At 66.9% G+C, this 115,343-nt stretch carries 78 protein-coding genes, 4 tRNA genes, 1 other RNA gene and 1 pseudogene; 45 read left to right on the forward strand and 39 right to left on the reverse strand.

Translation table 11 applies throughout. From position 1 onward, the window contains the following. The first annotated feature begins 511 nt into the window (after positions 1-511). Entirely contained in the window at positions 512-1,060 is a 549-nt protein-coding gene (locus Pla123a_RS11945) for a sigma-70 family RNA polymerase sigma factor (RefSeq protein ID WP_197527896.1), read from the forward strand. A gap of 115 nt (positions 1,061-1,175) precedes the next feature. Beyond that, positions 1,176-3,812, forward strand: coding sequence for a FecR domain-containing protein (locus Pla123a_RS11950; RefSeq protein WP_197527897.1), 2,637 nt, complete (start codon positions 1,176-1,178; stop codon positions 3,810-3,812). 327 nt (positions 3,813-4,139) lie between these two features. On the opposite strand, the gene Pla123a_RS11955 is transcribed toward Pla123a_RS11950, so the two are convergent. The 4 genes from Pla123a_RS11955 to Pla123a_RS11970 form a co-directional block, all read right to left on the reverse strand. After that, positions 4,140-4,213, reverse strand: a tRNA-Arg gene (locus Pla123a_RS11955). A 194-nt stretch (positions 4,214-4,407) separates the two neighbouring features. Then, on the reverse strand, positions 4,408-4,878 hold the full coding sequence (locus tag Pla123a_RS11960) for a CBS domain-containing protein (RefSeq protein ID WP_146587209.1): 471 nt from the start codon (positions 4,876-4,878) through the stop codon (positions 4,408-4,410). A gap of 278 nt (positions 4,879-5,156) precedes the next feature. Then, positions 5,157-5,666 (reverse strand): hypothetical protein, encoded by a 510-nt coding sequence (locus tag Pla123a_RS11965; protein WP_146587211.1) that lies wholly within the window; start codon positions 5,664-5,666, stop codon positions 5,157-5,159. Next, a complete protein-coding gene (locus tag Pla123a_RS11970) occupies positions 5,663-6,580 on the reverse strand; it encodes a ChbG/HpnK family deacetylase (RefSeq protein WP_197527898.1) in 918 nt (305 codons plus the stop codon). Before Pla123a_RS11970 ends, Pla123a_RS11965 begins: the two co-directional genes overlap by 4 nt. A 348-nt stretch (positions 6,581-6,928) precedes the next feature. Here Pla123a_RS11970 and Pla123a_RS11975 point away from each other — a divergent pair, with 348 nt between their 5' ends. Both Pla123a_RS11975 and Pla123a_RS11980 read left to right on the forward strand, forming a co-directional pair. After that, positions 6,929-8,017 carry a TIGR03032 family protein gene (locus Pla123a_RS11975; RefSeq protein ID WP_146587215.1) on the forward strand — a complete coding sequence of 363 codons (1,089 nt, stop codon included), beginning with the start codon at positions 6,929-6,931 and terminating at the stop codon, positions 8,015-8,017. 79 nt (positions 8,018-8,096) lie between these two features. After that, positions 8,097-13,682, forward strand: coding sequence for an ELWxxDGT repeat protein (locus Pla123a_RS11980; protein WP_146587217.1), 5,586 nt, complete (start codon positions 8,097-8,099; stop codon positions 13,680-13,682). A gap of 93 nt (positions 13,683-13,775) precedes the next feature. Here Pla123a_RS11980 and Pla123a_RS11985 read toward each other — a convergent pair whose 3' ends face one another. The 8 genes from Pla123a_RS11985 to csrA form a co-directional block, all read right to left on the reverse strand. Further along, complete coding sequence (locus Pla123a_RS11985; protein WP_197527899.1) at positions 13,776-15,167, reverse strand: BBP7 family outer membrane beta-barrel protein; 1,392 nt, start codon at positions 15,165-15,167, stop codon at positions 13,776-13,778. A 146-nt stretch (positions 15,168-15,313) separates the two neighbouring features. Then, complete coding sequence (locus Pla123a_RS11990) at positions 15,314-16,444, reverse strand: hypothetical protein (protein ID WP_146587219.1); 1,131 nt, start codon at positions 16,442-16,444, stop codon at positions 15,314-15,316. A gap of 32 nt (positions 16,445-16,476) precedes the next feature. After that, positions 16,477-19,269 carry a protein kinase domain-containing protein gene (locus tag Pla123a_RS11995; protein ID WP_146587221.1) on the reverse strand — a complete coding sequence of 931 codons (2,793 nt, stop codon included), beginning with the start codon at positions 19,267-19,269 and terminating at the stop codon, positions 16,477-16,479. Continuing rightward, on the reverse strand, positions 19,266-19,901 hold the full coding sequence (locus tag Pla123a_RS12000; protein WP_146587223.1) for a sigma-70 family RNA polymerase sigma factor: 636 nt from the start codon (positions 19,899-19,901) through the stop codon (positions 19,266-19,268). Before Pla123a_RS12000 ends, Pla123a_RS11995 begins: the two co-directional genes overlap by 4 nt. A 142-nt stretch (positions 19,902-20,043) precedes the next feature. Then, positions 20,044-21,027 carry an aldo/keto reductase gene (locus Pla123a_RS12005; protein ID WP_146587225.1) on the reverse strand — a complete coding sequence of 328 codons (984 nt, stop codon included), beginning with the start codon at positions 21,025-21,027 and terminating at the stop codon, positions 20,044-20,046. Next, positions 21,024-22,055, reverse strand: coding sequence for a ferrochelatase (locus Pla123a_RS12010; RefSeq protein ID WP_146587227.1), 1,032 nt, complete (start codon positions 22,053-22,055; stop codon positions 21,024-21,026). The genes Pla123a_RS12005 and Pla123a_RS12010 overlap by 4 nt, the downstream gene beginning before the upstream one ends. Positions 22,056-22,192: 137 nt before the next feature. Then, positions 22,193-22,265, reverse strand: a tRNA-Glu gene (locus Pla123a_RS12015). A 207-nt stretch (positions 22,266-22,472) separates the two neighbouring features. Then, positions 22,473-22,718, reverse strand: a complete 246-nt coding sequence (csrA, locus tag Pla123a_RS12020) for a carbon storage regulator CsrA (RefSeq protein ID WP_146587229.1) — start codon at positions 22,716-22,718, stop codon at positions 22,473-22,475. A 459-nt stretch (positions 22,719-23,177) separates the two neighbouring features. Here csrA and Pla123a_RS12025 point away from each other — a divergent pair, with 459 nt between their 5' ends. After that, positions 23,178-23,954 carry a TatD family hydrolase gene (locus tag Pla123a_RS12025; RefSeq protein WP_146587231.1) on the forward strand — a complete coding sequence of 259 codons (777 nt, stop codon included), beginning with the start codon at positions 23,178-23,180 and terminating at the stop codon, positions 23,952-23,954. 12 nt (positions 23,955-23,966) lie between these two features. Here the strand turns inward: Pla123a_RS12025 and Pla123a_RS12030 are convergent, their stop codons facing one another. Beyond that, positions 23,967-24,599: a hypothetical protein gene (locus tag Pla123a_RS12030; protein ID WP_146587233.1), complete on the reverse strand. Its 633-nt coding sequence runs from the start codon at positions 24,597-24,599 to the stop codon at positions 23,967-23,969. Positions 24,600-24,769: 170 nt separating this feature from the next. Here Pla123a_RS12030 and Pla123a_RS12035 point away from each other — a divergent pair, with 170 nt between their 5' ends. The 6 genes and pseudogenes from Pla123a_RS12035 to Pla123a_RS12060 all read left to right on the forward strand — a co-directional run bounded on the left by Pla123a_RS12035 (position 24,770) and on the right by Pla123a_RS12060 (position 29,355). Continuing rightward, positions 24,770-25,198 carry a VOC family protein gene (locus Pla123a_RS12035; RefSeq protein ID WP_146587235.1) on the forward strand — a complete coding sequence of 143 codons (429 nt, stop codon included), beginning with the start codon at positions 24,770-24,772 and terminating at the stop codon, positions 25,196-25,198. 42 nt (positions 25,199-25,240) lie between these two features. Beyond that, a complete protein-coding gene (locus Pla123a_RS12040) occupies positions 25,241-26,305 on the forward strand; it encodes a M42 family metallopeptidase (RefSeq protein WP_146587237.1) in 1,065 nt (354 codons plus the stop codon). Between the two features lie 93 nt (positions 26,306-26,398). Then, a pseudogene (locus tag Pla123a_RS25285) lies at positions 26,399-26,782 on the forward strand (hypothetical protein); the annotation flags it as partial. A gap of 122 nt (positions 26,783-26,904) precedes the next feature. Beyond that, complete coding sequence (locus Pla123a_RS12050) at positions 26,905-27,156, forward strand: hypothetical protein (protein ID WP_146587239.1); 252 nt, start codon at positions 26,905-26,907, stop codon at positions 27,154-27,156. A 52-nt stretch (positions 27,157-27,208) separates the two neighbouring features. Next, positions 27,209-28,783, forward strand: coding sequence for a bifunctional GNAT family N-acetyltransferase/carbon-nitrogen hydrolase family protein (locus tag Pla123a_RS12055; protein ID WP_146587241.1), 1,575 nt, complete (start codon positions 27,209-27,211; stop codon positions 28,781-28,783). A gap of 137 nt (positions 28,784-28,920) precedes the next feature. Then, on the forward strand, positions 28,921-29,355 hold the full coding sequence (locus Pla123a_RS12060) for a hypothetical protein (RefSeq protein WP_197527900.1): 435 nt from the start codon (positions 28,921-28,923) through the stop codon (positions 29,353-29,355). Positions 29,356-29,542: 187 nt separating this feature from the next. On the opposite strand, the gene rsgA is transcribed toward Pla123a_RS12060, so the two are convergent. Together rsgA and Pla123a_RS12070 are read right to left on the reverse strand one after the other, a co-directional pair. Continuing rightward, on the reverse strand, positions 29,543-30,679 hold the full coding sequence (gene rsgA, locus Pla123a_RS12065; protein ID WP_146587245.1) for a ribosome small subunit-dependent GTPase A: 1,137 nt from the start codon (positions 30,677-30,679) through the stop codon (positions 29,543-29,545). 167 nt (positions 30,680-30,846) lie between these two features. Beyond that, a complete protein-coding gene (locus Pla123a_RS12070) occupies positions 30,847-31,308 on the reverse strand; it encodes an FHA domain-containing protein (RefSeq protein ID WP_146587247.1) in 462 nt (153 codons plus the stop codon). Positions 31,309-31,594: 286 nt separating this feature from the next. Here Pla123a_RS12070 and rnpB point away from each other — a divergent pair. The 12 genes from rnpB to Pla123a_RS12130 all read left to right on the forward strand — a co-directional run bounded on the left by rnpB (position 31,595) and on the right by Pla123a_RS12130 (position 47,679). After that, positions 31,595-31,967: RNase P RNA component class A (gene rnpB, locus Pla123a_RS12075), an RNA gene on the forward strand. Positions 31,968-32,266: 299 nt separating this feature from the next. Next, on the forward strand, positions 32,267-34,270 hold the full coding sequence (locus Pla123a_RS12080) for a sulfotransferase family protein (protein ID WP_146587249.1): 2,004 nt from the start codon (positions 32,267-32,269) through the stop codon (positions 34,268-34,270). Positions 34,271-34,437: 167 nt separating this feature from the next. Further along, positions 34,438-35,622, forward strand: a complete 1,185-nt coding sequence (locus Pla123a_RS12085) for a S26 family signal peptidase (protein ID WP_146587251.1) — start codon at positions 34,438-34,440, stop codon at positions 35,620-35,622. 571 nt (positions 35,623-36,193) lie between these two features. Beyond that, positions 36,194-38,116 (forward strand): signal peptidase I, encoded by a 1,923-nt coding sequence (gene lepB, locus Pla123a_RS12090; protein ID WP_197527901.1) that lies wholly within the window; start codon positions 36,194-36,196, stop codon positions 38,114-38,116. 46 nt (positions 38,117-38,162) lie between these two features. Continuing rightward, a complete protein-coding gene (gene lptB, locus Pla123a_RS12095) occupies positions 38,163-38,897 on the forward strand; it encodes an LPS export ABC transporter ATP-binding protein (protein WP_146587255.1) in 735 nt (244 codons plus the stop codon). A gap of 73 nt (positions 38,898-38,970) precedes the next feature. Further along, the gene (locus Pla123a_RS12100; RefSeq protein ID WP_146587257.1) at positions 38,971-39,747 is read left to right on the forward strand and encodes an NIPSNAP family protein; all 777 of its coding nucleotides are present in this window, start codon (positions 38,971-38,973) and stop codon (positions 39,745-39,747) included. A gap of 281 nt (positions 39,748-40,028) precedes the next feature. Next, positions 40,029-41,696, forward strand: coding sequence for a hypothetical protein (locus Pla123a_RS12105; protein WP_146587259.1), 1,668 nt, complete (start codon positions 40,029-40,031; stop codon positions 41,694-41,696). Positions 41,697-41,757: 61 nt separating this feature from the next. Next, positions 41,758-42,141 carry a J domain-containing protein gene (locus Pla123a_RS12110; RefSeq protein ID WP_146587261.1) on the forward strand — a complete coding sequence of 128 codons (384 nt, stop codon included), beginning with the start codon at positions 41,758-41,760 and terminating at the stop codon, positions 42,139-42,141. 189 nt (positions 42,142-42,330) lie between these two features. Beyond that, the gene (gene lpxD, locus Pla123a_RS12115; protein ID WP_146587263.1) at positions 42,331-43,422 is read left to right on the forward strand and encodes a UDP-3-O-(3-hydroxymyristoyl)glucosamine N-acyltransferase; all 1,092 of its coding nucleotides are present in this window, start codon (positions 42,331-42,333) and stop codon (positions 43,420-43,422) included. Beyond that, the gene (locus Pla123a_RS12120; protein ID WP_146587265.1) at positions 43,419-44,312 is read left to right on the forward strand and encodes an LpxI family protein; all 894 of its coding nucleotides are present in this window, start codon (positions 43,419-43,421) and stop codon (positions 44,310-44,312) included. Before lpxD ends, Pla123a_RS12120 begins: the two co-directional genes overlap by 4 nt. A gap of 375 nt (positions 44,313-44,687) precedes the next feature. Further along, positions 44,688-45,707: a sigma-54 interaction domain-containing protein gene (locus Pla123a_RS12125; RefSeq protein ID WP_146587266.1), complete on the forward strand. Its 1,020-nt coding sequence runs from the start codon at positions 44,688-44,690 to the stop codon at positions 45,705-45,707. 1,450 nt (positions 45,708-47,157) lie between these two features. Then, positions 47,158-47,679: a hypothetical protein gene (locus Pla123a_RS12130; RefSeq protein ID WP_146587268.1), complete on the forward strand. Its 522-nt coding sequence runs from the start codon at positions 47,158-47,160 to the stop codon at positions 47,677-47,679. Between the two features lie 486 nt (positions 47,680-48,165). Here Pla123a_RS12130 and Pla123a_RS12135 read toward each other — a convergent pair whose 3' ends face one another. Continuing rightward, positions 48,166-49,407 (reverse strand): DUF1559 family PulG-like putative transporter, encoded by a 1,242-nt coding sequence (locus tag Pla123a_RS12135; RefSeq protein WP_146587270.1) that lies wholly within the window; start codon positions 49,405-49,407, stop codon positions 48,166-48,168. Between the two features lie 520 nt (positions 49,408-49,927). Between Pla123a_RS12135 and Pla123a_RS12140 the strand changes: the two genes are divergently transcribed. From Pla123a_RS12140 to Pla123a_RS24625, 5 genes are read left to right on the forward strand one after another with little or no spacing between them, the layout of a single operon-like run. After that, positions 49,928-53,233 (forward strand): PD-(D/E)XK nuclease family protein, encoded by a 3,306-nt coding sequence (locus Pla123a_RS12140; protein ID WP_146587272.1) that lies wholly within the window; start codon positions 49,928-49,930, stop codon positions 53,231-53,233. Continuing rightward, the gene (locus Pla123a_RS12145; protein ID WP_146587274.1) at positions 53,230-56,646 is read left to right on the forward strand and encodes a UvrD-helicase domain-containing protein; all 3,417 of its coding nucleotides are present in this window, start codon (positions 53,230-53,232) and stop codon (positions 56,644-56,646) included. The genes Pla123a_RS12140 and Pla123a_RS12145 overlap by 4 nt, the downstream gene beginning before the upstream one ends. Next, positions 56,639-57,907, forward strand: coding sequence for a CCA tRNA nucleotidyltransferase (locus Pla123a_RS12150; protein WP_146587276.1), 1,269 nt, complete (start codon positions 56,639-56,641; stop codon positions 57,905-57,907). The genes Pla123a_RS12145 and Pla123a_RS12150 overlap by 8 nt, the downstream gene beginning before the upstream one ends. Positions 57,908-57,916: 9 nt before the next feature. After that, the gene (locus Pla123a_RS12155; RefSeq protein WP_146587278.1) at positions 57,917-58,435 is read left to right on the forward strand and encodes a hypothetical protein; all 519 of its coding nucleotides are present in this window, start codon (positions 57,917-57,919) and stop codon (positions 58,433-58,435) included. A gap of 55 nt (positions 58,436-58,490) precedes the next feature. Further along, positions 58,491-58,661: a hypothetical protein gene (locus Pla123a_RS24625; protein ID WP_197527902.1), complete on the forward strand. Its 171-nt coding sequence runs from the start codon at positions 58,491-58,493 to the stop codon at positions 58,659-58,661. 98 nt (positions 58,662-58,759) lie between these two features. Here Pla123a_RS24625 and Pla123a_RS12160 read toward each other — a convergent pair whose 3' ends face one another. The 6 genes from Pla123a_RS12160 to tyrS form a co-directional block, all read right to left on the reverse strand. Beyond that, entirely contained in the window at positions 58,760-64,531 is a 5,772-nt protein-coding gene (locus tag Pla123a_RS12160; RefSeq protein WP_146587280.1) for an SdrD B-like domain-containing protein, read from the reverse strand. Between the two features lie 61 nt (positions 64,532-64,592). After that, on the reverse strand, positions 64,593-65,624 hold the full coding sequence (locus Pla123a_RS12165) for a WD40 repeat domain-containing protein (protein ID WP_146587282.1): 1,032 nt from the start codon (positions 65,622-65,624) through the stop codon (positions 64,593-64,595). Between the two features lie 142 nt (positions 65,625-65,766). Continuing rightward, positions 65,767-67,593: a hypothetical protein gene (locus tag Pla123a_RS24630; RefSeq protein ID WP_197527903.1), complete on the reverse strand. Its 1,827-nt coding sequence runs from the start codon at positions 67,591-67,593 to the stop codon at positions 65,767-65,769. Then, positions 67,590-69,425, reverse strand: coding sequence for a hypothetical protein (locus Pla123a_RS12175; protein WP_146587285.1), 1,836 nt, complete (start codon positions 69,423-69,425; stop codon positions 67,590-67,592). The genes Pla123a_RS24630 and Pla123a_RS12175 overlap by 4 nt, the downstream gene beginning before the upstream one ends. A 55-nt stretch (positions 69,426-69,480) precedes the next feature. After that, on the reverse strand, positions 69,481-70,380 hold the full coding sequence (locus Pla123a_RS12180; RefSeq protein ID WP_146587287.1) for an ABC transporter ATP-binding protein: 900 nt from the start codon (positions 70,378-70,380) through the stop codon (positions 69,481-69,483). Between the two features lie 367 nt (positions 70,381-70,747). Then, the gene (tyrS, locus tag Pla123a_RS12185; protein ID WP_146587289.1) at positions 70,748-72,049 is read right to left on the reverse strand and encodes a tyrosine--tRNA ligase; all 1,302 of its coding nucleotides are present in this window, start codon (positions 72,047-72,049) and stop codon (positions 70,748-70,750) included. A gap of 194 nt (positions 72,050-72,243) precedes the next feature. Here tyrS and galE point away from each other — a divergent pair, with 194 nt between their 5' ends. Next, on the forward strand, positions 72,244-73,224 hold the full coding sequence (galE, locus tag Pla123a_RS12190; RefSeq protein WP_146587291.1) for a UDP-glucose 4-epimerase GalE: 981 nt from the start codon (positions 72,244-72,246) through the stop codon (positions 73,222-73,224). 593 nt (positions 73,225-73,817) lie between these two features. Here the strand turns inward: galE and Pla123a_RS12195 are convergent. Further along, positions 73,818-73,888 (reverse strand) — tRNA-Gly (locus Pla123a_RS12195). A 298-nt stretch (positions 73,889-74,186) separates the two neighbouring features. On the opposite strand from Pla123a_RS12195, the gene tdh reads away from it, so the two are divergent. Together tdh and kbl are read left to right on the forward strand one after the other, a co-directional pair. After that, a complete protein-coding gene (gene tdh, locus Pla123a_RS12200) occupies positions 74,187-75,215 on the forward strand; it encodes an L-threonine 3-dehydrogenase (protein WP_146587293.1) in 1,029 nt (342 codons plus the stop codon). Positions 75,216-75,260: 45 nt separating this feature from the next. After that, positions 75,261-76,442, forward strand: a complete 1,182-nt coding sequence (gene kbl, locus Pla123a_RS12205) for a glycine C-acetyltransferase (RefSeq protein ID WP_146587295.1) — start codon at positions 75,261-75,263, stop codon at positions 76,440-76,442. Between the two features lie 9 nt (positions 76,443-76,451). Here the strand turns inward: kbl and Pla123a_RS12210 are convergent, their stop codons facing one another. From Pla123a_RS12210 to Pla123a_RS12220, 3 genes are read right to left on the reverse strand one after another with little or no spacing between them, the layout of a single operon-like run. Then, complete coding sequence (locus Pla123a_RS12210; protein ID WP_315852879.1) at positions 76,452-77,885, reverse strand: L-serine ammonia-lyase; 1,434 nt, start codon at positions 77,883-77,885, stop codon at positions 76,452-76,454. Positions 77,886-77,936: 51 nt separating this feature from the next. Further along, entirely contained in the window at positions 77,937-79,433 is a 1,497-nt protein-coding gene (locus Pla123a_RS12215) for a DUF1501 domain-containing protein (protein ID WP_146587297.1), read from the reverse strand. A 49-nt stretch (positions 79,434-79,482) separates the two neighbouring features. Beyond that, complete coding sequence (locus Pla123a_RS12220; protein WP_231956426.1) at positions 79,483-82,512, reverse strand: PSD1 and planctomycete cytochrome C domain-containing protein; 3,030 nt, start codon at positions 82,510-82,512, stop codon at positions 79,483-79,485. A gap of 236 nt (positions 82,513-82,748) precedes the next feature. On the opposite strand from Pla123a_RS12220, the gene Pla123a_RS12225 reads away from it, so the two are divergent. Beyond that, positions 82,749-83,975, forward strand: a complete 1,227-nt coding sequence (locus Pla123a_RS12225) for a C25 family cysteine peptidase (RefSeq protein WP_197527904.1) — start codon at positions 82,749-82,751, stop codon at positions 83,973-83,975. Positions 83,976-84,100: 125 nt separating this feature from the next. On the opposite strand, the gene Pla123a_RS12230 is transcribed toward Pla123a_RS12225, so the two are convergent. The 5 genes from Pla123a_RS12230 to Pla123a_RS12250 form a co-directional block, all read right to left on the reverse strand. Continuing rightward, a complete protein-coding gene (locus Pla123a_RS12230) occupies positions 84,101-84,799 on the reverse strand; it encodes a hypothetical protein (RefSeq protein WP_146587303.1) in 699 nt (232 codons plus the stop codon). A 140-nt stretch (positions 84,800-84,939) separates the two neighbouring features. Next, positions 84,940-85,119 (reverse strand): hypothetical protein, encoded by a 180-nt coding sequence (locus tag Pla123a_RS12235; RefSeq protein ID WP_146587305.1) that lies wholly within the window; start codon positions 85,117-85,119, stop codon positions 84,940-84,942. A gap of 189 nt (positions 85,120-85,308) precedes the next feature. Beyond that, positions 85,309-85,665 (reverse strand): hypothetical protein, encoded by a 357-nt coding sequence (locus Pla123a_RS12240; RefSeq protein ID WP_146587307.1) that lies wholly within the window; start codon positions 85,663-85,665, stop codon positions 85,309-85,311. A 294-nt stretch (positions 85,666-85,959) separates the two neighbouring features. Next, positions 85,960-86,142 (reverse strand): hypothetical protein, encoded by a 183-nt coding sequence (locus Pla123a_RS12245; RefSeq protein ID WP_146587308.1) that lies wholly within the window; start codon positions 86,140-86,142, stop codon positions 85,960-85,962. Positions 86,143-86,606: 464 nt separating this feature from the next. Further along, the gene (locus Pla123a_RS12250; RefSeq protein ID WP_146587310.1) at positions 86,607-87,518 is read right to left on the reverse strand and encodes a sugar phosphate isomerase/epimerase family protein; all 912 of its coding nucleotides are present in this window, start codon (positions 87,516-87,518) and stop codon (positions 86,607-86,609) included. Between the two features lie 166 nt (positions 87,519-87,684). Here Pla123a_RS12250 and icd point away from each other — a divergent pair, with 166 nt between their 5' ends. The 3 genes from icd (at position 87,685) to Pla123a_RS12265 (ending at position 92,161) form a co-directional block, all read left to right on the forward strand. Beyond that, positions 87,685-88,929, forward strand: a complete 1,245-nt coding sequence (gene icd / locus Pla123a_RS12255; protein ID WP_146587312.1) for an NADP-dependent isocitrate dehydrogenase — start codon at positions 87,685-87,687, stop codon at positions 88,927-88,929. A 58-nt stretch (positions 88,930-88,987) separates the two neighbouring features. Next, positions 88,988-89,827, forward strand: coding sequence for a ZIP family metal transporter (locus Pla123a_RS12260; RefSeq protein WP_231956412.1), 840 nt, complete (start codon positions 88,988-88,990; stop codon positions 89,825-89,827). 147 nt (positions 89,828-89,974) lie between these two features. After that, positions 89,975-92,161: a serine/threonine protein kinase gene (locus Pla123a_RS12265; protein ID WP_146587316.1), complete on the forward strand. Its 2,187-nt coding sequence runs from the start codon at positions 89,975-89,977 to the stop codon at positions 92,159-92,161. 118 nt (positions 92,162-92,279) lie between these two features. Here Pla123a_RS12265 and Pla123a_RS12270 read toward each other — a convergent pair. From Pla123a_RS12270 to Pla123a_RS12290, 5 genes are all read right to left on the reverse strand, one after another. Continuing rightward, positions 92,280-92,352: transfer RNA gene (locus Pla123a_RS12270), tRNA-Asn, on the reverse strand. Between the two features lie 86 nt (positions 92,353-92,438). Beyond that, the gene (locus Pla123a_RS12275) at positions 92,439-92,867 is read right to left on the reverse strand and encodes an ATP-binding protein (RefSeq protein WP_146587318.1); all 429 of its coding nucleotides are present in this window, start codon (positions 92,865-92,867) and stop codon (positions 92,439-92,441) included. A 148-nt stretch (positions 92,868-93,015) separates the two neighbouring features. Beyond that, positions 93,016-93,369: an STAS domain-containing protein gene (locus Pla123a_RS12280; RefSeq protein ID WP_146565035.1), complete on the reverse strand. Its 354-nt coding sequence runs from the start codon at positions 93,367-93,369 to the stop codon at positions 93,016-93,018. Positions 93,370-93,483: 114 nt separating this feature from the next. Then, positions 93,484-93,777, reverse strand: a complete 294-nt coding sequence (locus Pla123a_RS12285) for a hypothetical protein (protein WP_146587320.1) — start codon at positions 93,775-93,777, stop codon at positions 93,484-93,486. A 285-nt stretch (positions 93,778-94,062) separates the two neighbouring features. Further along, positions 94,063-94,350 carry a hypothetical protein gene (locus Pla123a_RS12290; RefSeq protein WP_146587321.1) on the reverse strand — a complete coding sequence of 96 codons (288 nt, stop codon included), beginning with the start codon at positions 94,348-94,350 and terminating at the stop codon, positions 94,063-94,065. A 178-nt stretch (positions 94,351-94,528) separates the two neighbouring features. Here Pla123a_RS12290 and Pla123a_RS12295 point away from each other — a divergent pair, with 178 nt between their 5' ends. After that, positions 94,529-96,115, forward strand: coding sequence for an AMP-binding protein (locus Pla123a_RS12295; RefSeq protein ID WP_146587323.1), 1,587 nt, complete (start codon positions 94,529-94,531; stop codon positions 96,113-96,115). A 54-nt stretch (positions 96,116-96,169) separates the two neighbouring features. On the opposite strand, the gene Pla123a_RS12300 is transcribed toward Pla123a_RS12295, so the two are convergent. Then, positions 96,170-97,018 (reverse strand): hypothetical protein, encoded by an 849-nt coding sequence (locus tag Pla123a_RS12300; RefSeq protein ID WP_146587325.1) that lies wholly within the window; start codon positions 97,016-97,018, stop codon positions 96,170-96,172. 318 nt (positions 97,019-97,336) lie between these two features. On the opposite strand from Pla123a_RS12300, the gene Pla123a_RS12305 reads away from it, so the two are divergent. Further along, positions 97,337-98,452, forward strand: a complete 1,116-nt coding sequence (locus Pla123a_RS12305) for a HEAT repeat domain-containing protein (protein WP_146587327.1) — start codon at positions 97,337-97,339, stop codon at positions 98,450-98,452. A gap of 116 nt (positions 98,453-98,568) precedes the next feature. On the opposite strand, the gene Pla123a_RS12310 is transcribed toward Pla123a_RS12305, so the two are convergent. Continuing rightward, entirely contained in the window at positions 98,569-99,843 is a 1,275-nt protein-coding gene (locus Pla123a_RS12310; RefSeq protein WP_146587328.1) for a hypothetical protein, read from the reverse strand. A 237-nt stretch (positions 99,844-100,080) separates the two neighbouring features. Here Pla123a_RS12310 and Pla123a_RS12315 point away from each other — a divergent pair, with 237 nt between their 5' ends. Next, positions 100,081-101,862 (forward strand): serine/threonine-protein kinase, encoded by a 1,782-nt coding sequence (locus Pla123a_RS12315; protein WP_197527906.1) that lies wholly within the window; start codon positions 100,081-100,083, stop codon positions 101,860-101,862. 82 nt (positions 101,863-101,944) lie between these two features. Continuing rightward, entirely contained in the window at positions 101,945-103,246 is a 1,302-nt protein-coding gene (hemL, locus tag Pla123a_RS12320; RefSeq protein ID WP_146587332.1) for a glutamate-1-semialdehyde 2,1-aminomutase, read from the forward strand. Positions 103,247-103,269: 23 nt separating this feature from the next. On the opposite strand, the gene tsaB is transcribed toward hemL, so the two are convergent. Beyond that, complete coding sequence (gene tsaB, locus Pla123a_RS24635; protein ID WP_197527907.1) at positions 103,270-103,971, reverse strand: tRNA (adenosine(37)-N6)-threonylcarbamoyltransferase complex dimerization subunit type 1 TsaB; 702 nt, start codon at positions 103,969-103,971, stop codon at positions 103,270-103,272. 282 nt (positions 103,972-104,253) lie between these two features. Between tsaB and Pla123a_RS12330 the strand changes: the two genes are divergently transcribed. The 6 genes from Pla123a_RS12330 to Pla123a_RS24640 all read left to right on the forward strand — a co-directional run bounded on the left by Pla123a_RS12330 (position 104,254) and on the right by Pla123a_RS24640 (position 115,231). After that, on the forward strand, positions 104,254-105,030 hold the full coding sequence (locus tag Pla123a_RS12330; protein WP_146587336.1) for a metallophosphoesterase family protein: 777 nt from the start codon (positions 104,254-104,256) through the stop codon (positions 105,028-105,030). A 120-nt stretch (positions 105,031-105,150) separates the two neighbouring features. After that, positions 105,151-107,583, forward strand: a complete 2,433-nt coding sequence (yidC, locus tag Pla123a_RS12335; protein ID WP_146587338.1) for a membrane protein insertase YidC — start codon at positions 105,151-105,153, stop codon at positions 107,581-107,583. A gap of 670 nt (positions 107,584-108,253) precedes the next feature. Continuing rightward, the gene (locus tag Pla123a_RS12340; RefSeq protein WP_197527908.1) at positions 108,254-110,983 is read left to right on the forward strand and encodes an SHD1 domain-containing protein; all 2,730 of its coding nucleotides are present in this window, start codon (positions 108,254-108,256) and stop codon (positions 110,981-110,983) included. A 293-nt stretch (positions 110,984-111,276) separates the two neighbouring features. Beyond that, a complete protein-coding gene (locus tag Pla123a_RS12345; protein WP_146587342.1) occupies positions 111,277-112,659 on the forward strand; it encodes a tRNA modification GTPase in 1,383 nt (460 codons plus the stop codon). Between the two features lie 157 nt (positions 112,660-112,816). Then, a complete protein-coding gene (locus tag Pla123a_RS12350) occupies positions 112,817-114,121 on the forward strand; it encodes a M28 family peptidase (RefSeq protein WP_146587344.1) in 1,305 nt (434 codons plus the stop codon). 222 nt (positions 114,122-114,343) lie between these two features. Beyond that, the gene (locus tag Pla123a_RS24640) at positions 114,344-115,231 is read left to right on the forward strand and encodes a hypothetical protein (protein WP_197527909.1); all 888 of its coding nucleotides are present in this window, start codon (positions 114,344-114,346) and stop codon (positions 115,229-115,231) included. Positions 115,232-115,343 lie beyond the last annotated feature (112 nt).

The following is a 115,343-nucleotide window of genomic DNA, read 5'->3' on the forward strand; positions in this document are numbered from 1 at the left end:
CGAATTGCTTAACACCAACAACAGCCGTGATTCCGCGGGCACGGCGGCCATGGCGACTGCCCGGCCCGCCGCCCCTGATGAGTCAACGAACAATTCAGACTGTCCGTAGTACGCTGCGCGTTATGGACAAATCCCACGCACCGAGGGCGTGTAGACCGCGCCGCTGCAGAACAGTCCCTGCATGATCTATCCACGGAGAAGTTCTGAAGTGCGACGCGCATTCTCAAAGTTTTCGTCGATTAAATTCCTCAGCGGTTCGAAAGCCAATTCAGTCGTCAGCAGACCGTCTGCGGCAAACCGTACTAGCCTGCTTGGGGTCAGCTCGATTGGCCAACACTCGCGGACCGCGAAACCCAGTCGGCCCTCGGCAACCGGCGGGTGTCTCGTATTGACACTCCCAAAGCTGCCACTAGTCTGATGAGTGAACGGGCCTGCTTGCTGTCGTGCTTGATGAAGGTTGCCCCATCGAGCCTCTCCGGAGGCGATGCGTTTCTCTTACCTGGTAAGTGCGATGACTCCGCCCGATGGCGCCGCCCCCAGCCCGACGCCAGAACCGGCGTATGTGCAACTGATCACCAAGCACCAGCGTCACCTCCACTCCTACATCCGGACACTGGTCCCCACGCACGCCGACGCCGACGACGTGATGCAGGAGACCAGCCTGACCCTGTGGAAGAAGCGAGAGCAGTACGACAACACACGAGACTTCTTCCCGTGGGCTTGCGGCGTAGCGCTGATCCAGGTGCTGCGACACCGCCAACGCAAGGCGACCGACAAGCTGTGGTTCAACGAGGAGGTGCTCGCCCAGCTCGCCGCGCAAATGGATGAGGACGCCAACCTGTTTGAGTTCCGGCGCGACGCGCTGGACGAGTGCCTCAAAAAGCTCTCCGCACCCGAGAAACGCGTCCTTGAGCTCCGCTACCGCGAGGGGAACAACTGGGAGTCGTTGGCGGCGCAACTCGACAACTCGACGCGCAGTGCACAACGCACGATGGCGCGGGTGCGACGCCTGTTGCACCGCTGCATCGCCGCCCGATTGAGGGAATGGCAGGTTGGCTAGCAGCCGCCGCCGGGGGTAACCTACCATGCCGACAGATGAATCTTCCAAACCTCTCGCGCGACTGCCACTCCTGGTGGAAGCGTGGCTTAGCGGCGACCGCGGCAGCACCGAAGAATTGCAGCGGCTACTCGGCGCGAGCCGTGCCGCACGGAGCTACTTCGTGCAGATGTTGCAGGTTGAGGCCGAGCTAGAGTGGCGATACGCGTCGGCAGACCAGGTCGCCCAATCGCTGACCAAGCGTTCCGACGGAAGCGAATACCCCGCCGCGTCCATCGTCGCTAGCCAGATGGGCTATCGGGTAGACTCTGGCTTTGCCGCGGTTTTCGGGCGTCTCGCAGACTCAGAAGAATCAGCTCAGCTGTGGCTGCGGCTGTACCCGCTGGTCCGCGCGACACTGTTCGCTTGCCTGCCCACTGGATCCGATGCCGAAGCGTGCGTGGAAGAGCTGTGCACCCGGCTCGTCGATGGTAAAGTCAAGCTAGCCACGCCAGAGACGCTGATCCGCGAGACGATTGAAGCGGCATGCGAGTCGATAGAACGCCAGGCCAACCAATCTTCGGTAGCGGCCAAGAAGGCCTACTCCCGCTTGGTCCGCGTTCTTCTCGGGACCGGCGTCGATCTGGACGTGGTCGCGCTGTACGACGCCTTCGACAACGTGATCCCGAGAATGCTCCCCGCCGAGGACCTCCGACTGTTGTGCCGGCGATACCTGCTTGAGCAGTCGCCCGTAGACGTTGCGGAATCGCAACAACTCCCCCTGGCAGACGTCTACAAACGCCTGGCAAACGCCCGCGTGCAGGTGCTGACACGCTGCGCAGTCCCGCCAAGAAAGCCCGAGGCGTCCGGCGAGGTCCGCGCCCTGTCACTGCTCAACCTGCTGATCGACCGGCGGCTCACTTCCGAGCCGTCCTCACGCGGCCAACTCTCGCGTGCCGAAGCAGTCAACGGATTGTCGGAATGGGCCGCACAGGACGACCAACACAGGGAGTACGTATTGGCCTTCGCGTTGTTGCACGAGGCGTTCAACAGGAACCTCTCACTTCATCGCCTGCTCGACGAGTCGAAGTCGCAGAGCTCCGCCGATTACCACCAGGTGCTCGCGGAGATGGTGCACGAGTTCGAAGACGAGCCGGCCAGCACCATTCCCGGCCTCACCCTACGCGACAAGCCTGCGATCAACAGGCGAACCGTCTCGTGGTTGGTTGCGGTGGCGGCCGCGGTCCTGCTGGCAGTTGGGCTGGTTCGTTGGCAAACGCCGCGGCCCACGGAACAGGACGCACCGGGGCCCGCGCTCGCCGCGCGCGAGGCTGCCGCTCCCGAGGCCCGCGAACCCAATGAAACGCCCACCAAGGAAGAGCTCGCAGCGCCCGAACCGGTCGTGGTGGCCAGCATCACCACGGCGTTGGACGTAGCGAATACCGATGTCAACGCTCCGACCCCGTACGCCGAACTGCCAATCGCTGGTGCAGACATTCACGAGGGTCAGCGGCTGCAGTTCGACCAGGGCGTCGTCCGCGTCCTCGCTATGACTCAATGTGAGTGGGTGCTGGAAGGGCCTGTTGCGGTTGTTTTCCACAGCGCCGAACGCGTCGAGCTTGAGCGGGGTAAAATTGTTGGGCACAACCGCAGCGGCGGCAGGCCGCTGGTAGTCCAGGCCCCCAACGCGCAGGTTGAGGATCTCGGCACCGAGTTCGGCGTCAGCGTAGACAATGACCTCGCCACCAGGGTGGCCGTCTACGAGGGCTCGGTCGCGATGACCGCGGGGACCGAGGAGAAAAGTCTCTCCGAGGCAAGGCCACTGCAGATCGAGGCCCAAGAGCAAGCCGAAGTCACTTCCAATGGCGCCGTGCCCAGCGCAGCAACGCCCTTGCAGCACGACCGAGAGTTTATTCGTTCGGACGAGCTCGACCTCAGGGTCGAGGAGAAAGCGGGGTCCTCCGAAGCAGCCAAGCAAGTCGCCTTCTACGAGTTGCTCCGCACCAACGGCCTGCTCGCCTACCAGGGTTTCGATAGCGAGAACGCCGCTCAAGAGTTCTCGATTGGCTTTTGCCGTCCGGCGATTCGCCACTCGGACGAGCCGCAGTTTACCGGCGTGCGTCGCCTGCCCGATCAAGAGCTGCTCGCCTCAGATGAATTGGAGATCCCAAGTGGTGGTTGCTACTTTATCGACTTGGATACGTCTCCTGAAGGACGGCTCGCACGGCAAGGACTCCTCGACGCGGCGAACAAACTCGGACCGAGGGCTTGCGAGCTGTGGCTGCACTGGAGAACAAAGGCCGCCGTCGCGGACGGCAAGCAGTTTGATTGGATGGGCGTGTCGCTCATGTCGGGCGACCGCCGCAATATTGATGAGCCGCTATTCGTCGGTCAGCCGAACGACCTCGACGCGCTGGGCGTCCACTCGTTCGGTCGCGACGAATTTCGGTTCGCCCTGGATTTCGACCAGCAGTCGCCAGGTGTCCAGGATCTCAAACCCGACGACCAGTGGCACACGTGGGCACTCCGAATCCGCTGCCACGGCGAAGGTTCGGCCGACGTAGATGTCTGGTGCGATGTTCCACTCGCGGAACTTGATGCGGTCCCTCCACAAGCCAAATCGCACTTTGATCAGTTGCAGTTCGATCGCTTCCGGGTCGAGGTGTCGGAGTCCGGCGCCACAGGCGCGGGAGTCTTCGATGAATTCATTATGACTTCATCGCTTGGAGCTCTACATGCCAGTGTTAGCAACTCTATCGAGCTCTCTCAGAAGTAGCCCCCTATGCAACGGACAATTGGAATCCTCGCAGGCGCCTTCCGACAAACGCCGCCCCGCTCGAGTATGAGCGGGGCCCTACAAGCGACTAGGGCGACCTGGGTAGCGCGGGCGGGCATTCTTGCAGCTCTCAACTAGCAAGACGGCCGGTTTCCGAGGCCCGACGGACTCGGCCTCATGAGAGCTCTGAAGCATCTATCGACCTGCTCGGAGCCGTGTCGCTTTGGGGACCGCTTCGGCACCCGAGGCGAGGAAGCTCAACCGAACGCCAATTCTGGCGAATCGCTGTAAGTCTAAGCTGAGAAAGGCTTAGCAAGAGAGAGAAAATACACCCCAGAGGATTCGAACCTCTAACCTTCGGATTCGTAGTCCGATGCTCTATCCAGTTGAGCTAGGGGTGCTCGCTGCTCCCGAGACAAACGCCACTGGGGGCGGGTTCGCCGTCGGAAGCCCAAATTCTAGCGGGCCCCACCCGGGTGTGCCAAGGGGCATCTTGGCGAAAACCCCCGGCGATCCGATCGCCGGGGGTTCGGTTCTACGGGATTCTATGGACAGCTAGGCAGAAACGCCGTGCTCGGCGTCCCGCGGCGTGCCGCTAATTGATTGGTGCGTGAAATCGATCGGCCAGCGCACTGAGGTACAGCACCGAGCTCTCGCGGCGGGGCCCCTGGTCCAGCTGTTTCATCGCGGCCTGGATCACGTCGCGGCGGCTGATCTGCCCCAACAGCCGGTTCTCCTCGTCGACCACCGGCAGCCGGCGGGCGCTGGAGAGTAAGAACACCTGGGCGATGCTGAGCAGCTGGGTGTCGGCGGAGATGGTCTTGGCCTCGGTGTCCATGAATGCGCCGACATTGTAGGTCGGCAGCTGCTCGTAGGCCGCGTCGAGGATTACTCCCAGGCAGCAGCGTTCGCTGAAGACGCCAAGGTAGCGTCCCTCGGTGTCGACGACCGGCGCTCCAGAAATCCGATTCCGAAGCAACAGCTTGACGGCGTCGTGCACGTCCATTGCGGGGCTGAGCGTGACCAATCGTTTGACCATGATATCTTCGGCAGCAATCGAGATCATCAAGCACCTCGTGGTCGAGAGAAGTCGCCGCGGCCCTGGCAGTGGCCAAGACTAGCGAACGTGGGATGAGGAGCGACTGACGCCGCTGGCCCGCTCAAGTATACCGATGCGGGCGGCGCATCAGGCAAGTCTCTGGGAAAAGCGTGGAGATATCGGCGACTGCGTGAAAGACTTCACAATGTCCACGGCATTCTTAACGACTTACGCCGAGATTGTGACAGCCTTCACAAACCCGCGCTCTCCCGCCACAGGAGACTCGCCCAAATACCCGAGCCGACCTATCGGTTCCAGTTGCCGTACCAGTGGTTCTGGTAGGCCCCGACGCTGCTGCGTGTCGGCGGGACCGGCTTCTGGATACCTGCCCCCGGCATCGCGCCCATGTAGCCGGCGCCGGGGTTCGCGGTGTAACCAACATTGCCCTGCAGCTTGCGTTGCTGCACGTACTGGGCCTGACCCACCATGGCCGCCTTGCGTCGCTCTAGGTCGGGGCGCACTACGTCCGTGTAGGCGGTGCCGCCGATCGTGCCGCCCAGCACGGCGCCGCTGACATACGGACTCACCGCGACGTTGTTGCGGAAGTAGCGGTCGTACAGGTAGCGATTGCTGTCCATCGTCATGCTGGGACGCGTCGACAGATTCTGCTTGTACGCTTGCGAGTAGTCGGTGAACTGCGCGTGAGCCGCGTCCGCGCCGACATGCGTCGCACCCACCGCTAGGAACAGCATGACGCCCGTTCGGAAAGGGGCGGCCAGCCGGTTATTTCTCGCGTTGTTGCTGAGATCGATCATTGGTCAAACCGCTCCATGATCTCGACCCAGTTGGTAAGGATCACGTCGTCGGCCTGCAGACGCTTCTTCAGCGACTCGTCCTGCATGAGCCGGAGGTCCCAGACGTACTGGTCCGCTTGCGGGCTCAGCGCGCGGAGCGCCGGTGAATCGACGCCCGGCGCAAACGCGATCTGCGACAGCCCGTCCGGAAGCGAGTCGACGGCTTCGAGGGTGGCGTTGAGCTTCTCCTCGTAGCTCTCTGCCCGGGGGACGATCCGCAGGTCTTTGAGCGTTGGGAGTGGGTAGTCGCTGATCGCGGCCGCGAGGCCCTGAGGAACCGGGAAGCCCTTCGCGGCGAGCCGCTCGGTCAGCTCTGGCGTCAGCTCCACCACCACCGCCGGGATCCATTGCTTGCGGGCGAAGGCGAGGTACGCCTCGGCAAAGTCGGGGCGCGAGTACAGCGCGCCGAGGTGCGTCGTGAGGTGCGTTGGCTTGAGGCCGCAGCGTTCGGCTGTGAGCAGTTGCCAGTGCATCTCACGCTCGACATCGTCGCGGTCGGCGCTCAGCGCAAACTGCAGCACCGACCGCCACAAGAAGCCGTCGGCGTCGACCAACGAAGGGGACAACCCGGCGCCGCTGGTCGGCCGCCAACGGTAGTCGGACCATTCACTGTTGAACGTAAGCTGCAGTCCGACGTCGCCCAACCCGGAATGGCTGTCGTGCTTGGCGGCGTGCGGAAACCACGGGCATGGCGCCATTGCGCTGGCCGACAGTCGCGGCAGCGTGGACGCTAGGTCGGCGCAGGCCTGGGTCGTCTCGAAGCACATGCCCATGTCGTGGGCGTGCAGGACGACAACCTTCTTGCCGGGCGGGAAGCCGAGCCGCTGGGCCCAGTTTTCGGCCGCGGCGTCGTGGCACGCCGTTAGAGCTGCCAAGAACAAGGCGAGAAGAGGAACCACGGTTCCCATTGGTCGGTGGGGGGTTCGCATTGGATTCTAGATCTCATTGCTGAAGGGGCGAACTCGTACTGCCGTCCTTTAGCTTACCTTAGGCAGCCGGCCGGCGCCGCACCCACCCGCAGCGTTTGTCGGGGCCCGTCCAGGGCCAGACGCCGTCGGCGATCGGGAACGACCCGCACGACCGGCTCAAACCGGCCCGGATGCCGCGGATTCGCTGGCCAAACCCGGGCGGCATTTTCGGGGGCCGATTAGGATGAAGGTTGGCGGCAACGGGTCGCCCCCCGCCCTGCCGCTCCCGCCCTCCTCTGCCGCGTCCGCCCCAGAATGGCCGATCCCTCACCCACAACCGCGCCGAACGCCGAGCCCGCCGAGCTGCGAGAGGTCCGCTACGAACACTCGTTGAGCCTGCCCGAACTACTCGAGCGGCTGCAGGTGTCGCTGATCGTTTCGACCTACCAGGCGGGCAAATTGATCGCGCTCGGCTCGCACGGTGGCCAGCTGACTAAATCGTTCCACAACTTCGACCGGCCGATGGGCGTGGCCCTCAGCGGCGACGGCGACTCGCTGGCGGTCGCCGCCCGCGACAAGGTCTGGCTGCTCCGCAACGACCGCACGGTCGCTCGGCAGTTGCCTCCCGCCGGCGGCGTCGGGTCCTGCTTCTTGACCCGCTCGGCGAGCGTAACCGGCGAGATCCAGGCGCACGAGATGGGTTGGGCCGGCGACGAGCTGTGGGTAGTCAACACCCTGTTCAGCTGCCTGGTGACGCTCGACCCTAGCTACAGCTTTGTGCCGCGATGGCGGCCGTCCTTCATCACGGAACTCGCCGCGGAAGACCGCTGCCACCTCAACGGGATGGCGGTGGTGGACGGCCGGCCGAAGTACGTCACCGCCATGGGCGAGACCAACTCTGCCGGCGGCTGGCGCGAAGGCAAGGCCACCGGCGGGCTGCTGATCGATGTCGAGTCGAACGAGGTCGTGGCCCGCGGCTTCGCGATGCCGCACTCCCCAACCTGGCACGGTGGCTGCGTGTGGCTGCTCGACTCGGGCCGCGGTCTGGTGTTGCGCTGCGACCCCAAAACCGGCCAAGTCTCCCAGGTGGCCAAGCTGCCCGGCTACACGCGTGGGATGGTGATCCACGGGGACCACGCGTTTGTTGGCCTGTCGAAAATCCGCGAGACTTCGACCTTCGGCGGTGTGCCGATCGCGGCCGACCGGGCGCGTTTGAAGTGCGGGTTCGGCATAGTAAACCTGCGGACCGGAGAGCTCGACGCCCAGTTTGAGTTCGCCGCCGGGGTCGACGAGATCTTCGACCTGGAAGTCGTCCCCAACGCGGCCTCGGTCGCGTTGCGTGGCCCGTTCGCCCACAACGACGGCGAAAAAACCATTTGGACCGTCCCGAGCCCGGGCTCATAATAGAAGTTACCCTCCTCCTCGCCCCGGCCGCACGGAACCGGCCGCGGCGCGACCGCCCTCCACCGAGAAGACCGCACCTGTGTCACGCCGATCTGCGCGCCACCGTCGCCACAATAAGAACTCGCAACGCCGTCACCAGGCCCGCGCCGCCCGCCGCCAGCAGCGGGGGCGATCGGCCATGACGTTCGAGCCGCTCGAGGTCCGCGCTGTGCTCTCCGGCACGCCGCTGAACCTCGACATCAACCCGTTCGGGCCCTCGTACCCGGCAGAATTCGTGGAGGTCGGTGACACAACCTACTTCGTCGCGAACGACGGCACCAACGGGCGGGAGCTTTGGAAGACCGACGGCACGGCCGGCGGGACGTCCATGGTGGCCGATATCCGCTCCGGCGCGGGCTCATCGTACCCGTCGTCGTTGGTGGAGCTCAACGGCACGCTGTTTTTCGCAGCGGACGACGGCGCCAGCGGCCTCGAGCTCTGGAAGTCGGACGGCACCTCCGAGGGCACGGTGCTAGTCCGCGACATCCGGTCCGGCGTCAGCACCGACACCGAAGGCGTCACCACGCCCAACTCATCGTCTCCGCGTCAGCTGACGGTTGTCGGCGACACACTGTTCTTTGTCGCCGAGGACGGGGTTTCGGGACGCGAGCTGTGGGCCTCCAATGGCACGAGCGCCGGCACGCGGCTGGTGCGGGACATCTTCACCGGCAACGACCCGGTCTTGGGCACGGCGCGGAGCTCGGCGCCCATCGAGCTCACCGCGGTGGGCGACACGCTGTTCTTCACGGCGGTCGAACTGACCAACGGCCGCGAGCTGTGGAAGTCGGACGGCACCGCCGTCGGAACCGTGATGGTGAAGGACCTGTACGAGGGCACCTACCCGTACTACCTAGACGACGAGGACATGACCTACGTCGGCCGCTACCCGAACAACGCCAACCCGGGCCTGCTGACCGAGCTGAACGGCGAGCTGTACTTTGTCGCCAGCAACGACGCCACCGGCGCCGAGCTCTACAAATCCGACGGCACAGCCGCCGGCACGACGCTCGTCAAGGATATCGTCGACGGCGCCACGGGCGCATTCAGCAACTCCGACATGATGGTCGCCGCCGGTGACCTGCTGTTCTTCACCGCTTCGGACGGGGTGCACGGCAACGAGCTGTGGAAGTCGGACGGCACCGCCGCGGGCACCGTGCTGGTGAAGGACGTCCGCCCCGGTGAAGCGGGGCAGCTCAACTTCTACGTCGGCATGACCGCCGTTGGCGACAAGGTCTACTTCGGCGGCAACGACGGCGTCAACGGCCGCGAGCTGTGGGTGTCCGACGGCTCGGAGGCCGGCACCCAGATGGTGGCCGACATCAACCCCGGCGACGACCTCAGCGGCAACCCCAACAGCTCGTTCCCCGCCTACCTGACCGACGTCGACGGCGTGCTCTACTTCTCGGCCGCCAACAAGAACAGCGGGCGCGAGCTGTGGAGCTACGACTCTGTCAACGGCGCCGAGCTGGTCGAAGACCGGACCGAAGGCGTGGAAGGCACCTACCCGATTAACCTGGCCGGCGTCAACGGCACGCTGTTCTACTCTAGCGAGGAGGACGGCGCCCGCGAGCTGTGGACGCTCGCCCCCGAGGACGACTTCAACCTGACCGTCGTGGTCGACAGCGAGTTCGTCAACCTGCCGGCGATGATCGGCGTCGACGCCAGCGGCGCCCGGGCGCCGCTCTACACCTGGGACGACTCGGGCCAGGTCCTGTTCGACCCCGACAGCGGGCTGACGCTCGGCGACTTCTTCGAAACCTGGCGGACCAACGGCGGCCTGGGCGGGAACAACACCGACGCCGAGCTGACCAACCTCAGCCTGCTCGGCAACTTCGTCGACGCCCAGAAGACGCTGCAGATGTTTGTCAACGGCCAGCTGATCGCCTCGCCGGCCGACTACGTCGTTCAGGACGACGACGCCATTGTGCTGGTCTACGGTGAGAACCCGGTGGTGTCGCTCAACACCAACTTCGGGCCGATCGTGATCGAGCTGTACGAGGACGCCACGCCCGGCACCGTGCAGAACTTCCTCAACTACGTCAACGACGGCGACTACATCAACTCGATCATCCACCGCTCGGACCCGGACTTCGTGATCCAGGGCGGCGGCTTTACCACCGGTTCAACCACTTTCACCGACGACTCGCAATTCAGCCAGGTGCCGACCGACGCGCAGATCGCCAACGAGCCGGGGATCTCCAACCTCCGCGGCACGGTCGCGATGGCCAAGCTGGGCGGCAACCCCAACAGCGCCACCAGTCAGTTCTTCTTTAACCTCAGCGACGACAACACCTTCCTCGACTCGGCGTCCAACAACGCATTCACCGTCTTCGGTCAGGTCCTCGACATGACCACCGTCGACGAGATCGCCAGCCACACGGTCGACACCTCTAGCGACCCACCGTTTGGCGAACTGCCACTCGGCCCCGACAACACGCTGACGGTGGTCGAGTCGATCGAGGGCTACGGCGAGGTCACCGGCATCGCCTACCTCGACGCCAACCTCAACGGCGTCTTCGACGCCGGCGACTCGGCCATCACCGGCGCCATGGTTTTTGTCGACGGCAACAACAACGGTGTGCTCGACAGCGGCGAAGCCGTCACCGGCACCGACGCGGAAGGGAGGTACCGGGTCCAGGCGGCCCCCGGCTCGCACCAGATCGCCATCGACTTCGCCGCCGCCGGCTTCCCGGTCACGGGCGTGGGCCAGTCGGTCGACGTCCGGATCGGCGAAACCGTCACGGGGATCGACTACGCAGGGCAGTTTCTCGCGCCGCTTGGCGGCGTGGACCTGAACACGGCCTCAGACACCGGCGACCAGGACGGCGACAACGTCACCTCGCTCAACAACGCCTCGCCCGCCGCGGCGCTGCAGTTCACCGTCACCAACGCGTTTGTCGGCGCCGAGGTCCAGATCTTCGCCGGCGATGTGCTGATCGGCTCCGCGACCGCCCAGTCGTCGACCGTCGTGGTGACCACCAACGGCTCGGTTGCGTTGTCCGACGGCCAGCACGCCATCACGGCAGTGCAGTCGGTCGGCGGCGTGGTTGGCGACCCCACTGCGGCCCTCGCCATCACTGTCGACGCATCGGCGCCCGCGGCGATTACCTCCGCCGCGCCGGAAGTCGTGGCGTTGGAGGGCGAGCCCTTTACCTACGACGTCCAGAGCGCCGACGAGGGCCAGGCCGGCGTGCGGTACTCGCTGAGCGGCGAGCCCAGCGGAATGTCGATCAACCCAACCACCGGCCTGATCACCTGGGACGCGGGAGCCAACGACATGGGCGAGCACGCGTTCATGGTGCTGCTCACCGACGCCGCCGGCAACCAGGTCTCGCAGATGGTCGACCTCACGGTGCTGGCCCCGGCCCCCGCGTTCCCCGACAGCTACCAGACCGACGAGGACACGCCACTCACCGTCATCGCGGCCCAGGGCGTGCTCACCAACGACGGCGACGCCGACTCGGACGTCACGGCCGCCACGGTCGCGAATGGCCCGCTGCACGGCACGCTGGATTTCAACTCCGACGGCTCGTTCACCTACACGCCGGACGCCGACTTCGCGGGCGAGGACAGCTTCACCTACGTTGGCTCGACCGGGACCGAGACCACCAACACCGCGCGGGTGACGATCGTCGTCAACGGCGTCCAAGACCCACCGGAGCCCGTGGGCGACAGCTACCAGGTTAACGAGGACGCCACGCTGACGGTCGCCGCGGCCGCCGGCGTGCTGAGCAATGATGCCGACGCCGACGGCGACTCCCTCACCGCCGCGCTGGTCGATGGCCCCGCCCACGGGACACTCAGCCTGCAGCCCAACGGGTCCTTCACCTACACGCCCGCCGCCAACTACTTCGGCCCGGACAGCTTCACCTACACAGCGAGCGACTCGCAGAGCGTCTCCGCCCCGGTGACGGTCTCGCTGACGGTCAACGCGGTCAACGACCCACCGGTCACCAGCGCCGACCAGTACAGCGTAAACGAGGACGGCGTCTTGACTGTCGCCGCGGCCGACGGGCTGCTGAAGAACGATGCGGACATCGACAGCCAGATTACCGCCGTGCTGAAGACCGGCCCCGCCCACGGCGTGCTAAGCCTGCAGCCGGACGGTTCATTCACGTACACGCCTTCGGCCAACTTTTTTGGCGCCGACTCGTTCACCTACGCCGCCTCGGACGGGGTCGCCGAGTCTAGCTCGACGCTCGTGGTGATCGACGTCGTCGGACAGGCCGACCCGCCTACCGCCAATGCGGACGCCTTTACCGCTCCGAACGACGCCTCGCCGCAAACGCTCGACGTGCTCGCCAACGACACCTCCGCCCCCGACGGCGTCCAGGGCATCACGATCACCGCGGTCACGCAGGCGTCAAGCGGCGGTGTGGTGGGCATCAGCAACGGGGCGATCAGTTACGCATCGGCCAGCGGCTACGTGGGCGTCGAGACCTTCACCTACACGATCCAAGACACCGACGGACTCACCAGCACCGCAACGGTCACCGTCACGGTCGAGGAGGCCGCCGACAACGTGCTGAGCGGCTACGTCTACGTCGACGCGAACGGCAACGGCCAGCGCGACGCCGGCGAGGCGGGCGTCCCCGGAGTTGAGGTCACCCTAACCGGCACTCCGAACTCCACCAGCGCCGCCGCCGTGGATCAAACCGTCACCACCGGCGACGACGGGGCCTACTCGTTCATCGATCTGCCGGCCGGGACCTACCAGCTCAACGAGCAGCAACCGGCCGCGTTGCAGGATGGCGACGAAGAAACAACGGTCGCCGGCGCCATGGTCGGCGACGATACCCTGAGCAACTTGGTGCTGAGTGGCGGCGTTACCTACGAGGAAAACAACTTCGGCGAGGCGTCGCTGCTGCCGCAGTACCACTCGATCCGCTGGTACTTCGCCTCGTCGACCGACCAGCAGGCGATCTTCCGCGAAATCGTCACGGCGTCGCAGTCGTCGGCCAGCAGCGCCCAGGCGGCCACCACCGCCGACTCGACCGCCGGCAGCTCGCCAGCCGCTAGCGAGGCGCCAGTCGCGGCGATCGCCCTGGCGATCACTGCCCCGACCGAAAGCGTCGCAGTCCCCGAGACAGACGCGACAGCAACCGCCGCGGCAAGCGCTCAGGTCGCCGCGTTCACCGCCGCCGAGCCCCCCGCGGCCACCACGCTGCAGACCTACCAGGACGTGCCGCTGACGATTGTGCAGCCGGGCTTCCGAGAAGCCCCCCCCGCCGACACCGATGAGCAACCGGCCGCTTTGCCAGTAGTCGTTTCGCCGGCAGTCGATCCGATCGCGGTCGAATCGATCGAGGTCGTGCAGCAGCCCGCCCACGGCAGCCTTGCGGTGCTAGAGAACCTCGCCCTGCAGTACCGTCCGTCCCAGGGCTACCTGGGCGTCGACCAGTTCTCGATCAGCCGTCGGTACAACGATGGATCGATCGGGGTCGAACAGATTACGGTCACGGTTGTATCGCCTCAAGCCGCGGCGTTCGCGATGCTTGCTTCCAGTGGCGGCGAAGACGACGATACGCTGATCGACCTGCCGATGCCGGAGACTGCCGATCCCCCCGACGACCTGGCGTTCGACGTGGCGCTGGCCGATGATGCTGTCGGCACGGCGGTCGCCTAGAGCGGCCGCACCGGCGGCCAGTCGTAGCGTTGCAAGCAGCCTGGGTCTGCGCTCGCAACGCCACGACTAGCGGTCGCGCCGGTGGCCCTCCCCTTAGAATCGCGACTCCAGACCGGCCCGGAACCCTTGGGCCCAGAAGCTGGTCGAGTCGAATGCGAACGCAGGCCGGGCCTCACCCGTCAGGGTTCCGGGCGGGATCTGCGTGGTGTTGACCGAGGAGTCGATCTGCTCCGCGGCCCGGACCACATCGGTCCAGAACACGATGTTGTAGCCGAGCGACAGCGAGGTCGAGCGACGCAGCTTGTACCGCAGGGTAAGCCCAACCTCCGAGACCGCACTAAACTCGTCCCGCGAGTACTCGCCGATGTTCGTCGCCTGTGTCAGCAGGCCGCCGCTGGCGGTGCTCACGCCTCCCCCCGACGCGGTGACGGTGGTCGATCCGTTCACGCGGGCCTTCTGGCGGGTTGTGCCGAGGGCGGTCTTGATCGAGCAGTCGTACGACCAGCGTCGGCCGCTCGCCAGCCGGCAGGTCAGACCGACCTGACCGCCGTGGAATGTGTTGCTGGTTGAGAACTGGTCGAGCACGTCAGTGGTGGCTCCGGCGGTCGCCCCGGCCAAGGCGAGGATGCTCTGGTCGATGGCGAGGGTGTCGTCGAGCTCGGTCGCCCGGTATCCCACCAGCAGCTCGACGTCGGCGCCGCGGTAGCAGCAGGCGTCCTGCCGCATCAGCAGCTCGTACGACCGGTAGTCGCTGCTGGCGTTGACGCTGATGTCGCCCGAGGCAAGCGACGGGAAGCCGCTCAGCAGGGCGTCGTTCGCGGCGGCGTCGGTGTCGAAGAAAGGGCGCGCCAGGATCGCGAAGTCGCCGGTCGAGGCGGCGAAGTTGTCGTCGCCGTCGGCGAGCTGAGCGTATACAAACTCGATGCGGCGGTTGCGGTAGGGGCTGACGTTGAGACCGAGCGTCGCCCGCCCGCCTGACTGGCCGCCGTCGTTGATGTCGTCGCCGCCGAACAGGACCGACGTCGTGGCCAGGCCGAGTACGCCCGCGTCATCCTGGAGCGTAGCGTCGTCACTGGTGGTGACGAGGGCCGGCGAGTTAGCGCCCTTGGTCCAGCCGTAGACGTACTCAACAGCGCCGTAGACTCCACGGCAACGGAACCCGGGCGCGACGCAGTCGCCGCACCCGACCGAGTCGCAGCACGAGAGTCCGAGGTCGCAGCAGCCGACTGGATCGGACAACGGCTCGCAGAACCCCGCTTGGTCGGCGTCGGCCGGGTCTGGGAACTGCTCGTAGCCTGCGGGCGTGGCGGCGTTCTGGCCCTGCCTGGCTGCCAACGCGGTCGCCGTTTGGCGGCCGGCCGGGTTGTGGCCGAAGTAGTGGCCGTTCATCCAGACGCCGCTGTTGTCGGGGTTGGCGGCGTGGCCCGCCGCCCCCGACAGGCCGCACGCTAGCAGCGCGACCGCTGCAACCACAGATCTAAACATCGCCCAACTCTCGCTGGATAGTCCCGAAAGAGCGCCCCCCAAGGCGCCGCGGCGCATCACCGCGTTAGTACCAGACTATCGGCAGACTCGGGCGCGATCGTTACAGATTATCCAACCGGCACGACCGGAACCGGGGAAGGTCGCGGCTATTGCTCGGGGTCGCCGCGTCGTGAGAGCGTCCGCCGGGGCCGTTCTCGCTGGGCCGACTCGGGCTGTGCGTGCAGCCAGGCGTGTCGGGCGATGACGGCCGCCAGGGCCGTGGCGCCAATCTCTTGGTGGCGGTCGATCATCGCGCCCCACCAGGTCCGGGGAGCGTCGGTCGCGTTGTCGGAATCGGCGAACACACGGTCAACCGCTTGCGGCGAAGCGACCGATTCGTCTGACAGCAGGCCGAAGTCGGGTCCGCTTCCGCGCTGCGGAATGGAGCGGGCGGCGGACTCCGCGACCGGCTCGGAAGCGAGCGTGGACTCGCCCGCAGTGAATCGGTTTGGCGTCAGCCCCCGTGGGGCGTCGGACGGGAACTCCTGGAACGCGGACTCGAAATGCGGCTGCGGAATCTGGAGGGCTTCGACCCGTGGCGTCGGCGCCGAGAAGCCGGTCATCTCAAACGCCCAGGCACGGTCCCACTCCCCCTGCTGCAGACGCAGCCGCTGGGCGGGACCAAGCTTCGGGTGAGCAAGTTCGGTGGAGCCAACAAGGCTCTGGGAGTGCGCAGCGCTGCCGGCCTCAGGCCCCTCGCCGTGGTCCGAAAAGCCGGCCATCGCGTCGCGAAGTGAAAGAGCAGCGATCTGCTCTGCACCGCCCGGCGCGCTGGCCTCGCCACCTGTCGGCGGGTCGGCCAATTCACCAACGGGGTTGATCGAGGGAGCGGGCAGCACCCCGAAGATTTGGTCGATCCCGGCGAACTCTGCCGTAGCATCCTGGGCGTCGGTGTCCAGCGTCCGATGGTCGACGGCATTCGCGTACGGCGCCGCCGAAGACAACACAAAACTCGCAGCGCCTTCGGCGTCATATACCAATGTGAGAAGTGGCTTGGAACCGTTCGTCGCTCCACCGGAGTCGAAGAAGTCCCCGATCACCGTGATATCGCCGGTGAGCTGGTCGTAGGTAATGACCGGAACGCGAGACGCGGACATCAGCCAGTCCTGGGGGCTCTCTCCCCCGGCGACGCTAACAGCGGACAGCAGGTCGCGGCGTTCGCACGATTCGAAGGCCAGCCTCCGGCCGAGAGAATTCGTGCGGGAGCCGCTGAGGATTTTGCGGTGGCTGTGTTGCATCTCGAAACCATCCCTTTGGTAGGTTTGCCGCGTTACTCTGCATCGGTCGAGTCGAGCACGTTCCGCAGCTGCTCTCGCCGGAGCTCGATCGCCTGCTGCTCCTCGTCGCGATTGGCGGCGCGGAGTAGCTCGGCGTAGTTCTCGTACTGCCGATTCAGCACGCTCGCCTGGGCGAGCGTGATCCCGCCCCGTTCGGCAATCTCTTCCTGCACCTCGACCGCCTTTGCGAATGCCTCGAGCGCCTCTGCCTCGCGGCCGCCGGCCTGGTGCGCAACCCCGCGGTTGTTCCACAGGGCCGCCATCGCACTACGGTAGCTTATCTGGTTCGGGAAGTCCCTCGCCAGCCCGGTTAGACTGCGTTGCGCGACATCGAACGCCTGGGAACTGCCGGGAGCGTCCCCCACACGGGCAAGCGCAAGCCCCAAGTTACTCTGGGCAATCGCTAGTTCACGGCGGTGGCGGGGCGTCAGCGGGTTGCGTCGCACCAGCAGAGCCATCTGCTCGGTGGCTTGCTGGTAGCCGTCTGCGGCGGCGTTCCAGTCGCCCTGCGCGCCCTGCATGGCGGCCAGGTTGTTGTAGGTCATCGCCAGGTCGGCGCGGTACTCGGCGTTTTCGGGGTGCTGCTCGACGAGCCTCCGCATGGCTAGCCGGGCGTCGCGGCAGACAGCGATGGCCTCGGCCGGCGCGTGCTCGCGGAGCGCCTCGCTGAGGTTGCTCTTGCAGACCGCCAGGTTGCGGAGCAGGCGAGGGTCGTCCGGCGAAGCGCGGAGCGACGCCTCGACCCACACGATGGCCTCGCGGAGGTTCGACGCTGCGAGGGCCTGGCTGCCGCTGCGACGCAGCATTAGGCCGAAATTGGAGAGGGTCTCGGCGAGGGCGTGGGCGGCGACTGTTTCGCCCTGTTCTTCTTCGGCCAGGACGCGCAGGATCCCGGCGGCTTCGTTGAACAGTTGCTGGGCGTCTTCGAATTCCTGCAGCTCTCCCTGCACGCGGGCCAGGGCGCCGAGGCCCAGGGCTAGCTCGAGGTCGGCGTCGTGTTGCGGGTCCTCGTCGGCGCTATCGGGGGCGCCTTTCGACTCGGGCGCGAGCGGTCGCCAGTAGTCGACCGCCTTGGCATAAAAATCCCTCGCGGTGGTTGGTTCGCCGAGTCGTTCGGCGATCGCCCCCGACTTGAAGTAGGTGGCGGCGACGTCGCTCGTGACGGCTGGCTCGTTCTCGGAGGTCTGCAAGATCCGCTGGTAGAAGCCGAGCGTGTCCGACAGCAGCTCACGGCGGAGCGGCTCGGCGCCGGGGATCTCGGCGAGTCGGTCAGACAGCTGGCCGCCGAAGTGGTCGACCACCGCGCGGGCCTGTCGCAGGTGCGACTCGGCGGTCGCCTGGCTCGCCTGCGCCTGACGGAGCGCCGCGGCGGTCTGGCGGCCGGCGGCGGCGATCCAGATCGCGCTGCCGATTGACACCAGCGACACGGCGAGCAACGCGAAACCAATCGCCGCGGCCACCCCGCGGCGCCGGGCGACCCACTTAGAAACGCGGTCGGACACCGAGGGCCGACGCGCAACGGTCGGCTTGCCCTCCAGGAAACGCCGCAGGTCGGCGGCGAGGTCCTCGGCCGTGGCGTAGCGGTGCTCGGGGCGTTTCTCCATCGCCCGGACCACGATGTTCTCCAGGTCCGTCGGGATCGCCGGGTTCAGCCGCCGGGGGGGCGTCGGCTCGTCGTTGAAGACGCGGTGCAGCAGCTCCTTGTGGTCGTCGCCGGTGTGCGCCGGCTTGAGGGTCATCAGCTCGTACAACGTCGCGCCCAGGCCGTAGACGTCCGTCCGCCCGTCGACCAGGGCGCCGCCGCGGGCCTGCTCGGGGCTCATGTAGCGGAGGCTGCCGATCAGGTCCCCGGGGAGCGTCATGCTCATTTCGGATTGCACACGGGCCAGGCCGAAGTCGGTGACCCACAGCTTGCCCGACCGGTCGACCAGCAGGTTGCCCGGCTTGACGTCGCGGTGCACGACGCCGTAGCGGTGGGCGTGGTCGAGGGCGTCGGCGGCCTCGGCTCCGAGCCGGGCCACCGCGCGGAAGTAGGCCGACCCACGCAGCGACCCCAGACTCGACGGCGGCCGGTGGGCCTGCGTCGTCGCGTTCGACGGGTTGGTCGCGCGGCTGTGGCCCGAGCGTGTGGCGTCGTCCGGCCGCTTGCCGTCGTGGTCTTCCTGCTCGCGATCGCGGTCGGCCTGCATTTCGGCGATCGCCTCGGCGAGCGAGTGCCCGTCGATAAACTGCATCGCGTAGAAGTGGATGCCGCGTTCCTGACCGACCGCGTACACGGGGACAATGTTCTGATGGTGCAGGCCGGCGGCGGCCTGGGCCTCGGTGGTGAACCGGGCGGTCTGCCGTTCGTCGAGGATCGCGGCGATCGGCAGCATCTTGAGCGCGACGCGTCGGTCGAGCGACAGCTGCCACGCCTCGTACACGACTCCCATGCCGCCACGGCCGATGATGTTGATCAGCTCAAAGTCGCCAACACGTTTTGAGGACGCGTCCTTTGGCTGGGCCTGGCGGGCGCCGTCGAGCAGCGTGTTCACGCCGGCGAGGTCGTCTAGCGAGTTCTCGCCGAGCGACTCTTGCAGCAGGTGCAGCCCCTCCAAGTAAGAGGGCAGCACGTCGGCCAGGTCGGGGTGCTGCTTTAGAAGCTCGTCGAGCGGGGGCCACTCGCCGCGTTCCATCGACGCCAGGTACTCGTCCAGCACCACCGCCAGCTTCTGTCGCTGCGGGTCGCTGGCGCCGGCGTGGGCGCCGGGCGGGTCGGTGTGGGGAGGGTCTTGGCGGGCGGTCATTCTTCGATCTCGCCGGAGTACTCGAGCCGCAACTGCTCTAGGGCCCGCAGCCACAGCATCCGTGCGGCCCCGGAGGTGCGGTCCATCCTGCTGGCGACTTCGGCAAAGGCGAGGCCTTCAATATTCCGCAGCCGGATCACACGGCGGTAGTCGGCTGGCAGCTTGGCCAGCACCTCGGCGAGCTCGGCGTTGCTTTCCTGCCGCCGCAGGTTGGTGCTGGGGGAGTCGACGTCGCTCTCGAGCATCGCCGAGAACCGCCACGACGACTGCTCCACCCCGCGGCGTAGCCGCTCGAGCGACACCTCGCGGCGGACGTCCCGCTTGGCGGCCGTAACATTCCGTTCGACGACCCGCATCAAGTTATTCACCAGGATCCGCCGCAGCCACGCGAGGAACTCCTGTGGCGACTCCCCACGGAACGCGGCGAAGTCGCGGTGCGCCTCGTAGAACGACTCCTGAACCACGTCCGACGCGCTCACGCGGTGGCGGAGCCGGTCGTCCATCTGCGACGACACGACAAATTTGAGGTACTCCGAGTACAACCCCATAAGCCGCCCCAAGGAAGACGTCGAACCGGCGTTCGCGCGGTCCAGCAGGGCCGCCGCGGCGTTCGAGGGGCTAGAGGCGTCCATCTCGTGGGGGGGCGGTTGAGGCAAACGGGCGGAGGGAACTGCTCAGCCCATCATTCTAACCGAACCGCCGGCGCAAAACCGCCAAAAATCCGCGTATCGGCGGTGAGTTTGCCAGCAGAACGCCCCCGCTGCGGCAGAATTCCTACTCGTAGGTCCGCTTGGCCGCCGCCTCGCCCCGCGCAGCCAAGGCCCGCTCAATGATCTGCTGCTGCTCACCAGTCAGCGACCAGCCCATCGCGCCCGCTGTCTCGCGGATCTGCCAAGCCCGCTTGGCGCCGCACAGCACCGACGTGATCCCCGGCTGGTGCATCGTCCAGTTGATTACCACCTGGGCGACCGTGGCGTCGGTCAGCGCGGCGGCCTCACGCAGCCGTTCCACGAACGCCTGGTTCTTGACCCACTCCTCCCCCTGGTACATCGGGTAGCTGAGGCGGTTGTCGTTGGGATCGAGCTCGCCCGAAGGGGGCAGCTTGCCAGCGAGCAGGCCCTTCATCAGGGGCCAGTAGGCGGTGATCGCGATCCCGTGCTCGCGGCACCAGGGGAGCGTCCGCTTTTCGATGTCGCGTTGCAGCAGGTTGTACGGCAGCTGCACCGCCGCCAGCGGGCAGACCGCGTGGAACGCCTGGAGCTGCTCGAGCGAGCAGTTCGATGCTCCGACTGAGCGTGTCTTGCCCTCTCGCTGCAACTCGCCCAGCGCGCCGGCCGACTCCTCAATCGGCACAGACGGGTCGGGCGAGTGCAGGTACAGCAGCTCAACCCGCTCCCTATCGAGGCGGCGGAGACTCTCCTCGCACTCCGCCCGCAGCGTGGCGGGCCGGGCGTCCTGGGTCATCTGGCCGTCTTCGTAGTGGATGCCGCCCTTGGTGGCGATCACCACGTCGTCACGCCGGCCGTTGAGCGCCTTGGCGATGACCCGCTCGCTCTCCCCCTCGGGCCCGTAGACGTAGGCCGTATCGAGGAAGTTGACGCCGCAGTCGATGGCCTCGCGGACCGTGGCGATGCTGTCCTGCTCGTTCGCGCCGAGCGTCGTGACGCCAGCGATCGGCCAGCAGCCGAGCGCCACGCCGGTTACCTGGATACCCGACTGGCCCAGGGGACGCTGGTCGTTGTCGGCGTTGCTGGTCATGACTTCTGGGCGGGGCGGCGGGGGGTGTAGGTGCAGCAGTCGACCGGGCAGACGTCGTGGCTGGGACCGAGCTCGCCCAGCGCCGGCCGCACCGCACTGTCGGTCATTCGCTCAACGACCAGGTCGCGGATCATCGCGACAAACTCGGGGTGGGTTCCCACGGTCGCGGCCCGCTGGAAGCCGATCCCAAGCCGCTCGCACAGCTGCTGGGCCTCGGTGTCGAGGTCGTAGATTACCTCCATGTGGTCCGACACGAACCCGATCGGCAGCACCACGACGTCCTCGACGCCCCCCTCGTTGTGGACCTGCTCGATCACGTCGCACACGTCGGGCTCGAGCCACGGCTGCTGGGGCGGGCCGCTCCGCGACTGGTACACCATGCGGTAGTTGGCGTGGCCGACCTCCTCCGCGACAAGGCGGCTCGCCTCGGTGAGCTGCTTCTCGTAGCGGCAGTTCTCGGCCATCGACATCGGGATGCTGTGCGCCGAGAACAGCACCAGCGCCCGCTCGCGCCGCTCGGCCGGGATCGCGTCGAGCGCGGCGCGGACGTGCCGGGCGTTGACGCCCACGAATGCCGGGTGGTTGTAGAACATCCGCAGCTTGTCGATCGCCGGCGCAGCGGGCCCGACCTGCTCCTGCGCGACGGCGATGTTCTCGCGGTACTGGCGGCAGCCGGAGTAGCTGCTGAAGGCGCTCGTGAAGAACGCCGCCGCCCGCTTGACGCCGTCGTCGGCCATCTGGCGGAGGGTGTCGGGCAGCAGGGGGCGCCAGTTTCGGTTGCCCCAGTAGACCGGCAGGTGGGGGCCACGCTCGGCCAGCTCGGCCTCGAGGGCGGCGATCAGCTGGCGGTTCTGATCATTGATCGGGCTGACGCCGCCGAACGACTGGTAGTGCTTGGCGACCTCCATCATCCGCTCGCGGGGGACATTCTTGCCCCGCAGCACGTTCTCGAGGAACGGCAGCACGTCGTCGGGGCCCTCGGGACCGCCAAAGGAAACCACTATGATCGCGTCGTATTCGGCAGCCAATGCCCCGCCTCGTGTGTGAAGGCCCGTACCTGAAGGCCCGTGTGTGAATAATACTCGCGAGAATCTACCGCCAGCCAACAAAAAAAGCCGGCCTGCTCACCTGCTGTTATAGAGCAGTTGGGCAGGCCGGCTAGGAGTGACCCCAACGGGGTTCGAACCCGTGTTGCCGGCGTGAAAGGCCGGAGTCCTAGACCACTAGACGATGGGGCCTTGAATCGGGCGGCACAGCCGCCCGCTCGGAGAATGCTTTTTTTAGGCGGCCGAGGCAAGATCGTCAAGGCGATGATCGGCGCCGCGGGGCGAGTCGCCCCATTCAAAATAGCAAGATTGGAGGCTGATTCAGCTGATCAGCTCTCAGAATAGCGGGCAGGTTAGAAGTTCCACTGCCGTTGGCTGTGCGTTCAGGGGAGGCCGCAATTACTCGGCGGGGGTGTTGCCGGATTCATCGACAGAACCGTTTACGCCCTGCTCGGTACCGGCAGGACCGGCCTCGGCTTGTTGGCTCCGACGGATCGCTTCGTAGACTTCGTTGCGGTGCACGGGCACTTCCTTCGGCGCTTCAACGCCGAGGCGTACCTTATCCCCGCGGATCTCCACAACGACGATCGTAATGTCATCGTTGATGACAATACTCTCGTTCTTCTTCCTGGACAGGACCAACATGGGTCGATTCCTCGGTTTCGACAGCTGGCGCCCTGCCCGAGGCGGCCCACGACGGGGCGCCCTTGCGAGCAAAACGCACGGCCTTCCGCCCGCAGACCCTAATACTGCGGACATCGTCCATACCTTCACTCTAAAACCCGTCTATCGGGAGTCAAGCGAATGCTAAGTCAAGAGGCCCTGAAATCGAAGAAAATGTCAAATTTGGCACGATTTTAGAAGCGGGGCTAGCCTGACAGGCTGTGGATTGCCGCATGCCGCAATCGGCGCCACTTAGGCGCCCCTTTCCAGGCGCCCGCCGCCGGGGCTGGCTTCGGGCACTAGTCGCCGGTCGACTCACAAGCTGACACCACCCAAACGACGCCCTGCGTCTCGACCGTCCACCTTGACGCGATGCCCGTGAACTGGTCGGGTGCTGCTCCGCCCCGCTCCCCCGTCATACCCAACGCCCGCCGTTCTTCCATGCTGATCGACACCCACGCCCACCTGGACCAACACGCCTTCGACGCCGACCGCTCGACCGTCGTCGACCGGGCGGTCGCAGGGGGCGTCGAGCAATTGATCGCGATCGGGGTCACGGCCGAGTCGAGCGCCGACTGCGTGCGGCTCGCGGCCCAGTACCCCGCGGTGAGCGCCGCGGTCGGAATCCAGCCCAACGACGTCGCCGAGGCCCAGCCGGGCGACTGGGACAAGATCGCCGTGTTGGCCGAGAAGCCGGGCGTCGTCGCGCTCGGCGAGACCGGCCTCGACCGGCACTGGGACTTCACCCCGTTTGAACAGCAGCAGGACTACTTCGACCGCCACCTTCGGCTGTCGCAGTCCTCCGGGCTGCCGTTTATCGTCCACATGAGGGACTGCGGCGAGGACATCCTCGAGATGCTCCGCGAGGCGAGCGGGCGCGGGCCGCTGTCGGGCGTGATGCACTCGTTCACCGGCGACGCCGAACTGGCCGCCGAGTGCCTGGCGCTGGGGCTCTACATTAGCTTCGCCGGCATGGTGACATTCAAAAAGTCGGATGAGCTGCGGGCCGTGGCCAAGACCGTTCCGGCCGACCGACTGCTGGTCGAGACCGACTGCCCGTACCTGTCGCCCGAACCGGTCCGCAAGATCCGCCGCAACGAGCCGGCCCACGTCGCCCACACGGCCCGGCTGCTTGCCGACGTGCGTGGCGAATCGTTCGCCGACCTGGCGGCCCAAACAACCGCGAACGCGAAGCGGCTGTTCCCTCTCCTGCCGTAAGGCGGCGCCCGATCAGTTGCAGCCGCACGGCCGGCCGTACGAGGCGTCGTAGCTGGGCGAGGGACCAACCCAGCCGCCGCACTTGTCGCACGGGTCGCAACAGCGGGGAGGGTCGTTGTGCCACTCGTTCCAGTAGATCTCGCCGTCGCAGCCGCTGCACCCCACAAGGCCGCCGAACAGCTTGCCGAGGGCGTATTTGACGTTGTACAGGCACGCGGCGCCGGGGCGGCAGCAGTCGCCGCAACCACAGACGTCGCCGCACGCGTCGGCTCCGCAGCACGGGTCTGCACAGCAGCCGGGCTCGGCACAGCAGCCGGGATCGACGGCGCAATCGGCCTCGCAGCCGCAGCCGACTTCGCAGCCGCAGCTCGCGTCACAGCAACCGTCCGAACCGGTGCAGACACAGAACGGGATCTTGGGCTTGCAGCAGCCCTTGTACTTCTGGAAGGCCATGTCGCAGCCGTTGGGGCCGCAGCAGTCGCCGCAGCCGCCGACGCCGCACCCGACCTCGCACCCCGCGTCGCAGCACCCGACGCCGGCGCCGCAGTGTTTGCCGGGCAGGCAAGCGCAGCCACTGGCGGCGGCGATCAGCAGGACGAGTCCCAGCGACAAGAGTTTCCGAAGTGACTTTTGCAGTGCGGTCATCGAGTTCCCCCTCAAGGCGGCCGAGTCTGACAAGCAGCTCAGCACAGTCGGTCGCCGCTTCCTACGGCGGACGCTTCCGTCGGTTCGATCGTCGAGCGGGGCGCCCGCCGTTGAGCAAATCCGCTAGAATCGGCAAAGTTTGCCCAACCAGCCCCCCGCAGAGAGCCTGCATGCCCTCGCCGCTAGCAATCGGCCGCTTCAACCACGCCACGCTCAACTGCCGCGATGTGGAGCGGAGCGTCGCGTTCTACCGCGAGGTCCTGGGGATGCGACAGATGAAGCGACCCGGCTTCAGCTTCGCCGGCGCCTGGCTCTACCGCGACGGACTCGGCATGATGATCCACCTGAACGAGATCACCGACCTGCCCGAGCCCCCCGACAAGATCCAGACCCGCCACCGGCATGTCGCGTTCCGGGCCGACGATTTTGACGCCGCCCTGGCAGACCTTGCCGAGCGGGGCATCCCGTTTGAACAGCGCCAGCTCCCCGACCTCGGCTACCGCCAGGCGTTCCTGCACGACCCCGACGGCAACATCATCGAACTCGGCGAATGGCCCGATGTCGAACAACTGATCGAGCGCGAGGGCCTCGAGCTCTAGCTATTACCCCACACTTCCCCCTGCCCCTCCACAGGCCCACGCATGACGCCCGAAGCCAAGACGTTTTTTCAGCAGATCCTCGAGACCCCCAGCCCGTCGGGCTTCGAGCAACCGGTCCAGCAGCTCGTCCGCGACTATGCCAAGCCCTTCGCCGACGACATCCGCACCGATCTGCACGGCAACGTGATCGTCAGCTGCAACCCGGACGCGCCGCTGCGGATCATGTTCGCGGGGCACGCGGACCAGATCGGCCTGATCGTCACGTACATCGACGAGTTCGGCTTCATCTACACCAACACTATTGGCGGCTGGGACCCGCAGCAGCTGATCGGCCAGCGGATGACGATCCACACCGCCAGCGGCACGATCCCCGCGGTCATCGCCCGCAAGGCGATCCACCTGCTCGATGAGCAGGAACGCAAGCAGGTGGTGAAGACCAAGGAGCTGTGGCTCGACATCGGCGCCAAGGATCAGAAGGAGGCGGCCGAGGCGGTCGCTATCGGCGACCCGGTGACCCTGCAGCTTGGCTACCAGGAGATGCGCAACAACCTGGCCAACTCGCCCGGCATGGACGACAAGACCGGCCTGTGGGTCTGCATGGAGGGCGCGCGGCGCGCGGTCGAGCGGGGCGGGCTGAAGGTCGCCGTGCACGCGGTTGCCACCGTGCAGGAAGAAGTCGGCCTCCGCGGCGCCGCCACCAGCGCCTACGGGGTGCACCCACACGTCGGCATCGCGGTCGACGTGACCCACGCCACCGACTGCCCCACCATCGACAAGACCCAAGAGGGCGACGTCAAGCTCGGCGGCGGCCCGGTGGTGTACCGCGGGCCGAACTTCAACCCCGAGGTGGTGAAGGGCCTGAGGGCCGCGGGAGAGAAGGCCGACATCGGCCTGCAATGGTGCGGCATGGGCCGCCCCGGCGGCACCGACGCCAACGCCATCCAGCTCGCACGCGGCGGCGTCGCGGCCGGCCTGGTGAGCGTTCCCAACCGGTACATGCACAGCGCGGTCGAGATGATCTCGCTCGATGACATCGACCAGTGCGCCGACCTGCTGGCCGAATTCGCCCTAGGCGTCGCGGCGGACGCGGACTTCACGCCCCGGTAGACTCCCTGAGCTTATCCAATGTCTTAGAGCTCAAAGCGGCTTCTTGTCGTTGGTGGTCCAAACGGCGCAGGAAAGACCACCCTTGCGAATGCGTACCTCGCTCGCGGGGACTGGCTCTATCTTGGGGCTGATAAGATCGCCACCGAGATTTGCCCGGAGCGTCCTGAGTCTGTCGCCGCTGCCGCTGGCAGGGAGTTTGTCGAGCGGATAGAGGAAGCCCTGCAAGGTTCCGAGAGCCTGCTGGTCGAATCGACGCTCTCGGGCAGGTCGATAGGAAGGGTCATCGAACGCGCCCATAGACTGGGCTTCGAATGCCAGATTGCTTTTACCTTTGTGGACGCTCCCGATACCAGCATTGCTCGCGTTGCTCACCGGGTTCGGATCGGCGGCCACCACGTACCTAGCGAGGATATGCGCAGGCGATTCTATCGCAGCATGCAAGAACTTCTGGTTACGATACAGGGACATGGCAGATGAGTGGACGTTATCAGATAACCGGTTATCCACGATGCGTGAGATCGCTCTTGGAAATGCGAGCATCACGCGGATCATTGATCACGCTGCGATGGCCGAGTTCTTGAACATTGTGGAGAGCGATAATGAGTGAGTTTTCGCAAACCAACGGCTCTGCTACCGACGCAGCCGCTCTCCGATTCGCTGCGGAGGTTCGGGAATACGGCGCTGAGGGGGTTCGCAAAGCCCAAGCCGACGCCCGCGAGGCGGGCGTGCCGCTGGTCTACTCAATCAACGGCATCCTCCACTGGGAGCTGCCCGATGGTTCGCTGACGACCGCCGACCCGTGGCAGGATGCGGCGGGGGGCGACGGCGCAGCGAAGACGGCCGAGTCTTAATTCTCGCCGTTCTGCCCCTTTCACAGCGGCGCGGTGACGCTATGATTCGCGCATGGCAAAAGCACCGCTCGAGAATCTCAAGATCCGCCGCTGGAAAAAGGCCGACATCGCCGCGATTGTCGACTGCCAGCGGGCCGCCTACCCACAGCTCAATGAAGAGAGCCTGCAGGACGCCCGCAAGTTCGAGCTGCAGCTCGCGGCGTTCCCCGAGGGGCAGTTCCTCGCCGAGCTCGACGGGCAGGTGGTCGGTTACTGCTCTTCGCTGATCGTGACGATCGACGACGAGCTGCCGTGGCACTCGTACGACGAGATGACCGGCGTCGGCACGTTCAACACGCACGACCCGGGCGGCGATTCGCTGTACGGGTCGGACATCGCGGTGCACCCCAAGCACCAGGGGCAGGGCGTCTCCGCGGCTCTGTACAAACGCCGCAAGTCGCTGCTCAAGCGGCTCAACCTGCGGCGGATGATCGCCGGCGGTCGGATCCCCGGCTACCGCGAGCACGCCAAGCGGATGCTGCCCACCGAGTACATCGAGGCGGTCAAGCGGGGCGAGCTGAAGGACCGGGCGCTCTCGGCGCACCTCAAGGCGGGCTACGACGTGCGGGGCGTGCACTACGCGTACCTCAGCGACGCGGAGAGCATGAACTACGCCACGCTGCTCGAGATGCCCAACCCGAGGTTCGACCCGGCCCGGCGGCTGATCGCCGGCGCGCCGATCCGCAAGTCGGTCCGCAAGGTGCGTGTCTGCGCCGGCCAGTACCAGATGCGTCCGCTCGAGGACTGGCACCAGTTCGAGATGCAGGTCGAGTTCTTCGCCGACGCCGCCGAGGAGTACCACTGCCACTTCCTGCTTTTGCCAGAGATGTTCACCGCCCAGCTCTTCAGCCTGCTGCCGCAGGAGATGGAGTCGATGCAGGCGGTGCGGAAGCTGGCCGAAATGACCGAAAAGTACAAGGAGCTCTGCCTGCGGATGGCGGGCAAGCACGGGCTGTACCTGATCGGCGGCTCGCACCCGGTAATGAACGAGGACGGCGAGCTACGCAACACGGCCCACCTGTTTACCCCGCGCGGCGACATCTACACCCAGGACAAGCTGCACATCACCCCGGTCGAGCGAACCTACTACGGCATGCAGCCGGGCGACACGCTCAAGGTGTTCGACACCCCGGTCGGCCGGATCGGCATCCTGATCTGCTACGACGTCGAGTTCCCCGAGCTCACCCGGGTGCTGGTGCAGCACGGCATCGAGGTGCTGTTTGTCCCGTTCGCCGTGTACGAGCGGAAGGGCTACCACCGTGTCCGCTTCTGCGCCCAGGCCCGCGCGGTGGAGAACGTGATCTACGTCGCGCTGGCCGGCTCGGTCGGCAACCTGCCGCAGGTCCGCAGCTTCCTGATCAACTACGCCCAGTCGGCCATCTGCACGCCGTGCGACTTCGCCTTCCCGAAGGACGGTATCCTGGCCGAGGCCGAGCCCAACACCGAGACCGTTGTCATCGGTGAGCTTGACCTCAACGACCTCGCCGTGCAGCGCGACATCGGCAGCGTGCTCCCGCTCCAGGATCGGCGGAGCGACCTCTACGAGGTCAACTGGAAGGGCAAGGTCGAGATCGTGACCGTGCGGTAGCTGCTAGCCTGCCCTGTGCGAGCCTGATCGCAATGGACAACCCCTACCAATCTCCGCACAGCACGCCAGCGGCTTCAGCCGATGGCGTCTCGCGATCAACATCGAAACGGCGTACCAGAGTTCCGCGTGGCGTCGCCGTGGCGTTGCTGTTCGCGTCCGCGGGTCTTGGTGTGCCGGTTCTTCTCAACGCTGGCGCGAATCTCTGGCGATTCCCTCTGCTGCTCAACCCCGAGTTCGTCGCCGAGCAGCTTGCCGCGTCGGCTCGGAGGATGCGTGTCCCGGCCTTCGGGTGTGCTTGGGTGTTCGCTCTGGCAGGGTTCTTGACGGCCACGCCGGCCCGCGGCCGCGGCTACGTCAGGTCGCTGCTGCAAGTGGGGCTGGTCGCGCTCGGCGGGATCTTGGCTGCGGGGACGCTACTGCCGGCTCCCAGGCTGCGAGCGGTACCGGACAGTTACGAGACGCCGCGGTACTTCCTCGCGGCAGCGATCCCGCTGGCTGCTATGCTGCTGATGCTCACCCGGGATCTGAACAACCGCGGCCGCCGACCCGACGTCGACGAACTCGCCTCGTGAATCGGATGAAACAGGAGGTCGCAGAGAGAGCAGAGGCAGCGGAGTAACATCTTCTCTGCTCTCTCTGCGTTCTCCTGTTCAAAAAAACCGCCGAATGCAGGATCCCAGCGGCTTCGTTTCTTTGTGATTGCCGGCCAGCCGTTTTTGCACGGCCGAGGCGGCCGTGCTACGTCGCGAGAACTCGGAATTAGATCTCGTCGCCGGCCTGGATCTGAACGTAGCTCTCGTACCGCCGGGTGTCGATCCAGCCGTCGGCCACGGCGTCCTTGACGGCGCAGAACTCCTCGTGCGTGTGCGTGCAGTCGCCGTAGCGGCAGTGGCTGACGAACGGCCGGATGTCGCGGAACAGGCCGGCTACCTCCTCGGCAATCACGTCCCACAGCTGCAGCTGGCGGATGCCGGGCGTGTCGACCACGTAGCCGCCGTCGGCGGTCGGGTAGAGCTCGGCGGTGGTGGTGGTGTGGCGGCCCTTCTCGCTCTCGGCGCTGACGGTCTGGACCCGCAGCGCGAGGCCCGGGTCGAGCAGGTTCAGCAGCGTCGACTTGCCGACGCCCGATTGGCCGGTCAGCACGGTCTCCTTGCCGGCCAGCGAGGCCCGCAGCTCCTCGACCCCCTGCCCGTCGACCACGGAGACGAGCCGCACGTCGTAGCCCATCTGGTCGTAGACGCCGGTGATCGGCATCAGGTCGGCGCGGTCGACCAGGTCGGTCTTGGTGATGCAGATGATCGGGCTGAGCCTGGCCTGCTCGCAGGTCACTAGGTAGCGGTCGATCAGGTTCGGCTTGAGCCGCGGCTGCGCCGCGCTGACGACAATCAGCACCTGGTCGACGTTCACCACGATCAGGTGCCGGCGGCCGCGGCTGGTGCGGCTCAGCACGCCGTGCCGCGGCTCGACCCGCTCGATGATCCCCTCGCCCTCGCCCTCCGGCCGGACCCAGACGTTGTCGCCCGCCGCCACGACGTGGCGCAGCTCGGTCGAGAGCTGCTTGAGGAGCTGACGCGTTGCGCAGGCGCGGGTGCGTCCCTCCTCAGTGAGGACGGTGCTCACAAGGCCCTGCACCCGCAGCACCCGGCCCTCGACGCAGGCGTCGCGGTCGACCTCGGGGAGCACGATCGTGCCCGACGCGTCCTCGACAATCTCGCCGCCGGCGATCGTCTTCTTGCGGGTCAGGCCGCCCTTGCCGCTGACGCGTTCGCGCGAGACGTCGTCGTCGGCCGACTCGGCGTCGCCGCTGAGGCGGCGGGTGAGGTCGTTGTTGCGGGCGCGCGACTGGTGGTTCTTGCGGAAGTTGGCCCGCAGCTTGCCCTTTTTCTTCTTAGCCACGGACCTAGGGTGCTCGGTTAGGGGAACGCGTCTCGGGGGCTCTTTTATAGCACGGCGGCCCCGGCCGGGTGAGCGGCCGGCCGCCGCGCTACCCGGTGGGCACAAAAAAAGAACGCCCAGCCAAGCTGAGCGTTCCTCGTGGTCTTCGGTTCGGCGTCCGCCGCACCCTACAGCGCCTGGCCCGGCAGTTTGACCTGGCCGGCGTCGTTGTTCTTCGGGTCGTACCGCCGGCTCGAGGAGCCCCCGCGGGGGGTGTGCTCCAGACCGGCGCGCTTCAGCAGCGACTCGCCCATGATCTCCTTGGACGGGTTGTCCGAGGGGGGCGGGCCTACGGCGCCGAGTTCGGCGGGCGAGTACTCGACGCGGTACTTGTGCTTGCTGATCGCGAGGGTGTCGCCCGGGTCGACCCGCTTGTCCTCGACCTTGACGTTGTTCACCTTCACGCCGTTGCGGCTCTGCAGGTCGCGGACAAACAGGTAGCCGCTGTCGAAGTAGAGCTCGCAGTGGTGGGCCGAAACATTGGCAAACCGCAGCACGATGTCGCAACTCTCGCGGCGACCGACCAGCAGCTTGTCTTTCAGTAGCGGGACAGGGTCGCCCCCGCCGAGCGGGATGAGTTCGCCGTACATAGAGAGCCTTGGTGGGGGGGGACGGGGGAGGATGAAATAATTGATGGCCCCGCCTGCGTATCAAGTTCCACTCTAGAAACCCCGAGAAAACTAGTCAACTCGCGGGTGGGGAGAGAGTGCGCAACTTGCCGCCCTGGTAGGCCGTTACAATCAGGACAAGTCGGTTCACACTAACAGTTTGCAAGGACAAGACCGCCGCTAGCCGTTCCCGCATCAAATCCCGCCGCTCGACCCGACGGGCGAGCCGGTGCCACCCTGAGCTGGGGGTGCTACAATCCCAGCCAGTGGAGAGGACCGGGCAGTCGCCGGTCGGGCCGCGAGGTCCGGCGGGAGGAAAGTCCGGGCGCCAGAGGACAGGGTGGTGGGTAACTCCCACCGGCCGTGAGGCCAGGGCAAGTGCAACAGAAAGCAGACCGCCAGCGGCTTCGGCCGCTGGTAAGGGTGAAACGGTGCGGTAAGAGCGCACCAGCAGGCGGGGTGACTCGCTTGGCTAGGTAAACCCCACCCGGCGCAAGGCCAAGCAGGGGGCAAGAGTCGGTCCGGCTCGCTTCAACCCCCGGGTAGGCCGCTTGAGACGGCGAGCAATCGCCGCCCTAGAGGAATGATTGCCGCCCGCCTTCGGGCGGGGACAAAACCCGGCTTACAGGTCCTCTCCACTTTCTACTCATTCCGGCCTGAAGAGATGGCCGGCCACTGCGGCGCTGGGTGGCGTGACCGCCACCGTCACAGACTTGCGGGCTGGTTGGCAGCGCTGGCGGTGGGTGGCGTGGCTGCCACCGTTACGGGCCTGCATCCCGGTTAGGGGCGCAGAGAGCAGTGCTGGCGCCGGCAGATTTGGTTTCTTTCGCGCATTCTGCGTATTCGGCTTAACCCCACCCCGCGGTCCGACGATAGACCACGATGCGGCGGGACCCTGCGCCCGTTTTGTTCGCATCGCAGTTTTTTGGTGGTCGTCGGTATGGCACAGCTCAGAATCCAGGACGCGGCGCCGCTGTGGTCAACCAGGCGCCTGGCCGCCGCGGGGCCGCTGACCAAGATGGCGGTCTGGATCGCCGGGACCGCTGCGATCGCCGCGTTGACTCAGGTGGGAGCGAGCCTGCTGGGCGTCGACTTCTGGATCCTCGATAAGAGCGCCGGCGCGGGCGTGCTGATCGTCGTGGCGTTGTCGCTGCTGCTGGGTCTGCTGTCGATCGAGGGCCGACCGATGGCCGACTACGGACTGGTCGCCGAGGCCAACTGGTGGCGGCAGGTGCTCCGCGGCGCAGCAGTCGGCGGCGGGGCGTACGCCTTGCTTGTCGGCTGGGCTTGGCTGGCGGGCGTCGCGCACTACACCGGCGAGCCGGTCACCGCCTCGCGGAGCGCCAAGATGCTGCTCGCCGTGCTGGCTGCTGGGCCCGTGGCAGCGGCGCAACAAATCATCTTTGCCGGCTACCTTGTGAGCATCCTCCGCGACCGCCACTCGCGTGCCGTGTCAGTAATCATCCCGGCGGCGTTGTTCGGCCTGGTGGCGGCAGCCAGCCGGCTGTCGGACCCGCTGGCCGGGCCGCTGTTCGTCAGCATGTTCCTGATCGCCTCGCTGCTGGGGCTGCTGAGGCTCCGCACCGGCTCGATCATGCTGCCAACCGGCCTGCTCGCCGGCCCAATCGCGGTTCGTGCGTTGCTCTCCAAGAGCCGGCTGCTGTGGTTTACTGTCGAAGACCCCAACGCGTGGTGGTTCGCGCCCTACGGCGACCCCCGGCTTGGCGTGGCGATGTGGTCGCTGCTGGCGGTTGGCGTCGCCTGGGCCGCGTACGACCTGGCCAGGCACGGCGAACACAAGGCCGTGTCCGACGCCGAGGCCGACGCGGCGTTCAAACGCGTGCTGCCGTTCTCGAATCTGTTGTCGTTCACGCCTATTGACCGCTGGGCCGTGCTGCTGTGGCAGGCGCGGTTCCGGGTGGGGCTGAAGTACCTACCACGGCTGGTGGTGACGCTGATTGCCTCGGCGCTGAACACGATCATCTCGCTGCCCGAGCGGCTGCTCTGCCCGCTGCTCTTGCGCCGCGACCCGCCCGACCCGGTGTTTATCGTCGGCATGCCGCGCAGCGGCACGACGCACCTGCACAACCTGCTGTCGCTCGATCCGCGGTTCCGGTCGCCCCGAAACTACGAGGTGTTCAACCCACACGGTTTCCTGACCGGCTGGACCACCACGGCGTGCCTGACGCCGATCCTGACCTGGCGGCGGCCGATGGACTCGATGCAGATGACGGTGATGTCTTCGCAGGAGGAAGAGTTCGCGCTGGCGGCGATGGGCAGCCCGTCGCCCTACTGGGGCTTTGAGTTCCCCCGCGAGATCAGCCGGCACGACGCCTACTGGCAGCCCGAGGGGTTCACCGCCGGCGAGGAACGCGTCTGGGCGCGGCACTACAAGCTGCTGCTCCGCAAACTCACCTGCTTCAAGCGGCGGACCCCGCTGCTGAAAAACCCCGCCAACACCGGGCGGGTGAAGCTGCTCCGCAAGCACTTCCCGGCGGCCAAGTTTATCCACATCGTCCGCCACCCACACGACGTCTACCGTTCGAACCAGCGGCTGGCGAGCCACGGGCTGGTGGTGTTCCAGCTTCAGGACCCGCACCCGGCCGACAACTACGCCACGCGGTGCCTGGAGAACTACCGGTCGTTGATGGACGCCTACTACGACGACACCCGCGACGCCCCCGCGGAATCGGCGGTCGAGGTCCGCTACGAGGACCTCGTGGCCGACCCGCTGGGCGCCATCCGCCAGGCCTACGCGGCCCTCGGCATGACGGTCACGCCCGAGTTCGAGCAGCGGCTCAACCGCTACCTCGACTCGGTGAGCCACTACCGCAAGAACCGGTTCGCCACGCTGTCGGCCGACGAGCAGGCCGAGGTCGATGGAGCGATGGCCCCATACCTGCAACAATGGGGCTACACCGAGGAGCGTCGGATCGCGGCCTAGCCGCTGGGTTATCGCGACTTCGGGGCGGCTTGTGGGGGCGCCGGGGGCGCTCCCGCCAGGGAAGCCCCCGACGAGGTACAGGCCGCTGCTCGCACGCGGCCGGGGGCTTCCGCTGTCGCGGAGCGCCCCCGGCGCCCACAAACGCATCGTTCGGTTCGCCATCCATCATGCTCAGCGAGCTGCACACCATCTTCCGCCGCGGCTTGCTGGTCGCCCTGGGATTCGCGATCCTCGTGATCTCGGGCCGCACGCTCCTCCTGCTGGGGATGATGCAGCCGGTCGTCGTCCGGGGCAGCTCGATGGCGCCGACGCTCGAGGGCGAACGCTGGACCATCGCCTGCCCGCACTGTCAACGCACCCTCACGATCGGCGTCGACCAGCTCGCGAGTCGACCGGCGCCGGCCTGTTTGATCTGCGGCAGCCTGCTTGCCGACGAGTCGCTCTCGCTGACGCCGGCCGATCAACTCGTTATCGACCGCACCGACTCGCGGCTCGACCGCTGGGACCGGGTCGTGTTCCACTGCCCGCACGACGCCCTCGAGCTCTGTATCAAGCGGGTGTGGGGGCTGCCGGGCGAGGTGATGACGATCGCCGAGGGCGACGTGTTCGCCGACGGCGTGCGGCTCGCCAAGCCGTTCTCGCGGCAGATCGAGGTCCGCCGGCTCGAGCACCGCAGCACCGGCTTCCGGCCCCGCTGGCAGACCGACGGCGGCTGGCGGCTGGACGGCGATCGGTGGCAGGGCGAACCGGTCGAGGGAAAACCGAGCTCGCTCACCTACGACGCCGTGGTGCACGACGATCACCCGGGCAACGTCGCGGTGCGGCGGCGGTTCAATCAGGTGAACGACCTGATGATCGACGTCTCTGCCCAGACAGAACCCGCGGCGGTGTGGCAGCTCATGCTGCCGGGCGGCCACGCCACGCTCGACACACGGCGCGGCCTCGCCTCGATTAGCAACCACCAAGGCGAACGGCAGACGCCACTTGCCACTTCGACGCCGCGGCGGGTGCAGTTCTCCAACTTCGACCACCGGCTGGTGGTGGGGATCGACGGGCAGGAGCTGCTCTCCCTGCCGGCCAACGACGCCGCAACGGGCCCACCACCCACCGTGCGGGTATTGCACGGCAGAGTCACCCTGCAGGACCTCTCGCTGTACAAAGACATCTACTACGAGGGCGTCCCGCTGGCGTGGGGGGCAACCGGCGACCAGCCGTGGCTCATTGGGCCCGACGAGTACTTTGTGCTCGGTGACAACCAGGCGGTGTCGGTCGACAGCAGGCGGTGGGAGACGACGCCGGGACTGCCGCGGCGGCTGATCCTCGGCCGGCCGTACCGACGACAGGGGTGGTAGCTCGCCAAACCTCCCACTCACCCCAGAATCACAGCCAAACCACATTTGGGCGGGGTGCTTTCCGGGGCTTCGAAGCCTGGCTTGGTGATGGTTTCGAATGGCAAAGAGCCACCAACCGCCAGAGAATAGGGGCTGCTGCGTGAACTGGGGCAGTCAGTCCCGCGGACGCGTCCGGCGGCTTGCTATCATTGCCAGCACCGAGCGGGCGATTGATTCGCTGATTGAACTGCGGCTTTTGTCCCTGCTAACGCGCAAAAACGGACAAAAGTCGGCCGTTGAGAGAACCTCTTGTGAGCGCAAAGCGTTCCAACAAAAAGAGATGCGGCGAGCGACGCCCCAAATGTGGCCTGGCTTCTGTCCCTAAGATTGCATGTCCCCAGAAGGGACAGAAGTCGCCTGGCCAAGCCTTCGCAGTCCAACGTTCCGGCGTTCGGGGCGATGGGCTATAGTGCACGCCCCCCTGCGCAGCGACCAACCATGTTCAAAACGGCGTTTCGCTGCGTATCGCGTAAAGAAGAAACACCTGCTGGCTGATCCGTCGCCAGCGATCACTGATAGACTCGCAAAGGCTATGGGAAAGAAGACCAAGAACAAACGCCGCGGCCCCGAGCCGGTCAACACGACCCCGCTGCCGAAGAAGCGGGCCGAGAAGGACCCGCGGAAGCACGGCCAGGCGACCCGCGAGACGGTCGAGTCGCTGGTGATCGCGTTTGTGCTGGCATTCCTGTTTAGGACCTTCCAGGCCGAGGCGTTCGTGATCCCAACCGGCTCGATGGCGCCGACCCTGATGGGCCGCCACGCCGACATGCACTGCCCCGAGTGCGGACAGCGGTACCGGATCAACGAGAGCGAACTGACCGACTCGGACGTCGACCGCATCCGTGAGATGCGCGGCGGCCGGGTCTCGCCGGCCCAGATCATGGCCGAGAACCGCGGCCTGGCGGGCCAGTGCCCCAACTGCCGGCGCATCAACTGGCTGGGTCCGGTCAACGGCATCCGCGAATCGCAGGACGCGGTGCTCGAGCGGTCGTACAGCGGCGACCGGATCCTGGTGAACAAGTACCTCTACTCGTTCACCGACCCCCAGCGGTGGGACGTCGTGGTGTTCAAGTACCCCGGCGACGCGGTGCAGAACTACATCAAGCGGCTGGTGGGGCTGCCGGGCGAGGAGCTAGAGATCAAGGGGGGCGACCTGTTTGTCCGCGAGAACGACTCCGACGAGTTCAAGATTGTCCGCAAGCCGCCCAAGAAGATCATGGCCGTACGGCAGCTAGTGTACGACTCGGCCCGCGAGCCGGCCGAGCTGCGGCAGGCGGGCTACCCGCTGCGGTGGACCCCGGCCAACGACGGCTGGACCGCTGAGGAAGCAGTCAACAACAAGCGGGTCGACCTCGCCTACCAGGCCAAGGCGACCGACGACACGAGCTGGCTACGCTACAGCCACATCCCAGCAAACGCCGTGACTTGGGCGACCGCCGAGCGGACCGGCATCGACCTCGGGCCGGACGCCAAACCGCAGCTCATCACCGACTACAACGCCTACAACACCACGATCGATGGCCAACAGCTCCGCCGGCAGGACGGCCGCGTTGCACTGCCGACCAACGACCAGGGCCTGCACTGGGTGGGCGACCTGATCGTCGACGCCGAGGTCGACATCGCCTCGGACGAGGGGAAGCTGGTTCTCGAGCTGGTCGAGGCGGGCTGCCGGTTCCGCTGCACCTTCGAGGTGGCCGACGGCTCGGCCGAGCTGACCGCCCTGCCCTTCGGCTCGACCGCGGCGCAGCCGATCGCCGCCTGCGGCAAGACCGGCGTCCGTGGTGACGGCAGCCACGAGCTGCGGATGGCGAACGTCGACAGCCGGCTGACCGTGTGGGTCGACGGCGGTGTGCTGAAGTTCGACAAACCAACCGACTACGACGCCCAAGAGCTGCTCGCGTCCGACGGCGGTATCCTGCCCCAGCAGGACGACGCCAACCCGGGCGACCTCTCGCCCGCCGGCATCGGCGCCGAGGGGCTCGAGGCGACCGTCGACCGCGTCACGCTGTGGCGGGACATCTACTACATCGCCGAGAAGAACACCAAGGACGACGTCACCCCCAACCGCGGCTGGCCGCCCAGCGACTTTCTGATGACCACCTCACCGGGAGAGGTCGCCGTGAAGACCGACAACGGGCCGGTCACCTGGTACGACATGATGCACGACCCCGCGGCGTGGGACGCGTTCCGCGCGAGGCGGTCGCAGACCTTCAAGCTCGGCGAGGACCAGTTCTTCGTGATGGGCGACAACAGCGCCGCCAGCTCCGACGCCCGACTGTGGGCCGCGGGCAACGGCGGCAAGGGGGGCATCCCGGGCGGCCCCTACCTCGAACGCAAGATGCTGATCGGCAAGGCGGTGTGCGTCTACTGGCCGCACTCGTTCGACCGGCTGCCGGGGACCTCGATCCCGTTCCCGCTGTTCCCCAACGTCCGCGACATGCGGCTGGTTCGTTAAACGCCAAGACGCGAAGCACCAACAATCGTCAAGGAGGACGATCAAAATGGCACTGCTAGAAGCCCGCGGGCTCGTTAAGTCGTACGGCCGCCGCCGCGTGGTGGACGGCGTGGAGTTTGAGGTCGAGCCGGGCGAGATCGTCGGCCTGCTGGGCCCGAACGGCGCCGGCAAGACCACCTCGTTCCGCATGACGTGCGGCATGGTCGAGCCCGACGCCGGGCGCGTGATGCTGTGCGGCAAGGAGGTCACCAACTGGCCGATGTTCCGCCGCGCACGCGAGGGCGGCATGGGCTACCTGGCCCAGGAGTCGAGCGTGTTCCGCAAGCTGTCGGTGCAGAACAACCTGCTGGGCGTGATGGAGATGCTCGGCGTCAACCGCCGCGAGCGGCGGCGACGCACCGAGGAGCTCATGGAGCAGTTCGGCATCACCAAGCTCCGCAAGAGCAAGGCGATGTCGCTGTCGGGCGGCGAGCGGCGGCGATTGGAGATCGCCCGCTGCCTGGTGTCCGACCCGAAGATCATCCTGCTGGACGAGCCGTTCACCGGGATCGACCCGGTCACGATCGACAACATCCAGGGCATCGTCCGCGACCTGCGGGACCGTGGGATCTCGATCCTGATCACCGACCACCAGGTCCGCGAAACGCTCGAGATCACCGACCGCAGCTACGTGGTGAGGGCGGGCAAGATCCTGTGCCACGGCCACCCCCAGGAGGTCCTGAGCAACCCGGACGCCAAACGGTACTACTTTGGCGAGGGGATCGAACTCGGCGCTGCGTAGTCGGGCACGCGGGCGGCGGAGCGGGTATATTGCATGTCCGTACCAATCGACTCCACCGACCCCAGGCCGATCGATGACCCTGCACCGTTTAGCGTTTGCCCCGTTGCTCCTGCTGCTGGCGACCTGCTGTTTCGCGGAAGACGCGACCAAACAGGTGATCCAGCTCCGCACCTACACGCTGGTCGACGCCGAGGCCGAGCAGCGGCTCGACGACTACCTCGAGAACGCCCTGCTCCCAGCGCTGAAGCGGCAAGGCATCGGGCCGGTTGGGGTGTTGACCCCCGCCGAAGCCGAAGCGGGCCAGCCGCCCCGCGTCATGCTCATCACTCCGGCCGACTCTTGGGCCGCGTTGCTCGACGCCGAGCGGCGGCTCGACGCCGACACCGAGTACCGCCAGGCGGCCAAGGACTACCTGGCCACGCCGGCCGACAAGCCGCTGGTAAAACGGATCACAAGCGAGCTGCTGATTGCCTTCGACGCCTGGCCGCAGACCTCCGTGCCGGAGCAGAAGCAGGCGGGCAAGGACCGGCTGTTCGAGCTGCGGACCTACGAGAGCCCGACCGAGGAGTTCGGCCGCCTGAAGGTCGAGATGTTCAATTCCGGCGAGATCCCGATATTCCTCGACTCGGGCATCAGCCCGGTGTTCATGGGGCAGGCCGTGGTCGGCGACAAGCTGCCCAACCTGACCTACCTGACCGTCTACGACGACGCCGACGCCCGCGACCTCGCGTGGAAGACCTTTGTCGAGCACGCCGACTGGCAGGTGCTCAAGGAGGTGAAGAAGTACCTGGGGACCGTGAGCAAGATCCACAAGAGCGACTGGAAGGCGAAGAGCTACTCGGAGCTGTAGCAAGGCTTCGCCGGCGGCACGCCGCACGCGGGACCATCGCCACCTGCAGTTCACCGCGAAATCATTGCTGAAAACCCCGGCATCAGCACCGTTTCCGGTTTAAATCCGCCGCTGTTTCTACCATAGAAGAGTGCAGACCTCGGCGCGGCGCAATGCCCGCCTACGGCGTTCCCACCGATTGGGCGTTTCTCATTCGGAAGGAGTTCTCATCAGCAGGGGCCTGCACCGGAACAGAAACATCTAGGCGGCCCGTTGGCGGGCGCGACGACAGGAGCCGGGCGATGGCGGCAGACAGGTGGATTGCGCGGTGCGCGGCGGCGTGCACGGTCGGCTGGGCTTGCTTTGGCGGGCCCGCGGCCCGGGGAGTCACGCTCCCGACGGTCAACCTCTCCAACAGCCAGGGGAGCTACGAGGGCGTCTACTTCGTCATCCGCGACGTCAATGCCGCGCCGCTGTCGGCGGCTCGGATCGCCCAAATCGAGGAGAGCTCGGTCAAGACGCGCGAGTTCTACGCGGCCAACTCCGGCGGGACCTACGACCTCCGCTACGCGCACATCCTGGACGTCCCGCTGACACTCGACAGCAACGGCCGCCGCATCGGCGACTGGATCGCCGACGCCGAGAACTACGTGCGTTCGCAGTACGGCATCGAGCCCGAGAGCTACCACGCCAACCTGTTCGACGTCAGCGGCACCACGCCCGACGAGGGCCAGGGCTGGTCCGGCCTGGCGTGGATCCCGAGCAACAACTACGCGGTGCAGCCCGACATCACGAGCAACTGGGGCCAGATTGTCGCCGACCACGAGCTGGGCCACCGCATCGGCGCCCCGCACGCCGGCGCGTGGCGGAGCATCAATGACGCCAACTACACGCCGTATGTCTACGACTACGACGCCGGCGCCTACGTCGAGTACAACCAGTCGGTGCACGGCTACCAGTCGACGCCGCTGGGCGTCCACCGCGATGAGTACGGCAACCCCTTCGACGTGATGGGCAACATCAGCCACGGGCACTTCAACGTGCACGAGAAGCTCAACAGCCTGCACTGGCTCACCGAAGACCAGGTCGCCGACCCGAACGAGCTGGAAGAGGGCGTCTACCGGATCTACGCCCACGACGACCAGCAGGCTTACTACAGCCGCCGCGACGACACCTACGGTGTGCAGGACGGCTACCACGCCGACCTGCTGTACGGGCTGACCTACGACCGGCGGGTAGTGGAGTACAACAACAGCCGCAACCGCTTCGGCTACAGCTTCCAGAACGTCACGCTGGAGTACCGGACCGGCAAGGACGGGCTGCAGTTCTACCTGGACGGCGCCGTGCTGGACCTGGACCCCGAGGGGGGCCTGGACCGCAACAACGGCGAGCGGGAGCTGGAGGTAGGTCAAACCATCCGCGAGATCGACTTCGGCACGGCGTTCTACCAAGGCGAAGAGGGCGTCGACTTCGCGGCACTAAGTTCCCCGCCGCCCCAGCGTCCTTGGGAGGTCATGTCCAGCTGGCTGGAGTTCGCCGTGCTGGGAACCGGCGCCGACTCGATTGGGAGCTATGTCGAGCTGGCGATTGGGACGGCCAACTACGCGGTCGAGACCGGCGTCTTTGCCGACCTCAACATCGACGGGCTGCTCGACCGGGCCGACTGGGACATCTTCACCGCCAACAGCGGCGTCGATCTGGACACGCTGACCTACACAAACCGCTACCTCCACGGCGATCTCGATTTCGACGGCGACAACGACTACCGCGACTTCCTGTTGTTCAAACTGAGCTACCTAGAGCTCAACGGCGCGGCGGCGTTCGCGAGCATGCTCGCCGTGCCCGAGCCGGGCGCGGGGGCGGGGCTGCTGATCCTGCTCTGGCTGGGCCAACGGCACAGGCTCCGCCGGCCGGAGGGCGACGCCGCAATTGCGGGCGAAACCCTCGAAAACGTCGGCTCGCTGGGATAACCTAGGGGAAGTTGCATCCCCGCTCTCCCAGCCGCGGCCGCGTGACCGGCGCTCGACAAGCATGCTGCTCGCTCAACACTCCTGGCCCGACGCGGTCGACTTCCTGGGCCTGGCCGCCACGTTCGGGCTGCTGGTGCTGGCCCCGGCCGTGGGCTACGTGCTGCTCTACCTCGACTACCGCGCGTACCTCCGCTCGCTGCGGCGGGCGCTGGTGGTGGTCCGCGGCTACGCGACCTCGCTGCCCGATTGGGTAATCCGCGACTCGCCCCCCTGCCTGGCGGCGTTGGGGTTGTCGCGCGGCTGCACCAAGGCCGACGTGCTGGCCGCCTACCGGACCAAGGTGAAGCACCTGCACCCCGACGCGGGCGGCAGCCGCACCGAGTTCGCCCGGCTGCAGCAGCACTTCGAGGACGCGATGACGTTGGTCGAGACGATAGGCGGGTGAGGCCCGCCGCGGGCCGCTAGCAGCGTTGGGCCCCCAGGAACCCGGGGCGGCGACCGCGGCAAACTCTGCTCTTGGCACGCACCGGCGGGGCTCGCTACGATGCGCCCCTGCGCCGGGGCCAGGACGGCCGCTAAGCCGGCGCAAGTTCGACACCATCGAAGCATCGATGCGACCCGGAAGGGAATCCCTATGAACCATCCGTCCGCGGCAACGCTCGGCGACCTCGCCAGGCTGGTGAACGGCCGCCTGGTCGGCGACGCCGACACCCTGATCTCCTCCGTTCACCCGCTGGACGACGCCGTCCCTGGCTGCCTGACCCTGGCCGACAACGACCAGCGGGCCAAGAGCCTGACGGATTCGCCCGCCGCCGCCGCGGTCGCCCCCGCCGACTGCGACCTGGGCGCCCTGCCCGGCATCCTCGTCGACGACGTGCACCAGGCGTTTGCGGCGATTGTGTCGCACTTCCGCCCCGCTCGGGTCCGCGAGCCGATCTCCCGGCACCCGCGGGCGGTCATCGCCGACACCGCCACGATCGACCCCACCGCGCAGGTGCTAGCAGGCGCCGTGATCGGCGAGGACGCGGATGTCGGCCCCGGGGTCGTCATCCACTCGAATACGGTTGTTGGCGCCGGCTGCCGGATCGGTGCGGGGACCCAGCTGTTCGCCAACGTCACGCTGTACGACGACGTTACCATCGGCCAGCGCTGCCTGGTGCACTCCGGCGCCGTGATCGGCGCCCACGGGTTCGGCTACTCGCAGCAGGATGGCTCGCACGTGCTCTCGGCTCAGCTCGGCTCGGTTGAGATCGGCGACGACGTCGACGTCGGCGCCGGGGCCACGATCGACCGCGGCGTCTACGGCCCGACCCGCATTGGCTCGGGCACCAAGATCGACAACCTCGTACAGATCGCCCACAACTGCCAGATCGGCCGCCACAACCTAATCTGCTCGCAGGTCGGCATCGCCGGCAGCACCTCGACCGGCGACTATGTCGTGATGGGCGGCCAGGTCGGCGTCCGCGACCACGTCACGATCGGCGACGGCGCCGTGCTGGGCGCAATGGCGGGCGTGAGCAACCACGTTGCCGCGGGGGCCCGCATGCTGGGGGCTCCAGCCGTGCCCGAACGTGTGCAGAAGCTGCAATTCGCCGCCATTGCGAAGCTGCCCGCCCTGCGGAAGGAATTCCGCCAACTGCGTCAGCTCGTTGCCGAGATGCAAGCCTCCCTAGACGACTCCACCGCGGATCAAGAGCCGCCCGCATCCGCGGAGCGCGCCGCGTGAGCGAGGTCCGCGTGCTAGCACACAAGCAACGCCAAACGATCGGGCTGATCGCCGCTTGGGGACGCTACCCGTTGGTGATCGCTGAGGCCCTCAAGGCGTCGGGACACCGGGTCTGCTGCGCGGCCGTGCGACGGCACGCGGCGCCCGAGCTCCGCGAGCTGTGCGACCACTTCCAATGGGTGGGCGCTGCAAGGATCGGCCAGGTAGTGCGGTGCTTCCGGCGCCACGGGGTCCAGACCGCCACGATGGCCGGCAAGATCCACAAGGTCGAGATGTACCAGCCGCTAGCGTGGCTTCGCTACACGCCCGACTGGACCACCATCAAGACCTTCTACCCCCATTTTGTGAGTCGCACCGCGGACCAACGGGACGACACGCTGCTCGGCGCCATCGTCGAAGCGTTCGCGGCCCGCGGCATCCAACTGGCGCCCGCCACCGACTTCGCCGAGGACCTGCTTGTGAAACCTGGACTGATCGCCGGCGCGCCGCTCTCGCCCTCCCGCCAGGCCGACGCCGAATTTGGCTGGAAGATGGCCAAAGAAATGGGCCGCCTCGATGTCGGCCAGAGCGTCTGCGTGAAGGACCGCTCGGTTATCGCTGTCGAGGCGGTCGAGGGGACCGACCTCTGCATCCAGCGGGCAGGCAAGCTGTGCCCGAAGGGCGGATTTACGGTGGTGAAGGTGGCTAAACCCCAGCAAGACATGCGGTTCGACGTGCCAACGGTCGGCCGCAAGACACTCGCTTCCATGCTGGCCGCTGGAGCCACCACACTGGTCATCGAGGCCGACAAAACCATCTTGCTCGACGAGACCGATTTCAGGGCCTTTGCCCGCCAGCATCAAATTAGTGTGCTGGCGATCAATTCCAGCACGGCTGCAGCGGCCGCCTGAGCCGATATTCTGCCTCTGGTCCGGTCAATCTCCGCGAAGAGCGTCGCAAGTCCTTCCAGGAATACACCTTACATCAACTCTTCACAGAATCGTTTCGGCCGGAATACCCGGACAGCGGGATTCTGAATTCGACGAAGTCGGCGCCAATTTTATTGAGGAAAACCGCCTACTCGTGTATGATCGGCTTAAAGGGCAGAGCCTGAAGGGTTTACCAAACCTGCAAGGTCAACGCGAAGTAAACAGGGCAGAGCAACAATGGCGGGCCGCTAGTGATCTGAAAGCCGACTTTTAGCTACTCGATTTCCCCAAGCAGCGCCACCGTGGCGTCGCTAGTACGGAAATCCCCCTCCTGGATAGCACTTCCTCGCTATCACTATGAGAAGTCGGTTGATCGTCAGCGTCTCGAAGGCATCTATGGCTTCGGCGCAACTCTCACCATCGATCGAATCATTGCTGGCGCCCCCGCCAGATTCTCCCGACAGCTGGGTGCTGGGAGCGAGTCCGCGTATTACGCAGATCGCCCGCCACGCCGAGAAGGCTGCCGAGGTGCAGTGCACCGTTCTTGTGACCGGCGAAACCGGCACCGGCAAAGAAGTTTGGGCCCGGGCCCTGCACCGCTTGAGCCGCCGCCGCGACAAGCCACTTGTGCCGGTCAACTGTGCGGCCCTCACCTCGACTCTCGCCGAGAGCCAACTCTTTGGTCACGAGAAGGGCGCATTTACGGGCGCCGCTGGCCAGAGCCTCGGTGTGTTCCGCGCCGCGAACGGCGGCGTTGTGTTCCTCGATGAAGTCGGCGAGATGCCGCTCGAGCTGCAGCCGAAACTGCTACGCGTGCTGCAGGAGTCCGAGGTGACGCCGGTTGGCGCCGCCCACCCCGAACGGATCAACGTGCAGGTGATCGCCGCCACCAACCGCGACCTAGAAGTCGAGGTGCAGGAAGGCCGATTCCGTGAAGACCTCTACTACCGCCTGAACATGGTAGAGTTACGCGTCCCGCCGTTGCGTGAGCGTGTGGAAGACATCCCGATGTTTGTCCGGTACTTCTCGCAGCGGTTCGCGGCCCGGTACGGACGCGACCTGTGGGAGCCCTCTGAGGTTGAGCTACGCGAGTTCTCGGAGTATTCGTGGCCCGGCAACATACGCCAGCTCGGCCACGTTATCGAACAGGCGTACGTGCTGGACTGCGAGCCCACCCTCCCCAATCGCCGCCAGGGACAAACCGAGGCCGCGGCGCTGCCGTTCACCGACCTCAACAAGCTCCGCGAGGTCGCCGTGAAGCAGGCGTTGCGATCGACGCAAGGTCACAAGGGCCGGGCCGCCAAGCTGCTGGGCGTGCACCCGAACACGATGACGCGGCTGCTGGCTCAGATCAAGCAGAACTCGCGGGATCAGTAGCCGCCGGCGCTGCCAGCGGTTCCGCTAGAGCCCGGATCCACTGGACAACGGCGACCAGCCCCGCTGACGCTGGCCGCCTCTTTCCTCGCTGTGAACAGCCCCCCGAGGATCCCCTGCTCCCCGTGACCAGTGCGCTCAGTTGCATTGAACTCGGCGAGCTGGGTAGGCAGCCCTAGCTCGACAGCAGGTCAGACCGATCGTCACGGGCTGTGAGCAACCCGCAGGGCCGCAACCTGCTCAGCAGCGGTAAGGGCACCGATATATCGGTCCATCCGGGTTTTCCGTGGTTAACTTCGGAAGATCGCGGTTTTCTGACCTCACCACGGACAACAACAACGGGGGGTCGCCCCGACGCCATCCCCCTCGCATCAGCCGCGGCCGAGAGGTGACGGCCGATGCGAGGGCGACGACGACGGGGCTCAAGCGCGACCTGGATTCAGGAAAACCCCAGGAAAAACAGCTCGGTGAGCCCCTCCCGTCTTCGCCGTTGCGTCGGTCCTCACCGCTCGATGGGATCGACGCGACGGCGACGTCGGGTGGGGCGGCCCCCCTCTTGTCGAGCCCGAGCCGAGGGAATTCCACCCACGGAAAACCCGGAGGGACCGATATATCTCTGCGAGAGATTGAACGGGAGGAACACGCTCTACGCTCACCCGCATTGCCAACGCATTGCCTCCGGCCCCACCCCTCAACCAACTACGCCGGGCAGACTTCAACAGTTCCCACGAATTGACGACGCCGCGCGGACATTGCGACTGACGCCAGTTCGCCGCTAGCCGCTGGGTGGCCGTCCGGTTCGAGCCGTCGCTCAGAAGCAGGCCCCCCGTGCCGACGGACGCGTCCAGGTCATCGGGAACGCAGTCAGGGCAGCCAGCACTGCCAAACCACCCAGGCTTCCCAGGCCGCCAGTCGTGCGAAATTGGCCAGCAAGAGGGAAGAGCGGCGCCTGCCGGACCCTGCCAGGCGATCGCCGGCGAGCCGCGTCGATCAGCTGGCCCCAGCCGCTTCCCAAACTGGCGAAGGCCCTGCTCTCGACAGATCTACCGCGGCCGCGAGGGTATCCGCCATGTGTCATCACTTCGATATTTACCGCGAGAACCTAAGGTCGAACGACCCATCAGACCGGGTTTCCCGAACGAATTCGCCCAGGAAAAACTAAAGCCTGCATAAACCACTACTCAGAAAGCACTTACGGATCACGGCCGCCAACTAGACACTCACCACAACGGGAATCATCCGCCTGCCCAAAAACCAGGCAGTCGGCCGTGCTCGAGACTCGGGCGCCAGCTGCCGGCGAATAGGCGCCGCCCGGCAAATGCCGTAAGTGCAAGCAATGCAAGGACTTCTCGCATGCGGTTTGCCCACCCCGGAAAGATGACAGCAAACACGAGGACTGGCGTGGTCCTCCCGGTCCATCCCGTACACGCATCTCTGGAAGGAGACGAGTGCTGTGCAGAATCAATCCACAGAAAGCTACCAACAAGTCCTGCTCGCCGCTGAGCGACTTTTCCAAACCTCACCCGACTGGGTGGTGTTCTTCCGCGAGATCCTCGGCATCGAGGGTCTCGCCCGGCAGACATTCCCCAACTTCGACGACCTGACCGCCTTCGAGAAGAGCGACGAGTTCGACCAGATCCAGAAGATGCTAGTCAAGCTCCGCGAGCAGAAGCCGGCCGCCGACGCCGACTCGGAACCAACCCGCGTGATTACTGTCCGGCTCCCCAAGAGCATGCACGAGTACCTGCGGACCGAGGCCCACGACCTGCGGACCAGCATGAACAAGCTCTGCATCTCCAAGCTGCTGCAGGTGATCGAGCAGGACATGATCCCGACCGAGAAGAACGCCCCGCCAAAGCGCCGCACGACGCTCACCCCGTCGCCGGCCGCCACGGAAGCTGCTAGCCCGGTTCAGGCGTCGACCAACGGCGCCGCGGAGCACGCCCCCGGCGGGTTCCGCCCCACGTTCCAGTAGGCCGACGGTCTACCAACAGGCAAAAGCCGCCCTGGGGACCTCCCCTGGGCGGCTTTTTTGTTGGGCGTCACCGCGCCGGCGCGCTCCGGCTAGTCACAGGTGAGCCTAGACCAGCCCGGGAGGGGTCCACGCCGCCCACTGCGCGGCCTCCAAGAAACTGCCGGCATCCGCCGGCAGCTGCGCGGGCTTAGCAGGGGAACGTCAGATTGATGGAGACTTGGCTACCAGACTTCACCAACCCCATCGGCTTTCTCCCACTTGCTCACGAGACACGCACTCGCCGGGCAGCGGGGCACTACTCAGGAGGGGTGACGCCCGGGGCTCCCTCGCTGGCGCGTCGGGCAGGCATTGGTGCGGTCTGCCAACTGCGGCGGGGTGGCAGGATGGCTGACAGCTGCGGTAGAGACACAAAAAAACCGCCGAGGCGACCAGCTGGTCACCTCGGCGGCTTGGTATCAAATCGCGGTTAGCAGCAAAACGCTACGATCAGTTAGGATCGTCGAAGGTCTCGCGGCCGTTGCGGGTGAGCATCCACAGGTACACGTTCGTGTCGATGTTCTCCGCGACTGCCTTGGCGCGGCCGTCGCCGAAGCCGTGCTGCACAACCGACGGGTGAGCCGAGCTCGGGCCCCACTTGTGGGCCTCGCTCCCGTGCAGGTTCTGAGACTTGTTCTCGTAGTACAAGTCCTCCGGATTGGGGACCGCGTTGGCAGTGGCCGACTTGTCGGTGCCCTTGTTCAACGAGTGGGCCGCCGCCGTGGCGCCGGCGCCGTTCACCGAGTCAAGCTGCCATGCGTTCTTGTTGGTGGCGTTCGCGACGTTCGGGGTGAAGTTCGGAACCTGCCCACCGCCTTCATAGTTCGGCCAGAAGGCCACGCCATAGGCGGCCAGGCCGCTGTACCAGCTGGTGTAGAGCTGCTCGCGGCTCTCGGAGATCATCGCGACCTTCGAGCTGCCGTCCGACAGGCTGGCGAACGAGTGACCCTTCTTGGTGACCCGACCGCCCGGGGCGCCCGGGAATGGGATGGCGCCGTTGCCGCAGTACGACGAGTTGGTGCACGGCGACGCGTTGGTGTCACGCGAGCCGCTGGTGCCCAGCTGGCTGCCCGTGGTGTAGTGGGTCGAGGCGAGGGCAATGTAGTTGCCGGTCGCGACGCCATCTCCCACGGTGGTGACCGTGGTAATTTCGACGCTCTCGTCGCCGGGGAAGCTCGGGCAGAGCGCGAACTCAAGCTGCTGCTCCCAGAAGTAGGGGTTCGTCGCCGATGCCGCGGCGCCCGACAGGGTCATGAAGAGGCTGTCGTTGGCGCTGCCCGTATCGAAGGCAGAGTTGCGAAACGTGCCCGAGTTCTGGCTGATCCTGTTGTACAGCGGCTGCTCTTCGAGGTACGGCAGCAGCTGAACCATCCAGCTGTACCCGTCGTTTAGATTGGCCGTCGAGCGGTTCAGGGCGTCCGATCCAGCGACGCCGATGTTGGTCGGCACAGCATTGCCGGGCAACACAAACGGCGACGACGACGCAAGCGGGAAGTACTTGTACGTGTCGTGGTGGTTGTGGGTCGCCAGCACGAGCTGCTTCATCTGACTCAAGCACTGGTTGCGCCGGGCTGCCTCACGAGCGGCCTGAACCGCCGGCAGCAGCAGCGCGATAAGGATACCGATGATCGCAATCACGACCAGCAGCTCCACCAGGGTAAAACCCCGGCTTTCGCGTCCACGTAGTCTCATAGTGACACCTCTCCTAAAACAAAAAGGGATAAATAAGGACGACGCGGCCCAATCGGACCGGCGCCAATACCTACGGTTCGAAACACCCGCGAGAGACTATTGCCGCATGGGAAAGGCTCGTTGCGTAGCCGACCAGGGGCAGTTCGTGTCCGCAGACGGCGGAAAGAGATTAGCTGGCGCTCGATGTGTCCCGTACATCGACGCCTCGAAACGAGTACGCCCGCCTCCAACAAGCAGGGAGAGCCCCCACCAGTAGACGCGAATAGCTGCCCTCTCACCGTATCTCGGATAATAACCGGGACTTGCAATCGATGTCAATCAGTTGAACGCGGTTCCTGCGGGCCGGTGCGTGCGACTGGATCTCACACGACGAGGTCCCTCGGGAGGTCCCCAAGCAGTGAGAAGACGCGGCCACCAGGATTGACGTAGGTCTTTATTTTAAAAGGACTTGCTGCAATAATCAGGACCCGCTCGACGTGGCCATTCGCCGGTGTTTCTTACCGAATATCCTGCCCCAGCAATGCAAATCATCCTCGGCCCTCCGGGCGCCCGGCTCGCAGAAGAATCGGTGCGGCTTTACGTCGGCGGGCTCGAATCGGGGCCGTTTGCTGCTGGCAGCTGGCTACTCGTCGAATCTGCAACCGCGGCTCCGGAGTTGACTGCACTGCTAGCAACCCAAACGGGGGGTATGCTAGCGCCCGGGGTAAAACCCCTGCATCAAGCGGCCGACGCGGTCGTGGGCGCGGCCCCGGAGCCGATCACGCCGCTCGGTCCGGTTGCGAGAAACCGTTTGATTGAGGAGATCCTCCTCCGCGGGGGCTTCTCTGGCCGATTCCGGCTGTTGCAGGAGGCGCGGGGCTCTGCGGGTGGGTTGGATTATGTCGCCGCGGCGATCAGGGATTTTGCCCTCGCCAACGCCGAGCCCGACGAGGTACTCGACAATGCCGCGGCGTTGCGGAACCCGCGGATCTCGGAACTCGCCCGCGCGTACCAGGACTACTGCCGAGAATGCACGCGTCGCCGGCTGCTCGACCGCGAGGGGCGGCTCCGCCACGCGTGCGAGCTGCTCGAGTCGGGGCGCCTGCCGGGCGGCCCGCCGGGTCTGGTCGCGGCGGTCGGGCTCGACCGGCTGAGCCTGCTCGAGTCGCGGTTCCTGCAGGCGGCCTTCCGGGGGGCCGAGCGACGCGTGGCGGCGTTCACCATCGACAGCCCGGCGGCGTTCGAAACCGACCACGCGGCTTCGGCCATCTACGCCGGTCCGGTGCAAACGGTCCAGCGGCTGCGGACGCTGTTCCCTGACTCCACAACGACCTGGATCGAGAGCGGCCTGCCAGCCACAGACGCGCGGCGCCACGCCCTGGACGGCATGTTCCGCGACCCCCGCGACACCATTGTGCCGGCTGCCCCCGCTACCCCTGGCTCCATCCGTGTGCGCGGCGCCAAGGGCCTGCAGGACGAGGCCGACGCCGCGGCGCACCAGGCAAAGCGGCTGCTGCTGTCCGGCGCCGCGGCCGACGAGCTCGTCGTCGCGACGCGTTCGCTCGGCGCCTGGGCCCCCCGGCTCCGCGAGGCGTTTGCCCAGGCGGGCGTCCCGGTGGCGATCGAGGGCGCCAAGTCGTTCGGCGAGACCTCACTTGGCCGCTCGGTTGGCTTGCTGCTGCGACTTGCGGCCGGCAACTGGGCGTTCGAGGAGGTGCAGAGCGTTGTCTCATCGCCGCGGTTCGCCGGTTTGGACTCCCGGCTATCCGGCGACGAGCGGCCGCTGGCGTCGCGGTTTGGTTTTGCGACCCGGCGGGCGGCTGTCGAGTGGATCGTAGGCGAGCAGCTGCTGCCCAAGGGTCGCCGGGCATTGATCGATCGGGTCACCTGGCTTGCGACGACCGAACAAGAATCCGCCCCTGAACCGAATACAGACCAAGCAACTCCCCGCCCAGAATCGCCCGACCGCCGACGTGCGCGGCTGTCGGCCGCGGCTACGCTCGCGGCTCCGGCGCTGCAGCTGCTGGGCGACGCAACGCAAGAATTTGGGCAAGAGGCGCCGCCGCTGGCCTGGCACGACCGTATCGCGGCGGCATTGACGCTGCTCGACTACCGTTCCTATGACCCTTTGACCCAGGCCGACGACGTGGCGGCGCTGGCTGCCCTCGAGGACGCGCTGGCGTCACTCGCCCAGCTGGCGGAACTACGGGGCGGCGAGGCGACGGCGCTGCCGCTGCCGGAGGTCCAGCGGCTGGTGCAGGGGTGGCAGAGCCGGCTGCGGCTCGACCAACGCTGGGACTCGGAAGGCCGGGTGCGCCTCCTGACCGCGGAGACTGCGTGCCAGACCGGCTGCGGCCACCTGCTGCTGGTGGGGCTCGACGAGCAATCGTTCCCGAGGCCCGACGCCACGATCGCTATCGGCGTCGCCGACGATCAGCAGCAACTGCACCACGGCAACGAGATGCTGCTGTTCGCCAAGCTGCTCGCCGCGCCGCGCGAGTCGGTGACGCTCTCCTACGCCGCCGTAGATGAGAAGGCGCAGACCCTCAACCCGAGTTCGTTCGTGGCGGAGCTCGAGCGGCTTTTCCCGCCCGGCTCGCTCCGCGAAACTTCGGCCCCTGTTGCCGCTACGGCCCAGGACGCGCTGCAGCTCCGCCGGCAGGCGGTGCGGCGGTTGATGGAGGGCGACGCCCAGCCGCTCGCCCAGTTCGCTGGCCTGCCCGACGCCCCGGCGGCTTCGTTGGGGGCGGCACTGATCGCGTCGCACGACCGTTCGCACGGCGAGCACTTCGGCCCCTACGAGGGGGTGCTGGGCGGCTCGACGGCCGCAGAGTGGGCCGCCACCCGCTTTGGCCCCGAGCACCTCTGGAGCGCCAGCCAGCTGGAGGACTACGGCGAGTGCCCGTTCAAGTTTTACATGAAGCACGTGCTCCGCGCCGAACCGCTCGAGTCGCTGGCGTTGGACGTCGACTACCGCCGCCGAGGGTCGCTGCTGCACGACGCGATGGTCCGGTTCCACCGCCATGTGAACGACCTGCTGGGGGTCGGCTCGGCGCCCTCGACCCTCGACGCCGAGGCGTTCACCGCGGCGTTCCGGGCCGCGGTCGAAGAAGCGTTCCAGACGCTGGCCACCGCCCAGCACGAAGCGGTGGTTGCCGAGATCGAGATGATGCAGGCCGCGGCCTGGGACCAGGAGTACTGGCGTCAGCACGCGGCGTACGACCAGAAGCACAACTCATTCGAAGAGCCCCTCTCGCCGCGGCACTTTGAGGCCCGCTTCGGTCCGGAGGTCTCGGCGCCGGACGAGACGCCCGACCCGCTCTCGACGCAGCAGCCGTTCACGCTGGAGGCCGGCGGGCTGCAGATCCTGCTGACCGGTCAGGTCGACCGGATCGACGTCGGCCGCGTCGCGGGGCAGGCGGTGTTCAGCATCATCGATTACAAAACGGCCCGCTCGCTGACGCTCAAGCAGGAGGACATCGAGTCGGGCCGGTTGCTGCAACTGGTGCTGTACACGATCGCCGTCAGCGACCACCTGTTCGCGGGGCAGGACATCGCCCCCTGGCGGAGCGGGTACTGGGTCGTGCAGAACGACGGCTTCAAGACCGGCAAGCTGCCGCAGCCCGGTGAGCAAGCGGGCGGCCAGATCGTGACCGCCGAAGACTGGCAGGAACTTGTCGCCACCGTGCGGCAGCGCGTTGGCGAGATTGTCCGCGACGTGCGGGCGGCCCGGTTCCCAATGTTCAACACGGACGAGGACTGCGGCGGCCGCTGCGAGTTCCGTACGACCTGCCGGGTCTCGCAGGCCCGCAGCCTCGGCAAGACGCCGATCGGGGAGGACGCGTGAGCCGCCTCTCCTACACCAACGAACAATCCGCGGCGATTGAGACCCGCGGCGTGTCGATCGCGCTGGACGCCGGCGCCGGCTGCGGCAAGACGTTCGTGCTCACCGAGCGTTTCCTGGCGCAGCTCGCCCCCGGCGACGATGCGCTCGAGCTGCACGAGCTGGTCGCGATCACCTTCACCGAGGCCGCCGCCCGCGAGATGCGGGAGCGGGTCCGCGGAAAATGCCTGGAACGGCTGGCGGCCGCGGCGGCCGACGAGGCGCCGCACTGGCTGCGGCTGCTCCGCTCGCTAGACGCCGCGCGGGTCAGCACGATCCACGCATTCTGCTCGACCCTGGTCCGCAACTACGCGCTGGAGTTGCGGCTCGACCCGAGCTTCCAGGTGCTCGACCAGGCCGCGGCCGACGTGCTGCTGTCGGAGTCGACCGACCGGCGGCTGCGGTCGCTGCTCGACGACCGGGACGCGGACGTGATCACGCTGGCGGCCGAGTTCGGTTTCGCGGGACTCAAGAGCCGGGTCAAGCCGCTCCGCGACTACGCGGGTGGCTTCGGGCTAGGCGAATGGGCAGCTCGGCCGCCGGAGGAGATGGTCGCGGCGTGGCGTGACTACTTCCGGAAGGTTGTCGCCCCGCTCGAGCTGCAGCAGCTGGCCGAAGATCCGGCGATCGACGAGATCCGCTCGCTGATCCCCGAGTGCACCGGCGAGGCCGAGACCCGAGGAAAGCTGGCCGCGCTCGACACGGCGCTCAACGCCCTGCGGCAGGGCGAGACCGAACTCGATGTTGCTCAGCTCCGCAAGCTGGCGATGGTGCAGGGCGTGTGCGGCAAGAAGAACGACTGGCCATCGCCCGACACCAAAAAGCTGTACGGCGACGCCTGCAAGCGTCTGCGTGATCGGATCGACAAGCTGAGCAAGTGGGCCGATCACGAGCAGCAGCTCGAGGCCGCCATCCTCGGCCAGCGGCTGGCGCGGGTCACGACTGCGGTCGTGCAGGAGTACACCAAGGCAAAACGCGCCGCCAGTGCGCTCGACTTCAACGACCTGCTGGGGCACGCCCGCCGGCTGCTGACCGACGAGTCGCTGCGCGACGTGCGGCGGCGGATCGAGCGTTCCGCCACACTGCTGCTGGTCGACGAGTTCCAGGACACCGACCAGGCGCAGGTCGATATCGTCACGGCGATCGCCGGCGACGCCCTGACCACCGGCGGGCTGTTCTTTGTCGGTGACTTCAAGCAGTCGATCTACCGCTTCCGCGGCGCCCAGCCGACCGTGTTCCGCGAGCTGCAAGGCAAGATCCCGGACGAGGGGCGGCTGCCGCTGTCGCAGAACTTCCGCAGCCAGCCGGCGGTGCTGGAGTTCGTCAACGAGCTGTTCGCGCCGCTGTTTGGAGCCGACTACCTGCCGCTCCGCCCTGCCCGGCCGCAGGTCGGACCCAAGCCTGCGGTGCAGTTTCTCTGGTCCGACGCGCCGCCGGAGACCAACGCCGAGGCGGGCCGCCGGGCCGAGGCCCAACGCGTCGCAGTCCACGTGCGGCAGCTGCTCGACGACCCAACGCCGCGGGTCGCGGAGCGTGTCGACGGCGAGTGGACCGCCCGCCGCGTACTGCCCGGCGACATCGCGATCTTGTTCCGGGCCCTGGGCGACGTGCAGCACTACGAACAAGCGCTCCGCGACGCGGGGGTCGATCACCACTTGATTGGCGGCCACGCGTTCTACTCGCAGCAGGAGGTCTACGACCTGCTCAACCTGCTCCGCAGCGTCACCAGCACGTGCGACGAGGTGAGCCTGGCGGGCGTGCTGCGGAGCCCGTTCTTCGCCCTCCAGGACGAGACCCTGCTGTGGCTGACCCGCGCGGGGGGATCGCTCAACGCCGGCCTGCTGCGGACACAGCCAATCAAGGAACTGAGCAACGCGCAGCAGGAGAGGGTAGCCGCCGCACGCGATGTGCTGACCGACCTGCGGCAGCGGAAGGGGGTCGCCAACACGGCCGAGCTGATCCGGCTGGCCCTCGACCGCACCGGCTACGACGCCGCGCTGCTGTCGGAGTTCCTGGGCGAGCGGAAGCTAGCGAACCTTGAGAAGATCATCGAGCAGGCGCGGGTCGCCGACCAGACGCGGCCCGGCGACGTCGACGCCTTCGTGCGGCAGCTCACCGAGTTCATCGCCAGCCAGCCGAAGGAGGCCAACGCCGCCACCGCCGACGAGGACGCCAGCGTCGTGCGGCTGATGACCGTGCACCATTCCAAGGGGCTCGAGTTCCCGGTCGTGTTCGTCGCGGACCTGGCCCGCAAGTCGTCGCCGGACCGCAGCGTCGCGGCCTTCGACGCCGACCTCGGCCCGTTGGTGAAGCCGACGAATCTCGAGCGCGGCGTCACTATCGGGCTCGAGCTGCACAAGAAGGCGCAGACCCGCGCCGAACGCGAGGAGCTGGTCCGGCTGCTGTATGTCGCGTGTACGAGGGCGGCGGACCTGCTGATCTTGTCGGCCGCGGTCGAGGACATTGAGCAGCCGAAGGGCGAGTGGCTGAAGCGGCTGGCCGAGGTGTTCAACCTTCAGACCGGTGCGGCGATCGACTCACAGACGGTGCACGCCGAGATCGTCCCGCCGACCGATTGGAAGCCGGCCGACGCGCAGCGCCAGCGTCGGCCCGATGTGCCGAAGCTTGTCCGCCAGGCCCTCCGCAAACCGGCGCCGCCTGCCGGTCACATCGGCCCGATCGGGGTGAACCCGTCCGAGCTGAAACGGTTCTCGGTGTCGCGTCTAACCGGCAGGTTCCACCTGGCGGCCGACCAACGACTGGCGGAGCCAGCCCCCGCGGACGACGCCGAGCCGATCGACCCGCGTGGGCTGGGGACGCTCGTGCACGCGGTGATGGAGCGGATCGACTTTGCCCACCCGACGCGGGTGCGGCAGTGGTGCGAGTCGCTCGCCCCGCGGCGGCTGCGACGGAACTGGCGGGCCGGCGCCGAGGAAGCGGAGCAGCTAATCAACCGCTTCCTGGCGAGCGACCGCTGCCGGCAGCTCGCTTCGGCGGAGCGCGTCGAGCGGGAGGTGGAGTTTGTCATGCCGTGGACCGGCGGCGGGTCGCTCGACGGGCCGGCGCTCCTGCAGGGGTACATCGACTGCCTGGTGGAGGTCTCGCCTGGCGAGTGGCAGTTGCTAGACTACAAAACGAACCGCGTGACGCCGGGAATGGTCCCTCAAGCGGCCGAGGCCTACCGGCTGCAGATGTCGGTCTACGCGTTGGCCATCGAGGCGACACTGCACAAGAGTCCTGCCGCGCTCACGCTGCACTTCCTGCGGCCGGGAGCCGAGACGAGCTTCCCCTGGGACGACGACGCCCGCCGCTGGGCCAACGCCGCCATTGACGATGCGATTCAATCGACCCGGGAGGCGGCGGCCGTGCATGGCTGACAGCAAACGCAAACAACACGGCGATTCGCACGAGGCCCAGCGCGGCTTCGCGCTGGACGTGGTGCGGACTCTGCGCGACGCGGGGCACCAGTCCTTGTGGGCCGGCGGCTGCGTGCGTGACCAATTGCTCGGCAAACGGCCCAAGGACTACGACGTCGCGACCTCGGCCACGCCCGAGCAGGTCCGCGGGGTGTTCGGCATGCGCCGCACGCTGCCGATCGGCGCCGCGTTCGGCGTGATCACCGTGCTCGGGCCAAAGGAGGCCGGGCAGATCGAGGTCGCCACGTTCCGCTCCGACGCCGGCTACTCTGACGGCCGCCGGCCCGACCGGGTCGAGTTCACCGACGCCCAACACGACGCCAGCCGCCGCGACTTCACGATCAACGGGCTGTTCTTCGACCCGCTCGGCGAGCAGGTCCTCGACTATGTGGGCGGCCAGCAAGACCTAGCCGCCGGGGTCGTCCGCGCAATCGGCGACGCCGACGCCCGCATCGAAGAAGACAAGCTCCGCATGCTGCGGGCGGTCCGCTTTGCCGCCACTTTCGCGTTTGAGCTCGCCCCCGACACGGCCGCCGCCGTCCAGCGGCACGCCGCCGAGATCGGCGTCGTGAGCGCCGAGCGGATCGGCGCCGAGCTCGCCCGGATGCTCACGCACGAGAACCGCAGGAACGCGGTCTGCATGCTGAGAGACCTAGACCTGCTAGCGCCGACGCTGCCCGAACTGGCGGGGCTCGCCGCACCCGAGTTCGACGCGCGGTGCAAGACCCTCAAGCGGCTTGCGGACCCGACTCTGCCGCTTGCGCTGGCCGCGTGCCTGCCTCGCTCGACCCGCAGCCCCGCCGGCGGCAGGCTATGCCGCCGGCTCAAGTTCACGGGCGACGACGCCAATCAGACCGACTGGCTGCTCGACCACTGCCCAGTGATCGAGGACGCGCGGGCGGTTGCTTGGCCGAAACTGCAGCGGGTGCTCGCGGCTCGCGGCGCCGAGGACGCCCTGCGGCTGGTCGACGCTGAGCAGGAAGCAGGCTCCCCGGAAACCGAGTACTGCCGTGCCAGAATGGCCCTCCCGGTCGAGCAGTGGAACCCGCCGCCGCTGGTCGACGGCGGCGACCTGATTGCCGCGGGGTTCCAGCCGGGGCCCGAGTTTGGGAAACTCCTGGAACAGATCCGCGACGAGCAGCTCGAGGGCCGGCTCGACTCCAAGCAGGCGGCGCTCGACTACCTGAGGTCGCGTGACGCGACCTCACACAACGAACGATAAGGGACCCGTATGCTCGCCCAGGCGCCCGAATTTGAACTCGACCTGATCGCCATCCTGCTGCGTGTGGTTCACACCGCGTGCGCCGGCACGTTGCTCGGCGGTCTGGTCTACATGCGGTTTGTACTCGCCCCCCGGACGGCCGAAGACGCCGAGCACGACTGCTACGCCGGCCGCCGCGGCGCGTGGGCGGCGTGCGTCGGCATCTGCACGGCGCTGCTGCTGGCGAGCGGCGCCTACAACTTCTGGGTGATCATCACCGAGAACGAAGTCCCGTCGCTGTACCACATGCTGTTCGGCATCAAGTTCCTGCTGGCGTTCGTGGTGTTTGCTCTGATGGCCCTGCTGGCCGGCAAGACCAACGTCGCGGCGAAGCTCCGTGGCAAGCTCATCCGCTGGCTCAACGTGACGCTGGCCGTTGTGCTGGCGATCTTCCTGCTGGGGGCGGTGCTGCGGTCGATCCCCAAGACGCCGAAGCTCAACCCGGCCCCGGTGGCTGACCCGCCCGCTGCCGAGCTCGAGATCGAGTGACGCCGCCTCTCCAAGCTCTGACTACTCTGCGACCCTACGACCCTGCAAAGCGACCATGGACAAAAAAGCCAAGAAGCGAGTTGAAGTCCTCAACAAGAAGGTCAAGGACCTGCAGCAGCGGCTCAACGGCGCCAAGGAGCAGATGGACGACCCGGACGAGGTGGCGATGTACGAGCAGCAGATCGCCGAGGCCCGGGCCGAGATCACCAAGCTCAAGGAAAGCTGAACTAACCGCGGATCGGGGATTTTGGATTGCGGACTGATCTGCGGCAGGCTCTGCCCGCTGCTCAATCCGCAATCGCCAATCTAAAATCCGCAATCCCGCTACCCCGCCTTCTGCGACACGCGGACGGTCGGCTCCTTGGGCCCGTAGACGGCCGGCTCGTCGGCCCCGTCGCCGTCCCAGTCGCCCGCGATCGGCGTGTCGCCGGGGGCGCCGAGTTCGAACGCGGTGTCCTTGGCGTCGAGCTCGCGGTTGCTGTTGGAGTCCACCAGCCACCGCCCCGCTCGGTACACGCCCAGGTCGTCGACGCCGTCGCCGTCCCAGTCGCCGACGACCGGCAGGTCGCCCATCGTGCCGAACACGAAGGTCTGGTCGCGGTCGGTGAAGCGGCCGTCGCCGTCCATGTCGAGGATCCAGACGCCGTCGCGGTAGACGCCGATGGCGCGGATGCCGTCGCCGTTCCAGTCGCCGGCCACCGGCTGATCGCCGGGCGTGCCGTAGTGGAACACGTGGTCGATCAGGTCGGCACGGCTGGCGCCGCTGGCGGTGCGGCGCAGCAGGCGGCCACCGCTGGTGGCGTCCTCGGGCGTCGGCGGCACGTTCTTGGCCTTGCCGGCGATCGAGGTCGGGTAGTTGTCCGCGTCGGGCAGTCCGGGCTCGCGGGCGATGGCGTGCGGGTCACGCGGCCAGGCGGGACCGTAGATGCCGATGTCGGTCTTGCCGTCGCCGTCCCAGTCGCCGGTGACCGGCAGGTCTTCCCGTGTGCCGAGTTTGGCCCACAGGTCGCCCCGGTCCCAGACGCCGTTGCCGTTGAGGTCGAGCCGCCAGTAGCCGTCGGTAAAGACGCCGATCTCGGCGATGCCGTCGCCGTTCCAGTCGCCCACCACCGGGATGCCGTCGGCCTCGCCGAAGTGGAACCGCTGCCGACGCTGGTTGTCCTGATCATCCTGCACCAGGGTCCACTCGGCCTCCTTCAGTTCGCCGCTCTCCCAGGCTGCCGCGTCGAACTGGCTGCGGGCCAGGATCATGGTCGGGCCGTGGGCGGTGGCCGCACGGGGGTGGCCGGCGTTGACCACGCTGAGGTGCCAGGTCCAGCCGAGCGCCTCGGACGCCCCGTAGAAGGTCGGGGGCGGGGTCGGTGCGTTGCGGAACTCTCCGACCACCCGTGGCGGCAGGTACATCGGCGAGCCGACAATGAACGGCGGCGGGGTCTCGGGCGGGGTCTCAGGCGGCACGTAGAACCGCGTGGTCCGCACCTCGCTGAAGTTGTTTTCCGCGGAGTGCTGACCAGCCTGCAGCGGCACCCGGACGATGGCGTTGTCGCCGAAGTTCGTGCGGAACTGCTCGATCGTCATCTGCCCCGGCGTCGGGATTTCGTCAAAGGCGATTAGCTCTTTCTCGGTCGGCGGCAGCGGGTTGATGGCGATGCCGCCCAGCGTGCCGACCGTGTCGACGCCGTCGATCAGGTTCTCGGGCTGGATCTCGACCACCGCGTAGTTGCCGCCCGGCAGCCCGTCGAAGCGGTAGTATCCGTTGGCATCGGTGACGGCGCGAATCGGGCCGTCCGGGTAGTAACCGGGCAGGGCCTGCTCGCCAAAAATCGGGTCGCCCGAGAATCCATTGCGGAGTTCGACCACCACGCCGGCCAGCGGCGTGTCGTCGGCCGAGCGGAGGCCGTTGCGGTACGAGGCGACGTCCTCCGGCGCGATGTCTTCGAGCGTCACGATCGGGGCGCCGTCGATGAAGACGTAGCCGGACAGGCTGGCGGGCGGGGTCTCGCAGAAGTCGTAGTTGTCCCAGTGCTGGTCGGAGCCGACGTGCACGTCGCCGATGACGTCCTGGCCGAAGTAGGCGCCGCCGCCGTCGCCGACGTGCTGGTCCGCGTGGAAGTAGTCCACGGGCTGCGTCTCGCGGACCGTGTAGGCCGCGGGCGCCAGGCCGGTAAAGGCGTACTCGCCGTTGGCGTCGGTGTAGGTGGTCTGGATGACCTCCCCGTGCTCGTTGAGCAGCTCGATCTTGACTCCTTCGATCGGCGGCTCGCCGTCGTCCGGGTCGCAATCCGGGTCGGTCGAGACCACCACCTTGCCGCGGATCGAGCCCGGCAGCAGCTCGCCGAAGTTGTTCTCGACGGAGTCGTCGCCGTAGGTGAGCGTGATCTGGCGGATGGCGTCGCCGGGGGCGTCGGCCGTGCCGCCGTGGCTGCCGGGGGTGTCCTTGCCGTCGAGCCAGCCGGCGGGGTGCAGCTCCACCACGGTGTAGCTGCCGGCGTCCAGGTCGGAGAACCGGTAGTAGCCGTTCGCGTCGGTGATCGACGTGCGGCCGGTGTCGACGCCGTCCTTGTACAGCTTGAGCGTCACGCCGGCGATCGACTCCTCGGTCGACCGGTCGTACGAGCCGTCGTCGCTGCGGTCGTGGTAGACGTAGCCCGAGAGCGTCGCGCCGACGTGCTCGCAGAAGTCGTACCGCGTGGCGTCTTCGCCCGAGTCGAGCTGCACCGCGGTGAAATGGTCGTCCGAGACATTGCCGCCGGCGGAGCCGAGGTGCTCGTCGCCGTCGAAGTACTCGGTCGGCTGGTGCTCCTTGACCTGGTACTCGCCGGGACGCAGGCCCTCGAACTTGTACTCGCCGTTGGCGTCCGTGTAGGTCGTGGCGAGCAGGTTGCCCTGCGCGTCCAAGAGGTCGATCTGAACGCCCTCGACCAGGATCTCGGGGTTGTCCGGGTCGCAGTCCGGGCCCGTGAACGCCGACACCCGCCCCGCGATCGACGCCGCTAGCAGCTCGCCGAAGTTGTTCTCGGCCGAGTGGTCGCCGTAGGTGATCACAATCTGGCTGATCATGTCCCCCGGGTTGTCGGCCGTGCCGCCGGTGCTGCCCGGCGTGTCTTTGCCATCAAGCCAGGCGGTGGGGTGGATCTCCATCACGGCGTACGTGCCGGCCGCCAAGTTGTCGAACTCGTAGTAGCCTGCCGAGTTCGTCGTCGCCCGCAGCCCGGTGTCCTCACCGTCGGCGCCAATTAGCTTCAGCGTGACGCCCCCAATGGGATCTTCGGTCGGATCAAACACGCCGTCGTTGCTCTGGTCGTGGTAGACGTAGCCCGACAGCTTGGCGCCGACGTGTTCGCAGAAGTCGTACCGCGTGGCGTCCTCGCCTGAGCCGAGTTGCACGCCGCTGAAGTGGTCGTCGCTGACAAGGCCGCCGGCGGAGCCGACATGCTCGTCGCCGTCGAAGTACTCGGTCGGCTGGTGCTCCTTGACCTGGTACTCGCCTGGGCGAAGGCCGACAAAGCTGTACTCGCCGTTGGCGTCGGTGTACGTGGTGGCGAGCAGGTTGCCGGCGGCGTCGAGCAGATCGATCTGCACGCCCTCGACCAAAATCTCTGGGTTTTCCGGGTCGCAATCCGGGCCCGTGAATGCCGACACACGACCCGCGATTGAAGCGGGCAGCAGCTCGCCAAAGTTGTTCTCGACGGAGTCGTCGCCGTAGGTGAGCGTGATCTGGCGGATGGCGTCGCCGGGGGCGTCGGCCGTGCCGCCGTGGCTGCCGGGGGTGTCCTTGCCGTCGAGCCAGCCGGCGGGGTGCAGCTCCACCACGGTGTAGCTGCCGGCGTCCAGGTCGGAGAACCGGTAGTAGCCGTTCGCGTCGGTGATCGACGTGCGGCCGGTGTCGACGCCGTCCTTGTACAGCTTGAGCGTCACGCCGGCGATCGACTCCTCGGTCGACCGGTCGTACGAGCCGTCGTCGCTGCGGTCGTGGTAGACGTAGCCCGAGAGCGTCGCGCCGACGTGCTCGCAGAAGTCGTACCGCGTGGCGTCTTCGCCCGAGTCGAGCTGCACCGCGGTGAAATGGTCGTCCGAGACATTGCCGCCGGCGGAGCCGAGGTGCTCGTCGCCGTCGAAGTACTCGGTCGGCTGGTGCTCCTTGACCTGGTACTCGCCGGGACGCAGGCCCTCGAACTTGTACTCGCCGTTGGCGTCCGTGTAGGTCGTGGCGAGCAGGTTGCCCTGCGCGTCCAAGAGGTCGATCTGAACGCCCTCGACCAGGATCTCGGGGTTGTCCGGGTCGCAGTCCGGGCCCGTGAACGCCGACACCCGCCCCGCGATCGACGCCGCTAGCAGCTCGCCGAAGTTGTAGTTCACCGCGTTGTCGCCGAACTGCAGCATCGCGTTGGACAGCATGTCGTTGCTGACCGTGCCGCCGTGACTGCCGATGGTGTCCTTGCCGTCCAGCCAGGCCGCCGGCTGATTCTCCATCACCGTGTACTTACCCGGCGCGAGGTCGGTGAACTGGTAGTAGCCGTTGGCGTCGGTGTAGGCGCGTTTGCCGGTGTCCACGCCCTGCCCGTCGATCAACTTGAGCTCGACACCAGGGATGGGGTCCTCGGTCGGGTCGAACTGGCCGTCGTTGCTCGCGTCGTGGTAGACATAGCCGGCCAGTGTGGCGCCGACGTGCTCGCAGAAGTCGTAGTTCGTGCCGTCCTGACCCGACAGCAGCGTGATGTTCGAGATCAGGTCGTCGGAGACCGTGCCGCCAACCGTGCCGACGCGCTCCTCGCCATCGAAGTAGCCATTGGGCGTGTATTCGCGGACGCTGTACTTGCCGGGCTTGAGGCCCTCGAACTTGTAGCGGCCCTGGGCGTTGGTGTACGCCGTGGCGACCACGACGCCCGCCTCGTTGAGCAGCTCGATCTTCACGCCCTCGAGCAGCTCGTCCGGGTTGTCGAAATCGCAGTCGGGCCCGTGCGAGGCCATCACGAAGCCGCCGATCGAGGCCAGCAGGATCTCGCCAAAGTTGTACTCCTCGGCGTGGTCGCCGTAGGTCAGCATCACCGAGCTGATCATGTCGACCGGGCCTGCCGACTCGTCGGCCGCGAGGCCGCCGTGCGTGCCGGGCGTGTCCTTGCCGTCCACCCAGCCGTCGGGGTGGAACTCCATGACGGTGTACTTGCCGGGCTCGAGGTCGACAAACTTGTAGTAGCCGTCGGCGTTGGTCACGGCCCGCAGCCCGGTGTCGGCCCCGTTGGCGTCAAGCAGCTTCAGCTCGACCCCGGCGATGGGCGACTCGTTGGGGTCGAACACCCCGTCGTCGTTGAGGTCGTGGTAGACAAAGCCAGACAGCGTGGCCAGCTCGAGCATCGGCGCGTGGGCCACTGCGCCGGCCGTGCGGTCGGTGTAGTCGTGGTCAACGGTGTAGCGGTCGTTCGGCAGATCGAGCGTCAGGCCGACGGTGGTCTCTGCGGTCAGGCGATGACCGTCGAAGTCGTCGTAGTACAGGCCGGACAACGTAAGGTCGACGTAGCCCGGGGCCGTGAACTCGCCGATCAGAGTGTTGAGCTCGAACTCGGCGCCCTCGACCAGCGAGTTCTGCAGCACGAGCTGGCCCGCTGGGTTAACGGCCTGGGCCTCGTCCCAGTCGACCGAGAAGATCAGCTTCTCGCCGGCGTCGAAGCCGTCGAACGTGAAGACGACGTCCGTGCCGCCATCGACCAGCGCGACGCTGGTGATGTCGAAGCCGTCGGCGCTGACGAGCGCGTAGCCGACCGACTTGAACCAGCCGAGGCCGCCGTCGACGGTGTCGAAGAAGTTGTCGCCGCTGGTCAGGCCATCGCCGAACTTGTCGCCGCTGATAGTGATCTTGTCGAGCGTCGTGCCGGCGGGACCGCCCACGAACGAGATCTGCAGGATGTCCGCCTGCGAGTCGTCGCCGGTCGCCTCCTCGAAGTAGACGCCACCGAGCAGCACCTCGGGCGCCAGCCCGTCGGCGGCCAGCAGCTCGCGGCTCTCGAGCTGTTCGAGGTACGCCCTGCGGACCCGGTTGCGGGTCGCTGGCACGGCGGCGTCAGCCGCGTGGAAGCCAAAAAGCTTGAGCAGTCCCATCGGTTTCCTCCTTGAAACCCATTCCGGCCGCCGGGTGCGGCCTCACGGTGTGTGTCTTGCGCTAGCGGAGAACCTCGGTCGAAGCGTCGGCGGTCGACGCGGCGGCGGCCGACTGCGGCAAACGCCACAGCAGCACGGTCGTGTCGAAGCCGCCAGAGACCAGCAGGCCCCCCGCCGCGTCGCGGGCCATCACGGCGACGGTGCCGGTGTGGCCCACCAGCCGGTGCGTTGGCAGCCCCTGCTTGAGGTCCCAGATGTGGATCTTGTTGTCGGTGCCGCCGCTGGCCAATCGGCTGTCGTCAAGGAACAGCAGCGAGCGGACCTTCGACGGCCGCGAGAGCACCTCGCCCGCCAGGTCGCCGGTGGCGAGGTCCCAGACGCGGATCTGCGGGCCGTTGCCGCCGGTCGCCACCCGCTTGCTGTCGGGCGAGAAGGCGATCGCCTGCACCCGCTGTGTGTCGGCCGGGATGTCGTGCCCCTGCTCGCCGGTGGTCAGGTCCCAGACCCGCAGTTTGCCGTTGCGGCCCGCGGCCGCCAGCCACTTGCCGTCCGGCGAAACCGCCATCACGCGGGTGTCTCGGCACGGGCACTTGAAGCGTTTGTCGGTCAGCCCCGACGACAGGTTCAGCAGCCGGATCTGGTCGCCGTAGGCCGCGGTCAGCAGCTGCTGACCGCCCGGCATGAAGGCGACCGAGCCAATCGGCCCGCTGGCCTCTTGGTTGACGATCGCGGGCTGGTTGGTGGTCAGGTCCCAGACATTCAGGCGGCGGTCGTCACCGACAGTCGCCAGCCGGTTGGATGCGTCATCGAACGTCAGCGCGCGGACCCAGTCGTCGTGGCCCCGCAGCACCTGGGGGCTTTCCCCCGAGGCGAGCGTCCACAGCCGTACGGCGTGGTCGTCCCCACTGGCGGCCACCTGTTCGCCGCTGGCAGACACCGCCACGGCAGTCACAACGATGGGCGTCTCGGCGTCCTCGGCCCGGAAGTCGTAGGCGCGGAACGGCCGCACCTGGCGGACGGACTGCGCGGGGGCGAGGCCGACGAGCACGAAGGTGATCGCCGCCCATGCTGGCAGAGCAAGCTTAGCAGGCACGGTAAGGCTCCCGATGGATCGGTCGGAGGAAGTACACCTCCTCCCTATCGTCGCATCGGGACGGCCGGCAAAAGTGAACCTTTACGGTTCGTAACTCTGGTGAGCTCTGGGGGAATAGGGGGCGATATTCGTCGCCGGCGGGCTACTCTTCGTCCGAGGCAGCCGTTTCGGCCGGCTCATCGAGCACTTCATCGAGCGCCTCATCGACGGATGGTTTACCGTCGGCCTCGGCCGCGGAGGGCTCCTTCGGCTGCGACTCGTTTTCTGACGCGTCGCTCTCGGTCATGGACTCATCAGTCGTCGCCTCGCCAGACGCCGCCTTGTCAGAAGTCGCCTCTTCGAGAGCCGCCTCTGCTGGGCCGGCTTCGTCCGCAGCCGAGTCATCGCTCGCTGCTTCCGGCGCCGCGGGGTCGGCTTCTCCGGACATGCGGCGGCGGTGCTGGCTGAGCTCCTCCTCGAAGTCCATCTCGGAATCGAAGTTCTCGATGACGCCCCACAGCGGGAAGTCGTCGGGGATCTCCTCGTCGATCTTATCGAGCACCACCGAGTACTCTTTGACGAATTCCATGATGTCGTCGCCGGTGGTGCCGTCCACATCCTGCAGCTCTGGGTACGCGTCGAGCACGTCGCGCCACTTGGCCAGGCCCTGCTGGTACAGCTCCTTGGCCGCCAGCGGGTCGGCGTCCTGCACCATGGCCTGCCTGCCCTGGTAGCAGAGCCGGCGTGCGCTGATCGCGTCGGCGCTCTGTTCGAACTCACACCGCAGCTTCCAGTAGTCGAAGTTGGCGGTGCTCTTGTAGTTCTTGGTCTTCCGCTGGCGGTCCACCAGCTGCTGGATCTTCTCGAGCTGACGCATCGCCGTGGCCCGCAGCTCGGGGCGCTCGGTCGCGATCAGGTCGGCAAGCTCGGGCGGCGGCGGGTTGCGGAGCTGCTCGACCTGCATCGCCATCTGGTACTGCTCGGGCGACCGCTGGTCGATGGGGGTCTCGTAGGCCTCGCGCTGCTCGGGGGTAATCTTCGCCTCGAGCTCGTCCAGCAGCGGGCCGGTGACCGCGGGTGCGATCTCCAGCAGCTCCTCGCGGGCCTCGGCGACCTGCTCCTTCAGCTCTTCCTCTTCGTTGAGCTGCAGGATGGTGCCGGTGCTGTGCTCGATCGGCAGGTTGCCGAAGTTGTTCCACTCTTCGCCCGCACGGCGCCAGGCGGGCAGTCCGCGGTCGAAGCGGCCCTCGGTCTCGATCGCCTCGGCGTAGTTCATCTGGCTCTTGGGGGCGCTCGAGTAGAACACGATCGGGCTCTTGCGGCCGATGCCGCGGCTCTCAGCGGCGCGCTCGCCCTTCTCGTACCACTCTTTGCTGACCAGCCAGTTGTCCCGATCCTCGAGCGCGCGGTCCTCGGGGTGGAAGGTCTCGTCGGTGCGGAACAGGCGGCGGTACTGCTCCTTCTCATCGGCGCGGCCAATCTTCTGGCCGATAAACCAGCCCAACTCCCACAGGATCTGGGGGTTGTCGCGATTGTAAGCCTCGCCCTCCTTGAGGAAATTGATGCCACGCCGCACGTAGTAGTAGCGGTCGCGGTAGTCGTCGAACTCAACCGACACGTTGTAGGTCAGGTTCCAGGCCTGGTACTTCCAGAAGGTGATGAAGTTGGGCTGCAGCTTCGAGAGCTGCTCGAGTGTGGCGGTCAGGTTGCCCCAGTCTTCTTTCATCTTGTACTGGTTGGCCTTGTGCCACAGGGCGTTGACCGCAACGCCGCGGAGGCCGAGCGTGGCCAGCTTGATGGTCTCGCTGGCGGGGTCGATGTCGCCCAGGTTGGCCTGCGCTAGACCGTTGTTGGCGCGGAACTCGGCCAGCCGGCCGCCGGAATCCTTCGCTCCGGTGCTCGGCGAGCCGAGGATTGAAAGCGGGAACAGCACCACGGCGATCGCCACGGCGTAGGCCAGCTTGCGGTAGAGGTTCGTGCGTTCGTTCATTTCGCGACTTCTCTCGTTCGCAGCAGGAAGTAACCGGCGATGGTGAACCCGACAATGTAAGCGAGCGCGATGCACACCTGACGCCCCACCACTGCGGCGGGGATGTCGTAGCCCTGCGCGACGTAGGTCGCGGAGCTTAGCGAGTAGAAGTCCGGCAGCACACTCGCCACGGCCTGCATCGTGACCTCGATGACGTCGTCCAGGGTCTTCATGATCCGGACCGGGGCGCCGCGTTCTTCGCTGAACGGCGTGGTCAGGTTCATCTGCGTGATCAGCCGCACAAACGACTCGATCGGCCCGCCGCCGTACGACGTCCCGGTCGCGACGGACACGAAGAAGTCGCGGAAGAATCCTAGCAGGATGAACGACACAGTTAAGAGCGCGGCGATCGGGCCGTTGAGGAACGTGCTCGCCAGCACGCCGATCGTGATCACGATCACCATCTGCACCCAGATGCCCAGGTGCCCCTTTACAAAGTTCCAGGCCGGGTTCCCCTCCGGCAGCCTGACGTAGCAGTCGGCCCGGGCGAAACCAAAGTACTGGCCGCCGTCGATGCACTGGACAATCACCTCCACGCGGCCGTCCTTGCTGACGAGGTCGTCCAGCAGGTTGATCTCCTTCTGGTCGGCGGCGTCGAAGAGGGTCTCGGTAAAGCGGAACGAGTTGACCGACATGTCCTTGGCCGGGAACACGACCAGGCTGCTCTTGATCTCGCGGTTGTCCGGGTTGCGGAGCTGGATGCTGCCGCGGATCGCCTCTTCGATGTCGCCCTTGTGGGTGCGGAACACCCGCACGATGAGCTCCACCGGCAGGTAGTTGACGTCGCCGTCGGTGGCGAGGGTCTCGCGGGTGACGCCGTCGAATGTCCAGATGGCGGCCGCGTTGGTGCCGCCGGCGATGAAGCTCCGGTAGTCCCACTCGCTGCCGACGCTCACCCCGCGGTCGGCCTCGACGCCCTGGCGGTCGAGGTAGTTGAGGCTGGCCGCCCGCTTGGGGACCCGCGCGCGGATGAAGTCGGTCGCGTTGCCGACCACCAGCCGGTCGCCGTCGGCCCGCACCGGGTGGCGGTGCCCGTACGACGAGAGCGCCTCGCCCGACCCGTCCGGGTTGGTCTCGACCGGGTGCGAGTGGTCGTTGTTGTAGGAGGTCTCCGCGGCCCGACCGATCACGGCGCCCTGCGCGTCGACAATGTTCTCGATGCGGGTAGCGTCGATCGTGTGGGTGTGACTGAGCGAGCGGTTCACGTACAGGTAGCTGCACGCGCCCATGATCGCCAGCATCACGGTGCCCAGCAGCGTGAAGCCGAGGATCCGGCCGAGCACGATGTCGCACGCCCGGACCGGCTTGGTCACGATCGTGTAGATGGTCTTGGCCTTGAAGTCGTTCGGCAGGCTGAACGCGCTGAGGAGGAGCCCCTGCAGCAGCATCAGGAAGGTGGTCCAAGCCATCACGAAGTCGATCTGCACCTTCGCCGGGTCCTGGTTGGTCTGCAAGAACCAACTCGCGAAGCTGAGGATGACGCCGTAGATGATCAGGGCGATGATCGCCTGCCGCCGCCACGACTCCTTGATCGACAGCCACGCCAACGCTCCAACGCGTCGCGGGGAGATGCGGATTAGGTCGACAAAACCGTCGGTGAAGGTGCGGTAGATCAGGTCGCCCGCCTTGGCGGGCCCGTACCGAACCAGCAGCACCAGGAAGCTAAGCAGCAGGGCTCCCAGAGCGAACACCAGCCCGGTCACCAGGAACTGGAACAGCGCGCCCTCGTACCAGTTGCTGCCCGTCGGGATCAGCCAACCGAGGAAGGACGTGATTTCGTTTTCGACAACCATCGCTTCTGCGTGACCAACTCTTCTGCGTGGGGAGGGGAGCGGGGGGCGGCGGCCGCTAGTTGCTGTCGTCGCCCGATTCGGCGACTACCCGCCGGCCGGGACGCGCCTCGCTGTCCCGCACGATCGAGAGGAACAGGTCCTCGAGCGTGGTGGTCGGGTTGTCCATCGAGAGCAGCTCGCCGTGGTGCCGTTCGATCACCGACCGCACCTCGTTCTTGCAGTCTTCGCTCAGGCCCTTGGCGCGGATCTGGGTGGTGTCGGCCACCTTTAGCAGCGAGTCGACCCGGCCCAGCTCCTTGAGCTCGCCCTGGTGCAGGATCGCGATCCGGTCGCAGACGTCCTGCACGTCGGCCAGCAGGTGGCTGCACATAACAATCGTTTTGCCGGCGGCCTTGAGCTCCAGGATCATGTCCTTCATCTCGCGGGTGCCGATCGGGTCCAGGCCGCTGGTCGGCTCGTCGAGCAGAATCAGGTCCGGGTCGTTGATCAGGGCCTGGGCCAGTCCGATGCGGCGGGTCATGCCCTTGGAGTACTCGCGGAGCTGCCGCTTGCGGGCCCGCTCGATCTTGACCAGCTTCAGCAGCTTCTCGATCCGCTCCTTGCGGACGTCGGCCGGGATGTCGAACAGCCGGCCGTAGAAGTCGAGGGTCTCGTCGGCGTTGAGGAACTTGTACAGGTACGACTCTTCCGGGAGGTAGCCGATCCGCTCGTTCTTCGAGACGTCGGTCGCATCCTTTCCGAAGATCAGGGCCTGCCCCTCGGTCGGGAACAGCAGGCCCAAGAGCAGCTTGATGGTGGTGGTCTTGCCCGAGCCGTTCGGGCCCAGGAGGCCGAACACCTCGCCCTTCTCAATCTTCAGGTCTAGCGACTTGAGCGCCCGGACCTTCTGTCGCCCCCAGAAATCGCGGTAGACCTTGCTCAGGGCGCGGGTCTCGATAACGGTCTCTTCGGCCATCGCGTTCTCTCGGTTGATAGGGCCTAATCGGCGGCTCGGTGGGGCGTCCCAACCGAACAGCCGCTGTGGGCAGCCCCGCGTCCTCACTCCAGGCGGGCTTCAGCGCGGAGCCAGCCTCGATCGTCAGTGCACGAAAATAGGATCCCTGGGCGGCAGGAAAAGCTGCGCGGCGGGCCGGACGGGTCCGGTGGGCGCCTCGCTCTAGTCGCCTACGGGAGAGCCGATGAGATGGTTCACCAGGTGCCGCCCGGACACTAGAACGCCAGACTGGCTACTATAAAGAGCCCCCAGAAGGGTCGCAAGCGGCGAGGCGTCCGCCGCGCGTGGTCCGGCGCCCCGCTTCGGCAGATCGATCGGCACACGTGGGCTATTCGACAAATCTTAACAGGGCGTACCGCTTTTTGCCCGACCGGAGGACCATGACGGTCTCGCTGGCGAGGTCGGTGGCGGTGAGCTGCTGCGTCGGGTCCTCGACCCGGCGGTTGTTGACGTAGGCCCCCCCGGCCGAGACCGTGCGGCGGGCCTCGCCGTTGCTCTTGGCCAGGCCGGCCAGTGAGAACGCCTCGAGCACGCCGAGCCCCTCGCCCGCCAGCCGGGCCTTGGGCACCTCACTGCTCGGCACGTCGGCAAAGATCGAGCCGAGCTGCTTGTCGTCCAGCTCGGCGATCTCGGCCCCGAAGAAGATCTCGGTCGCCCGCCGGGCAACCGCTAGGCCCTCGTCGCCGTGGACCAATCGGGTGAGTTCCTCGGCAAGCCGCACCTGACTCTCCCGCTTGGCGGCGTCGGCCTCGCGAGATTTATCGAGGGATTCGATCTCCTCGTGCGACAATTCCGTGAGCATCCGCAGACAGCCGCCAACGTCGGCGTCGTCGACGTTGCGCCAGTACTGGAAGAACTCGTACGGGCTGGTCCGATCGGCAGAGAGCCAGATGGCCCCGCCCTCGGTCTTGCCCATCTTGGTCCCGTCGGACTTGGTCAGCAGCGGCCACGTGACGCCGTACAGCTGCTGGCCGTGCATGCGCCGGGCGAGGTCGATGCCGGCGGTGATGTTGCCCCACTGGTCGCTGCCACCCGCCTGGAGCTCGCAGCCGTGGTTCTGGTTGAGCCACACGAAGTCGTAGGCCTGCAGCAGCATGTAGCTGAACTCGGTGTAGCTGAGCCCGGCGTCGCCCCCCAGGCGGCTCTTCACCGAGTCCTTGCCCAGCATTACGTTGACCGGAAAGTTCTTGCCGATGTCGCGGAGGAACTCGAGGTAGCTCCAGCCGGCGGTCCAGTCGTGGTTGTTCAGCAGGGACGCCGAGGAGTCGCCGCAGTCGAAGTCGAGGAACCGCCGCATCTGGGCGCCCATCCCTTCGACGTTGGCCGCCAACTGCTCGCGGTCCAGCAGGTTGCGTTCGGCGCTCTTGCCGCTGGGGTCGCCAATCATGCCGGTGGCTCCGCCGACCACCGCAATCGGCTGGTGCCCCGCCTGCTGGAACCGACGCAGGACCAACAGCCCCAGCAGGCTGCCCACGTGCAGGCTGTCGGCGGTCGGGTCGAATCCGGCGTAGACGGTGCGGGGCTTGGCCTCGAGCCAGTCGGCCAGGCCGTCGTCGGTGGTCTGGTGGATGAGGCCCCGCCACTTGAGGTCGTCGTAGAGTCGCATGCGTGTCGCGTTCCGCGGATTCATAAAGTTTCCTGCCATTGTAAGGGGCGCAGCCCGGGGCGGAAGGCTCGCCCCACCGGCCCCGACGAGAGCAACGATGGGGGCAGGCGTCGGGACGCCGATCGACTATGCTGAGGGCTCACGGGGAAGTGGCCGGCACACGTCCTTCGCGCCGCTCCTGGGCCCTCCCCCACCACCCTCCCTGCGCCCTAGCGAAAATGAACATCCTTGTCACCGGCGGAGCCGGCTACGTTGGTTCCCACGCCGTTAAGTGCCTAACCGCCAACGGCCACAATGTCTGGGTCTACGACAACCTGGTCTACGGCCACAAGGCCGCCGCGCCCGCCGACCGCCTGGTCGTGGGTGACCTGCACGAGTCGGAAAAGCTCGTCAAGCTCTTCAAGGAGCACGACATCGAGGCGGTGATGCACTTCGCCGCCTACGCGTTTGTCGGCGAGTCGGTTACCGACCCCGCCAAGTACTACCAGAACAACGTGGTGGGCACGCTCTCGCTGCTCGACGCGATGCGGGAGTGCGGCGTCAAGAAGATCGTCTTCTCCAGCACCTGCGCCACCTACGGCGTTCCCCAGCAGGTGCCTATCCCCGAGGACCACCCGCAGTCGCCGATCAACCCCTACGGCTACACGAAGCTGGTGATCGAGCGGGCGATGGAGGACTACCGCCACGCGTACGACCTCGGCTACGCGGCCCTGCGGTACTTCAACGCCTCGGGCGCGTCGGCGGACGGATCGATCGGCGAGGACCACACGCCGGAAACCCACCTCATCCCGCTAGTGCTCGACGTAGCGCTCGGCAAGCGGGAGTCGATCACGGTATTCGGCACGGACTACCCCACGCCCGACGGGTCGTGCATTCGCGACTACATCCACGTCGACGACCTGGCCGACGCCCACCTGGCGGCGCTCAAGCAGCTCGAGCCCGGCAAGTCGCTCAAGCTGAACCTCGGCACCGGCCGCGGCATGAGCGTCAAGGAAGTGATCGGGATCTGCGAAGACGTGACCGGCAAGAGGATCGCCACGGTGCTCGGCGAACGCCGCGAGGGCGACCCGCCCGAGTTGGTCGCCAACCCGCAGACGGCCGAGGACGCGATCGGCTGGAAGGCGAAGCGGTCGATGCGTGAAACCATTGAGTCGGCCTGGGCGTGGCACTCGTCCCACCCCGACGGCTTCGCCGACTGACCCCTGCTCCGTCGTCGGGCGAATTACGACGCCGGCTGGGGCGGTGATGGCCGTCTGGGCCGACGAGGCGTTTTGTGTGGCTGGCGCTGTTGGTTGGTTCTCGCGGCTTTCTTGTAGAGACGCGCCGCCGGCTGTGGTCAAATAGCCGGTATCAACCGGCGGTTGTTTGGCGCGGCGGCGGTGTCCGAATCGCGGGCCGTCCCTGGCTGCTGCGCGGTAGGGAAACCGGCTTCGTTGTCGCCGCTGGGTCTTGTCCGGTCGATCGCCCCAGAGGCGTTCCAGTGAGGGGCGCCGGTGGACAAAACCCTCCAGGGCGTTTTGATGCCGTGCCAGGACAGACTGCTACAGAAGCGTGAAACGAGCAGCGGGGAAAAGCCCGGGCGGGGTTTTGTCCCCTCCGCGAGAGTTCTCGGACAAAACCCAAATGGTCCAGCAACACAGTGGTCCAGCAACACAGTGGTCCAGCAACACAGTGGTCCAGCAACACAGTGGTCCAGCAACACAGTGGTCCAGCAGCCTAAGTAACCCAGAAGCCCTAGTAACCCAGACGAGGGCGGGCGGGAAAGCCGAGAAAGAGGCCTGAGAAAAAGCAGAGCGGGTGAAGGGAATCGAACCCTCGCCTAAAGCTTGGGAAGCTTTCGTTCTACCATTGAACTACACCCGCTGAGTCCCCAAATTGTACTTCCGCCGGGCCTGGTAGAAAAGCACCTGCCACCGCTCCCCGCGATTTGTCGCGGGTTTGTGGCGACCGGACACGCGGGTCAGCGCGACTGGGGCGTGACGGCCAACTGCCGTCTGAGTCGTTGATAAACTCTACGGGCGTGCACCAATTGCTGGCGCCGATTTTTTCACTGTTTCAAAGTCCTCGCTGCCAAAACATCTGAAACGCCTTACCGTTTGGCGGTATTGGTAAGTGCCCTCTCGCGTTCCTTCCACTTCCCCCTGCCGGCCCCCCAGATCAAGTGAAAGCCCTCGTCAAGAAGCACGCCGAGCCCGGCCTGTGGCTCGAGGACGTCCCCGAACCAACCATCGGCATCAACGACGTGCTGATCCGGGTCCTCAAGACCGGCATCTGCGGCACGGACGTCCACATCTACAAGTGGGACCGCTGGGCGCAAAAGACCATCCCCGTGCCGATGGTGGTCGGCCACGAGTTTGTGGGCGAGATCGTCGAGATCGGCTCGAACGTCAACGACTTCAAGATCGGCGACCTCGTCAGCGGCGAGGGGCACGTCGTGTGCGGCCGCTGCCGCAACTGCATGGCGGGCCGCCGGCACCTGTGCCGGGTCACCAAGGGCGTTGGGGTCAACCGGCCCGGGGCGTTCGCCGAGTACCTCTCGCTGCCGATGACCAACGTCTGGCGCCACCACGACGGCGTCGACCACGATGTGGCGGCGCTGTTCGACCCGCTCGGCAACGCGGTGCACACGGCCCTCTCGTTCCCGGTGCTGGGCGAGGACGTGCTGATCACCGGCGCGGGGCCGATCGGCATTATGGCCGCCGCGGTCGTGCGTCACGCCGGCGCCCGGCACGTTGTGATCACCGACGTCAACCCGCACCGCCTGGCGATTGCCGAGCAGGTCGGCGTCACCCGCGCGGTCGACGTCCGCAGCACCACCTACCCGGAGATCCAGGCCGAGCTCGGCATGCTCGAGGGTTTCGACGTCGGGCTCGAGATGTCGGGCAACCCGGCCGCGTTCCGGGCGATGCTCGCCAACATGTGCCACGGCGGCAAGATCGCGATGCTCGGCATACCCGACGAGGAGATCGCCATCGACTGGAACGAGGTCGTGTTCAACATGCTCACGATCAAGGGCATCTACGGCCGCGAAATGTACGAGACCTGGTACAAGATGAGCGTGATGATCGACAGCGGCCTCGACATCGGGCCGGTCATCACCCACCGCATGCCGTTCACCGATTTCCAGCAGGGCTTCGACGTCATGTGCTCGGGGCAGTCGGGCAAGATCATCCTCGAATGGTCCGAGTAGCACGGGCCACAACCGCCAACCAACTTAGCTCAGGAAGACCAGACTTTGTCCGCACCGACCGACAGCGTCCAGCAGACCCTCAGTGAGATCCGTGAAGCCGGCCTGTACAAGAGCGAGCGGCTAATCGAGTCCCCGCAGCGCGCCCACATCACCGTGGGCGCCGACGAGGTGCTCAACATGTGCGCCAACAACTACCTCGGGCTGGCCGACCACCCCGACATTATCCAGGCGGCGCACGACTACCTCGACCGCTGGGGGTACGGCCTGTCGTCGGTGCGGTTTATCTGCGGCACCCAGACCTGTCACAAGGAGCTCGAGCAGGCGGTTAGTGAGTTCCTCGGCACCGAGGATACGATCCTCTACTCGTCGTGCTTCGACGCCAACGGCGGGCTGTTCGAGACCCTGCTCGGGCCCGAGGACGCGGTGATCAGCGACGAGCTGAACCACGCCTCGATTATCGACGGCGTGCGGCTCTGCAAGGCGAAGCGGCTCCGCTACAAGACCTGCGACATGGACGACTTGCGGACCAGGCTGCAGGAGGCCGACGCCGCCGGCGCCCGCACCAAGCTGATCACGACCGACGGCGTCTTCTCGATGGACGGCAGCGTCGCCCGGCTCGACCAGATCTGCGACCTGGCCGACGAGTACAACGCGCTGGTGCACTTCGACGACTGCCACGCCACCGGCTTCTGGGGTCCCACCGGCCGCGGCACGCACGAGCACTGCGGTGTCGTGGGACGGATCGACATCACCACCAGCACGTTCGGCAAGGCGCTCGGCGGCGCCAGCGGCGGCTACACCAGCGGCCGCCAGGAGATCATCGAGCTGCTGCGGCAGCGGTCGCGGCCGTACCTTTTCTCCAACACCATCGCGCCGCCGATCGTCGGCGGCTCGCTAGCGGCGCTGAAGCTCGCGCAGGAGTCGAGCGAGCTCCGCGATCACCTCAAAGAGAACACCGCCTACTTCCGCGAGGCGATGAGCTCCGCCGGGTTCGATATCCTGCCGGGCGAGCACCCGATCGTGCCGATCATGCTCGGCGACGCGAAGCTCGCCGCGGCGCTGGCCGACAAGCTCCTCGGGCTCGGCGTGTACGTGATCGGCTTCTCGTACCCGGTGGTGCCGATGGGCAAGGCCCGGATCCGGGTTCAGATCTCCGCCGCCCACAGCCGCGAGGACCTCGAGGGCGCGGTCGAGAAGTTCAAGCAGGCCAAGGCGTCGCTCGGCTAGGGCAGGCGGCTAGCACTCGCTGACGTTCACCGGGATCTGCACGGCGAGGCCCCCTTCGGAGGTCTCCTTGTACTTGTCGCTCATGTCCCGGGCGGTGTCCCACATCGTGCGGATCACGGCGTCGAGCGGCACCCGCGCGTCGGCCGCGTCGCGACCGATGGCGAGCCGCGCGGCGGTGATCGCCTTCACGGCGCCGAACACATTGCGTTCGATGCACGGGATCTGCACCAGCCCGCGGATCGGGTCGCAGGTCATGCCCAGGTGGTGCTCCATGGCGATCTCGGCCGCGGCCGCCGCCTGGCGGGGCGTCCCGCCGAGGCCCTCGGCGAGCGCCGCCGCGGCCATCGCCGACGACACGCCGATCTCTGCCTGGCAGCCCCCCAGCGCCGCCGAAATCGTGGCGTTCTTCTTGAACAGGCAGCCGATCTCGGCGGCCGTCAGCAGGAACCGCCGTCGGGCGTTCTGGTCGGCGCCGCAGAACAGCCGGTAATACAGCAGCACCGCCGGGATCACGCCGGCCGCGCCGTTGGTCGGAGCGGTGACCACCCGGCCGAAAGCGGCGTTCTCCTCGTTGACCGCCAACGCGAAGCAGCCGACCCAATCGAGCACGGTCTGGAAGTTGGCCGACGCCGTGTCGATGGTGTCGAAGAAATCGCCGTGCTCCGGGAGGGCGCCGCCCAGCAGCCGCTCGGCCGTGTCGGCCGCCCGCCGCTTTACCCCCAGCCCGCCGGGCAGCACGCCGTGGGCCCGGCAGCCCCGCAGCACGCACTCCACCATCGTCCTTTCGATGCGGTCGAGTCCGGCCTCGACGTCGGCCTCGCTCCGCCAGGCGAGCTCGTTCTGCAGCACCACGCCAGAGATCGGCAGCGAGGCCGCATCGCAGTGCGCAATCAGCTCGGCCGCCGTGTCAATCGGATAAGGAAGCGAGGCGACGTCCGCGCACTCTTGTTCCCCATCACAGACGACGAACCCGCCGCCGACGGAGTAGTAGGTCTCACACCGCGTGGAGCCATCGCTGAGGGTCGCCGTGAACCGCAGGCCGTTCGGGTGCGCTGGCAGCTGCTCGTCGCGGCGGAAATGAATAGCGGCCGCCGGGTCGAAAGCGATCGCCTGTTCGCCGCCGAGATCGAGCGAGCAATCGCTCTTGATACGGGCGATCACCGCCGGCAGGTCTTCGGTCGGGAAGGTCTCGGGGTCGGCGCCGGTCAGGCCCATCTGCACGGCGATGTCGGTCCCGTGCCCCCTGCCGGTCTTGGCGAGCGAGCCGTAGAGGTCAACCTGGACCCCGGTTACGTCCTGCATTTCGGGGCCGAGCGACTCGACAAACCGCTGACCGGCCCGCCAGGGCCCCAAGGTGTGCGAGCTCGATGGCCCGACGCCCACCTTCAGCATGTCAAACACGCTCAGCGGCGGCTGCCGGGGCGCAACGGGGGTTTGGTCCAACAACAACTCCTCCGACCCGCCTGTCGGTGCACAATGCGGCGTACGCGGCCGCTACCCAACGACGCCGCGGATCACGTGGGCCTCTTCGACGCCGGTCAGCCGCTGGTCGAGGCCGCGGAACTTGAAGGTTAGCTGCTTGTGATCGATGCCTAGCTGATGGAGGATCGTAGCATTCATGTCGCGGATGTGCACGGCGCCGTCCTCGAAGCGGGTGGTGGGCTGACCCGACGCGTCGACGATGTTGCAGCCGTAGTCACAGGTCTGGCCGTACACGGTCCCCGGTTTGACGCCGCCGCCGGCCATCCACATCGTGAAGCAGCCGGGGTGGTGGTCGCGTCCGTACTCGGTGTCGCTGAGCGTGCCCTGGCAGTACGACGTGCGGCCGAACTCGCCGCCCCAGATCACCAGCGTGTCGTGCAGCAGCCCGCGTTGCTTGAGGTCCTGCACCAGCGCCCACGCCGGCTGGTCGACGTCGCGGCACTGATTGGGCAGGTCCTTGGGGATCTCCAGGTGCTGGTCCCAGCCGCGGTGAAAGATCTGCACGAACCGCACTCCACGCTCGGCCATCCGCCGCGCCAGCAGGCAGCTCGCCGCAAACGTTCCCGGCGTGTGCACTTCCGGTCCGTAGAGCGAGGTGACCGACTCCGGCTCGTCGGCGATGCTGGTCAGCTCGGGGACCGAGGTCTGCATCCGGAACGCCATCTCGTACTGGGCGACCCGGTCGAGCGTGTCGGCGTGCCCGGCGGCCTCGTGGTGACGTCGGTTGAGCTCGGCCAGCCCGTCGAGCATCCGCCGCCGGTCGGCCGGCGCGACGCCCTGGGGGTTGGAGAGGAACAGCACCGGATCGCCGCTCGATCGGAGCGACACGCCCTGGTGCGTGCTCGGCAGGTACCCCGAACCCCACAGCCGATTGTATAGCGCCTGGGCTTCCTGGCGGCCGGTCCAGGTGGGCGTCATCACCATGAACGCCGGCAGGTCCTGGTTCTCGGCACCCAGCCCGTAGCTGAGCCACGCGCCGAGGCTCGGCTTGCCGGGCAGCTGATCGCCCGACGTGATGTAGGTAATCGCCGGGTCGTGGTTGATGGCCTCGGTCCAGAGCGAGCGGACAATGGCGATTTCGTCGGCCATGCTGGCGGTGTAGGGCAGCAGCTCGCTGACCCACGCGCCCGCCTGGCCGTGCTGCCTGAACTTGTACTTCGACGGCGCGATCGGGAACGCCGACTGACCCGAGGTCATGGTCGTGACCCGGGTGCGGAGCACGGGCGAGCCGTCCTCGTACTTCTCGTTGCGGAGGTCTGCCCTGAACCGCTCGCGCAGCTTCGGCTTGTAGTCGAACAGGTCCTGCTGCGATGGCGCGCCGGCCATGAACAGGTAGATCGCCCGCTTGGCCTTCGGCGCGATGTGGGTGAGCGACGTCGCCGGCGAGCCCGCGGCGGACGGCGTCCCCGCCAGCGACGCCAGCGCAGCCGTGCCGAGCCCAACCGCGCCCTGGTTCAGGAAGGCGCGGCGGCTCTGCAGCAGCAGGTGCTCTCGGATCGGGTCGGGCATAGGTCGTTCGGGGACGAAGGTTGCTTGAGGGCCTCGCGGCCCGCTACTACTACTCGTTCACCAGCACTTCGTCGAGGTTCAGCACCGTGTTGGCGACCAGCGTCCACGCGGCGACAACCTCGGCGTTCACCTCTGCTCGTCGGGGCGTCGTGCCGGTTGCCACCAGCTCGCTAGCGGCCTCGGGGTCGGCCGCGTACCGCTCGTGCGACCGCTCGTACAACCCGACAAGGGTTGCCGACTCGTCGCTGGTTGGAGGCCGCAGCGTCGCCAGCTCAAACAGCTCGGCCGCCACCGTCTGCGGCGCCGCGTCGCGCGGCTGCTCGGCCAGGCAGCGTTCAGCCAGGGCGCGGGCGGCCTCGACAAATTGGTCTTCGTTCATCAGTAGCAGCGCCTGCAGCGGCGTGTTGGTTCGCTCGCGGCGTACGGTGCAGCTCTCGCGCGAGGGCGCGTCGAGGATGGTCATCTGCGGCGGCGGCGCGGTCCGCTTCCAGAACGTGTACAGGCTGCGGCGGCGCCCAGCGCGGGGCGAACTGTCGGCCTTGAACAGGTTGGTGTTCGACCCGGTGTAGGCGACCGCCTTCCACAGGCCGTCGGGCTGCGGCGGTTTCACCGAAGGGCCGCCCAGCTCGTGGACCAGTTGCCCGCTGATCGCGAGCGACTGGTCGCGGATCACCTCCGCGTCGAGTCGCCGCCGCGGCCCGCGGGCCAGGAGTCGGTTGCCGGGGTCGGCCTGGGCTGCTTCGGGCCGCGCGTCGGACGACTGCCGGTACGTGCGAGACAGCACAATCATTCGGATCATATGCCGCAGGTCCCAGCCAGACTCACGGAACTCGACCGCCAGCCAGTCGAGCAGTTCTGGGTGGCTTGGGTAGGCGCCCTGAATGCCGAAGTCGTCGGCGGTCTCGACGATGCCGATTCCGAAGAATTGCTGCCACAGCCGGTTGACCGTCACCCGGGCGTGCAGCGGGTGCTCGGGCGAGATCAGCCACTGGGCGTACCCCAACCGGTTGGCTGGCGCCCCCGCGGGCAGCGGGGGCAAGAACCCAGGAACCGTTCGACTCAGCGGTCCACGCTGCTCGTCAGGGGCATCGTACTGCCCCCGCAGCAGGACGTACGCCGGCTTCGGCTGATCGGTCTCACGCATCACGAGAGTAGTGGGGATGTCGGACCGGAGCTGAGCGAGTTGGTTGGCGACCTCTCTCATCTGCTCGACGGTCCGCTGCAAGCCGACGTCCTGGCTGACGGCCAAGCGGTAGTGCCGCCGCACCGCCAACCGCTGTTCCGGCGTGCGTTCGCTCTCAGTAACCGCCAAAGCCGCGGCGACTCCCGACGGCAAGGCGCCGACCCGCGCGTCATCGGCCCACTCGAGTACAAAGGCGGCGGTCCGATCGCTGCCTTCATCGCCGCCGGGCGTCACAAGCTTGACGAGCAGCTCGTTGGCGCCCTCCTTAAGGTCTAGCGAGACCTCGACTGGCGGCGAGTCGAGCGCCCCCTCCTTCTTCAGCGTGTTGTGGATCCGCTTGCCGTTCAGCAGCACTGCGAAGCCCCCCCGCACGCGGAATCGGGCGACAACCTTGGTCGGCTCGGCGGCGGTTACCTCGCGGTGCAGGTAGTTCAGCGCCACGCGGCCGGCGAGGTCCTCGTGAACACGGCCGTCGATCCACTCCGGGTGGGGACGCCAAGCGGCCCGCTTGGCGCGGCGGGCATCGTAGTCGGCAGAGAGATCAACCGCCGCCCCCTCCGGGCCGAAGTCTTGCGACGTCAGGTACCGCATCGGCCCGAAGAACGGGCCGACCTCGCTCCAGACTGAAGCCGTCACCGGGGGCGCATCGCCTGACTCGCGGAGCGACTCGGCCCAGTCGCGTTGCTCCTGCTCCAGCACCTCGTCGTCGCGGAGCAGTCGCTGCTCGAGCTCGCGAATCTCCCCACGAAGCCGCTCGATAGCTGCCGACTGCGCACGGGTCGGGGCGAAGATCGACGGCGCCGTGTCGCGGGCGTTCTGGTCCATGGCGGGGCCGTCGATGCTGTTGAAGAACGCGTAGCTGGCGTAGAAGTCTTGCTGCGAGATCGGGTCGTACTTGTGGTCGTGGCAGACGGCGCAGCCCATTGTCAGGCCGAGGAACACCGAGCCGGTCGTTGATACGCGGTCGACCACGTTGCGGACCTCGACCTCAGCATCGATCGACCCGCCTTCGCTGGTCGAGACGTGGCAGCGGTTGAACCCGGTGGCGATGATGTCGTCGAGCGTCGGGTTCGGCAGCAGGTCGCCCGCCAGTTGTTTCACAACGAACTCATCCCACGACAGGTTCTGGTTGAATGCCTCGATTACCCAGTCGCGGTAGCGCCACATTTCGCGGTAGTTGTCGAGGTGCAGGCCGTGGGTGTCGCCGTAGCGGGCGGCGTCGAGCCACTGCCGCGCCATGTGCTCGCCGTAACGGGGTGAGTCGAGCAGGCGATCCACTACCCGCTCGTAGGCGTCCTCTCGCTTGTCGGCCAGGAACTCGGCGACCTCGTCGGGCGTCGGCGGCAGACCGATGATGTCGAGGTAGGCGCGGCGGATCAGCTTGCGGCGGTCGGCCACGGGGGCCTGCCCGCAGCCGAGCTCGGCGAGACCAGCGACGATAAAGGCATCGATGGGCGTGTCGACAACCGCACCAGCAGGCGCCACTGGCAGGGTGGGCCGGACCGGCGCAACGAAGGCCCAGTGGTCCTGGTACGGGGCGCCCGCGTCGATCCAGCGGGCGAGCGTCGCCTGCTCTTCGGGGGTAAGGCTCTTGCCGCTGTCCACCGGGGGCATCCGCAGGGCGGCGTCGCTCGTGTTAATCCGGGCGACAAGCTCGCTCGCCGCGGCGTCGCCCGGCGTGATGGCATGGACGCCCTGACGTAGCTGCTCGATCGCCGCGTCACGCACATCGAGCCGCAGGTCAGCGGCACGGTTCGCCTCGTCGGGGCCGTGACACGCGAAACACTTGTCCGCCAGGATCGGCCGGACGTCGCGGCTGTACTGGAGCTGGCCAAGGGACGCGGCTTCGGCGAACGCCCCCCACAGGAGTACGGCGGCAATCGCGTGCGGCTTCATACCAGTCACCAATCGGCTGCCTTGAGGATAGCGAGGAGAGCGCGGCGGGGACGCTAGCTCACATCTTAGCCGGCCCACCGTGCATGGTCCAACTGGCGATGACGGCAATCTACGGCAGCGACCCGATGCTGGCAGCACGGCAGCCACCCCCGCGATACCCGCCTAGCCTCGTTCGAGCGTTCTCCCTACAGTTCCCGCAGACCCCCTCACCCCGCAGCTCTGCCCCGACTGGTACGATGCGCTCGTTTTTTCTTGCCCTCTGCAGCTGGAGCCTGATCTCTCCGACGGCACTTGCCGCCGGCGTGCTGGTGCTCTCGCCGGTCGAATTGCAACCGGGCCTGCAGCGGTGGATCGAGTTCCGCACGGGACAGGGCTGGGAGGTCACGACCGCTGCCCCGCTTAACTCAGCGGAAGCTATGGCGGGGCAGATTGCCGCAGCGGCCAAGCAGAGCGAGAGCCTAGCGTGCGTCGTTCTGATCGGCGACGCGGCGGCCCCCCACACCCGACTAGCGGCTGCTTCGCCCACCGCATACCGCCCATCGGTCGTCAGCGGTGTCTACAGCGGCGAGGCCCACATCGCCACCGACAACCCGTTTGCCGATCTCGACGGCGACGACGCCCCCGAGCTCGCGATCGGCAGGATACCCTGCTCATCGCCGGCAGAACTGGCCGGGTACCTGGACCGCGTGATCGCCTTCGAGTCGGCCTTAGAGCCGCGGCCGACCAACCTCAACATCGTGGCGTCTCCGGGGCGGTTCTCGCCACTGATCGATTCCATGATTGAATTCACAGCTGAGCAGGCGCTGCGGCAACTCACCCCGACCGGGAGCGAACTCAAGGCGATCTACAATTCGCCTGCGAGCCCCCACTTCCCCAAGACGCCGTTCCGCAACGCGTTGCTGGCTGGCCTCCGCGAGCCGGCGCTCGCCTGGGTCTACCTGGGCCACGGTTCGACCTGCGGCCTGGACCGCGTCGAACCTCGGGCTCACGCCCACCGGATCCTGCACTGCGTGGACCTGCCCCGTACCGACGCTCCGACGCCGGGCCCCGTCTTTGCCGCGATGCTGGCCTGTGAGACCGGCCGCATTGACGCCCCCGCCGAGTGCCTGGCGGAGTCGATGCTGCTGTGCCCACGGGGTCCGCTGGCGGTGCTCGCCAGTTCGCGTGTGTGCATGCCGTACGGCAACAGCGTGCTCGGCATCGAGCTGTTGAACTGCCTGTTCGAGCCGGGCAAATCCGAGTCGCTGGGCGAGTGCGTCCGGGAGGGCAAGCGGCGGGCACTTCGGGACGACTCGAAACTGCCGCTCCGCAAATCGGTCCGGCAGATCGGACTTGGGCTCTCGCCCAACGCCGACGCCCTCGACCAAGAAGTCGTCGAGCACGTGCAGATGTACAACCTGTTGGGCGACCCACTGCTGCGGGTCAAGCAGGTCGCCCCCCTGCAGACGCACTCGGCCGACTAGCCACCGGCGGCGCGTCCACCGACGCGGCAGAGTCGCCGGCGCAACGAAAAAACCCCGACCCAGTGTTTCCACGGGGCCGGGGCTGAAAGCTAACCTAGTTTACTGCAACGAGTCGCAGCTCCACCTCAGACGAGCCGGCGGCGGCCAAGGGCCAGCAGCAGGCCGAATGCGGCGACCGAGATGGTCGACGGTTCGGGCGTCATCTGTCCCGTGATCGAGATCACGCCGTCGCGAGCCATGCCGAAGGTGTTGGTAAAGGCCGTGTCTGTCGCGGTGTAGGAGAAGCTGACTTCGTCCTGGAACGACATGCCCGGCAGAGACTGACCGATCACCGAGCCGGTGCCGACCACGCTGAAGATCTCGAAACCTGGCCCCGGAACGATCCGGGTGGCGCTGAGCGTGTCGAACGAGATACGCAGGTACGCATCCCCGGCTGCTCCGTCGCCAGTGCCAACCCACCAGACGAACTCGTTGGTGCCGCTGAGGGTCAGGTTGGTGGTCCCAACCGGGAGGCTGGCCGGTGCGCTCTCGATGAGCAGGTCGGCGTAGATCCCGTCCGGAGGGGTCATCCAGGAACCGAGTAGCGGGCCGCCGGCCACCTTAAAGCTGGCCAGGTCGGCGTCGTCGGCCTTGCCGGTGTCCATCTCCCCACTGGGGTTAAGGACGTCCGCGGCGTCGTCGACGATTTTGCCTTCGCTGCCTTTGTACTCGAGGTCAACACCAGCGATGTTGACGTTGAGCAACGCGGCGGAAGCCTGTCCCGACACAATCGCCAGGACGGTAAGAGCTGCTGCCGCAGGCAGGAAGCTAAAGGTTCGTTTCATAATTCTTATCCTTTCAGGGTCGCCCGGCTCGGCGGCTTTCAAGCGGCCAAACGGACCAACGTTGTCAATCAAGTAAGCTTCTTCACCAACGTGGCCCGCTGGCGGGCCTTCGACTCTCGCGGAGAGGTTCCCCGGCTTATTCACCACGACACCCGCTTGTTGCGTCGTTGGTGGATGCCGTTAGAAGAGTTGGCCTTCCGAGAGCCCCGCGAACGACTACGGTCGACATTCGTCGACTTGGCGTTCGATCGCGTGGGTCGTTCCACGCCGCCCTTGCGGTCGCGGAACTCGTCGAATGCTTCTGAGCCAGCTGACGCCATGGCTTAGACCCTCGTATCACCTAAGTTGCTTTACATTCCTCGGAGCAGTCCCTTGCTCACCGGGTCGCGAACCAAACGCGAGGAAACCCGGCGGAGTGTTGAATCAAGTTGTCGGAATCGGATGCATTGGCTCCCCCGGGTACCTAACTCTTACTTCGCCGCCATGAGCGTCACGGTCGTCCTGCGGGATCAGACCGAAGCCCCCAGCGTGTCTTGTTTTGATTTACGCTCGTGCAGACGCCGCGCTTCCGCGCAGGCGGTTGACAGGCTGTCCCAGTCCGCCACGCCCGGCACGTAGAGCCAGGCGCCGTTCTGCCGGGCCCACAATTCGGTCTCAGGGTCGGCCCGCCGGTCGTAGGCGATGACCAACCCGCCCGACGCACCGTTCAAGATCCGGAACAGGTCGGACAAGAGTTGCCGATGTAGGGTCGGGGCGATGTCAACAATCGCGAGCCCGAAGCAGTGCAGGAACGCCCGGCGGAGCGAGTCGCGGGGATCGTCGCTGGACGCGCAATCCCAACCCGCTCCGCTAGCTGCCCGTTGCATGCCTTCGATGAAGGCATCCTCCCTGCTAACAAGCAGACACTTCCCTGCGAAACCCGCGGTCCGCCGTCGTGCGTTGCGACGCCCCTCCGCGGACGTCCGCTTCGCGTCGTGCGCTGTTTGCAAAGGACTCATTTGGAAATACCTCGTACGTAAACAAGAATTCGCCAGCTGAAGCACTCGGCAGACGGCCCCGGGGGGGACGGTGGGGCGTGTTGAGCCCCCTTTGCCCCGAGCGCTGCGCCCCCTTTGGCGGCAGCGCTGGCAGTCTTCAGCCGGCCACTCCATCCGGCTGGATCACCACGCCACCTTCCGACGGCGGCGACGGTGGATGCCGTTGATAGACTGTGGCGCCTTGCCCCGGGTGCGGCCGCGTTGTGGACGCTGCGTCTTCGACCCGTTCGGACGCCGACGGCTGCCCGCTTCGAATCCCTCGCCGTACTCAAAACCGCCCTGCTCGTACAGTTGCTCGTTGCTCATTGCCTCGCTCCTTTGGTTGAGAGACACCTACCGATGAAGCGCACCGCATCCGCGGTCGCGCCAAGATTCATACTGCGGCTGCACGAAGCACAGCCGTGGCTGGGGTCCCTTTAAAGCGAGAGGCGTGCCAGAAGTGGCGCCGCCCCGCAGGGAGCGGCCGCAAGCACCAATGGTTAAACAAGTTGCGACCTGGAGAATTCCAGTAAGCCTCAGCGGAGTCCCGATGGACGCCTCCCCAAAGCAGTGATGCGGCCGGCCGAAAAGATTCCGCAAGTGCTTTAAATTAAACGAGTTACGGCGACTTTCACAATACGTGTGAGCCCTCATCACAATGGTGAAGCAGCGTCGGGTAACGTCGCCAAGTAGGAACCAGCGGCAGAACGACGGCTCACCAAACGAAAACAGGGCCGAACGCACGGAGCGTCCGGCCCTGGGGGGCGTATTTAATTGTCGCGGCTGGCGTCCTAGGCGACGCTGGTCCGCACGCGTTCGAGCAGAGCCTTAGTCTGGCGGATTCCTTCGTACTCGTCCCCGTCGCCTTCCCACTCGATGCCGACGTAGCCGTGGTAGCCGGCGTCCAAGACGATCTGCATCATGCGGAAGTAGTCGATATCGACCTCGTTGCCCTCGTCGTCGAACCGCTTGGTCTTCGCCGAAACCGCTTTGGCGTAGGGCATCAGCTGCTTGACGCCCAAGTAGCGGTCGTAGGTCTCGCCGCCGCCAATGTTGAAATTGCCAAAATCGGGCAGCGTGCCGACGTTCGGTCGCCCAACCCGCTTCATGACGCCCGCGAGCCACTTGCCGTTGGACGACAGCCCGCCGTGGTTCTCGACCAGGACGTTCATTCCCCGCTCATCGGCAAACTCGCCCAGCCGGCTCAGGCCGTCGGCGGCCAGCTTCTGCTGCTCCTCGAACGAGCCCGAAGAGGCCGCATTCACGCGAATCGCGTGGCAGCCGAGGAATTTGGCCGCTTCGACCCAGCGGTAGTGGTTCTCGACCGCCTGGGTCCGCTTCTCGTCCGACGGGTCACCAAGGTTGCCCTCGCCGTCACACATGATCAGCACGCTGCGGACCCCGTGGTCGTCGCAGCGGGTCTTGAGTTCGGTGAGGTAGTCGTGGTCCTCGGCCTTGTCCTTGAAGAATTGGTTGACGTACTCGACCGCCTCGATGCCGAACTCCTGCTTCGCAACCACCGGGAAATCGAGGTTCTCCATTTTCCCCCCGAATAGGGTCTTGTGGAGTGACCACTCGGCAATGGAGATCCGGAAGGCAGGCTCGGCGGCCTCGGCCCCCGAGGCAGACAGGCAGGTCGCGGCGCCGTAGCCCGCAACCGCGGTCGCCAGGAATCCACGGCGGTCCAAATTCATCATAGACATTACAGCCCCTTGTGAATCAGTAGGTAAGTCGGTCCTCAAAGCCTCGCCATTCTGCCTGAATGGGCGGCGGCACGCAAATACGCGACCCATTGACCGCTTGCGTCCGACCCGACCAAAATCGTGGCTTCCTAAGCCAATTTAAGATGCCAACCCGAGGTCTTTTGCGATGCCCGAAGTTGCCGGCCAGCCCATCACCATGAAGGACGGCTGCCTGACCGTCCCCGATACCCCAGTCGTCCCGTTCATCGAGGGTGACGGCACCGGCCCGGATATCTGGCGGACCAGCAAACGCGTGCTCGACGCGGCCGTTGAGAAAGCGTACGGCGGCTCGAAGCAGATTGCGTGGCTCGAGGTGCTGGCCGGGCAGAAGGCGTTCGACCAGACCGGGGAATGGCTGCCGGACGCCACGCTCGACGCCTTTCGCGAGTACCTGGTCGGCATCAAGGGCCCGCTGACCACCCCGGTGGGTGGCGGAATCCGGTCGCTGAACGTGGCGTTGCGGCAGATCCTCGACCTGTACGTCTGCCTGCGTCCGGTCCAGTACTTCGCTGGGGTCCCTTCGCCGGTCAAGCAGCCGGAGCTCACCGACATGGTGATCTTCCGCGAGAACAGCGAGGACATCTACGCCGGCATCGAGTTCGAGAACGGCTCGGACGACTGCGACAAGCTCAAGACGTTGCTCTCCGAGGCCTTCCCCGACCGGTGGAAGAAGGTCCGCTTCCCGGACACGGTCGGGCTGGGCATCAAGCCGGTCAGCCAGGAGGGCACCGCCCGGCTGGTTAAGGCCGCCATCCAGTACGCCATCGACAACGACAAGGAGTCGGTCACGCTAGTGCACAAGGGCAACATCATGAAATTCACCGAGGGTGGATTCCGTGATTGGGGCTACGAGTGCGCCAAGGAACAGTTCGGCGCGACCGAAATCGACGGCGGACCGTGGTGCAGCTTCAAGTCGCCCAAGAGCGACAAGGAGATCATCGTCAAGGACGTCATCGCCGACGCGATGCTGCAGCAGATCTTGACCCGCCCCGCCGAGTACGACGTGATCGCCACGCTGAACCTCAACGGCGACTACATCTCGGACGCGCTGGCCGCCTGCGTCGGCGGCATCGGCATCGCGCCGGGCGGCAACATCAACTACGACTCCGGCCACGCCATCTTCGAGGCGACCCACGGCACCGCGCCGAAGTACGCCGACCAGGACAAGGTCAACCCGGGCAGCGTGACGCTCTCCGGAGAAATGATGCTGCGTTACCTCGGCTGGACCGAGGCCGCCGACCTGATCATCAAGGGCCTGAACGGGGCGATCGCCGCCAAGACCGTCACCTACGACTTCGAGCGGCTGATGGAGGGCGCCACCCTGCTCAAGTGCAGCGAGTTTGGCGACGCCATCATCAAGCACATGAACTGATCGCCGGCCTCTGGCTGGAAGCTACCCGGCCACGCCCCACCGCGGGGCGTGGCTTTTTTTGTCCCCCTACGCAATCGACTCCGCGATGATCGAGTGGCTCTCTGAACTCTCCCCCGTCTGGCAGGCGCTGCTCGCCGGTACCGGCACCTGGCTGGTGACCGCCATTGGCGCGGCGTTGGTGTTCGGCTTCGTCGGCGTCAGCCGCAAGCTGATGGACGCCATGCTCGGCTTCTCCGGCGGCGTGATGCTGGCCGCCAGCTACTGGTCGCTGCTCGCCCCGGCGATCGAGATCGCCGAGCAGACCGGCGGGATCAAATGGCTGCCGCCCGCGATCGGCTTCCTGGCCGGCGGCGGCGTGCTGTGGGCCATCGACAAGGTGCTGCCCCACCTGCACCTGTACCTGCCGGTCGACCAGGCCGAGGGCCTGCCGACCTCGTGGCGGCGGTCGGTGCTGCTGGTGACGGCAATCACGCTGCACAACATCCCCGAGGGGCTGGCGATCGGCGTCGTGTTTGGCGGCGCCGCGATGGGCATCCAGGGCGCCACGGTCGAGGCGGCCATCGCCCTGGCGGTCGGCATCGGCATCCAGAACTTCCCGGAGGGCGTCGCGGTGGCGATGCCGCTCCGGGCGGAGGGGATGAGCCGCATCAAGTCGTTCTGGTTTGGCGCCGCGTCGGCGCTGGTCGAGCCCCCCGCCGCCGTCCTCGGCGCCGCCGCGGTGTTCTACGCGCGGCCGATCCTGCCGTACGCCCTGAGCTTCGCGGCCGGGGCGATGGTGTTTGTGGTAGTCGAGGAGCTGATCCCCGAGTCGCAGCAGAAGGGCAACGCCGACCTGGCGACCGTCTGCCTGATGGTCGGCTTCGTCGTGATGATGGTGCTGGACGTCTCGCTGGGCTGACGCGCGAACGGCGCTGAGCTTCCGCAAAAATGCGGTCGACCCCAAATCCGCCTTGGCCGCGGCGGCGGGCAAATGCCGGGAGCTTTGCGGTCGCCGGCTAGCTATAATCGGGCGTTGAACCGCCGTCGCCCGCCCTGAGCCTCTCTCGTGTTCTCTCCGCTACCAACCAGCCACCCCAGATCTCCCGCCGCGCACATGACGTGGGCGTCGCGGACGGTCGCGGGGACGGTGGTCCGCACGCGGCGGTTCCTGTCGCGTGAGTTGTGGGTCTGGCCGATCATTGCCGTGCTGCTGCTGGTGGGGATCGGCTGGGGCGTCCACGGTTCTATCGAGCGGACGATGGAGGCCAACCTAAAATCAGAGCTGCAGACCCTGCTCGACGTCGAGGTGGCGATGCTCCGCACCTGGTTGACCTCGCAGGAAACCAACGCCAAGAGCACCGCCAGCGACACCGACGTGCGGCAGCTCGTCGGTCAGATCGTGGCGCTCAACGCCAGGAACGACAACGACCCGGTCGCGGCCGCCGACCTCGCCGCGCAGCTCTCCCAGCAGCTCCAGCCGATGCTCAACGCGCACGACTACAGCGCGTACTTTGTGGCGACCCGCGAGCAGGTCCTGGCCTCCGGTCGATCGGAGGTGATCGGCCGCCCCGTTCCGAGCGAATTCCGGCGCGTCTTCGAGCGTGTCTACGACGGCGAAACCACCGTCACGCCCCCCTACGCCAGCCTGCTGCCGCAGCGCGACCCGTCGGGCCGCGAGCTGCTGGGCGTGCCGGTGATGAACGTGCTCGCGCCCTTGGTAGATGACAACCTGCAAACCATCGCGGTGCTGGCGCTGCAGCTCCGACCAGAGAAGGACTTCACGCGGATCCTGCAGATCGCCCGGCTGGGCGATTCCGGCGAGACCTACGCCTTCGACGCCAACGGCCTGATGCTTTCCAACAGCCGCTTCGGCGAGGATCTCGTCCTGCTCGGGTTGCTGCCCGACCTGCCACGGTCGGAGTCGATCCTGCAGCTGCTGGTCCGCGACCCCGGTGGAGACATGACGCGCGGGTACCGCCCTGGCGTTCGTCGGGCAGAGCTGCCGCTCACAACGATGGTAGAAGAGGCGGTGGCAGGTCGGCCCGCCGCCAACGTGTCTGGCTACCGCGATTACCGCGGCGTCCCCGTGGTCGGCGCGTGGACCTGGCTGGATCGCTACAACTTCGGCGTCGCCACCGAGGTCAACTACTCCGAGGCGTTTCGCCCGTTAACCATCCTTAAACGCACCTTCTGGGGGCTGCTTGCGCTCTTGGCGGCGAGTTCGGTGGCGATTTTTGTCTTCACCCTGCTGGTCGCCCGCGCGCAGCGCCAGGCCCGCGAGGCCGCCATCGAGGCCCGCGAGCTCGGGCAGTACAAGCTCGAGGAGAAGCTCGGCGAGGGGGCAATGGGCGTGGTGTACCGCGGCCGCCACGCGATGCTCCGCCGCCCGACCGCGATCAAGCTGATCGACGCCGACAAGGTCACGCAAACTTCTATCGAGCGGTTCGAACGCGAGGTCCAGATCACCAGCAACCTGAACCACCCCAACACAATCGCGATCTACGACTACGGCCGCACCCCCGAAGGGGTTTTCTACTACGCCATGGAGTACCTCGACGGCATCGACCTGCAGTCGCTGGCCGAGAAGTACGGGCCGCAGCCTTCCGGGCGGGTGGTGTACATCCTGCGGCAGATCTGCGGCTCGCTGTTCGAGGCCCACTCCTCGGGACTCGTGCACCGTGACATAAAGCCCGCCAACGTGATGCTTAACCGTCGGGGCGGCGAAGGTGACGTCGTCAAGGTGCTCGATTTCGGCCTGGTGAAGGACCGCGACGACCGCAGCGCGCGGAACGGCGGCATGGCCGGCACGCCGCTCTACATGTCGCCCGAGGCGGTGCAGACGCCCGACGCGGTCGACGCCTGCAGCGACCTCTACTCGGTTGGGGCGGTCGGCTACTTCCTTGTGACCGGCAAGCCGGTGTTCGAGTCGGACGACCTAGTGACGCTCTGCCGCCAGCACGCGGTCGAGCCGCCCACGCCGCTGTCGACGCGGCTCGGCAAGCCGGTCCCCGCCGACCTCGAGCACGCCATCCTCTCGTGCCTGGAGAAGGACCGCGCCCGGCGGCCGCAAACGGCTCGCGACCTCGCGAACATGCTCGCGGGCTGCGAGTGCGCGGGCGACTGGAGCGTCGACCGGGCCGACATGTGGTGGGGCCGCCGGGAACGCGGCGTGCCCCCGGAATCCAAAGAGCCCCCCCAACCGCCCACTGCGGGGAAGACTCAGTCCAACCTTGACCAGACGATCGACCTGTAGTCGGTCGCGGGGTCTGTGGAGCGCCACGTGGCAATTGGCGGTCCCGAATCCCCGAGGGCAAAAGACCAGGCGCCCAAAGAAAAAGCCCGCACCAGAGACTGGAGCAGGCTTAGGGAAGCTCCCCCGGTAGGACTCGAACCTACGACAAAGCGGTTAACAGCCGCTCGCTCTACCAACTGAGCTACAGGGGATCGCTTAGCAGGCGGGCGGGGCCGCCTGCGGAACATTAATATTACCCAGGCCCTGATTTTCCATCAAGAGGACCCGCCGAGAGGTCCTAAGTTGAGTCTGTGTCGCGGGTTTTCTCCATGATTATGCAGTTGCCCGCCTCGTTGTGCTCGACCCGCGTCATGTAGGCATTAATCAGCATCATCCCGCGGCCGCCGTGGCAGGCAAGGCCCTCGGAGGTGGTGCAATCCGCGACCTTTTCCGGCTGGAAGCCTTGGCCCTCGTCCTTGATGCGGATCCAGAACGCCTGGTCACTCAGCTTGCACTCGACCTCGACGGTCTTCTGCTCGTCCAGCTTGTTGCCGTGGCGGATGGCGTTAGAGAGCGATTCTTCCAGCGCCATCTGCACGCCGAAGTAGTCTCGGCCATCCCAGCCGTGGTTCTTGAGCTCCGCGAGGATCTCGTCCATCAGCGGCAGGTGGGCGCCCCGCTGGCTGGCAAGGGTCGCTTCGGTAGTCCAGGCCCAGTTGTCACCCACAGGGGAAGACCTCAAGCAAGCTGCGGCGGTTCGCGTGATCAGCGGATTAGCTTGGCGTCTTGCCGGGAACGAGGGTCGGGTCGTGACTGCCTCTTCCAATTATAGCACCGGCCAGTCGACGCGGACCAAACGGCCCGGCGCCGGTCGCCTAGAGGACGGCGAGCGCGTCCGCCTCGTCGTCCTTGATCTTGAAGAGCTTGGTCAGCTTCGTGATCGCGAAGACCTCGTAGATCTCCGGACGGATATTCGTCAGAATCAGCTCCGCCCGGTGATTCTTCACCTTCTTCTCGAAGCTGATCAGCTTGCCGAGGGCCGCACTGGAAAGGAACTCGACATTCGAGAAATTGAGCACGATCTTCTTGCGCTCTTCCCGTTCGACCAGGTCGAACAGCTCCTGCCCCAGCTCTTGGATTTCCTCTTCGTCGATGATCTTCGAGTCGGCAAACGTCACCACAGTGACCGACCCCGACTCGCTGAGCTTGACGCGACGAAATGTGCTCATCTCGACCTGCAACTTCCACCGTTCATGACGTAAACCGACTGGCGCAATGCCTTTCGGACGATCATAACGGGAGGGGCGCGAGTGTCAAGCGACCCGCCGCGGCAGGCCATGCTGCTAGTCGGGCTTTTTCATCGCCAGGCTGTGCAGGATCAGCACCGACCCGACCGACATCAGACACCAGCCCAGCCACTCCGGCGGGCGGACCGTCTTCTTGGCGCCCGGCGCCAAGACCCCCCCGCCGGCGATCGCCAGCGTCGGCGGCGAGTCGCCCTGCGCCACCGCGGTCGGCTTGGCCAGCATCTGCGTCACCTCGGGCGTCAGCACGAAGGACGACACCATCCGCATCTGGACGCCGATCAGCACCAACAGGATGCCCGCGAAGAAGTACTGATTGCGATTAAGTTCCATGGCGCCGCCCGCCTTTCCTCGCTTACGAGGGTCTTCCGTGGAGGACTGCCCAGCCGACACCGGCGGGCGGCGCGCGACGCGAGAGATCCGGTCACGCTCCACTCAAGTTCATCGACCGCCGGCGGCTCCCGACGCGAACCCGAGATAAAGAGTAGCGTATAGCTGGAACTTAACGCCCGTGCTGGCCGTCGCGGTGGGAGCGGTTGCGCGGGTGGGCCGCCGGGCGCGGGTTACCCGGGCTCCGATTACTCGGCCGCGGGGCGGGTCACTCTGCTGCAGCTCGGGTCAGTCTGCTGCAGCGTCAGGAAGGATCTGGTCAACCGCCTCGAACACGGCGGCCTTCTTAAGTTCCTCGTCGCCCGACTTGAAGACCGCGGCCGCGACCTCGGGGTGATCGGCCCAGTCGCTCGGCCCGTAGCCGCGGATGTCGACATACGTGTCGTGGAGCGTCAGCGAGGTCTTCGCCGCGACGTGCAAACCCGAGTCGGTCCGCAGCACGTGGTAGCTGCCGGCCAGGTGGTACAGACCGAAGCCGGCCGCAACGCCCAAGAGAAACGCGTAGATCTTACCCATCGGTCATGCTGCCTGAGCGGTTTGAAGCGGATATCGGGCTAGGTTGGGCGGTCGGCCGCCACTATTCTCTTAGGGGGCCTCACTGGCGTCCTCGACGATCCCCAAGCCCGCAGGGCCGCCGGGCGTTTGCGCCGGAGCCCCGAATGTCATTCCTCTAGTCTAGCCCGATATTGCCGCGATGATTCCCCCCCGTGCCATGATCCGTGCGTGCCGGCGTGCGAGCTCCCGCTGGAAGATCGCCGATTCGACCGGCTCGCAGCTGACCGGCAGCGAGGTGCTGCTGCGGTCGCTGGTCCTCCGCCGGATGCTCCGCCGCGAGGTGCTGGCCAACGACGAGCTTTACGTCGGGGTGCTGCTGCCGCCGTCGCTCGGCGGGGCGGTGGTCAATGCGGCCCTAGCGCTCGACCGCCGTGTCACCGCCAACCTGAACTACTCCGCCACCTCGGCGGTGATGAACAAGTGCATCAAGAAGGCGGGCATCCGGCACGTGCTAACCAGCGAGAAGCTGCTCAGCAAGCTCGACCTCGACCTCGACGCCGAGGTGGTGTGCCTTGAGGACCTGAAGGACAAGGCGACCGCCGCCGACAAGCTGCTGGCCGCTGTGGCGACCTACGCCACGCCGGCCGGCCTGCTCGACAAGATGCTGGGGCTCGACCGCGCTTCGGAAGACGACGAGCAGACCGTGCTGTTCACCTCCGGCTCAACCGGCGACCCGAAGGGCGTTGTGCTGACGTACCGGAACGTCGCGACCAACGTGTACGGCATGGGGAAAGCGATCCACCTCACCGAGCGGGACGTGCTGCTCGGCATCCTGCCGTTCTTCCACGCGTTCGGCTACACGGTCACGCTGTGGGGCCCGCTGATGCTCGACGTCAACGCGGCCTACCACGTCAACCCACTCGAGGCGCGGCAGGTCGGCAAGCTGGCCGCGACGCGCGGCGCGACCATCCTGCTCAGCACGCCGACCTTCCTGCGCTCGTACCTCAAACGCTGCTCGGTCGAGGACTTCAAGTCGCTTGAGATCGTGGTGGTCGGAGCTGAGAAGCTGCCGCAGGAGCTGTCGGACAAGTTCGAGGCCAAGTTCGGCGTCCGGCCGATCGAGGGCTACGGCGCGACGGAGCTCTCGCCGCTGGTGTCGGTCAACATCCCGCCGACCCGCGCCATGAGCGACGAGGACGGCTGGGTCGAGGGGAGCGTCGGCAAGCCGCTGCCCGAGGTCGAGGCTAAGATCGTCCACCCGGAGACCTTCGAGCCACTCCCGCCCGGCGAGGACGGCATGCTGCTGATCACCGGCCCCAACCTAATGAAGGGCTACTTCAACGACGACGCGAAGACCTCCGAGGCCGTCCGCGACGGGTGGTACGTCACCGGCGACATCGCCAGGCTCGACGAGCGTGGGTTTATCCACATCACAGGCCGCCAGAGCCGGTTCTCCAAGATCGGGGGCGAGATGGTCCCCCACGTCACGGTGGAGGAGGCGATTCAGGAGTTCGTCGCCACCGACGACGACGAGAGCGTGCTGGCGGTGGTCTCGGCCGTGCCGGATGCCAAGAAGGGCGAACGCCTGGTCGTGCTCCACCTGCCGATGGCCAAGACGCCCAACGAAGTCCGGACACACCTCACACAGCAGGGACTCCCCAACCTGTGGATCCCGTCCGCTGACAGCTTTGTGCCGGTTGAGGAGCTGCCGCTGCTCGGCTCTGGCAAGCTCGACCTCAAGAAGCTGGCCCAGCTGGCGCTTGAGCTGAGCCCGCCGCGGGACTAGCGCGCCACGGGACTAACGCGCCGGGCCATTCCCGATGTCGCAGGCCGCCGATGCCTAGCGCGACGCATCTTCACCCGGCTGCTGCAGCTTGGCGAGCTGGACCGCCTCGTCCGACCGAAGGGTCGACGCCAGCTTGGCCGCGGTCTGCCGGCACAGGTCCGCCAGTTCTAGCCGCGTCTTCTCGTCGACCTTGTCGAGCCGCTGCGTCAAGTTTAGCAGGCCGTCGGGCCGCTGTTCGGCGGTCCGTGAGAAGGTCGAGACAAACTTCATGGTCTCGGTGAAGTTGTGGTCGGCCGACTTCACCAGCAGTGGCTTGAGGGTCTTGGCCAGCAGGTCGGCGCCGACGTTTTCGAACCGGACGAACGAGTCGAGCCGGGCGGTGACGTACGTGCGGCCGTTGGTCTCGCGGCGCGAGGCCGAACGGAGCAGCAGCACGCAGTGGGCGTCGATCGCGTCGGGCATGGGTCCCGCCTGGTAGCGGCCGTCGGCAAACACCACCACGGTGTTGCGGCAGTCGGGCTGGTAGTCGGCGTGCATCACCCGCAGGGCCCCCTCGGCGCCCGCCTGGTCGGCGGCCTGGAAGACGTCGTCGGGGCGCCGGACCAGCGACAGGTTGCTGACGCCCATCAGGTTCCAGACGTTGACCACGACTTCCGGGTGCTGCGACAGGAAGTTGAACACCTCCGGGTCGCAGTCGAAGGCGTGCGTCGGGGACCGTCGGAAGAGGCTCGCCTTGCGGACCACGTACTGGGTCATCCGCTGGTCCTGGCGGGAGAGCTTGGCCCAGGGGATCTCCTTGAGCGCCTGCTCCCTGGCGGACCGGCTCGAGGTCGCCTCTGCCGAGTACTCTTCGGCGTGCGCCGACCCGGCGGCCGCGCAGAGCGCAGCGGCGACGAGCAGCAATAAGATGGCCTTCGGCGTAGCGATACGAACCGTCCGCTGCGCGCAATGCGTCACACTCAACGCCATGAATATCCCCCCGGATGGCGCCCTGCTGAGGCGTAGCGAAAAGGCCGAAAGAATCAAACACGCTGACCTTGACGCATCTGGTAGTGGTTTCGGCGCCCGGCCTGCCAAGCCGTGAGGCAATCCTCAGACCCGTTCCGCCAAGCAGTGCTGGCAGCCAACGCCAACCGCGTGAAACGCCCGGCCTTGCTATTGCTCTGATCCGGTTGGCCCAGCAGAATGCGGCCGAATCTTTTTCGACCCGGCGAGTAATCAATGAGCGAACAACGCCCCCCATCGAAGCTCCCCCGCCTGGCAGTGCTAGCGTGCGGCGTCCTGATGGTGTTGGCCGGCTGGGAGGTGAGCCGCCGGTTCGTGGCTCACGGCATTGCCACCCGGGCAGAATGCAACCCGTCAAACTCCCGCGCCGCGATTAGCGAGCTAGCACAGCTCGGCCCCAGCGCCGTGCCGGCCCTGCTCGACGCGGCTGTCAGCGACGACCGCGAGGTAGCGGTCCCGGCGCGGGCCCAGGTTGAGGCCCTGCTGGACGACTGGGCCTACAGCCGACCCGCGGCGTTCGAGGACCGGTGCCTGGCGCTGATCGAGGGGGTCGCCGACCGCGAGCCGCAGCTGACGCCGTCGGGACGCGTCTGGGCCCGCCGGCTGGGCGACCACGCCTTACGAAAGCTGAACGCCTCGCGCTCGTCGGGCGACGGCTACCTGATCATGGCGGTCGAACGGCTCTACGCCCTGGCCGACCAGCCCCCCCAGTACATCGACCAGCCGCTGCGGGTGCGGCGGATCAGCCCGGTCGAGATCGCCCAATCGCCGGGGGGCGCCCTACAGCCTGCCCCGGCATTTAAGGCCCCAATAGCGCCGCCCAAGCCGCTGGTCGCTGCCGCCGCACCGGAGTCACCCTCGCTGCCCGATCCGCGACCCATCGAGGCCGCGCCTGCCGCCCCGATCTCGCCGGTCGAGCAGCCGATCGCCAGGGGCCCTGCCCCACTCGACTGGCGTGAGCCGACCCCCGACCCCAGCGAAGCCGCCGAACCGCAGCGGCTGCCCTCCGACACAACCGCCGACGGACCCATTGGCAACGTTGCTGCGACACCCCCTGGCCTGCCAACCGAGGTGACCTCGCTCCTCGAGGGGACGCCGGTCGATCGTCTGCGGCTCGTCGAGCAGCTGCTCACCGGCCGCCACGAGAACGCGGCGGAGATCCTGCTCCGCCTGGCGCGAGACCCGGAGCCCAAGGTCAGGCTGTCGGCGATCTCGGCGCTTGGCTCCTCGACGAACCCGCAGCTGACCGAGGCGGCCTACCAGCTCGCCGTGCATGACGAAGACCCGAAGGTCTCGCGGCTGGCGACCGAGCTGCAGAAGCTGCTCCGGTAGCCGCTCGCTGCGTCAACGCGAACGGTGCACCGCGCCGCAGCAGCGTCGGGGCGCCCGCCTGCCAAACAAGACATGCGGCGAAAACGGGGGCCCCATTTCTAAGGCCTTCCCCGCTGCTACCGCACGGTCGAACCGAGCGACGCCACGCGCTGGGCAGTGACGTGCTGCTGCTGGTACTCCGGCATGAAGCCCTGCACGCCCTGCACGCCAACCCGCTGGCCGATGAGCGGCGCCAGGTTAAGGTCCGGGCTGGCAGTGATGAAGCTGACGATCTTGCCCTGCGAGTCGACCAGCGCGTACTGCGGGGCGTTGGGGCGTTTAGAGATCACCGGCCGCAGGGTGCCGATGGCGTCGTAGCCCGAAAGCGGCCCTACGCTGGGGGCGAGTGGCTCGATCTTAGGCGCCGTTCCATCGGCGACGGTCGCCTTGGTCAGCCCGACCTGCGGCGCCAGGCCGCGTGTCGATTTGTAGCGGTTGGCGATGCCGGCAAAGCGGTCGACCCGGGCGGCAAGTTCGCGGACCGCCTGTCGCTCGTTCTCATCGGCGGCCGCGGACAGCATCGCCGCGGCCTGCTGCTCGATCTCTTCGAACCGCCACAGCGTGGGGCGTTCGGCGACCTGGCGGGAGAGCTCAACCTCTAGGGCGGCGAGCCGTTGGGCAAAGCCGCCGCTCAGCTCGAGCGGCGCGGGACGCCGCGTGGCGTCGGCACTGGCGTCGGACCGGGCGACCGGTGGCAGCGGCTTGGCGCCAACGACATCTACCGCGGGCGCAGGGGCGTCGGACTCACTTGCTTGGCCGGTGTGCGCGGCGGCGCGGACCCACGAGTCGACGGGCCCCGTGTCGGTTTGGTCGGTGGGGCCAGCAACCTGCTCGCCCGGCGTGGGCCGGTCGAGGTCGGTGGGGGCGTGCCTCGCGAGATCCTCGCGGCGCACCCAGCGGAACTCACCCGACGGCGGCGCGATCTGCACCCAGTCGACGCCTTCGATCGCTTGCCGCGCAAGCACCCGGACCCGCTCGCCACGGTCGAGTCGCACGTGCACGGCGTCTCGCCGGTCGTGCAGCAGGCTGCCAACCCGGGCGGGCGTCTCGGCGCGGGTCACCTCGGCGGTGCCGTCGTCGAGCAGGCGCAGCGAACTGGCGGGCGCCCAACTGAAGCTGCCTTCCGGCGGCCTGATTGCGCAGAAACCGCCGGGGGTCTCTTCAAACACCTGCACAGAAGCGCCGCTGGGGAGCTCCGCGGTGTCGTAGTAGTGTGGCCCGGGCCCGGCGTAGACCACCGCCGCGTCGGCGTTAACCACGGCGTCGTAGGGGAATTCGCCCCCCAACGCAGCGGTCGACAGCAGCACGGCGGAGGCCGCCACGAGGGCGGTGGTGGTTGTGTTGGCCTGCATGGCGGTACCTGGGGCTTCTCCGGTGCTGTGGGGAGCCGGCGAAAGAATTCTCCTGATTACGGTGGGCTTGTAGGGGATCGGGCGGCGGTGCTCAAGATCAGCGGCGGGGCGCCCGGCTAGTGCTATCACCGCCTGGCCGCTTGCTGGTGGGTAGTTCGGCTCGCTGTTAGGATGGAAGCTAGCACGCCGATTGCGCTGCACGCGACCTTCCGCTCCTTCCTTACACGCCCGTTGTCTATGTCCGTACCGCAGCACCTCGGTCCCTACAAGATCGGAAAGCAGCTCGGCAAAGGCGGGATGGGCGCGGTCTTCGAGGCGATCAACGAGGACACCGGCGAACGCGTCGCGGTCAAGACGCTAGCAGCCGAGCTGGCCGGCGGCGAGGGCTTCCAGGAGCGGTTCCAGGCCGAGATCGAGTCGCTCCGCACGCTCCGCCACCCAAACATCGTCCGGCTGTACGGCTACGGCGAAGAGGACGGGACACACTTCTATTCGATGGAGCTGGTGCACGGCGTGAGCCTCGAGGAGGAACTCCGCCGCGGCCGCCGGTTCGACTGGCGAGAGGTGACCCGCATCGCGATCCAGGTCAGCCGGGCGCTGAAGCACGCCCACGACCACGGCATCATCCACCGCGACATCAAGCCGGCCAACATCCTGCTGGCGGGTGAGCAGGTCAAGCTGGCCGACTTTGGCATCGCACAGCTGTTCGGCGGCGCCAAGCTAACCACCGCCCGCGGCGTGGTCGGCACGGCCGACTTCATGTCGCCCGAGCAGGCCGCGTCCCGCCCGATCACCGACCGCTGCGACCAGTACAGCCTCGGCTGCGTGATGTACGCCCTGCTGGCCGGCCGCCCGCCGTTCCGCGCGAAAGGCCTGCCGGAGATGCTGCAGCTGCAGCGGTACGCCGACCCCGAACCGGTCACCCGCTTCGCGCCCGACACGCCCAAGCAGCTCGAGCGGGTAGTCACGCAGCTGCTCGAGAAGTCGCCCAAGGACCGCTTCCCCAACGCGCTGGCGCTGGCCAAGCACCTCGAGGCGATGAGCCTCGCGATGTCCAGGCCGGTTCAGCCCGACTCCGATTTTCAACTCGCCAATGAGGAGGAGCACCCCCGCGACCCGTCCGAGCTCTCCGAAACGCCCGCGGTGTCGAGCGAGTTCGACTCGTCCGACCTGCACGACTACGAGACCCTCGCGCCGCCCACGGTCGGGCCGGCCGAGGTGTCGCTGGCGATGCGTCCCTCGACAATCGACCTGCCGCCCGCGACGCCGGCCGAGCGCGAGCGCCGGTTCACCGCGGTCGCCGATGAGCCGCTGCTGACCCGCGCCGAGAACCGGGCCCTCTGGCAACTCGTGCTGCAAGGGGTGCTGCTCGCCACGCTGCTGCTCGGGGCCCTGGGGCTGGTGACTTGGTTGGCGTGGCCCCCTTCGGCCGACGAGGTCTACGGTCGCATCACCGCGGCCGCCGACCAGGGCGACCAGGCGCTGTTGGGCGTCGAACGCGACATCAGCCGTTTCCTCGAGCGGTTCCCGGACGACCCGCGGGCGGCCGAGCTCGAGCCGCTGCAGGAACAGCTCGCCTTCGCCCACACCGAACGACGCATGTTCGCCAAGCTGCGGCTCCGCGAGGCGAGCGACGCGCCGATCGAGTCGCTCTACCTGCAGGCCATGCGCAGGGCCAACGACCAGCCCGAGCACGCCCTCCGCGACCTGCAGGCGATCATCGGCCTTCTCAAGCACGCCGAATCCGACGCCGCTCAAGGAGAAGATTCGCGGGCGCTGCTGCAGCTCGTCGAGGAGCAGGCCCGGCGGCTGGAGCGTCGTGTCGAGCGGCGCTCGAAGTCGCAGCTCCCGTTTCTCGAAGAGCGGCTCTCGACCGCCGAGGCGTTGGCCAGCGACGCGCCGTCTGAGGCCGCCGACATCTGCCGTTCGATCCTGCAGCTGTACGGCGAGCTCGACTGGGCCGAGCCCGCGGTCGGCCGCGCGCGGGCGCTGCTGTCCGAAGTCGAGCCGAAGCAGTAAAATCGCCGGTTCGGACGCGCCGCGCAAGTCGCCGCTGCGTTGCCCGCCCCTGTTTTTTCTTACTGACCGGTCTGACGCCGCCATGACGAACCTCAACCTCGCCGCCAGCCACGATGCCTTTGCCCGCGCCAAGCAGCTCATGCCGGGCGGCGTGAACAGCCCGGCTCGAGCCTTCGGCGCCGTCGGCGGCGAGCCGGTGTTCATCGCCAGCGCCAAGGGCGCCCAGCTCTTCGACATCGACGGCAACGCCTACCTCGACTACGTCGGCTCGTGGGGCCCGATGATCCTCGGCCACGCGTACCCGCCGGTCGTCGACGCGGTGCGGTCCGCGGCCGTCGGCGGCACGAGCTTCGGCGCGCCGACCGTCGGCGAGAACGAGCTCGCCTCGCTGATCATCGAGTGTGTCCCCAGTGTCGAGCGGGTGCGGCTGGTCAACTCAGGCACCGAGGCCACCATGAGCGCCCTGCGCCTCGCCCGCGGCTTCACGGGCCGCCCACTGGTGGTCAAGTTCGCCGGCAACTACCACGGCCACGTCGACAGCCTGCTGGTCGCCGCGGGCAGCGCCGCGGCGACGCTCGGCGCCCCCAACTCGCCCGGCGTGACGCCGCGCGCGGCGGCCGACACGCTGGTCCTCCCCTACAACGACCCCGCGGCGCTCGTTGCCGTCTTCGCCGAGCACGGCCCGCAGATCGCCGCGGTGATCTTCGAGCCGGTCTGCGGCAACATGGGGGTAGTGGTTCCGACCAAAGAGTTCCGCGACGCCCTCGCCACGCAGACCAAGCAGCACGGCGCCCTCTTGATCTGCGACGAGGTCATGACCGGCTTCCGGCTGTCGCTCGGCGGAGCGCAGCAGCTGCTCGGCATCACGCCCGACCTCACCACGCTCGGCAAGATCGTCGGCGGCGGCCTGCCGGTCGGCGCCTACGGCGGCCGGTCCGACGTCATGGCCCACGTGCTGCCCGAGGGCAAGGTGTTCCAGGCCGGCACGCTGAGCGGCAACCCCCTGGCGACCGCCGCCGGCGCGACCACCCTCCGCACGCTCCGCGACGAGCCCCCCTACGCGCGGCTCGACGCGCTCGGCGAGCAGCTCCAGACCGGGCTCGACCAGGCCGCGACCGCAGTCGGCCTGCCGCACCACGTGGCGCGGGTCGGCAGCATGGTCACGCTGTTCTTTGTCGACGAGGAAGTCACGTCCTGGGACGTGGCCGCCAGGTGCGACACCGCCTTGTTCGCCAAGTACTTCTGGGCGATGCTCCGCCGCGGCGTCTACCTGCCGTGCAGCCAGTACGAGGCGCTCTTCATCTCAGCCGCCCACACCGAGTCCGACATCCAGCGGACCATCGACGCCGCCCGCGAGTCGCTGGCCGAAGTCGCGGGCGGCTGAGCCAAACGGCAAGGCGATGGAAATCAGCCGGCCGCTTGGCTCTGACGTTTCTCTTCTGCCGCCCGTTTTTCCTCTGCCGCACTGGGCCGGAAGTACTTGGGCGTGACATCGACCGGGTCGGTAGTCTGGCCCGCCTCAACCGCTTTGGCCGCCAGCCGGCCGATCGTTTCGGCGGTTGGGGCCCAAGACTCCTCGGCCGCCGGCGAAACCCCTTCAGGAAGCCGCGCGACGAGCTTCGCCAGCGCCGGCCCGGCAACCCACTCGCCGGGCTTTAGGCCGGCCAGCCAGTCGGCCTGCGGGACGATCTCGACCGGGCCAAGCTCGCCTGTCGCGTCGACCCTGGCGGCGAACAGCTCGCTCCGCTGCGCGTCCATCACCACCCAACCAGCCTGCCCCGGCTCCGCCGCCTGCGCGGCAATGGCCCGCAGCGTGTTGACCTCTACTACCCGACAACCGGCCGCGTAGGCCAGGAGCTTGGCGGTCGTGACCCCGATCCTCAGCCCGGTGAACGAGCCGGGCCCCGAGGAGACCGCCACGGCGTCGAGGTCGATGGCCCGCCAGCCGGTTTTCTGCAGCAACTCGGCCAGGCAGGGGGCCAGGGTCTGGGCCGAGCGGCTGCCCGCCGGCAGGCGCAACCCCACGGCCATATCACCGCTATCGGTGCCCCGGGCGAGTGCAAACAACGACCCAATCCGTTCAGACGTCTCGATGGCGATCAATTTCACGCGATTGGACTCTCTTGGCGCCCCGGCGGCCGCCTTGACCGAAGTAACTAGTGAATCTAGGCTTAAGGGCTCTTGTATCGTTTCAGCACGGCAAGCCGGCGACCTCGGCGAGGACGCCCCGGCAAGCCAACCGGTCGGTATTCTGCGTGACCTCCCTGCAGTCGCACCCCCACCAGCACTTTCCTGGTTGGGGCGGCGTCCCGCGGGGCGGCGGGCCCTGGTCGACCGGACGAACGAGTCCAATTTGATCGAGAACCGCCCGTTGCGAAAGGCGCCGAGGCTTTGAGACGCGCAATCATCAGCGACATCCACGGGAACCTCGAAGCGCTCACCACCGTGCTCGAGCACATCGGGCAGCAGAAAGTCGACGAGATCTTCTGCCTGGGCGACATCATTGGATACGGGCCGAACCCGTGCCAGTGCCTGGACCTGGTGATGAAGCAGACCAAGGTCTGCCTGCTCGGCAACCACGATCAGGCGGCGTTGTTCGACCCCGAGGGCTTCAACAGCGGCGCCGAGCGGGCCATCTTCTGGACCCGCGACCAGCTGGAGAACGGCGCCGGCACGCGGGCCGACATCGACGCCCGCTGGGACTTCCTGGGCGGCCTGCCCCGCACGCACCGTGACGGCCGCTGGCTGTTTGTGCACGGCTCGGCCCGCAACCCGGTGAACGAGTACGTCTTCCCCGAGGACATCTACAACCAGAAGAAGATGGAAAAGCTGTTCAGCCTGATCGACAAGGCGAGCTTCCAGGGGCACACCCACGTGCCCGGCGTCTTCACCGAGAGCCGCACCTTCCTCACCCCGGAAGAGACCGAGTTCAAGTACACGGTCGGCGAGCAGAAGTTCATGGTCAACGTCGGCTCGGTGGGGCAGCCGCGTGACGGCGACCCCCGCTCGTGCTACGTGATCCTCGAGTACGACTCGGCCGACGTCGCCGGCCCGGCGACTGTCACCTTCAACCGCGTCGACTACGACCGCGGCGCCACGGCCGACAAGATCTACAACATCCCCGACCTGGACAACTTCCTCGGGGACCGCATCAAGCAAGGACGCTGATTGCCCCGCCCTCGCTTTCCCTATAGGCGGCGGGCGCCGGACGCGTGTCGCCCCGCTGGGGCTTGGCCCCCTGCCCCGCCGTGCCACTCTCTCACCCCACCCTAGCGTTAGTACCCCACTATGAGGCGGAGCCCCGCAGACCCCCGCCAGCCGCAGGACCAGCGGCTGTTTATCTTCTTGTTGCTCGCGGCGTCGATCGCGATGTTCTGGAGCTCGATGAACCCGCAGCCGCCGGTTCAGCCCGCTGACCAGGCCGCGGCCGAACAAGGCGACGACGCCCAAGCGGAAGGCAATCAGGCGGACAGCGCTCCCGCGCCCGACCGCTCGCCGGGCGACCCCGCCACCGCAGCCGACGCGGAGGGCGACGATCAAGCCGCTGGCGACGCCGAAGGATCGGCCCCCGAGGTCGAGGAAGTCCCGCTGGCCGAACCGCAGAATGTGCTGCTCGGCTCGGCTTCGGCCGAGGGGCCGTACCGGATGCTGATGACCCTCACCAACGAGGGCGCCGCGATCCGCCGGATTGTGCTCTCGTCGGACGAGATCACGGAGATCGACAACCACCACGGCAGCCTCGGCGTCCAGGACTTCTCCGACGTCGCAGGCGGTGTGCGGCTGGATGTCGTGGGCCCCGGCACGGTCGCCCACCAGGCCGGCCTGCGCTCGGGCGATGTGGTCGTAGGCAGCGGCGACTCCAAAGCAGGCAAGTTTGCCACCGCGGCCGAGCTGCTGGCGCTGCTCGAGAAGACCAAGCCGGGCGACAAACTTACGCTGCAGGTCGCGGGCGACGAGCCGCGGACCGTCGAGGCGACCCTCGGCCGGCCGCCGCTCGAACTGGTCCGCCCCGAGCGGGAGAACATCCTGCTGCACCAGGACAAGCTCCCCGCGGAATACGAAGACGTCCCCTCGCTGCTGGTGCAGCTGGTCAGCGTCAACGACCAGGCCGCCAAGAACGCCGCACTGATCGCCGCCAACGAGCGGCTGAAATCCGGCGGCTGGACCGTCAGCAACCAGGACGCGGCCTCGACCACGTTCACGATGCGGCTGGCGGACCTCGGCCTGGAGGTCGCCAAGACCTTCACGCTCGCCGAGGTCCCGTCGGACAAGATCGACGACGTTAACTACCGTGGCTACCACTTCGATTTCTCCATTGAGGTCCGCAACCTCCGCGACACGCCGCAGGAGGTGGTCTACGAACTGCAGGGCCCCAACGGACTGCCGATCGAGGGCTACTGGTACGCCAACAAAATCGGCCGCAACGCCAGCGGCGGCGGCGCCTGGGGAGCGGTCGGCCTGCGGGACGTCATCACCCGGTTCGAGGGGAGCCGGAACCTGCAGATGAGCCCCTCCGGCATTGTCGACGGCGACTACGAACGCTACGGCGACGGCTCGTCGCTGGCCTACATCGGCGTCGACGCCCAGTACTTCTCGATGATGCTGATCCCCCAGAAGCAGAGCCTCGAAGAGATCTGGTTCGACTACGCCAACACCAAGCTCGCCACGCCCGAGCTCGGCAAGCGGGCCCGCGTCACGCTCAACAACCCAACGTTCACCCTTACCCGCACGCCGGTGGTCTTGGCCGCCGCCGGCGACGACCCGGGCGAAGGAACCAGCCGGACCGACACGTTCACGGTCTTCGCCGGCCCCAAACGCCCCGACCTGCTGGCCCAGTACCAGCCCGCCGACGCCGACACCTACACGCTGCAGGGCACGCTCTACTACGGCTGGTTCGACCCGGTCGCCCGGCTGATGCTCGCCATCCTCCACACCTTCTACGCCGTGGTCCGCAACTACGGCGTGTCGATCGTGCTGCTCACGGTCCTGGTCCGGCTCTGCATGTTCCCCATCAGCCGCAAGCAGGCGACCAACATGGTGAAGATGCAAGAGCTCAAGCCCGAGATCGACCGCATCGCCGAAAAGTACAAGGACGACATGCCGAAGCGGACGCAGGCCCAACAGGAGCTGTTCCGCAAGCACAACTTCCACCCCATGGGCGGCTGCCTGCCCATGTTCTTCCAGCTGCCGATCTTCCTCGGCCTGTACCGCGCATTGGCCGTCGACGTGGAGCTCCGCGAGGCGTCGCTCCTTGGCGACTGGACCCGCTTCTGCTCCAACCTGGCCGCGCCCGACATGTTCTTCGACTGGTCCGCCTGGATGCCCCAGTGGGTCAACAACGGCTTCCTGCCGAGCTTTATGGGCATCTTCGCGGTCGGCCCGTACTTCAACCTGCTGCCCGTGGTGACCGTCTGCCTGTTCCTCTTGCAGCAGAAGCTGTTTATGCCCGAGGCGACCACCGAGCAGGCCATCCTGCAGCAGAAGATGATGAAGTACATGATGGGCTTCATGGGCCTGATGTTCTTCAAAGTCCCCAGCGGGCTGTGCATCTACTTCATCACCTCGAGCCTGTGGGGCATCGCCGAGCGGAAGCTGGTTCCGCCCCCCAAGCCGGCTGAAAACCCCGCGGCCTTCTCCAAGCCCGACCCGCCGAAGCGTCTGTCTAACGCCGGCGGCGGCGGGACGAAGAAGAAGTCGAACAACAAGAAGAAGAAACGCTAGGCTACTCCTCGGTGCCCGCGACGCGTGAGCCGGCCGACTTTTGCCCCTGCTGACTTTTGTCCCCAAATCCGACACCGATTCCTAAGGACAAAAGTCGGGCCCCATCGCCGGCCCCAAGGGCCGTTTCACACTGCTATAGAAGCCTCGGCGATTTCCACCTCCGTTAGCGAGGTCCGACTTTTGTCCGATCGTGCGCGCTAGCGCAGACAAAAGTCCGTCCCGCTGGCGACCCCGCCCCAGCAACCGGCGGCGGAAGCCGTCGGGATTGCGGATCGCCAGCGGGACCGCATCGGTCTATTGGGAGCCCTAGCAGCCCCTCTATTGGACCACGCTCAGCGGCTAACTTCGACAAAGAATTGCCGGACGTGGAACATTTTGACCACGTAGGTCTTCAGCAAACTTGACTATCGGTCAAGCCGGTAATCCGACGAGCCGCCGTGGGCTGGGGAGGTGCCGCGAGGCCCTGAGCGAAGCCGTCGTGGAGCGCACGCCTTCTCAACGCAGAGTCGCCGTAGAGAATCGATCAACGAGACGCTGACAGAGGGCGTCGACCAACGATTCTCCGTAGGTCCGACGCCCAAGTTCATTGCGGCCGTGCGTACGCCGGATTACCATCAAGGTCGCCCCCGTAGCGTTCTCTTCCGACGCGATTCAAGCAATGAGTGATGCGATGCCTGCGCGAATTTGCTTACTTCTTGCCCTCGTTCTCTGGCATGGACTCGCCTCGTCCGGATACGGTCAAGAGAAAGCCGTCTTAATCGAGATCACCAACTTCCGTGCGATCAACAAGGTTGGCGCCAGGAGCCACGAGGAAGTTTCCAGGATGCTGCTGGAGGAGCTTGGGGAAAAAGAGTTGGCGGGAGATGTCTTCCGTATCGACTTTGACCGCAAGTCGTCTCCGCCTACGGCAATTGACATGGTAAGGACCCTGCTGGAGGTGGCCTCCCCGACCCCGATTCGGCGCTACGCACATTCGAACCAGCGGATGCGGATCGAGCCGATAGAAGACTTTGACGCCTTCTGCGACGCCATAGATTTCGGCAAGATCCTAGCCAAGGACGACGACCAACGGTTCATCCGACTGCGGGTGGACCCCGCGGCGCTCACGCCGGCCGAGGTGCACCGCCGCGCGCGTGAAGCAGGGAAGTCGAATGTCGTCGAGTTCGATGAGAAGCCGGCTGGGCCTCGGGTAGATCCTCCGATTGGCAATCCCCCGACCAATATCGCCGCCTCCCCCATCAACCCCGATGGCTTCTCCCTCGAAGACCCCGTGGAGTGCCAGTTCAACGGCGTCTGGGTCAGGGGGGTGATGGTTGCGGAGGAAGCGTTCGACACCCCGATTGTGCGATTCGATCAGCCGATGGATTTCTTGCCAGCCCTAACGAGCAAACGGTTCGCCCGAGTGCTCCGGGAGACGCCGGCCGTTATCCTGCCGGTAGATCCTGCCCGGCTGCGTCCCTCTTCGGGGTCGAACGCCCCGGTCGCTACCCGCACCTGGACCGACAAGACCGGCCGCTTCAGCATCCAAGGTTCGCTCGTCACCGCCGACGAGCGGGAAGCAGTGATTCGTCGGGCCGATGGGCGGATCATCAACGTCCCGATCGAGAAGCTATCAGAGCAGGATCAGAGTTTTCTGAAATCGGGCGGCAAGCAGGATCCCGACAATCCATTCCAGGCGTCAGAACCGAGTGTCGCTGCGGGGCCGCTGCGTCCCAACGTCAGAGACGCGGTGAAGGCGCTCCGCAACGAGCAATGGGATTTCGAACCCACGCCATGGAACGGCGGTTCAAGACTGGGGGAGGCGCACCGCACTCGACTCCCCGCTACCCCGCAGGCGAGCCACGCCCTCCACACGCAGGGGAGTTTCTTCCATTCGGACTCCACGGGGCTGGTCGCGATTCAGAGACTCACCGGCGTGCGTGGCGGCAAGAACCGCTGGGTCTTGGACATCATCGCGCCGGAAAAGGCCGAGGTCGTCGCCACCGTGCCGGCGCCGGTAAACTCAACGTTTGCGGACGTACTGCTCGCCGACTCTCTAGCCCTCATACAGCAGGACCGCTTTGGCGCGTTCGACCCGGCGGAGCTCTTTGTCCAACGCATCGTAGGCGACACCTTGCATCACGCTGCGAGCTGGCGACCCTACGGCAAAGGCGTGCACGGCCCCATCGAGTCGGACGTCGAGGGGTCTTGGTTTATTGACCCCAAGCGTGTCATGACGATGGGACGCGAGAACCACCCGCTGGTGGTCTGGGATTGGGAGAGCGCGTCAGCAGAACGCATCTTTACGGTCGGACCGTCGTTTGGCGCGCGCAGCCGTCCGGCACTCGACGCCAGGCGACAGCTCTTCGCGTACAACACGACGTTCGGGATCTCCGTCATCGACCTCAAGAACAACCGCTACGCAGGCGACCTAGTGATCCCCCCCGACTGCTACAGCGGCATCGACGCGATCGCAATCAAAGACGATCAGCGACGCCTGGCCGCCACGGCCATGGGCAGCGTCCTGGTGTGGGACCTGTCGACCGGCGAGCAGGTGCGTCGGTTAACGCGGCCGGAAGTCCACATGACCAAGTCAATCGAGTGGGTTGGGGAGTTCTTGCTTGTCGACGGCAGGTACCTCTACGACGTCGAACGAGCTGTGCTGCTGTGGGAGTTCCAACCAGGCTTGGCCGATCGCGACGGGGCTGTTTCGGTCGCCGGCAGCAGACTCTGGTACTTCCCAGGAAGCGGCGCCCGCAACCGGGACCCGTTCATCGATTCGATTGAGCTGCCGCGTCCCGCGATTGTCGCCGCCGCCGAACGCCTCGGTTCAGCCGACGATCTCATGGTCTACCGGAAGGGCGATCCGATCGAACTCGCGGTTGATATCCCGCCAGAGGTCGAAGGCGGCGACGACGTCCGTAGCGCGATGGAGCAGTCGATCCGCGCCGCCGGCCTCGAGCTCCGGGAGCGAGCCGATACCGTCATCATTGTCGCTTGCGAGCCCCAGCCGCAGCGAACGCTGCATGTCATCGTTGAGAGGAGCCGGAGGGATCAGGCCTCCATCTATATCCTCGACGACGCCCAGTACGACATGCGGCAGCGGATGAGCAGCTCCGACGAACAGATCCTCGACTTCGATGTCGTCTTGTACAATATGAAGATCAGCATCGTGCACAACGGCGAGACGCTCTACACCAACACAATGGGCACGGCGCTTACGGGGCGATCGGTCCTACGGGACGGCGAAACCGTAGAAGAGTCGGTCCGGCGCCGTGCGAAACCTTATCTCAAATGGATCAACTCTTTCTCGGTCCCGTCCTCGATCGCCCGGCCGGGCACGGCGACAAAGAACGGTGCGTACGGCTACACGAGAAGTTCTGTCAACGGCCAACTGGACGACTACTCGGTCTTCGAGTAGCCTCGGCGGCGAGCACGACGGGACGCTCGACGCGGGCGACTGGCGAATGGGACACTACGCCGCCCATACAGCGACGCCAACCGAGGAACGGCCGGGTTCCGACCTCACAGTCTCGCCGTCAGCGGCTCATTCACCGCTAGCGCATCGATTGGGCATGGAAAGCCACCACCGGCGCCGCCACGCCCTTGCAGGGGCGTGCCACCCGCAGGGCCCTTCGCTCTCTTCGTTGCCTTCTGTTCCCTCGCCGGTCGGTATAGAACAGAAGGCAGCGAAGAGAACAGAGACCGCCTGCCATGCTTCCCGATGAAACCGACACCATCGCCGCGATCGCCAGCGCCCGGGGGGCGGCTGCGCGGGGGGTGATCCGGGTGGCGGGGCCGGATGCGGTCCGTGTTGTGGCGGGGCGGCTGGATGAGGACTCGGCGGGCAGGCTGACAGCCGCGCGGCGGCCGGTGCTGATCGAGGGCGGGCGGCTGCGGCTGGAGCTGGCCGGCGTCGACCGCACGGCAGCCGCGGACCTCTACGTCTGGCCCGACCAACGCAGCTACGTGCGGCAGCCGTCGGTTGAGCTGCACCTGCCGGGGTCGCCGCCGCTCTTGGAAGCGGCGCTGCGGTCGCTGACCGAGGGCGGGGCGCGACTCGCGCAGCCGGGCGAGTTCACGCTGCGGGCGGTGCTCAGCGGGCGGATCGACCTCACCCAGGCCGAGGCCGTGCTCGGCGTGATCGATGCCCGGGGCGACGCCGACCTGGCGACCGCGCTGCGGCAGCTGGCGGGCGGGCTGGCCGGGCCGCTGGGGGCCGTGCGGGAGGACCTGTTGTCGCTGCTAGCCGACATCGAGGCGGGCCTCGACTTTGTCGACGAGGAGGACGTCGTGTTCATCGAGCCGGAGGAGACGCTCCGCCGCTTGGGCGAGGCCCAGCAGCACGTCGCCGCCGCGGCCCGCCAGGCCAGTGACCGCGACGCCGCCGGCGAGCTGCCGACGGTCGTCATCGCCGGCCCGCCGAACGCCGGCAAGAGCACGCTGCTCAACGCGCTCGACCAGTTGGCGGGCGTCGACCAGTCGGCCGTGCCGGCGCTCGTGTCCGAGCAAGCCGGCTCGACCCGCGACCGCGTGAGCCGCGTGTTGTCCGTTGGCGGGGTCCGCTTCGAGCTGACCGACACCGCCGGCGAGACCGCAGCGGTAGACGAAACCTCCCTCGACTCCGCCGCCCAATGCGAGCGTGCCCGATCGGTCGAGCACGCGTTGGTGGTGCTCCGCTGCCGGCCGGCTGATGCGGCATCGCCCTCCCCTGCCCGGGCCGCTGTCGCCGGTCAAGAAACCATCGAGCTGCAAACCAAGTCTGACCTGACCGACGCCGCCCCCCCAGCGGGCGTGCTGGCCGTCAGCGCGAGCCGCGGCGACGGGCTGGACGCGTTGCTGAACCAAATTACCGCGGCCGTTACCGAGCTAGCCGGCGGCGAGATGGTGGCCTCGACCGCCAACCGCTGCCGCGAGGCGCTGCGTGAGACCGAGCACGCACTAGGCCGGGCGGCAGAGCTCGTTTCGGCCGGGGCCGACGACCTCGTGGCCCTCGAGCTGCGGACCGCCCTGGCGGGCCTGGGCCGTGTGCTAGGCGACGCCGACAACGACGAAGTGCTCGACCGCATCTTCAGCCGGTTCTGCATCGGGAAGTAGTCCGGGTGTGCCGGTTGTAGGGCCCCCGAAGCGGCCGGGCGGCAAGTAAAACCGATCCTAGCGGAGGTAGCGGCGGCCGACGGGCCGATACTCCCGCAGATGGCGACCACGCGGCCCCCGCGTGCGTCGTCCTGGCCACGACCCCGAGGACGATCCGGTGCCCCTCACCCCCCGGACCCTGCTGGCGACCCTGGTCGCATTGCCCGCCGTGTTTGTCTCGCCCCCGGCGGCGCACGCCGAGGAGCACGCCAAGATGGCGGCGTTGGCCTCGATCCGCGCGGAGGACGCGCTGGCGCACCTCGAGGTCCTGGCTTCCGACGCCCTGGAGGGCCGCCGCGGCGGCTCCCGCGGTGGCCGGGCGGCCGCCGCCTACCTGGTCAAGCAGCTGCAGGAGATGGGCTGGCAGGGGGGCGGGACCGAGGACGATTACTACCAGCCGTTCAGCGGCGGCCGCCGCAACGTGCTGGCGGTCTGGCCCGGCTCGGACGACCAACTCAAGCACGAGCACATCGTCATCGGCGCCCACTACGACCATGTTGGCTACGGCGACCGCCGCACCAGCTTTGGGCCGATCGGCTACATCCACAACGGCGCCGACGACAACGCCAGCGGCGTGTCGGCCGTGCTGGAGTTTGCCCAGGCGGTGGCGCTGCACGAGATCGAGCCGAAGCGGTCGCTGATCATCGCGTTCTGGGACGCCGAGGAGCTTGGCCTATTGGGGAGCCAGCACTGGTGCAACCGCCCCACCGTGCCGCTGGAGTCGGTGCCGCTGTCGATCAATATCGACATGGTCGGGCGGATGCGGGAGGGCCGGCTCGAGGTGAGCTGCACCCGCAGCGGCGCGGGCCTGCGGCGGCTGGCGAGCGTCGCGGCGGACGATGGCGTGTGGCTCGACTTCACCTGGGAGCTGGAGAACAACAGTGACCACTGGAACTTCCTGCAGCGGCGGGTCCCCACGCTGATGCTGCACACCGGCCTGCACGACGACTACCACCGCCCGAGCGACGACGTTAGCCTGATCAACACCGACGGCGTGCGGCTGACATCGCGGTACCTGTTCGACCTGGCGCTGACCGCCGCCGACGCCGACGAGCTGCCGAAGTTCCGCTGGCAGGGGATGAACGAGGGCAAGTCGCTGCAGGCCCGGCGGCAGCGGCCGCTGCCGCCGCTGCCCGAGGGCGCGCCGGCGCCGCGGGTGGGGATCTCTTGGCGGGAGGACGACGGCGAGCCCGGCGCGGTTTTCCTGACGCGGGTAGCCGAGGGCACCCCGGCGTCCGAGGCCGGCTTGCAAGTGCACGACCGGATCCTCCATATCGACGGGCAGCCGTTCGCCAATTCGCGGCATTTCCAGGAGCTGCTCAACGAGCGGCTTGCCGAAGACGCCGAGGAGATCGCCCTGCAGATCGAGCGGCGGGGCCGCGTCGAGCACACGGTGATCAGTGGGATCTCGCCGGCCGGCTGAACCGCCCCGGCGGGCCCAGCCGCCGCGAATGACGCAAACCAGGGCCGCCCCGCGGCTTAGCGGTGAGCCGGGGCGGCATTTTCCCCCTGGATTGCTTGGTTTTGCCAGAGTGGCTGATTATGCTGGACAGAGGCGAGGGGGGCGTCCCCCTCGGTCCGCTCGCCGGAACTGCTGTCCTCCCACGTCGCGTCCGCGGCGTTTGCGTCACTCTGGAGTCCTGAAATGGTTTCCCGCCTGTTTGTTGCTGCGTTCTGCGTCGCTGGCCTGCTGACCCACAGCAGCTGCTGGGCAGCCGAGTCGGTCGCGACCGAAACCTCAGTCGCAGCCCCCTCCGCAATCGACCTGTTCGACGCGATGGACAGCGGCGACGTCGATGTGAAGTTCATCGCCAAGAGCGACCGCGAAGCCAAGGTGATCATCACCAACAAGACCAAGCAGCCGCTGGCGTTGAAGATGCCTGAGGCGTTTGCCGGCGTGCCGGTGCTGGCTCAGTTTGGCGGCGGTGGTGGTGGCGCTGGTGGCCTGGGCGGCGGCGGCGGTGGCGGCGGCAGCCAGTCGGTAGGCGGCGGCGGCGGCGGCGGCGGCCTGGGCGGCGGCGGTGGTGCGTTCAGCGTCCCGGCCGAAAAGACCGCCAAGCTGGAAGTCCCCGTGGTCTGCCTGGAGCACGGCAAACGCGACCCGACTTCTTCGAAGGCCTACGAGCTGCGTCGCGTCGAGGAAGTGGTCGACCGCCCCGAGGTGATCGAGCTGCTGACCGCCTTCGGCTCCGGCAAGCTGAACCACGGCGCCGTGCAGGCGTCGGTCTGGAACTTGAACAACGACCTCTCCTGGGGCGAGCTGTCCCAGAAGCTGACCGGCACGGTCCGCAGCTCCATCCGCGAGCCGTACTTCACCCGCCAGCAGATCTCCACGGCGATGGCCTACTCGCAGGAGGCCCAACGCCGGGCCGAGGCCCGCAAGGCCAGCGGCAGCAGCGAGCACTCGCTCGCCGGCAGCTACTCGGCCAGCGAGGACACCGTTGAGGTGGAGGAGGCCGAGACCGAGGAAGCTGAGGTCGAGGCCGAAGAGGCCGACGTCGAGGTCGAAGCGACCGAAGCCGAGCAGGCCTAGTACAGCCCACGGCGCCAGCCGTGGGGCAAACGGCCCAAACAAGCAGCAAAAGCCCTGAGGGAGCGCGATGCTCCCTCAGGGCTTCTTTGTTTGGGATGCCACGATCGGTCCC

Source organism: Posidoniimonas polymericola, from assembly GCF_007859935.1.
Taxonomy (GTDB): Bacteria; Planctomycetota; Planctomycetia; order Pirellulales; family Lacipirellulaceae; genus Posidoniimonas; species Posidoniimonas polymericola.

What these genes read in the sequence shown, in the direction of transcription:
- Pla123a_RS12110 (WP_146587261.1), top strand. Translation starts at nt 41,758, where the DNA reads ATGCTGCTCGCTCAACACTCCTGGCCCGACGCGGTCGACTTCCTGGGC.
- Pla123a_RS12055 (WP_146587241.1), top strand. Translation starts at nt 27,209, where the DNA reads ATGGCAAAAGCACCGCTCGAGAATCTCAAGATCCGCCGCTGGAAAAAG.
- Pla123a_RS11965 (WP_146587211.1), bottom strand. Translation starts at nt 5,666, where the DNA reads ATGATCGATCTCAGCAACAACGCGAGAAATAACCGGCTGGCCGCCCCT.
- Pla123a_RS12180 (WP_146587287.1), bottom strand. Translation starts at nt 70,380, where the DNA reads ATGGCCGAAGAGACCGTTATCGAGACCCGCGCCCTGAGCAAGGTCTAC.
- Pla123a_RS11945 (WP_197527896.1), top strand. Translation starts at nt 512, where the DNA reads ATGACTCCGCCCGATGGCGCCGCCCCCAGCCCGACGCCAGAACCGGCG.
- Pla123a_RS12340 (WP_197527908.1), top strand. Translation starts at nt 108,254, where the DNA reads ATGCCTGCGCGAATTTGCTTACTTCTTGCCCTCGTTCTCTGGCATGGA.
- Pla123a_RS12305 (WP_146587327.1), top strand. Translation starts at nt 97,337, where the DNA reads ATGAGCGAACAACGCCCCCCATCGAAGCTCCCCCGCCTGGCAGTGCTA.
- csrA (WP_146587229.1), bottom strand. Translation starts at nt 22,718, where the DNA reads ATGTTGGTCCTGTCCAGGAAGAAGAACGAGAGTATTGTCATCAACGAT.
- Pla123a_RS12100 (WP_146587257.1), top strand. Translation starts at nt 38,971, where the DNA reads ATGACCCTGCACCGTTTAGCGTTTGCCCCGTTGCTCCTGCTGCTGGCG.
- Pla123a_RS12040 (WP_146587237.1), top strand. Translation starts at nt 25,241, where the DNA reads ATGACGCCCGAAGCCAAGACGTTTTTTCAGCAGATCCTCGAGACCCCC.
- Pla123a_RS12225 (WP_197527904.1), top strand. Translation starts at nt 82,749, where the DNA reads ATGCGCTCGTTTTTTCTTGCCCTCTGCAGCTGGAGCCTGATCTCTCCG.
- Pla123a_RS12250 (WP_146587310.1), bottom strand. Translation starts at nt 87,518, where the DNA reads ATGTCTATGATGAATTTGGACCGCCGTGGATTCCTGGCGACCGCGGTT.
- Pla123a_RS12105 (WP_146587259.1), top strand. Translation starts at nt 40,029, where the DNA reads ATGGCGGCAGACAGGTGGATTGCGCGGTGCGCGGCGGCGTGCACGGTC.
- Pla123a_RS12285 (WP_146587320.1), bottom strand. Translation starts at nt 93,777, where the DNA reads ATGGAACTTAATCGCAATCAGTACTTCTTCGCGGGCATCCTGTTGGTG.
- lptB (WP_146587255.1), top strand. Translation starts at nt 38,163, where the DNA reads ATGGCACTGCTAGAAGCCCGCGGGCTCGTTAAGTCGTACGGCCGCCGC.
- yidC (WP_146587338.1), top strand. Translation starts at nt 105,151, where the DNA reads ATGAGGCGGAGCCCCGCAGACCCCCGCCAGCCGCAGGACCAGCGGCTG.
- Pla123a_RS12155 (WP_146587278.1), top strand. Translation starts at nt 57,917, where the DNA reads ATGCTCGCCCAGGCGCCCGAATTTGAACTCGACCTGATCGCCATCCTG.
- Pla123a_RS12310 (WP_146587328.1), bottom strand. Translation starts at nt 99,843, where the DNA reads ATGCAGGCCAACACAACCACCACCGCCCTCGTGGCGGCCTCCGCCGTG.
- Pla123a_RS12290 (WP_146587321.1), bottom strand. Translation starts at nt 94,350, where the DNA reads ATGGGTAAGATCTACGCGTTTCTCTTGGGCGTTGCGGCCGGCTTCGGT.
- Pla123a_RS12280 (WP_146565035.1), bottom strand. Translation starts at nt 93,369, where the DNA reads ATGAGCACATTTCGTCGCGTCAAGCTCAGCGAGTCGGGGTCGGTCACT.
- lpxD (WP_146587263.1), top strand. Translation starts at nt 42,331, where the DNA reads ATGAACCATCCGTCCGCGGCAACGCTCGGCGACCTCGCCAGGCTGGTG.
- Pla123a_RS11960 (WP_146587209.1), bottom strand. Translation starts at nt 4,878, where the DNA reads ATGATCTCGATTGCTGCCGAAGATATCATGGTCAAACGATTGGTCACG.
- Pla123a_RS12160 (WP_146587280.1), bottom strand. Translation starts at nt 64,531, where the DNA reads ATGGGACTGCTCAAGCTTTTTGGCTTCCACGCGGCTGACGCCGCCGTG.
- Pla123a_RS12135 (WP_146587270.1), bottom strand. Translation starts at nt 49,407, where the DNA reads ATGAGACTACGTGGACGCGAAAGCCGGGGTTTTACCCTGGTGGAGCTG.
- icd (WP_146587312.1), top strand. Translation starts at nt 87,685, where the DNA reads ATGCCCGAAGTTGCCGGCCAGCCCATCACCATGAAGGACGGCTGCCTG.
- Pla123a_RS12005 (WP_146587225.1), bottom strand. Translation starts at nt 21,027, where the DNA reads ATGACCAGCAACGCCGACAACGACCAGCGTCCCCTGGGCCAGTCGGGT.
- Pla123a_RS12085 (WP_146587251.1), top strand. Translation starts at nt 34,438, where the DNA reads ATGCTCAGCGAGCTGCACACCATCTTCCGCCGCGGCTTGCTGGTCGCC.
- galE (WP_146587291.1), top strand. Translation starts at nt 72,244, where the DNA reads ATGAACATCCTTGTCACCGGCGGAGCCGGCTACGTTGGTTCCCACGCC.
- Pla123a_RS12215 (WP_146587297.1), bottom strand. Translation starts at nt 79,433, where the DNA reads ATGCCCGACCCGATCCGAGAGCACCTGCTGCTGCAGAGCCGCCGCGCC.
- Pla123a_RS12050 (WP_146587239.1), top strand. Translation starts at nt 26,905, where the DNA reads ATGAGTGAGTTTTCGCAAACCAACGGCTCTGCTACCGACGCAGCCGCT.
- Pla123a_RS24625 (WP_197527902.1), top strand. Translation starts at nt 58,491, where the DNA reads ATGGACAAAAAAGCCAAGAAGCGAGTTGAAGTCCTCAACAAGAAGGTC.
- Pla123a_RS12070 (WP_146587247.1), bottom strand. Translation starts at nt 31,308, where the DNA reads ATGTACGGCGAACTCATCCCGCTCGGCGGGGGCGACCCTGTCCCGCTA.
- Pla123a_RS12295 (WP_146587323.1), top strand. Translation starts at nt 94,529, where the DNA reads ATGATTCCCCCCCGTGCCATGATCCGTGCGTGCCGGCGTGCGAGCTCC.
- Pla123a_RS12245 (WP_146587308.1), bottom strand. Translation starts at nt 86,142, where the DNA reads ATGAGCAACGAGCAACTGTACGAGCAGGGCGGTTTTGAGTACGGCGAG.
- Pla123a_RS12150 (WP_146587276.1), top strand. Translation starts at nt 56,639, where the DNA reads ATGGCTGACAGCAAACGCAAACAACACGGCGATTCGCACGAGGCCCAG.
- Pla123a_RS12240 (WP_146587307.1), bottom strand. Translation starts at nt 85,665, where the DNA reads ATGCAACGGGCAGCTAGCGGAGCGGGTTGGGATTGCGCGTCCAGCGAC.
- Pla123a_RS11975 (WP_146587215.1), top strand. Translation starts at nt 6,929, where the DNA reads ATGGCCGATCCCTCACCCACAACCGCGCCGAACGCCGAGCCCGCCGAG.
- Pla123a_RS11995 (WP_146587221.1), bottom strand. Translation starts at nt 19,269, where the DNA reads ATGACCGCCCGCCAAGACCCTCCCCACACCGACCCGCCCGGCGCCCAC.
- tyrS (WP_146587289.1), bottom strand. Translation starts at nt 72,049, where the DNA reads ATGAATCCGCGGAACGCGACACGCATGCGACTCTACGACGACCTCAAG.
- Pla123a_RS12220 (WP_231956426.1), bottom strand. Translation starts at nt 82,512, where the DNA reads ATGAAGCCGCACGCGATTGCCGCCGTACTCCTGTGGGGGGCGTTCGCC.
- Pla123a_RS12000 (WP_146587223.1), bottom strand. Translation starts at nt 19,901, where the DNA reads ATGGACGCCTCTAGCCCCTCGAACGCCGCGGCGGCCCTGCTGGACCGC.
- Pla123a_RS11990 (WP_146587219.1), bottom strand. Translation starts at nt 16,444, where the DNA reads ATGCAACACAGCCACCGCAAAATCCTCAGCGGCTCCCGCACGAATTCT.
- Pla123a_RS12345 (WP_146587342.1), top strand. Translation starts at nt 111,277, where the DNA reads ATGCTTCCCGATGAAACCGACACCATCGCCGCGATCGCCAGCGCCCGG.
- Pla123a_RS12235 (WP_146587305.1), bottom strand. Translation starts at nt 85,119, where the DNA reads ATGGCGTCAGCTGGCTCAGAAGCATTCGACGAGTTCCGCGACCGCAAG.
- Pla123a_RS12315 (WP_197527906.1), top strand. Translation starts at nt 100,081, where the DNA reads ATGTCCGTACCGCAGCACCTCGGTCCCTACAAGATCGGAAAGCAGCTC.
- Pla123a_RS12175 (WP_146587285.1), bottom strand. Translation starts at nt 69,425, where the DNA reads ATGGTTGTCGAAAACGAAATCACGTCCTTCCTCGGTTGGCTGATCCCG.
- Pla123a_RS12035 (WP_146587235.1), top strand. Translation starts at nt 24,770, where the DNA reads ATGCCCTCGCCGCTAGCAATCGGCCGCTTCAACCACGCCACGCTCAAC.
- Pla123a_RS12025 (WP_146587231.1), top strand. Translation starts at nt 23,178, where the DNA reads ATGCTGATCGACACCCACGCCCACCTGGACCAACACGCCTTCGACGCC.
- Pla123a_RS12230 (WP_146587303.1), bottom strand. Translation starts at nt 84,799, where the DNA reads ATGAAACGAACCTTTAGCTTCCTGCCTGCGGCAGCAGCTCTTACCGTC.
- Pla123a_RS12125 (WP_146587266.1), top strand. Translation starts at nt 44,688, where the DNA reads ATGAGAAGTCGGTTGATCGTCAGCGTCTCGAAGGCATCTATGGCTTCG.
- Pla123a_RS12080 (WP_146587249.1), top strand. Translation starts at nt 32,267, where the DNA reads ATGGCACAGCTCAGAATCCAGGACGCGGCGCCGCTGTGGTCAACCAGG.
- lepB (WP_197527901.1), top strand. Translation starts at nt 36,194, where the DNA reads ATGGGAAAGAAGACCAAGAACAAACGCCGCGGCCCCGAGCCGGTCAAC.
- Pla123a_RS12140 (WP_146587272.1), top strand. Translation starts at nt 49,928, where the DNA reads ATGCAAATCATCCTCGGCCCTCCGGGCGCCCGGCTCGCAGAAGAATCG.
- Pla123a_RS12030 (WP_146587233.1), bottom strand. Translation starts at nt 24,599, where the DNA reads ATGACCGCACTGCAAAAGTCACTTCGGAAACTCTTGTCGCTGGGACTC.
- Pla123a_RS11985 (WP_197527899.1), bottom strand. Translation starts at nt 15,167, where the DNA reads ATGTTTAGATCTGTGGTTGCAGCGGTCGCGCTGCTAGCGTGCGGCCTG.
- hemL (WP_146587332.1), top strand. Translation starts at nt 101,945, where the DNA reads ATGACGAACCTCAACCTCGCCGCCAGCCACGATGCCTTTGCCCGCGCC.
- Pla123a_RS24640 (WP_197527909.1), top strand. Translation starts at nt 114,344, where the DNA reads ATGGTTTCCCGCCTGTTTGTTGCTGCGTTCTGCGTCGCTGGCCTGCTG.
- Pla123a_RS24630 (WP_197527903.1), bottom strand. Translation starts at nt 67,593, where the DNA reads ATGAACGAACGCACGAACCTCTACCGCAAGCTGGCCTACGCCGTGGCG.